At 22.4% G+C, this 115,343-nt stretch carries 100 protein-coding genes, 10 tRNA genes and 2 pseudogenes (2 of these 112 running past the window's edge); 48 read left to right on the top strand and 64 right to left on the bottom strand.

From position 1 onward, the window contains the following. The 5 genes from recC to AB4W62_RS01865 all read right to left on the bottom strand — a co-directional run. On the bottom strand, positions 1-602 hold the 5' end (the start) of the coding sequence (gene recC, locus AB4W62_RS01885) for an exodeoxyribonuclease V subunit gamma (RefSeq protein WP_367679801.1). It extends 2,623 nt beyond the left edge of the window; 602 of the gene's 3,225 nt are visible here — the first part of the coding sequence; the start codon lies at positions 600-602; the stop codon falls past the left edge of the window. 32 nt (positions 603-634) lie between these two features. Further along, positions 635-1,480 (bottom strand): small-conductance mechanosensitive channel MscS, encoded by an 846-nt coding sequence (gene mscS, locus AB4W62_RS01880; RefSeq protein ID WP_367679800.1) that lies wholly within the window; start codon positions 1,478-1,480, stop codon positions 635-637. Between the two features lie 233 nt (positions 1,481-1,713). After that, positions 1,714-2,793 (bottom strand): class II fructose-bisphosphate aldolase, encoded by a 1,080-nt coding sequence (gene fbaA, locus AB4W62_RS01875; protein WP_367679799.1) that lies wholly within the window; start codon positions 2,791-2,793, stop codon positions 1,714-1,716. Between the two features lie 56 nt (positions 2,794-2,849). Further along, positions 2,850-4,025 (bottom strand): phosphoglycerate kinase, encoded by a 1,176-nt coding sequence (locus AB4W62_RS01870; RefSeq protein WP_367679798.1) that lies wholly within the window; start codon positions 4,023-4,025, stop codon positions 2,850-2,852. Positions 4,026-4,228: 203 nt separating this feature from the next. Next, entirely contained in the window at positions 4,229-4,825 is a 597-nt protein-coding gene (locus tag AB4W62_RS01865) for a YhgN family NAAT transporter (protein ID WP_367679797.1), read from the bottom strand. A gap of 478 nt (positions 4,826-5,303) precedes the next feature. On the opposite strand from AB4W62_RS01865, the gene asd reads away from it, so the two are divergent. Then, the gene (gene asd, locus AB4W62_RS01860) at positions 5,304-6,413 is read left to right on the top strand and encodes an aspartate-semialdehyde dehydrogenase (RefSeq protein WP_367679796.1); all 1,110 of its coding nucleotides are present in this window, start codon (positions 5,304-5,306) and stop codon (positions 6,411-6,413) included. Positions 6,414-6,431: 18 nt separating this feature from the next. Here the strand turns inward: asd and tusA are convergent, their stop codons facing one another. From tusA to prfB, 10 genes are all read right to left on the bottom strand, one after another. Next, positions 6,432-6,659 (bottom strand): sulfurtransferase TusA, encoded by a 228-nt coding sequence (tusA, locus tag AB4W62_RS01855; protein ID WP_367679795.1) that lies wholly within the window; start codon positions 6,657-6,659, stop codon positions 6,432-6,434. A 219-nt stretch (positions 6,660-6,878) separates the two neighbouring features. Next, complete coding sequence (locus AB4W62_RS01850) at positions 6,879-7,778, bottom strand: hypothetical protein (RefSeq protein WP_367679794.1); 900 nt, start codon at positions 7,776-7,778, stop codon at positions 6,879-6,881. Between the two features lie 244 nt (positions 7,779-8,022). Next, entirely contained in the window at positions 8,023-10,557 is a 2,535-nt protein-coding gene (leuS, locus tag AB4W62_RS01845) for a leucine--tRNA ligase (RefSeq protein ID WP_367679793.1), read from the bottom strand. Positions 10,558-10,666: 109 nt separating this feature from the next. Then, positions 10,667-11,542: a CNNM family magnesium/cobalt transport protein CorC gene (gene corC, locus AB4W62_RS01840; protein ID WP_367679792.1), complete on the bottom strand. Its 876-nt coding sequence runs from the start codon at positions 11,540-11,542 to the stop codon at positions 10,667-10,669. Positions 11,543-11,590: 48 nt separating this feature from the next. Next, positions 11,591-11,977 (bottom strand): rRNA maturation RNase YbeY, encoded by a 387-nt coding sequence (gene ybeY / locus AB4W62_RS01835; protein ID WP_367679791.1) that lies wholly within the window; start codon positions 11,975-11,977, stop codon positions 11,591-11,593. A 162-nt stretch (positions 11,978-12,139) separates the two neighbouring features. Next, a complete protein-coding gene (gene miaB / locus AB4W62_RS01830) occupies positions 12,140-13,474 on the bottom strand; it encodes a tRNA (N6-isopentenyl adenosine(37)-C2)-methylthiotransferase MiaB (RefSeq protein WP_367679790.1) in 1,335 nt (444 codons plus the stop codon). A 138-nt stretch (positions 13,475-13,612) separates the two neighbouring features. Beyond that, complete coding sequence (thyA, locus tag AB4W62_RS01825) at positions 13,613-14,407, bottom strand: thymidylate synthase (protein WP_367679789.1); 795 nt, start codon at positions 14,405-14,407, stop codon at positions 13,613-13,615. 73 nt (positions 14,408-14,480) lie between these two features. Beyond that, positions 14,481-15,728, bottom strand: a complete 1,248-nt coding sequence (lysA, locus tag AB4W62_RS01820; RefSeq protein WP_367679788.1) for a diaminopimelate decarboxylase — start codon at positions 15,726-15,728, stop codon at positions 14,481-14,483. A 73-nt stretch (positions 15,729-15,801) separates the two neighbouring features. Further along, positions 15,802-17,322, bottom strand: coding sequence for a lysine--tRNA ligase (lysS, locus tag AB4W62_RS01815; RefSeq protein ID WP_367679787.1), 1,521 nt, complete (start codon positions 17,320-17,322; stop codon positions 15,802-15,804). A 10-nt stretch (positions 17,323-17,332) separates the two neighbouring features. Then, a protein-coding gene (gene prfB, locus AB4W62_RS01810) for a peptide chain release factor 2 (RefSeq protein ID WP_367679786.1) occupies positions 17,333-18,428 on the bottom strand; the annotation gives its coding sequence in 2 pieces (ribosomal slippage) (positions 17,333-18,352 and positions 18,354-18,428; 1,095 coding nt in all). A gap of 151 nt (positions 18,429-18,579) precedes the next feature. Between prfB and ygfZ the strand changes: the two genes are divergently transcribed. Continuing rightward, the gene (ygfZ, locus tag AB4W62_RS01805; protein WP_367679785.1) at positions 18,580-19,560 is read left to right on the top strand and encodes a tRNA-modifying protein YgfZ; all 981 of its coding nucleotides are present in this window, start codon (positions 18,580-18,582) and stop codon (positions 19,558-19,560) included. Positions 19,561-19,654: 94 nt separating this feature from the next. Then, on the top strand, positions 19,655-20,278 hold the full coding sequence (gene gmk, locus AB4W62_RS01800; protein ID WP_367679784.1) for a guanylate kinase: 624 nt from the start codon (positions 19,655-19,657) through the stop codon (positions 20,276-20,278). 5 nt (positions 20,279-20,283) lie between these two features. On the opposite strand, the gene typA is transcribed toward gmk, so the two are convergent. Further along, on the bottom strand, positions 20,284-22,098 hold the full coding sequence (typA, locus tag AB4W62_RS01795) for a translational GTPase TypA (protein ID WP_367679783.1): 1,815 nt from the start codon (positions 22,096-22,098) through the stop codon (positions 20,284-20,286). A gap of 414 nt (positions 22,099-22,512) precedes the next feature. On the opposite strand from typA, the gene yihA reads away from it, so the two are divergent. After that, positions 22,513-23,112: a ribosome biogenesis GTP-binding protein YihA/YsxC gene (gene yihA / locus AB4W62_RS01790; RefSeq protein WP_367679782.1), complete on the top strand. Its 600-nt coding sequence runs from the start codon at positions 22,513-22,515 to the stop codon at positions 23,110-23,112. Positions 23,113-23,149: 37 nt separating this feature from the next. On the opposite strand, the gene polA is transcribed toward yihA, so the two are convergent. Then, on the bottom strand, positions 23,150-25,834 hold the full coding sequence (gene polA / locus AB4W62_RS01785; protein WP_367679781.1) for a DNA polymerase I: 2,685 nt from the start codon (positions 25,832-25,834) through the stop codon (positions 23,150-23,152). A gap of 414 nt (positions 25,835-26,248) precedes the next feature. Between polA and mutS the strand changes: the two genes are divergently transcribed. The 10 genes from mutS (at position 26,249) to queD (ending at position 38,456) form a co-directional block, all read left to right on the top strand. Continuing rightward, positions 26,249-28,768 (top strand): DNA mismatch repair protein MutS, encoded by a 2,520-nt coding sequence (mutS, locus tag AB4W62_RS01780; protein WP_367680142.1) that lies wholly within the window; start codon positions 26,249-26,251, stop codon positions 28,766-28,768. A 121-nt stretch (positions 28,769-28,889) separates the two neighbouring features. Beyond that, the gene (locus tag AB4W62_RS01775; RefSeq protein ID WP_367679780.1) at positions 28,890-30,713 is read left to right on the top strand and encodes an assimilatory sulfite reductase (NADPH) flavoprotein subunit; all 1,824 of its coding nucleotides are present in this window, start codon (positions 28,890-28,892) and stop codon (positions 30,711-30,713) included. Continuing rightward, positions 30,713-32,425 carry an assimilatory sulfite reductase (NADPH) hemoprotein subunit gene (cysI, locus tag AB4W62_RS01770; protein WP_367679779.1) on the top strand — a complete coding sequence of 571 codons (1,713 nt, stop codon included), beginning with the start codon at positions 30,713-30,715 and terminating at the stop codon, positions 32,423-32,425. The genes AB4W62_RS01775 and cysI overlap by 1 nt, the downstream gene beginning before the upstream one ends. A gap of 17 nt (positions 32,426-32,442) precedes the next feature. Beyond that, complete coding sequence (locus tag AB4W62_RS01765) at positions 32,443-33,180, top strand: phosphoadenylyl-sulfate reductase (RefSeq protein ID WP_367679778.1); 738 nt, start codon at positions 32,443-32,445, stop codon at positions 33,178-33,180. Positions 33,181-33,280: 100 nt separating this feature from the next. After that, entirely contained in the window at positions 33,281-33,463 is a 183-nt protein-coding gene (locus AB4W62_RS01760) for an NAD(P)-dependent oxidoreductase (protein ID WP_367679777.1), read from the top strand. Positions 33,464-33,495: 32 nt separating this feature from the next. Then, complete coding sequence (gene cysG / locus AB4W62_RS01755) at positions 33,496-34,665, top strand: siroheme synthase CysG (RefSeq protein ID WP_367679776.1); 1,170 nt, start codon at positions 33,496-33,498, stop codon at positions 34,663-34,665. A gap of 38 nt (positions 34,666-34,703) precedes the next feature. Continuing rightward, positions 34,704-35,612, top strand: a complete 909-nt coding sequence (cysD, locus tag AB4W62_RS01750) for a sulfate adenylyltransferase subunit CysD (RefSeq protein WP_367679775.1) — start codon at positions 34,704-34,706, stop codon at positions 35,610-35,612. Positions 35,613-35,624: 12 nt separating this feature from the next. After that, complete coding sequence (gene cysN, locus AB4W62_RS01745; RefSeq protein WP_367679774.1) at positions 35,625-37,043, top strand: sulfate adenylyltransferase subunit CysN; 1,419 nt, start codon at positions 35,625-35,627, stop codon at positions 37,041-37,043. Positions 37,044-37,069: 26 nt separating this feature from the next. Then, positions 37,070-37,669: an adenylyl-sulfate kinase gene (gene cysC / locus AB4W62_RS01740; protein WP_367679773.1), complete on the top strand. Its 600-nt coding sequence runs from the start codon at positions 37,070-37,072 to the stop codon at positions 37,667-37,669. A 427-nt stretch (positions 37,670-38,096) separates the two neighbouring features. After that, positions 38,097-38,456, top strand: coding sequence for a 6-carboxytetrahydropterin synthase QueD (gene queD, locus AB4W62_RS01735; protein ID WP_367679772.1), 360 nt, complete (start codon positions 38,097-38,099; stop codon positions 38,454-38,456). A gap of 9 nt (positions 38,457-38,465) precedes the next feature. Here queD and queE read toward each other — a convergent pair whose 3' ends face one another. The 4 genes from queE to glnS all read right to left on the bottom strand — a co-directional run bounded on the left by queE (position 38,466) and on the right by glnS (position 44,015). After that, a complete protein-coding gene (queE, locus tag AB4W62_RS01730) occupies positions 38,466-39,134 on the bottom strand; it encodes a 7-carboxy-7-deazaguanine synthase QueE (protein WP_367679771.1) in 669 nt (222 codons plus the stop codon). Positions 39,135-39,270: 136 nt separating this feature from the next. Next, on the bottom strand, positions 39,271-40,539 hold the full coding sequence (gene eno / locus AB4W62_RS01725) for a phosphopyruvate hydratase (RefSeq protein ID WP_367679770.1): 1,269 nt from the start codon (positions 40,537-40,539) through the stop codon (positions 39,271-39,273). 39 nt (positions 40,540-40,578) lie between these two features. After that, entirely contained in the window at positions 40,579-42,207 is a 1,629-nt protein-coding gene (locus tag AB4W62_RS01720) for a CTP synthase (RefSeq protein ID WP_367679769.1), read from the bottom strand. A 146-nt stretch (positions 42,208-42,353) separates the two neighbouring features. Further along, positions 42,354-44,015 (bottom strand): glutamine--tRNA ligase, encoded by a 1,662-nt coding sequence (glnS, locus tag AB4W62_RS01715; RefSeq protein ID WP_367679768.1) that lies wholly within the window; start codon positions 44,013-44,015, stop codon positions 42,354-42,356. Positions 44,016-44,230: 215 nt separating this feature from the next. On the opposite strand from glnS, the gene AB4W62_RS01710 reads away from it, so the two are divergent. The 6 genes from AB4W62_RS01710 (at position 44,231) to AB4W62_RS01685 (ending at position 46,140) form a co-directional block, all read left to right on the top strand. After that, positions 44,231-44,308: transfer RNA gene (locus tag AB4W62_RS01710), tRNA-Met, on the top strand. 28 nt (positions 44,309-44,336) lie between these two features. Next, positions 44,337-44,418 (top strand) — tRNA-Leu (locus AB4W62_RS01705). Positions 44,419-44,451: 33 nt separating this feature from the next. Next, a tRNA-Gln gene (locus AB4W62_RS01700) sits at positions 44,452-44,523 on the top strand. Positions 44,524-44,570: 47 nt separating this feature from the next. Then, positions 44,571-44,642 (top strand) — tRNA-Gln (locus tag AB4W62_RS01695). A 59-nt stretch (positions 44,643-44,701) separates the two neighbouring features. Next, positions 44,702-45,370: a ribose-5-phosphate isomerase RpiA gene (rpiA, locus tag AB4W62_RS01690; protein ID WP_367679767.1), complete on the top strand. Its 669-nt coding sequence runs from the start codon at positions 44,702-44,704 to the stop codon at positions 45,368-45,370. A gap of 185 nt (positions 45,371-45,555) precedes the next feature. Beyond that, positions 45,556-46,140, top strand: coding sequence for a 5-formyltetrahydrofolate cyclo-ligase (locus AB4W62_RS01685; RefSeq protein WP_367679766.1), 585 nt, complete (start codon positions 45,556-45,558; stop codon positions 46,138-46,140). Here the strand turns inward: AB4W62_RS01685 and AB4W62_RS01680 are convergent. The 6 genes from AB4W62_RS01680 to alaS form a co-directional block, all read right to left on the bottom strand. Next, a complete protein-coding gene (locus AB4W62_RS01680) occupies positions 46,137-46,871 on the bottom strand; it encodes a 16S rRNA (uracil(1498)-N(3))-methyltransferase (protein ID WP_367680141.1) in 735 nt (244 codons plus the stop codon). The genes AB4W62_RS01685 and AB4W62_RS01680 overlap by 4 nt on opposite strands. 131 nt (positions 46,872-47,002) lie before the next feature. After that, positions 47,003-48,580 (bottom strand): glutamate--cysteine ligase, encoded by a 1,578-nt coding sequence (gshA, locus tag AB4W62_RS01675; RefSeq protein ID WP_367679765.1) that lies wholly within the window; start codon positions 48,578-48,580, stop codon positions 47,003-47,005. A gap of 79 nt (positions 48,581-48,659) precedes the next feature. After that, positions 48,660-48,733 (bottom strand) — tRNA-Arg (locus tag AB4W62_RS01670). A 17-nt stretch (positions 48,734-48,750) separates the two neighbouring features. After that, a tRNA-Ser gene (locus AB4W62_RS01665) sits at positions 48,751-48,840 on the bottom strand. Positions 48,841-49,021: 181 nt separating this feature from the next. Further along, the gene (gene csrA / locus AB4W62_RS01660; protein ID WP_367679764.1) at positions 49,022-49,207 is read right to left on the bottom strand and encodes a carbon storage regulator CsrA; all 186 of its coding nucleotides are present in this window, start codon (positions 49,205-49,207) and stop codon (positions 49,022-49,024) included. 210 nt (positions 49,208-49,417) lie between these two features. Then, on the bottom strand, positions 49,418-52,054 hold the full coding sequence (alaS, locus tag AB4W62_RS01655; RefSeq protein WP_367679763.1) for an alanine--tRNA ligase: 2,637 nt from the start codon (positions 52,052-52,054) through the stop codon (positions 49,418-49,420). 224 nt (positions 52,055-52,278) lie between these two features. Between alaS and rluD the strand changes: the two genes are divergently transcribed. Then, positions 52,279-53,244 carry a 23S rRNA pseudouridine(1911/1915/1917) synthase RluD gene (rluD, locus tag AB4W62_RS01650; RefSeq protein WP_367679762.1) on the top strand — a complete coding sequence of 322 codons (966 nt, stop codon included), beginning with the start codon at positions 52,279-52,281 and terminating at the stop codon, positions 53,242-53,244. A 30-nt stretch (positions 53,245-53,274) separates the two neighbouring features. Here the strand turns inward: rluD and aroQ are convergent, their stop codons facing one another. Continuing rightward, a complete protein-coding gene (gene aroQ / locus AB4W62_RS01645; RefSeq protein ID WP_367679761.1) occupies positions 53,275-53,736 on the bottom strand; it encodes a type II 3-dehydroquinate dehydratase in 462 nt (153 codons plus the stop codon). 216 nt (positions 53,737-53,952) lie between these two features. Between aroQ and tldD the strand changes: the two genes are divergently transcribed. Beyond that, positions 53,953-55,398 carry a metalloprotease TldD gene (gene tldD / locus AB4W62_RS01640; protein WP_367679760.1) on the top strand — a complete coding sequence of 482 codons (1,446 nt, stop codon included), beginning with the start codon at positions 53,953-53,955 and terminating at the stop codon, positions 55,396-55,398. Between the two features lie 94 nt (positions 55,399-55,492). On the opposite strand, the gene rplS is transcribed toward tldD, so the two are convergent. The 7 genes from rplS to AB4W62_RS01605 form a co-directional block, all read right to left on the bottom strand. Further along, complete coding sequence (rplS, locus tag AB4W62_RS01635; protein ID WP_367679759.1) at positions 55,493-55,840, bottom strand: 50S ribosomal protein L19; 348 nt, start codon at positions 55,838-55,840, stop codon at positions 55,493-55,495. A gap of 45 nt (positions 55,841-55,885) precedes the next feature. Then, on the bottom strand, positions 55,886-56,626 hold the full coding sequence (gene trmD / locus AB4W62_RS01630) for a tRNA (guanosine(37)-N1)-methyltransferase TrmD (RefSeq protein ID WP_367680140.1): 741 nt from the start codon (positions 56,624-56,626) through the stop codon (positions 55,886-55,888). A gap of 27 nt (positions 56,627-56,653) precedes the next feature. After that, positions 56,654-57,064, bottom strand: a complete 411-nt coding sequence (gene rimM / locus AB4W62_RS01625) for a ribosome maturation factor RimM (RefSeq protein ID WP_367679758.1) — start codon at positions 57,062-57,064, stop codon at positions 56,654-56,656. Continuing rightward, entirely contained in the window at positions 57,028-57,198 is a 171-nt protein-coding gene (locus tag AB4W62_RS01620; RefSeq protein ID WP_367679757.1) for a hypothetical protein, read from the bottom strand. Before AB4W62_RS01620 ends, rimM begins: the two co-directional genes overlap by 37 nt. 4 nt (positions 57,199-57,202) lie before the next feature. Next, complete coding sequence (gene rpsP / locus AB4W62_RS01615) at positions 57,203-57,445, bottom strand: 30S ribosomal protein S16 (RefSeq protein ID WP_367679756.1); 243 nt, start codon at positions 57,443-57,445, stop codon at positions 57,203-57,205. 103 nt (positions 57,446-57,548) lie between these two features. Beyond that, the gene (gene ffh / locus AB4W62_RS01610; RefSeq protein WP_367679755.1) at positions 57,549-58,898 is read right to left on the bottom strand and encodes a signal recognition particle protein; all 1,350 of its coding nucleotides are present in this window, start codon (positions 58,896-58,898) and stop codon (positions 57,549-57,551) included. Positions 58,899-59,018: 120 nt separating this feature from the next. Then, positions 59,019-60,146 (bottom strand): chorismate mutase, encoded by a 1,128-nt coding sequence (locus tag AB4W62_RS01605; RefSeq protein ID WP_367679754.1) that lies wholly within the window; start codon positions 60,144-60,146, stop codon positions 59,019-59,021. 328 nt (positions 60,147-60,474) lie between these two features. Between AB4W62_RS01605 and rplM the strand changes: the two genes are divergently transcribed. Continuing rightward, a complete protein-coding gene (gene rplM, locus AB4W62_RS01600) occupies positions 60,475-60,903 on the top strand; it encodes a 50S ribosomal protein L13 (protein WP_367679753.1) in 429 nt (142 codons plus the stop codon). 13 nt (positions 60,904-60,916) lie between these two features. Next, the gene (gene rpsI / locus AB4W62_RS01595; RefSeq protein WP_367679752.1) at positions 60,917-61,309 is read left to right on the top strand and encodes a 30S ribosomal protein S9; all 393 of its coding nucleotides are present in this window, start codon (positions 60,917-60,919) and stop codon (positions 61,307-61,309) included. A 97-nt stretch (positions 61,310-61,406) separates the two neighbouring features. Here the strand turns inward: rpsI and cgtA are convergent, their stop codons facing one another. The 4 genes from cgtA to AB4W62_RS01575 form a co-directional block, all read right to left on the bottom strand. Then, on the bottom strand, positions 61,407-62,414 hold the full coding sequence (gene cgtA, locus AB4W62_RS01590; RefSeq protein WP_367679751.1) for an Obg family GTPase CgtA: 1,008 nt from the start codon (positions 62,412-62,414) through the stop codon (positions 61,407-61,409). Between the two features lie 172 nt (positions 62,415-62,586). Next, the gene (rpmA, locus tag AB4W62_RS01585) at positions 62,587-62,841 is read right to left on the bottom strand and encodes a 50S ribosomal protein L27 (protein ID WP_367679750.1); all 255 of its coding nucleotides are present in this window, start codon (positions 62,839-62,841) and stop codon (positions 62,587-62,589) included. After that, a complete protein-coding gene (rplU, locus tag AB4W62_RS01580; protein WP_367679749.1) occupies positions 62,831-63,169 on the bottom strand; it encodes a 50S ribosomal protein L21 in 339 nt (112 codons plus the stop codon). The genes rpmA and rplU overlap by 11 nt, the downstream gene beginning before the upstream one ends. Positions 63,170-64,142: 973 nt before the next feature. Beyond that, entirely contained in the window at positions 64,143-64,394 is a 252-nt protein-coding gene (locus AB4W62_RS01575) for a BolA/IbaG family iron-sulfur metabolism protein (RefSeq protein ID WP_367679748.1), read from the bottom strand. 342 nt (positions 64,395-64,736) lie between these two features. Here AB4W62_RS01575 and greA point away from each other — a divergent pair, with 342 nt between their 5' ends. The 12 genes and pseudogenes from greA to AB4W62_RS01515 all read left to right on the top strand — a co-directional run bounded on the left by greA (position 64,737) and on the right by AB4W62_RS01515 (position 79,157). Beyond that, positions 64,737-65,216: a transcription elongation factor GreA gene (greA, locus tag AB4W62_RS01570; RefSeq protein ID WP_367679747.1), complete on the top strand. Its 480-nt coding sequence runs from the start codon at positions 64,737-64,739 to the stop codon at positions 65,214-65,216. A 118-nt stretch (positions 65,217-65,334) separates the two neighbouring features. Further along, a pseudogene (locus AB4W62_RS01565) lies at positions 65,335-65,951 on the top strand (RlmE family RNA methyltransferase). Positions 65,952-66,005: 54 nt separating this feature from the next. After that, positions 66,006-67,817 (top strand): ATP-dependent zinc metalloprotease FtsH, encoded by a 1,812-nt coding sequence (ftsH, locus tag AB4W62_RS01560; RefSeq protein WP_367679746.1) that lies wholly within the window; start codon positions 66,006-66,008, stop codon positions 67,815-67,817. Positions 67,818-68,109: 292 nt separating this feature from the next. Next, the gene (gene secG, locus AB4W62_RS01555; protein ID WP_367679745.1) at positions 68,110-68,346 is read left to right on the top strand and encodes a preprotein translocase subunit SecG; all 237 of its coding nucleotides are present in this window, start codon (positions 68,110-68,112) and stop codon (positions 68,344-68,346) included. A gap of 61 nt (positions 68,347-68,407) precedes the next feature. Then, positions 68,408-68,493: transfer RNA gene (locus AB4W62_RS01550), tRNA-Leu, on the top strand. A gap of 284 nt (positions 68,494-68,777) precedes the next feature. Continuing rightward, positions 68,778-70,265, top strand: coding sequence for a transcription termination factor NusA (gene nusA / locus AB4W62_RS01545; RefSeq protein WP_367679744.1), 1,488 nt, complete (start codon positions 68,778-68,780; stop codon positions 70,263-70,265). Positions 70,266-70,277: 12 nt separating this feature from the next. Next, entirely contained in the window at positions 70,278-72,833 is a 2,556-nt protein-coding gene (gene infB / locus AB4W62_RS01540) for a translation initiation factor IF-2 (protein ID WP_367679743.1), read from the top strand. A 54-nt stretch (positions 72,834-72,887) separates the two neighbouring features. Next, entirely contained in the window at positions 72,888-73,259 is a 372-nt protein-coding gene (gene rbfA / locus AB4W62_RS01535) for a 30S ribosome-binding factor RbfA (protein WP_367679742.1), read from the top strand. 20 nt (positions 73,260-73,279) lie between these two features. Next, positions 73,280-74,206 (top strand): tRNA pseudouridine(55) synthase TruB, encoded by a 927-nt coding sequence (truB, locus tag AB4W62_RS01530; RefSeq protein ID WP_367679741.1) that lies wholly within the window; start codon positions 73,280-73,282, stop codon positions 74,204-74,206. Between the two features lie 90 nt (positions 74,207-74,296). Further along, complete coding sequence (gene rpsO / locus AB4W62_RS01525) at positions 74,297-74,566, top strand: 30S ribosomal protein S15 (RefSeq protein WP_367679740.1); 270 nt, start codon at positions 74,297-74,299, stop codon at positions 74,564-74,566. A gap of 247 nt (positions 74,567-74,813) precedes the next feature. Further along, positions 74,814-76,934, top strand: coding sequence for a polyribonucleotide nucleotidyltransferase (gene pnp, locus AB4W62_RS01520; protein WP_367679739.1), 2,121 nt, complete (start codon positions 74,814-74,816; stop codon positions 76,932-76,934). A gap of 420 nt (positions 76,935-77,354) precedes the next feature. Then, positions 77,355-79,157 carry a DEAD/DEAH box helicase gene (locus AB4W62_RS01515; protein WP_367679738.1) on the top strand — a complete coding sequence of 601 codons (1,803 nt, stop codon included), beginning with the start codon at positions 77,355-77,357 and terminating at the stop codon, positions 79,155-79,157. 133 nt (positions 79,158-79,290) lie between these two features. On the opposite strand, the gene AB4W62_RS01510 is transcribed toward AB4W62_RS01515, so the two are convergent. Next, the gene (locus AB4W62_RS01510; protein ID WP_367679737.1) at positions 79,291-79,689 is read right to left on the bottom strand and encodes a Rid family detoxifying hydrolase; all 399 of its coding nucleotides are present in this window, start codon (positions 79,687-79,689) and stop codon (positions 79,291-79,293) included. A gap of 62 nt (positions 79,690-79,751) precedes the next feature. Next, positions 79,752-80,774 carry an ornithine carbamoyltransferase gene (gene argF / locus AB4W62_RS01505; protein ID WP_367679736.1) on the bottom strand — a complete coding sequence of 341 codons (1,023 nt, stop codon included), beginning with the start codon at positions 80,772-80,774 and terminating at the stop codon, positions 79,752-79,754. A gap of 255 nt (positions 80,775-81,029) precedes the next feature. Between argF and AB4W62_RS01500 the strand changes: the two genes are divergently transcribed. From AB4W62_RS01500 to asnS, 4 genes are all read left to right on the top strand, one after another. Beyond that, positions 81,030-82,532: a leucyl aminopeptidase gene (locus AB4W62_RS01500; RefSeq protein ID WP_367679735.1), complete on the top strand. Its 1,503-nt coding sequence runs from the start codon at positions 81,030-81,032 to the stop codon at positions 82,530-82,532. 101 nt (positions 82,533-82,633) lie between these two features. Continuing rightward, entirely contained in the window at positions 82,634-85,489 is a 2,856-nt protein-coding gene (locus AB4W62_RS01495; RefSeq protein WP_367679734.1) for a valine--tRNA ligase, read from the top strand. A 158-nt stretch (positions 85,490-85,647) separates the two neighbouring features. Further along, positions 85,648-86,589, top strand: coding sequence for a rhodanese-related sulfurtransferase (locus AB4W62_RS01490; protein ID WP_367679733.1), 942 nt, complete (start codon positions 85,648-85,650; stop codon positions 86,587-86,589). Between the two features lie 131 nt (positions 86,590-86,720). After that, a complete protein-coding gene (gene asnS, locus AB4W62_RS01485; RefSeq protein ID WP_367679732.1) occupies positions 86,721-88,118 on the top strand; it encodes an asparagine--tRNA ligase in 1,398 nt (465 codons plus the stop codon). 125 nt (positions 88,119-88,243) lie between these two features. Here asnS and AB4W62_RS01480 read toward each other — a convergent pair whose 3' ends face one another. The 11 genes and pseudogenes from AB4W62_RS01480 to AB4W62_RS01430 all read right to left on the bottom strand — a co-directional run bounded on the left by AB4W62_RS01480 (position 88,244) and on the right by AB4W62_RS01430 (position 96,180). Further along, on the bottom strand, positions 88,244-88,585 hold the full coding sequence (locus AB4W62_RS01480; RefSeq protein WP_367679731.1) for a histidine triad nucleotide-binding protein: 342 nt from the start codon (positions 88,583-88,585) through the stop codon (positions 88,244-88,246). 78 nt (positions 88,586-88,663) lie between these two features. Next, positions 88,664-90,097, bottom strand: a complete 1,434-nt coding sequence (ptsG, locus tag AB4W62_RS01475) for a PTS glucose transporter subunit IIBC (protein WP_367679730.1) — start codon at positions 90,095-90,097, stop codon at positions 88,664-88,666. A 151-nt stretch (positions 90,098-90,248) separates the two neighbouring features. Further along, a complete protein-coding gene (locus AB4W62_RS01470; RefSeq protein ID WP_367679729.1) occupies positions 90,249-91,034 on the bottom strand; it encodes a TatD family hydrolase in 786 nt (261 codons plus the stop codon). A gap of 12 nt (positions 91,035-91,046) precedes the next feature. Further along, positions 91,047-92,042, bottom strand: coding sequence for a DNA polymerase III subunit delta' C-terminal domain-containing protein (locus AB4W62_RS01465; RefSeq protein ID WP_367679728.1), 996 nt, complete (start codon positions 92,040-92,042; stop codon positions 91,047-91,049). Between the two features lies 1 nt (position 92,043). Next, positions 92,044-92,676: a dTMP kinase gene (gene tmk / locus AB4W62_RS01460; RefSeq protein ID WP_367679727.1), complete on the bottom strand. Its 633-nt coding sequence runs from the start codon at positions 92,674-92,676 to the stop codon at positions 92,044-92,046. Between the two features lie 72 nt (positions 92,677-92,748). Then, positions 92,749-93,000, bottom strand: coding sequence for an acyl carrier protein (gene acpP, locus AB4W62_RS01455; RefSeq protein ID WP_367679726.1), 252 nt, complete (start codon positions 92,998-93,000; stop codon positions 92,749-92,751). Positions 93,001-93,035: 35 nt separating this feature from the next. Beyond that, positions 93,036-93,761 (bottom strand): annotated as a pseudogene (gene fabG / locus AB4W62_RS01450) (3-oxoacyl-ACP reductase FabG). Beyond that, complete coding sequence (locus AB4W62_RS01445; protein WP_367680139.1) at positions 93,754-94,377, bottom strand: ACP S-malonyltransferase; 624 nt, start codon at positions 94,375-94,377, stop codon at positions 93,754-93,756. The pseudogene fabG and the gene AB4W62_RS01445 overlap by 8 nt, the downstream one beginning before the upstream one ends. A gap of 37 nt (positions 94,378-94,414) precedes the next feature. Further along, a complete protein-coding gene (locus AB4W62_RS01440; protein WP_367679725.1) occupies positions 94,415-94,684 on the bottom strand; it encodes a hypothetical protein in 270 nt (89 codons plus the stop codon). Positions 94,685-94,848: 164 nt separating this feature from the next. Then, entirely contained in the window at positions 94,849-95,028 is a 180-nt protein-coding gene (rpmF, locus tag AB4W62_RS01435; protein ID WP_367679724.1) for a 50S ribosomal protein L32, read from the bottom strand. Positions 95,029-95,229: 201 nt separating this feature from the next. Beyond that, entirely contained in the window at positions 95,230-96,180 is a 951-nt protein-coding gene (locus AB4W62_RS01430) for an RluA family pseudouridine synthase (RefSeq protein ID WP_367679723.1), read from the bottom strand. Positions 96,181-96,727: 547 nt separating this feature from the next. On the opposite strand from AB4W62_RS01430, the gene rne reads away from it, so the two are divergent. Further along, entirely contained in the window at positions 96,728-99,601 is a 2,874-nt protein-coding gene (gene rne, locus AB4W62_RS01425; RefSeq protein ID WP_367679722.1) for a ribonuclease E, read from the top strand. 109 nt (positions 99,602-99,710) lie between these two features. Here rne and AB4W62_RS01420 read toward each other — a convergent pair whose 3' ends face one another. The 4 genes from AB4W62_RS01420 to AB4W62_RS01405 form a co-directional block, all read right to left on the bottom strand. After that, positions 99,711-100,034, bottom strand: a complete 324-nt coding sequence (locus AB4W62_RS01420) for a flagellar basal body P-ring protein FlgI (protein WP_367680138.1) — start codon at positions 100,032-100,034, stop codon at positions 99,711-99,713. Between the two features lie 32 nt (positions 100,035-100,066). After that, positions 100,067-100,771, bottom strand: coding sequence for a flagellar basal body P-ring protein FlgI (locus AB4W62_RS01415; RefSeq protein WP_367679721.1), 705 nt, complete (start codon positions 100,769-100,771; stop codon positions 100,067-100,069). A gap of 82 nt (positions 100,772-100,853) precedes the next feature. Then, entirely contained in the window at positions 100,854-101,327 is a 474-nt protein-coding gene (locus AB4W62_RS01410; RefSeq protein WP_367680137.1) for a flagellar basal body L-ring protein FlgH, read from the bottom strand. A gap of 777 nt (positions 101,328-102,104) precedes the next feature. Next, positions 102,105-102,189: transfer RNA gene (locus AB4W62_RS01405), tRNA-Ser, on the bottom strand. Between the two features lie 143 nt (positions 102,190-102,332). Here AB4W62_RS01405 and AB4W62_RS01400 point away from each other — a divergent pair. Together AB4W62_RS01400 and AB4W62_RS01395 are read left to right on the top strand one after the other, a co-directional pair. Then, positions 102,333-102,403: transfer RNA gene (locus AB4W62_RS01400), tRNA-Cys, on the top strand. Positions 102,404-102,416: 13 nt separating this feature from the next. Next, positions 102,417-102,501: transfer RNA gene (locus AB4W62_RS01395), tRNA-Leu, on the top strand. An 18-nt stretch (positions 102,502-102,519) separates the two neighbouring features. On the opposite strand, the gene rsmC is transcribed toward AB4W62_RS01395, so the two are convergent. Next, positions 102,520-103,536 (bottom strand): 16S rRNA (guanine(1207)-N(2))-methyltransferase RsmC, encoded by a 1,017-nt coding sequence (rsmC, locus tag AB4W62_RS01390; RefSeq protein WP_367679720.1) that lies wholly within the window; start codon positions 103,534-103,536, stop codon positions 102,520-102,522. 175 nt (positions 103,537-103,711) lie between these two features. Here rsmC and AB4W62_RS01385 point away from each other — a divergent pair, with 175 nt between their 5' ends. From AB4W62_RS01385 to minE, 4 genes are read left to right on the top strand one after another with little or no spacing between them, the layout of a single operon-like run. Further along, the gene (locus AB4W62_RS01385; protein WP_367679719.1) at positions 103,712-104,152 is read left to right on the top strand and encodes a hypothetical protein; all 441 of its coding nucleotides are present in this window, start codon (positions 103,712-103,714) and stop codon (positions 104,150-104,152) included. Continuing rightward, a complete protein-coding gene (gene minC, locus AB4W62_RS01380) occupies positions 104,062-104,409 on the top strand; it encodes a septum site-determining protein MinC (protein WP_367680136.1) in 348 nt (115 codons plus the stop codon). The genes AB4W62_RS01385 and minC overlap by 91 nt, the downstream gene beginning before the upstream one ends. A gap of 27 nt (positions 104,410-104,436) precedes the next feature. Continuing rightward, on the top strand, positions 104,437-105,249 hold the full coding sequence (gene minD / locus AB4W62_RS01375; protein ID WP_367679718.1) for a septum site-determining protein MinD: 813 nt from the start codon (positions 104,437-104,439) through the stop codon (positions 105,247-105,249). A gap of 3 nt (positions 105,250-105,252) precedes the next feature. Continuing rightward, positions 105,253-105,531 (top strand): cell division topological specificity factor MinE, encoded by a 279-nt coding sequence (gene minE, locus AB4W62_RS01370; RefSeq protein ID WP_367679717.1) that lies wholly within the window; start codon positions 105,253-105,255, stop codon positions 105,529-105,531. On the opposite strand, the gene tsaB is transcribed toward minE, so the two are convergent. The 4 genes from tsaB to zwf form a co-directional block, all read right to left on the bottom strand. After that, positions 105,517-106,185 carry a tRNA (adenosine(37)-N6)-threonylcarbamoyltransferase complex dimerization subunit type 1 TsaB gene (gene tsaB / locus AB4W62_RS01365; protein WP_367679716.1) on the bottom strand — a complete coding sequence of 223 codons (669 nt, stop codon included), beginning with the start codon at positions 106,183-106,185 and terminating at the stop codon, positions 105,517-105,519. The two genes, minE and tsaB, sit on opposite strands and share 15 nt — an antisense overlap. 108 nt (positions 106,186-106,293) lie before the next feature. Further along, a complete protein-coding gene (locus AB4W62_RS01360) occupies positions 106,294-107,874 on the bottom strand; it encodes a TerC family protein (RefSeq protein WP_367679715.1) in 1,581 nt (526 codons plus the stop codon). A gap of 252 nt (positions 107,875-108,126) precedes the next feature. Next, the gene (htpX, locus tag AB4W62_RS01355; RefSeq protein WP_367679714.1) at positions 108,127-108,999 is read right to left on the bottom strand and encodes a protease HtpX; all 873 of its coding nucleotides are present in this window, start codon (positions 108,997-108,999) and stop codon (positions 108,127-108,129) included. 188 nt (positions 109,000-109,187) lie between these two features. After that, positions 109,188-110,657: a glucose-6-phosphate dehydrogenase gene (gene zwf, locus AB4W62_RS01350; protein ID WP_367679713.1), complete on the bottom strand. Its 1,470-nt coding sequence runs from the start codon at positions 110,655-110,657 to the stop codon at positions 109,188-109,190. A 339-nt stretch (positions 110,658-110,996) separates the two neighbouring features. Here zwf and pyk point away from each other — a divergent pair, with 339 nt between their 5' ends. Beyond that, positions 110,997-112,439 (top strand): pyruvate kinase, encoded by a 1,443-nt coding sequence (gene pyk / locus AB4W62_RS01345; RefSeq protein WP_367679712.1) that lies wholly within the window; start codon positions 110,997-110,999, stop codon positions 112,437-112,439. 276 nt (positions 112,440-112,715) lie between these two features. On the opposite strand, the gene aspS is transcribed toward pyk, so the two are convergent. The 3 genes from aspS to trxB form a co-directional block, all read right to left on the bottom strand. After that, positions 112,716-114,470 (bottom strand): aspartate--tRNA ligase, encoded by a 1,755-nt coding sequence (gene aspS, locus AB4W62_RS01340; protein ID WP_367679711.1) that lies wholly within the window; start codon positions 114,468-114,470, stop codon positions 112,716-112,718. Positions 114,471-114,982: 512 nt separating this feature from the next. Then, on the bottom strand, positions 114,983-115,201 hold the full coding sequence (gene infA, locus AB4W62_RS01335) for a translation initiation factor IF-1 (RefSeq protein ID WP_367679710.1): 219 nt from the start codon (positions 115,199-115,201) through the stop codon (positions 114,983-114,985). 75 nt (positions 115,202-115,276) lie between these two features. Next, on the bottom strand, positions 115,277-115,343 hold the 3' end of the coding sequence (gene trxB / locus AB4W62_RS01330; protein ID WP_367679709.1) for a thioredoxin-disulfide reductase. It continues 893 nt past the right edge of the window; 67 of the gene's 960 nt are visible here — the last part of the coding sequence; its start codon lies beyond the right edge, outside the window; its stop codon occupies positions 115,277-115,279.

Here is a 115,343-nt window from a genome sequence, read left to right as displayed (position 1 = left end):
ATAAAAATTCTTTTAGTAAAAAATATATAATTAGAATCATTAACTTTTATTTTTTTTAAAAAAAAATTAAGTAAGTTAGAAAAATGCCAATTTTTTTCTTTTTTAAGTAAGATTCTCCATAATTTTTTTTGCCATTCTTCAGAATAATCGTTTTTAAAAAAATTTTTATCTTTTTCCCAGGAATTAATCATCTTTCTTCGGTGTAAGATATATTTTATAAATAAATTAGCCATAACAGTACAGAAATAAATTTTTTTTGTTTCGGTATCAGAAATTTTTATATCAGGAGAAATATTTTTTTTTGATATAATATTCATTATTTTCCAAGTTAAGTAATCTTGTTCAAATTCATATTTATTAAATTTAAAATTTAAATTTTTTTGAAATATTTTCCATATAAAATTATATATAGTTTCAAATTTAATATTTGCACTAATTTTTTCTTTTTCAGCAATAAAAATATTTATCCATTGTTCCATATTTTTATTTTCTATTAAAAAATATTCTGTTTCGAATGGATTTTCTAGAGGAATTTCCTTAATTAATTTTAAACATTTTACAATAATTGAATTTAGATTATTAGATGCATATAAATAAATCATATCAACCTTTTTTTTTAAATATTTTTTTTAGTTTATTTTTTTTTACAGATATGTATATCTATTTTGGGGTAAGGAATATTAATTTTATTAGCATCTAAAGCTTTTTTAAATTTAGCCATTAAATCCCAATAAACTAAGTTTAAATCGTCAATTTTACTCCAGCATCTAACAATAAAATTTAGGGAAGAAGGAGCTAATTCACTTAGGCCAACAATTATTCCCCTTTCCTGTAAGACTCTTTTTTCATTTTTTGCGACCTCTCTTAATATTTCTATAACTTTATCAATATCAGAATCATAAGCAACACTAATAATAAATTCATTTCTTCTAGCAGGTTCTCTAGAATAATTAATGATATTACCAGCGATAATTTTTCCATTCGGTACTACTACTATTTTTCCATCTAATGTTCTTAGCGTGGTATAAAATATATGAACATTTAATACGGTTCCTGCTACATTTCCTAAGTCTACATATTCATTAGTTCTAAGAGGCCTTAAAGTTACTAATAAAACGCCTGCAGCAAAATTTGATAGTGATCCTTGTAAAGCCAATCCTATAGCCATTCCAGCAGCGCCTAGTATGGCAATAACTGATGTTGTTTGAACCCCTATACATCCTAAAGAAGCTATTATTGTAAAAGTGATAATAACATATCTTACTAAAGTGGATAAAAATCCAGCAATAGTAGCATCTATATGCCTATTGATTAAAATTTTATTTACTCCGTTAGAAATAATTCTACCTACGAATAAACCGATTATTAAAACCGTAATAGATGACATAAGATTGATTATATAATCGAATAGAAGTTCTTGATTTCGTATTATCCAATTTCCTGCATGATTAATATCGTTTACTACATTTAATTCTTCCATTTTTATTTCCATATATAGAGGTTTGAATAAGTTAAATATTTTTGCTGTTTATAATAGTTTTAATAATATTCAATTATAATTTATAAATAATTTATAAATAATTTATAAATAATTTATGAATAAATTTGTAAGCAATCCGATATGTTAATTACGAAGAATAAATATAAATTTATTCTTCGTATATTTTAAATATTTACTTTTAATAAAAAAATAAATAAAATTTTTTAAAAAAATTAAAATACATTATCAGCGTTCAACTTTTTAAAAATTTTTTTTAAGTATTTACTCATTGAACGTTTTCCAAAATTAATCCATATGCGAGGATCATAATATTTTTTATTAGGAATATTCTCCCCTCTTGGATTACCTAGTTGGGATTGCAAATATTCTTTATTTCTTCTATAAAAATTTAAAATTCCATTCCAATTTGCCCATTGGATATCTGTATCGATATTAATTTTTATAACACCGTATTTAATAGCTTTTTTTATTTCTTTTTCAGAAGATCCCGAACCTCCATGAAATACAAAATTTAATGGATTATCAGATAAGTTATATTTATTTTTTACTATTTCTTGAGATTTTTTAAGAATTTTAGGTTTTAAAGAAACATTTCCTGGTTTATATACTCCATGCACATTTCCAAAAGATGCTGCGATTGTAAAATTTGAACTAATAGTATGTAATTTTTTATAAGCATATAAAACATCTATTGGCTGTGTATAAAGTAATTTTTTATTTATAGAAGAGTTATCAATACCATCTTCTTCCCCTCCTGTACAACCTAGCTCTATTTCTAGTAGCATATTTAAATCATGCATACATTTTAAATATTTAGAACAGATTTTTATATTTTCTTTAATATTTTCCTTTGATAAATCGATCATATGAGATGTAAATAAAGGACGGTTATTCTTTTTAAAAAATTTTTTTCCTTCATTTATTAATCCATCAATCCAGGGTAACCATGATTTATGACAGTGATCAGTATGTAAAATAATAGGAATGTTATAATAAGGAGCTATTAGATGGAGATGTTTAGCTGCAGAAATAGAGCCTAATATAGCTTTTTCTTCATTTTTAATTTTTTTTGATTTAATATCCGAAATAAATTCAGATCCTCCATGTGAAATTTGTATAATGACAGGAGCATTCATTTTTTCTGCAGTGTTTAAAACAGTATTAATGGAATCTATTCCTATACAATTAATTGCTGGAATTGCAAAATTATTTTTTTTAGCAAAAAGAAATAAATCTTTTGCTTCTTTTCCAGACAAAATTCCAACTTTTTTAAAATTTAATATTTTTTTCATTTAAAATTCTCTATTTATTAAAAAATAAAACTTAATTTACTTTTATTAAATAAATTTTATTTTTTATTTGTTTTAAAAAATGTTTGTTCTAACATTTTAATAGTTGGAAGTTTATTACCTTCTATAAATGATAAAAATGATCCACCTCCGGTTGATATATAAGAAATTTTTTCTTTTATTTTAAACATATCAATAACTGCTAAAGTATCTCCTCCTCCAGCAAGAGAAAAAGCATTACTTTTTGCAATTTCAAGAGCTATTAATTTAGTCCCTTTTTGAAAATTTTTAAATTCATATACTCCGACAGGACCATTCCAAATAATAGTTTTTGCTGATTGAATTATTTTTAATGCTTTTAATAATGTTTTATCTCCAAGATCCATAATTTCTTCATTTTCTTGAATATCAGAAGTTTTTTTTACGATAGCAGTAGCATGTTTAGAAAATTCCTTTCCAATTCTTGAGTCTTCTGGAATAAGAATGTTGTATTTTTTTTTGAGTTCTTTAGCTTGTATTAAATAATCAGGTTCAAAAAGAGATTTTCCAACTTTTTTATCAATTGCTACAAATGTATTAGCAATGCCTCCTCCTACAATTATAGTGTTCGATATTTTTCCTAAAGATTTTAAAATTTTAAATTTAGTGGATACTTTAGAGCCACCTATGATAGAAACTACCGGCTTAATAGGATTTTTTAATGCTTTTTCAAGAGATGTGAGTTCAGATAAAAATAAAGGTCCTGCACAAGCTATCTTAGAAAAATATCCTACTCCACAAGTTGATGCTTCAGATCTATGAGCTGTTCCAAATGCATCCATAACAAATATATCACATAAGGAAGCATATTTTTTTGCCAAAGAGGAACTATTTCTTTTTTCACCTATATTGAATCTAGTATTTTCTAATACTACAATTTCACCTTTTTTAATTTTTCCAAATGAAAGTGTTTTACTAAATACAATATTTATTTTTTTAAAATATTTTTTTAAATATTGAAATATTGGAAATAAAGATAATTTTTTATTATAAATTCCTTCTTCAGGTCTCCCTAAGTGAGAAAGAATAATTATTCTTGCTTTTTTTTTAATAGCTAATTTTATTGTTGGAATAGCAGCAATAATACGAGCATATGAAGCAATTTCACCATATTCATTAATAGGAACATTTAAGTCTAATCTAATTAATACCTTTTTATCATATAAATCTAGTTCATTCATTTTAATAATACGCATATAAAAATTTCCTAAAAAGCAATAAAAATAATTTTAAAAAAAGCAAGTTATTAGTTAAATAGATTTTTTAAAAAAAATTAGTTTTTTTTAAAAGAAAATTTTTTTTAAAAAATAAGCAGATTTTTTTATAGTTAAAAAATGTTTTTTATTAAATTGTTTTAAAAATATATTTTTTTATAATAATTTTTATTTGAAAAATATTTTTATATTTTAAACCAAATACTTATTCCATCAAGAAACATTTGAGCAGATAACATAATTAAAATTAAACCCATTAATCGTTCTAAAGCATTTACTCCCTTTGATCCTAATACGCGTAAAAAAAATCCTGACAGCAATAAAATTATCAAAGTAAAACACCAGGAAAAAAATAGAGATGTCATTAATAAAATAATTTTTTCAGGATATTGATGTGACATTAACATAAGAGTAGCTAACAAAGAAGGACCTGCAACTAAAGGTATAGCTAAAGGAACTATAAATGGTTCTTCTTTATTGGTTACTTTTGAATTTCTAGTATCGTTTTTTTCCGGAAAAATCATTTTTATAGCTATTAAAAATAAAATAATTCCTCCTGATATTGACACAACTTCTGTTCTTAAGTTAAGAAAAGTAAGTATTTTTTCCCCTAAAAATAAGAATAACAACATAACTAATAAAGCGATTATCATTTCTCGTAACAAAATAATTCTGCGTCTATTAGGAGGTAAGTCTTTCATTACTGACATAAAAATAGGAAGATTACCTAAAGGGTCCATAATTAAAATTAATAATATTATTGTTGAAAAAATTTCTTTCATGTTCATTTTCCTGTTTTTTTATTTAGGTTATTTTTAAATAGCATTTCATTTATTGAAATTTTTTTAAAATTTTAATAAGATGTAATCTGTTATTAATAACAAAATATAGTTATTAACTATTTTAATAATAAATATTGTTTTTAATAATTTTTATTATTATCATTTATACATGATACTATATTAGTGTTAACTATTTATTAATTGATATTAATAAATTAATAAAAATTAAGATATAAACTATTTAAAAAAAAAATTAATTTTTTATTAATTTTTGAAAAATTAGAAAATTAATAATACTTAATTTTTTTTTTGATTAAAAATAGTTAATAGAATTAAATTCTTAAACATTTTTATATTTTAATAAAATATAAAAAAATTTTGATTTCTTTTATTGGGGGAGTTCAGAAAAATTTTATTTTTTAAACAAAATAAAAATATTTTATATTTTTTAGAAAATAAAATTATTGAAAATAAAATTATGAAAAAATATGTTGGATTTGTTGGTTGGAGAGGAACAGTAGGAACGGTTTTAATACAAAGAATGTTAAAAGAAAAAGATTTTAAAAATATTAATCCTATTTTTTTTTCTACTTCTCAAATTGGAAAAAAAAATTTGTTTATTCAAGATATATATCCTTATTATATTAAAGATGCTTATAATATTTTAGATTTAAAAAAAATGGATATTATTATTACTTGTCAAGGAACAGAATACACTGAAAAAGTTTATTTTGAATTAAGAAGTCAAAATTGGAAAGGATATTGGATTGATGCTGCTTCTAGTCTTAGAATGAATAAAGATAGTATTTTAGTACTGGATCCAGTAAATAATGTACTTATAGAAGAATCTATAAAAAAAGGAGTTAAAACATTTGTAGGTTCTAACTGTACAGTTAGCTTAATGCTATTAGCATTGGGTGGATTATTTTCTAAAAATTTAATTGAATGGATAACCGTTCATACTTATCAAGCCGCTTCAGGTAGTGGTGCAAAAAGCATGTTGGAATTATTACAGCAAACTGGAATAGTTTTTAATAATATCTCTAGTTTAATTGTTAATTCACATGTTTTAGAAATAGAAAAAAAAGTAAATTCAACCATACAGTCTGCTAATTTTCCTATCGAAAATTTTAAAGCACCATTAGCATATAGTCTAATTCCCTGGATAGATAAAAAAATGAAAAATGGACAAAGTAAAGAGGAATGGAAAGTTCAATCGGAAACTAATAAAATTTTATCTAGAACTGATAACCCTATAAGATTAGATGCAACTTGTGTTCGTATAAGTTCCTTGCGTTGTCATAGTCAATCTTTTACCATTAAATTAAAAAAAGATATTTCAATTTCTGAAATAGAAGATATTCTATCATCTCATAATCCTTGGGTTAAAGTTATACCAAATACTATAAAAGATACTTTAAGATATTTAAATCCTATTGCTGTTACAGGTACATTAAATATTCCAATAGGAAGATTACGAAAGTTAACAATTGGTTCAAAATATTTGTCTGCTTTTACAGTAGGAGATCAACTTTTATGGGGAGCAGCAGAACCAATAAGAAGAATGTTACATTTTTTAATTAAATAATTTCTTATATTAAATTTTTTATTTTTTTAAAAGATGATAGTCAACAGAATTTTTTACTTCTATTTTTATTAATTTATACTGCATAAATCGACAAAATTTTGGAATATCTCTTTTTGAAGAAAAATCATTAGAAATTACTAATAAATATTCTCCTAAATTCATATTTCTAGCTTTTTTTCTTAATAACATAATAGTTTCTGGACAACGTAAATTTCTTAAATCTAATTTTTTTTTAATTATTTTCATAAAATTCCTTAGTTTAATCTAATAAAAAAATAATTTTTATAAAATTTAAAAAATTTAAAAAAATACATGTTTATATATAAACTATTATTTCTTTAATTACTTTATAAAAAATTAATTTAATGGAAACATACTTTTTTAAAAAAGTATGTTTTTATTAATAAAAAATAATTACTCTTTTTTTAAAATACAGAATTTAAATTTTTTTTACAAAGCAGTAAACTACGATAAAAAAATAGACAAGTATTGTAATTTACTCCATATAAAAAATTTTTTATGATTATTTTTAATATCTATTTCTATTTCTGTAAGTAACTTTATTGAAAAATATAATTTTTTAATATCATTTTTTTTTAAATAATTAGAAAAATATATTAAGCGATGGCTATTTATATTTTCTTTTTTTAAAAAAGATGTGATTTTTTTATCTTGGAAATAAAATTTCACTAAAATTAATAAATCTTTTTGAAAAGATCTAATTAGTAAAATAGGACTATATTCTTCAGATAATAATTTATTTATTATTTGTATAGATTTTTTTTTATTTCCATTGAGAATAGCATTATTTAATTCTATAGGGTTAATTTTTTTTTGATTAATTAGTAAACTATTGATTTTGTCAAATGAATCTTTTTTATTTTTTAAATTAAAAAATTTTGAATTATCTATTTTCTTTTTTAATAAACATAAATTATTTTCATAATTTTTTTTTATATTTTTAGAAAAATTTATGTTATTAATTCGTAACTTTTCTTTTATCCATAACTTTTTATCAGATTTATTCAAAAAATAACAAAATATTAAAATTCCTGTTATTTTTTTTTTATTACTTGGAATTCGATTATTTCTACTAATAGAAAAATTTTTAGATTGAATAATAATAATATTTTTTTTAGTTAATAAAGTAAATATTTTTTTTAAATTTTTATCTAATGTAAATATTTTTTTTTCATCTTTAATAATTAATATTATTATGGTTTTAATATTAAAAATATTTTCATTTTTTAATAAAAGAAATACTTCATCCCAGTTAAATTTTGATGAAATAAAAAATATTTTTTTTTCAAGAAAATTCTTTTCTTTAGATATTTTAAATATTTTTTCTTTAGCTTCATCCAACAAACTGAATTCATTACCAATTAAAAAATAATAATAAAAAAAATTTTTTTTACTAATAAAATTAATTTTGTTTAAGTAAATTTTTTTTATAGAAAACATAATAGTTAATATATTGATAAGTTATTTTTTGTTTATACTAATGAATAGTATTATTTATTTTTTATAAAATAATTGATTGTTTTATTATAAATAATCAATTAATTAGTTGTTCGTATTTTATTTAAAATTTTTAATTGAAAATATATTTCTATATAATAAAATTAATGATTTTATTAGGAATAAAAAATATTTTTTTTATTTTTTTTTCATTTAAAAAATTATTAATTATATTTTCATTTAAGATTTTATAAACAATATTTTTTTTAGTTTCATTTCTTTTAAATTCTACAATTTTTCTTTTCTTTCCATTTATTTGAACGACAATTAAACAATTCGGATTTTCTAAAAAATTTTTATTTAATTTAGGCCAGTGCATGAAATCTATGTCTTTTTTAGACATTATTTTTTTAAGTATAATAAAACTAAAATGAGGAATAAAAGGATATAGCATTTGTATACTATAAATTAAGGAATTTCTCACTAACATTTTATCTTGTAAATCATTGATAGGCACTTTAATCAATTTGTTTATAAACTTAATAATTTCCGAAATAGCTTTGTTGAAAGTTTGTCGTTTATCTATATTTTCAGTAACAATTTTAATTGTTTGATTTAAAGATATATACAGTAATTTTTGATTTAAATTTAATTCTTTTACTTTTATTGTTTTTAGTGAACTTTTATTTTTGATATGTTCTGAGCAAAAATTCCATAATTTATGAATAAATCTATTCATTCCTTTTATAGAAGACTGATTCCATTCGATTGAAATTTCTGGTGGAGCTGAAAACATGATAAATAACCTTAAAGTGTCCACTCCATACTTTTTAATTATTAATTTCGGATCTACTCCATTATTTTTAGATTTGGACATTTTTATCATTCCAGCATGAAACACTTTTTTTCTATTTTTAGTGTATGCATTAATAATTTTTCCGTTTTTATCTTTTAAAATATCAAGTTTTTCAGGAGACATCCAAATCTTTTCTTTTTTTTCATTAAAATAATAAAAAGCATCAGATAAAACCATTCCTTGACATAACAAACGTTTAACTGGTTCATCATAAGGAATTAATCCAAAGTCTCTTAATAATTTATGGTAAAATCTAAAATATAATAGGTGCATAGTAGCATGTTCAATTCCTCCGATATATTGATCTACTGGTAACCAATACTTTGCTGCATTGAAGTTAATCATTCCTTCTTCAAATTTAGGGGACGTATATCTTGCATAATACCAAGAAGATTCTATAAATGTATCAAAAGTATCTTTTTCACAAATATTTTTTTTGTTATTAATTATTATATATCTTTTTGATAATTCATTTTTTTTCGGTAAGAGTAAAGGAAGTAGTTTTTTAGGTATTGGTACATTTTTTCCATTTTTTTCTATAGCAATAGGTATAGGAGCTCCCCAATATCGTTGTCGTGAAATTCCCCAATCTTTTAATTTATAAAGTATTATTTTTTTATTTATTTTTTTTTTCTTTAATATTTTTTTAATAAGGTTTAATCCTTGTTGGATATTTAATCCAGTAAATTTCTCTGAATTAAATAAATATCCTTTTTTTAATATCGATACTTTATTGGTTTTTGGTTGTATTCCATTTGGTTTTAGTAATATGAATTTAATTTTAATTTTATTGAATTTAGCAAATGTCCAATCTTTTTTATTATGAGCTGGTGTTCCAATAGAAAAAAATTTTTTATTTTTTTTATAGTTACTTACCCATATAGGTAATTCTTTTTTATTAATCGGATGTAAAGCAATTAAGTTTGTTTTTTTACCTTTTACAAAAGAGAAATTTTCTATATTATTAAATTCTTTAGTTTTATTAATAAAATTTTTTATTGATTTATCTTTTTTAGATAAAAATTTAACAAAATCATGATCTGTAGGAATAATAACAAAAGTTGCTCCCATAATATATTCTAATTTTTTAATATATGCTATAAAGGTGGTATTTAAATTTTTAATTTTTAATTTAATTCCTATATGGGAAGTTTTACCAATCCAATTTTTTTGCATATTTTTTACTTTTTCTGGCCAAAATTTTAAATTTTTTATGCCATTAAGTAATTCTTCAGCATATTGAGTAATTTTAATAAACCATTGAGGAATGTTTTTTTTAGTTACTTTTGTTTGGCATCTCCAACATAATCCATCTATTACTTGTTCATTTGCGAGTACTGTTTTATCAGTAGGACACCAATTAACATCTTTAGTTTTTTTATAAGCTAATTTTTTTTTATATAGTTCTGTAAAAAACCATTGTTCCCATTTATAATAACTAGGTTTACAAGTAGTTAATTCTCTTTCCCAGTCATAACTAAAACCCATCTCTTTTAATTGTTGTTTCATAGACTCTATATTTTTATAAGTCCAATCCATAGGATGAGTATTATTTTTTATAGCGGCTATTTCTGCTGGAAGTCCAAAAGCATCCCAACCTATGGGTTGTAATACATTTTTACCTAACATTCTTTGATATCTTGATATTACATCACCAATAGTATAGTTTCTAATATGTCCCATATGTAAATTTCCAGAGGGGTATGGTAACATTACTAAACAATAATATTTTATTTTTTTAGAGTTTTCACAAACTTTAAACGTTTTATTTTTTTTCCAATATTTTTGTACATAGTTTTCTATTTCTTTAGCTTGGTATGTTTTTTTCATTTAATTTAATATCTTTTTTTTAAGTTTTTAATGAATATATTATTGGAATTTTTTTTAAAATTTAGATAAATATTTATTTATGAATATTTTCTGATGTAAGTATAAAATTTTATTTTTTTATAGAAGATAAAAGTAAATTTTTAGGAATTTCTACATGCATTGTTAATATTTTTCTATTATCTATTGTGGATATTTTAAACTGATAATTATTAATACAAACTTTTTTGTTGATTTTTGGTAAATATCCGATTTTTTTCATAACTAAACCTCCAATAGTGTCTACTTCTTTATCAAAAAAATTTGTATTAAATTTTTCATTAAATTCTTTAATTTGAGTTAAAGCTTTAATTGAAAATGTATATTGATTTATTTGCCTAATATTAATATTTTTAATATTATCAAATTCATCTTTAATTTCTCCAACAATTAATTCTAATATGTCTTCGATAGTAATTAAACCGGATACAATGCCAAATTCATCTATAACTATAGCCATATGATTTCTTTTTAATTGAAATTCTTTTAGCATTTTATCAAGATGTTTACTTTCTGGCACAACAATAGCTGGTCTAAGAAAATTTTTTATAAAAAATAAATTTTTTTCTTTATATATAAAAGATAATAAATCTTTAGCAATTAAAAAACCTTCAACATAATTTTTATCTTTACTCATAATAGGGAATCTAGAATGAGCTGATTTAATTATAATATCTAGACATTTGTTTAATTTATAATTTAAGTTTAAAGTAACCATTTGAGTTCTTGGAATCATAATTTCTTTAACAGTTTTTTTTGCTATAAGCATTACACCTTCTAACATATTTTTGGTATCTTGATCAATCAATTCTTTTTCTTTGGATTCCTGTATTAATTTTAATAATTCTTCTCTATTTTTAGGTTCATCATTGAATAATTGGTGTAATAAAATCGAAAAAAAACCTTTTTTATTGTCTTTGTTAATATTTTTTAATAAAGAATCTTTCATAAAATTTTATTATATCTCTTACTTTTATATATAAAAAAAATTTTTGATTTAAATCATATTACTTATATATGGATTTTTAAAACCTAACTTTTTAAGTATTGTACATTCTAATAATTCCATTTTTTTTGTTTCTTTTTTTTTAATATGATTATATCCTAATAAATGCAATACTCCGTGTATAAATATGTGAGCCCAATGTCCTTTTATATTTTTTTTTTGTTTTTTGGCCTCTTTTTTTATGATTTTACTACAAATTACTAAGTCTCCTAAAAGGATATTATTTGAGTTTAAATATAGATTATAAGGAAATGAAAGAATATTTGTTGGTTTTTTTTGGTTTCTATAAAAAAAATTTAGTTTTTTTATTTCTTGAGAATCAACAATTCTTATTGTTATAAAATTTTTTTTTTTATGTGAGGTACTTTTTTTACCCAATTAATAAATTCTATTTTTTTGGGACTGTATTCATATTTTTTAGTAGTATTTTCTAAATTAATTATTATCATTTTATAATAAAAAGAATTTTTCCATATTAGAATTATTTTTAAAATTTTTTTTGATTTTTTTTATTTTTATGTTTTCAAAATATTGATTATGTTAATTAACATAATCTACAAATATACCTCTAACTGAGTGAATAAATGTATGAGTAATTTTTACTTTTACAAATTTTCCAATCATTGTAGATATTCCTTGAAAATAAGCAATTCTATTGTTTTCTGTTTTTCCATATAATTCAGTAATATTTTTTTTAGAAACACCTTCAACTAAGACCAATTGGATGCTATTCATCATTTTTTTTGTCCAATTAAATGCTTGTTTTCTTATTTTTTTTTGTAATAGATATAATCTATTTTTTTTCTCTTGTAGGCTTACATTTTTATCCGACATTATTGAAGCTGGTGTTCCAGGTCTAGGAGAATAAATAAAACTAAAACTCATATCGAAATTAATTTCTTCAATTAATTCCATTGTTTTATGAAAATCTAATTCAGTTTCTCCTGGAAATCCGACTATGAAATCAGAACTAATTTGCATGTTAGGTCTAATTAAAAGCAATTTATTAATTATTTGTTTATAGTCTAAAACCGAGTGCCCTCTTTTCATTAAATTTAAAATTCGATTTGAACCACTTTGAATCGGTAAATGAAGAAAATTAACTAATTTAGGGACTTTTTTATAAACATTAATAATTTCATCTGTAAATTCTACAGGATGACTAGTTGTAAATCTAATTCTTTTAATTTCATCAATTTCAGATATCAGTTCAATTAATTCAGAAAAAGAACAAATTCCACCATAAGCCGTTTTTCCTCTATAAGCATTTACATTTTGTCCTAATAAGTGAATTTCTTTAATTCCTTTATTTGCTAAAGAAATAATTTCAAATAAGATATCATCGCATTTTCTACTAACTTCTATACCCCGAGTATAAGGAACAATACAAAAAGAACAAAATTTATTACATCCTTCTATTATTGAAATATACGAAGATATTTTTGAATGCCTAGGTTTTAATAAAGCGTCAAATTTTTCTTTTGTAGGAAAGGAAATATCAATAAGGAATTTTTTTTCTTTTTTTACTTTTTCTATCATATTAGGTAATCTATGTATCGTTTGGGTACCAAAAATAATATCAATATAATTGGCTCTTTTATAAATTTCCTCTCCCTCTTGTGTTGCTACGCATCCTCCTACAGCAATAATTATTTTTGAATTTTTTTCTTTTAGTTTTTTCCATCTACCTAGTTGATGAAATAATTTTTCTTTTGCTTTTTCTCTAATTGAACATGTATTAAGAATTAATATATTTGCGTCTTCTGGTTTATTTACTAAAAAATACTTTTTTTGATTTAATAAAAGATTTGAGATGATTGATGAATCATATTCATTCATCTGACAACCCCAAGTTTTAATATATATTTTTTTCATTTTTAATTACATATTTTAAACAAAATTTTTTTGAAAAATATTGATTATACAGACTATGTTATTTTTTATTATATCTCAATTATTTAATTTTAATTAGATATTTTTTATATTTAAAACAAGTAAATTCAATTACAATAATTAAATAGCTACTATTGCTTTAATTGAAGGATAAGGTTTGTAATTAATAATTTTAAAACTTTGAAAATTATAATCAAAGATAGATTGCGGTTTATTTTTTATGACTAGTTTAGGCAGCTTTCTAGGTTTTCTAAGAATTTGCTGTTTAGCTAGTGAAATATGATTTTTATACAAATGAACGTCTCCTCCTGTCCAAAGTAATTCTCCTGGAAATAAATCACATTGTTGAGAGATCATATGTAATAATATAGCATAACTAGCTATATTAAAAGGCAATCCTATAAAAACATCACAAGAACGTTGATAAATTTGACAACTTAAAGTTTTTCCTAAAACATAAAATTGAAATAACACATGACAAGGCGGTAATGCCATTTTGCTAATATCTCCAACGTTCCATGCAGAAACAATAATTCTTCTAGAGTTAGGATTATTTCTAATTTCATTTATTACGTTTTTAATTTGATCTATTTTTTTTCCAGTATTATTCTCCCAAGATCTCCATTGTTTTCCATAAATAGGCCCTAAATTTCCTTCTTTATTAGCCCATTTATTCCAAATTGATACTTTATGTTTATTTAAATATTGGATATTTGTTTTTCCTTTAAGAAACCATAATAATTCATAAATTATTGATCTTATATGACAACATTTTGTTGTTATTAATGGAAAACCATTTTTTAAATTAATTCTCATATTGTATCCGAATAGAGAAAGAGTCCCTGTTCCTGTACGATCTTTTTTATCTTTTCCAAAGTTTAAAATTTTTTTTATTAATTTTAAGTAAATTTTCATTTTTTTTGTATAATAGTTATTATTTTTTTTAAAAAATTTTTTTAAGAATTTTAAATTTTATTAAATATTTTTTTTAAATTTCTAATTTAATTAAATCTTCTATAGTTTGTCTTCTTCTAATTAAATGAAAACTATTTTTTTTGAATAAAACTTCAGGAATTAATGGACGACTATTATAGTTTGAGGACATAGAGGCGCCATATGCTCCTGTATTATGAAAAATTAAATAGTCTCCTGGTACTACTTTAGGCAATAATCTTGTTTTAATATTTCCGTTTTTACATTGTGTAAATACATCTCCTGATTCACATAAAGGGCCAGCAACTATTGTTTTAATTTTTTTTTCATAATTAATAATATGTTTATTTCCGCTAATTACTGATATTTCATGATAACTACCATACATAACAGGGCGCATTAAGTCATTAAATCCTGCATCTACTAATACAAAGTTATTGGTTCCCATTTTTTTAACCGATCTAACTTGAGTAATAAGAATGCCTGATTCTCCAACTAAAAATCGTCCTGGTTCAATTTCTAAATGAATATCTTTTCCTAAATATCGGGATATTTTATTTCTTGCATTGTTCCATAAAGAAAAATAATGTTCAATATCTATTGATTTTTCATTAGTTTGATAAGGGATGGATAATCCCCCTCCTGCTGAAATACTACTTATTTTTTGATTTAAATCAATAGCATATTTTACCATAGCATCGCATACTTTTTTTAAATGGAAATAATCTACTCCTGATCCAATATGCATATGTAGTCCAACTAATTTTAAATTATATTTTTTTATTATTTTAATTGCTAATTTTGGATCCCAAATTCCATGTTTACTATTTTCTCCACCAGTATTTGTTTTTTTACTATGTCCATGTCCAAATTTAGGGTTTATTCTTAACCAAATATGATGTTTAGGAGATATTTTCCCAAGTTGGGATAACATATCGATTGATCCCACATTAACTGGAATATTAAATTTAACTACGGTTGATAAAGTATCAATATTAAAAATATCAGCTGTGTAAATAATTTCATTATTCTTAGGATCGAATCCGGAGAATAAAGCTCTTTTTATTTCTCCGTCTGAAACTGCATCGACTTTTACTTTTTTTTCTTTCATGAATCGAAGAATATGAATATTAGAACAAGCTTTTTGAGCAAAACGAATAGTATCAAATTCTTTTAATTTTTTTATTTTAGATTCAATAATATCAGAGTTATACATCCATAAAGGAGTATTATATAATTTTATAATTTTTAGTATTTTTTCTTTATGAATATTTATAAAGAAAATTTTTTTTGACGAAAACATGATTTTCCTTGGTTATTTTATATACAAGATAAAATTTAATTTTAATTAATTAAAATATAAATTTTTATAAAAATTATTTATTTTTTTCTTTTAATATAGGGAAAAGAATTACATCTCGAATATTATTCTGATTAGTTAAAATCATTATTAAACGATCTATTCCAACTCCCAATCCTGCCGTTGGAGGTAGTCCATATTCTAAAGCATTAATATAATCTTTATCATAAAAAAACATATCTAATTTATTTAGATTTTTTTTCTTTATTTGTTCTTTAAATCTATTTTTTTGATCTTCCGAATCATTTAATTCAGAAAAACCATTTGCTATTTCGTAACCTGCAATAAAAAATTCAAATCTTTCAGCAATATTTTTGTTAAAATCTGATTTTCTAGCTAATAATGAAACTTCAATAGGGTATTCCGTAATAAAAGTAGGTTGAATAATTTTTTTTTCTACGGTTTTTTCAAAGATTTCAATAATAAATTTTCCAATTTTCCAATTTTTATCTATTTCTATATTTAATTTTTTTGAAATTTTTTTTATCCTTGATAAGGATTCTAAATCTGTATCTTTAATTTGAGGGTTATGTTCTAAAATTGCTTTTTTTATGCTAATTTTTTTGAATGGTAAATTAAAATTTATTTTATTTTCAGCATAATTAATAGTTTCTTTTTTAAAAGTTTTGCGAATTATTTTTTTTATTATTTTTTCAAGAATGACCATCATGTCTTCATATGTATCATATGTGGAATATAATTCCATCATAGTAAATTCAGGGCTATGTCTTGTAGATATTCCTTCATTTCTAAAATTTTTATTTATTTCAAAAATTCTATTAAATCCTCCTACAATTAATTTTTTTAAATAGAGTTCAGGAGCAATTCTAAGGTACAGATTCATATTTAAAGTATTATGATGTGTTATAAATGGACGAGCATCAGCTCCTCCAGGAAGATTTTGTAATATAGGAGTTTCCACTTCTAAAAAATTGTTTTTTTCCATAAAATGACGAATATTAATCATAATTTTTGAACGAATTTGAAAAATAGTATAAATTTCTTTATTACTAATTAAATCTAAATATCGTTTTCTATAACGTAGTTGTTGATCTGTCAATCCATGATATTTATTTGGAAGTGGACGTAAAGATTTATTTAACAGTTTAAGATTTTCACAATAAATAGATAATTCTTTTGTTTTTGTTTTAAACAGTTTTCCTTTAATTCCTATTATATCTCCTAAATCTAAATCTTTAAATTTTTTAATATATTTGTTTAATAAAATTTTTTCTTTCGTTAGATATATTTGTATTTCATTATTTCCTTCTTGAATTATTATAAATGTTGATTTTCCCATAAATCTTTGTTTAATAATTCTTCCTGCAACTTTAACAATAATATTTTTGTTTTTTAGTTTTAAACTTTCTACATTTTTATAGGCAAAGATAATATCTTTAATTAAAATATTTGGCTTAAATTTATTAGGAAAATTAAATCCTTTAGAACGAAGCAAATTTAATTTTTTTATTCTAATTTTTTTTTGATCATTTTCTTCTGTAGTTAAAAATGTATTTTTATCTTTCTGATAATTCATATTTTGTCCTTTATATTCCAAGTTTTAAACTTTTTTCTATAAATTGATCTAGTTCTCCATTTAATACATTCTGTACATTTCTTGTTTCTATTTTTGTTCTTAAATCTTTAATTCTAGAATTATCTAATATATAAGAACGGATTTGATTTCCCCATGCAATATCTGATTTATTTTTTTCAATATCTTTTTTATTTTTATTTTTTTTTCTTAGTTCTAATTGATACAGTTTACATTTAATTTGTTTAATAGCACTTTCTTTATTTTTATGTTGTGATCGGTCATTTTGACATTGAGTTACTATACCTGTAGGCAAATGAGTAATTCGTACAGCAGATTCAGTTCTATTAACGTGTTGTCCTCCTGCGCCTGAAGCTCTATAAACATCTATTCTTAAATCAGAGTTTTTTATTTCAATATTTATTGAATCATTAATTTCAGGATAAATAAATACTGATGCAAAAGAAGTATGCCTTTTACCTCCAGAATTAAAAGGACTTTTTCTTACCAATCGATGAATACCTGTTTCTGTTCTTAACCAACCAAAAGCATAAGGTCCTATAATATGAGCGGTAACTGATTTTATTCCTGAAGCTTCATTATTAGATTCATGAATAATTTTAACTTTAAATTTTTTTTGATCTAACCATTTTAAATACATTCTAAGCATTATTTTAGCCCAGTCTTGTGCATCTATTCCTCCAGATCCAGCTTGTATGTCAAGATAACAGTTATAACTATCTTCTATATTAGAAAAACAAGAATAAAATTCCATTTTTTTTATCATATTTTTTAATTTATTTAATAGAAAGAGTAAATCATTAAAATTCTTTTTTTTTTCTTTTAAATATAGTTTAAATTTTTCTTTAATGATTTTTATTAAAAAAATAATTTTTTCTATTTTGAATAGATTTTTTTTTAAAGTAATTTTTTTTTTATTAAGTTTATGAATTATTTTTGGATAATTCCATATTTTAGGATCATTCAATTGTAAATTTATCTTTTTTATTGTTCTTTTTTTTTCTTTATAATCAAAGAAACCTCCGTATGTCATCTATTTTTTTTTCATAGTTTTTGATTTTATTTTTAATAATATTTATTTCAAACATAATAGTTTTCTCTTAAAATATTTAACATTTATATTTTTTTGTAAATTTATATATATCATAATTTTTTATGTTTTTTATATAAAAATATTATATAATTATTAATTGGTATTTAAAAATTTTTTTAAATAAAAAAAAATAGGTTCTGTTTTAAATGAGATTTAACATATTAATTAATAATAAAATTAACTTTCTTTATTATCAAAAAGTAATGCCAATTTTAATGATTTTAAAAAACTATACTATGGTTGTAGTTGAAGGGGAAAATAGTAAAGAATATTTACAAAGTAAATTGACCATAGATATGAATCAATTTAAAAATGATAAATATCATATGGCTGCTCATTGTTCTATTAATGGGAAAGTATTAGGGGTATTAACTTTATTTAAATATAAAAAAGGATATGCTTACTTAATAAGGAAAAGTACGGTTGATTTACAAGTGCAAGAGTTAAAAAAGTATTCTATTTTTTCGAAATTATCTATTTTTATAGAAAAAAAAGTAAAAATCATAGGATTATCAGGGATAAGAGGAAAAGTTTTTTTGCAAAAGTTTTTTTTAAATATTCCTAATAAAAAAAAAACAATAGTTATAGAAAAAAATATTATTTTACTTTTAGTAGATAATCTTAAAAAGAGGTATTTTTTGATTTTTCCTGAAAAAAAAATATTTTTTTTATATAAAATATTATTTGCAAATTCAAATATTAAAAATTATAAATACTGGAATTTTTTAGATATAGAATCAGGATTTCCTATTATAGAAAAAAATATTCAAGAAAAGTTTCTTCCTCAAGAATTAGGATTACAGAAAATTAATGGAATTAATTTTCATAAAGGTTGTTATCAAGGACAAGAAGTTATTTCTCGAGCTTATTTTAAAAAAATAAAAAATAATTTTTTATGTTGGATGATTTTATATACTGATAATATTTTACAAAAAAATCTAAAAATAGAAGCGAAAATTAAAGAAAAATGGGTAATTGTTGGAAAAATTATTTATACAATATCAAATATTAACAATATTTTTTGGGTTCAAGCTATTTTAAATAAAAAAATAAATTTAAACTGTAAATTTAGAATTTTTTCAAAGAAAAATGAAAAACTTGTTTTAAAAAAAATTTTTTATATTTAGTATCAAAGCAAAAAAATATGTATAATTTATAGGTTTTCTGGCATAATAAATCTTATTTAGTTTAGTATAGTATACGAAAGTATGATTAAATCTAATGTATAAAGGCACTTTATTTATTATTTCAGCACCGAGTGGAACTGGAAAATCTACTTTAATACAACAAATGTTTAAAAAGAATATTTTAGATAATATAACTATTTCTATTTCTTATACTACTCGATTAATGCGAAGAGGAGAAAAAAATGGAAAAGATTACTATTTTGTATCTAAAAAAAAATTTAAAAATATGATAAAAAAAGGATTTTTTTTAGAATATGCAAAAATATTTAATGATTATTACGGTACTTCTAAAATAATGATAGAAAAATTTTTATTATTAGGAATTGATATTTTTTTAATTATTAATTGGGAAGGAGCGCAAAATATTCGAAATAAAATTGAAAATTCGAAAAGTATTTTTTTGCTTCCTCCTTCAAAACAAGAATTATATAGGAGATTACGAAATAGAGGTCAAGATAGTGATCTTGTTATTCATAAAAGAATGAAAACAGCGGTTTCAGAAATTAGTCATTATCATGAATATGACTATGTAATTGTGAATAGTAAATTAAAATTGGCCGTTCTTGATTTGACTAACATTATATTTGCAAATAGACTACGATTATCATATCAAAAGAAAAAAAATTTTTCTTTGATCCAAAATTTACTAAAATGTTAAAAAATTTATTTATGTTTCCTATTAGCGCTTTTTCTAGAACTTTCTGTTAAATATTTTTTTCTAATTCTAATAGATTTTGGCGTTACTTCTACTAATTCATCATCGTTTATAAATCCTAGGGCGTATTCTAAACTTATATTCAAAGGCGGAATTAATGTAATAGCTTCATCAGTTCCAGATGCTCGCATATTAGTTAACTTTTTCCCAGTTAAACAATTAACTGTTAGGTCATTATTTCTATTATGAATACCAATAATTTGTCCTTCATAAACTTTCTCTCCATGAGAGATAAACAAATTTCCTCTATCTTGTAAATTAAAAAGAGAAAATCCAACTGCGGTTCCGGTTTTATTTGCAATCATAACTCCGTTTCTTCTTTGTCCAATATTATTAGCAATAATAGTATCATAATGGCTAAAAGAAGAATAAAATAATCCTGTTCCAGAAGTAATATTCATAAAATGAGAGCGAAAACCAATTAATGCTCTACTTGGAATAATGTACTCTAAGCGAACTTTTTCATTTTTTTCAGAAATCATATTTTTAAGTTCCCCTTTTCTTTCTCCAATTATAGACATTACAGATCCTTGATATTTTTGATTAATTTCTATAATTGTTTTTTCTAAAGGTTCACATAATTTTTCTTTGATTTTTTTTAAAATAACTTTAGGCCTAGATACTTCTAATTCAAATCCTTCTCTCCTCATATTTTCTATTAATATAGATAAATGTAATTCCCCCCTTCCTGAAACACAGAATATATTAGCGTCTAAAGTTTCTTCTATACGTAAAGCAACGTTATTAATAGCTTCTTTTTTTAGTCTTTTAAAAATTTGAGGAGCGGTAATATATTTTCCTTCTATACCGGAGAATGTGGAAGTATTAACACAAAACATCATTTTTACGGTAGGATCCTCTATCTGTATTCGAGGCAATGCTTTAATGTGATCAGGGTCGCAAATAGTATCTGAAATACTAATATCATTTAATCCTGTTAAAGCTACAATATCTCCAGAACAAGCCAGACTAGTTTCTTTTTTTGTTAAACCAACATAGCTAAGTATTTTATTAACTTTCCCAGTTTTTACTTTTTCTTTTTTTACAATTGAAACAGTTTGATTTGGTTTTATAGTGCCTTTAATAATTCTACCTATTCCTATAATTCCTAAATAATTATTATATTCTAATTGTGAAATTTGCATTTGTAAAAAATTATCTGAAAAGTATTGAGGAGCTGGAACATGTTTAATAATAGTTTCATAAAGAGGAGTCATATCACTTTTTATTTTTTCATGATTAAATCCAGATGTACCGAGCAAGGCCGAAGTATAAATAATTGGAAAATCTAATTGTTCATCAGTAGCATTAAGTTCTACAAATAAATCAAAAATTTGATCAACTACCCAATCTGGACGAGCATTTTTTCTATCAATTTTATTTATGACCACTATAGGTTTTATTCCATTCTCAAATGCTTTTTGAGTTACAAATCTAGTTTGTGGCATAGGCCCGTCTAAAGCGTCGACTACGAGCAATACGGAATCTACCATTGATATAACTCTTTCAACTTCTCCTCCAAAATCAGCATGTCCAGGAGTGTCTATAATATTTATTTTATATCCCTTCCAATTAATAGATATATTTTTTGCCAGTATAGTGATACCTCTTTCTTTTTCTAAATCATTTGAATCTAAAATTCTATCTTTAGTTTCTTCATGGTTTTTAAATGTTCCAGATTGCTGCAATAATTTATCTATTAAAGTGGTTTTTCCATGATCAACATGAGCAATAATAGCTATATTTCTTATTTTTTCTTGCATTATTTTTCCCTTAGGATATTAAAACTATAACTATTAAAGTTTTATCTTTTAAAAAATATTTTATTTCTTTTAATTCCTTTTTTAAGTTATAAAAAAACAAAGTTCAAATAAATTAATAGTTTTAAAATTTTATTTTTTAAATATTAAAAAATATAAAATTTGATTAAGTTATGTATTTTGATGTAAAAATAAATTAATTATAAATGCTATTTTTTCAATAAAATCAGTCATAATATGTTTATATCTATAATTTTTTTAATATTTTAAAAGAATATTTTTATAAGTGTTTTTTATACTGTATTAATTATATAATTTTTAGAATACTAATTCAATTAGTAATCTATTTTTTTGTAAATATAAAATATTTTTTTAAATTTAATTTAAAAATTAAAATTTTTTAAAAAGGAGACTATTATGGAAATTAAGTACGATTCTACTTTTTTTTTAAAAAGTATATCAAGTATTTTAGATTTAGATTTTTTTAATGGAATAGAAATTGCTTTTTGTGGAACATCTAATTCTGGAAAATCTACAACTATTAATTGTTTAGTCAATAATAAAAAAATATCTCGAACAAGTAAGTTTCCTGGCAGAACACAATTAATAAATATTTTTGAAGTATCTAAAAATTTTCGTTTAGTAGATCTTCCAGGGTATGGTTTTTCTAAACTATCAAAATTAAAGAAAAAAAAAATAGAATCTTTAATATATAATTATGTGGATAACAGAAAATGTTTAATAGGTTTAGTAGTTTTAATGGATATTAGAAATCCATTAAAACCTCTTGATCAAAGAATTATTTTTTTTTCGGTAAAACGAAATATCAAAGTAATTGTTTTATTAAATAAATCGGATAAAGTATCAGTAAATTTTCAAAAAAAGCAGTTATTAATTGTAAAAAAGCATATTTATGCTATTTCAAAATTTATAAAAGTATATATTTTTTCTTCTTTAAAAAAAATAGGAATTATTAATTTAAAAAATGAATTGCTTACATGGAATAACATTCGATAATTTTTTAATAAAAATTAAAATTAGTTAATGTTTTTATCTAATTTATTTCGCCCCAATTTTTTCCTAACTTAGTGGATACTTTTAATGGAACCTTTAAGGAAATAATATTTTCCATAATATATATTAGTTCAGGAAGTATTGTGGACTGTTCTTTTTCTTTAATTTCAAAGATTAATTCATCGTGTATTTGCATCAGTATTTTGCTAAAAAAATTTTTTTTAGTTAAAAAATTATTTACTTCAATCATTGATTTTTTAATAATATCAGCAGCAGTACCTTGCATAGGTGCATTAATGCAAGAACGTTCAGCAGATTGTCTAAGATATATATTTTTTGATTTAATGTTTGATAAATATAATTTTCTTCCTAAAATAGTCGAAACAAAACCTTTTTTAAGAGCAAATTTTTGAATTTTTTTCGTATAGTTACAAACTTCATTGTATTTTTTAAAAAAAATATCAATATATTTTTGAGCATCTTCTACATTAACATTAATTTTTTTAGATAAACCAAAAGCAGTCATTCCGTAAATTAAACTAAAGTTAATGACCTTTGCTTTTTGTCTTTGTTCATTGGTAATATTTAAAATAGAAGTATTAAAAATTTCTGATGCCGTTAAAAGATGAATATCTTTATTTTTTTTAAAAGCATTAATTAAATAAGGATCATTTGATAAATGAGCTAGAATTCTTAATTCTATTTGGGAATAATCTATAGCAGCAATTATTGTATTTTTAGGAGCAATAAAAGATTTCCTAATTCTCTTTCCTTCTTTCGTGCGAATTGGAATATTTTGTAAGTTAGGATTTGAAGAAGATAATCTTCCTGTTACAGTTAAAGTTTGATGATAAGAAGTATGAATTCTATTATTTACTGGATTAATCATATTTGGTAAAGTATCCAAGTAATTAGATTGTAACTTTCTTAATTTTCGGTAATTCAAAATAATTTTTGCCAAAGGATTTGTTAAAGAAAGTTCTTTTAATACATATTTAGAAGTAGAAAAATTTCCATTTTTATTTTTTTTAATTTTTTTAAATTCAATATCTTTGAATAAAATTGGTTGTAATTGTTTATTCGATAGTAAGTTAAAAGACGTATTAGCTAATTCATAGGCTATTTTTTTAAGGTTATTTAATTTCAAAATGTTTTTCTTAGATTGTTTTTCTAAGATGAATTTATCAATTAAAACGCCATTTTTTTCTATTTTTTCTATTACTTTAATTAAAGGAAAATCAATATTATTTAATATAAAAATATTTTCTTTATTTTTTTTTAAACGAAACCATAAATTTTCATGCAATAAAAATATAGTTTCTGCTTGGATTAATACATCATTTTCATTTAATATATGATTTTTTTTATTTTTAATATTAGTAAATTTTTTTTTGTTGTTTATCCATTTTTCTTTTAATTCTTCTAGACTATATTTTTCTCCAAACTGACTATCTAATAAATATGATTCAATAAAAATATCATATTGGTTTCCAGATAAAACAATGTTATTTTTTTCTAGAATTTGGCTATCTTCTTTTAAATTTTTACTAATTTTTTTATTTTTTTTATTTTCAAAAATAGCTTTAAAATTATTAATAGACGTTTTATTATTAAAAGGAAAATAAATTGTATTTTTTGAGGATAATGAAAAAGCTACTCCTTTTAACTCCTTTATTTTTTTTGAAGACGTATCTAAATGTAAAAAAAAAGAAAACATAGAAGATTCTTTTATTTTTTTTAGAAAAAAATTTATATTCTTTTCTAAATTTTCAGAAAAAATAGTAAAATTATTCATTTTTTTTTTTGGTATTTTTTTTTTATAAAAGAAATCAAAATCTTTAATTTTTTCACTCCATGTATTTATGTTATAATATTTAAAAAAAATACATAAATTTAAAATTTTAGGGTTTGAAAACTCTAATTTTTCGTCTATATTTAGTTTAATATCTAATTTTAAGGTAATTAATTGCTTAAATAAAAATATTGATTTTTTGTGTTCAATTAAAAGAGAGACAATTTTTTTTGAATTCCGTATAATTAAAGAGCTTATATTTTTTATATTCTTATAGATGGATTCAATTGATCCATAATTTTTTATAAGTATTAAAGCTGTTTTGTTACCTATTCCGGGAACTCCTGGAATAGAATCAGATTTATCCCCTATTAAACTTAAAAAATCAACAATTTGTTTCGAAGAAAAACCATATTTTTTTTTTATTTCATAAGGACCAATAACTTTTCCATTTACATTATGGATGATATTAATATTATTTTCTACTAATTGAATCATATCTTTGTCATAGCTTTTAATTAGTACTTTATTTCCATTTTTAGATTCTTTTGAAGCAATTGTTCCTATAATATCATCTGCTTCTATTGTAGGTATACACAAGGTAGGTATACCTAGCATTTTAATAGCTGATTTTAACGGAATAATTTGTACTTTTAAATTATCAGGCATAGATATTCTTTTGACTTTATATTCTTTAAATATAGAATGTCTAAAATTTTTTTGAAATGAATCAAATACAACTATCATTTTTTTTGGTGTATATTTTTTTAATAAATTTAGCAACATATTAATCATTCCATATATTGCATTAGAAGGTTCATTAAAATTATTTTTTAGCTTGGGAAGGGCATAATAAAATCGATAAAGATACAAATTTCCATCGATTAATATAATAGGATTCGATTTATTTGAAGTTTTATTTTTTATGTTCATGAAAATTAAAATTTTAAAATTTTTAAAATTAATTAAGTTTAACATATTAATTTAAATAATAATTATGGATTAATCGTTTATTATATTTAATAAGTGTATTAATAAATTAATTTTGTTAATTTTTTTCAAATTTTAAATATTTTTAAGACTTTAATTTTTGTTAATACATAAAGTTTTCTTATTTTTTATGTTTTTTTTAAATTTTTTTTTAATTTTATATAATTTTTAGTTTATTAAACTTAAATATTTAATTTAATTAACAATTAATAACTTTAAAAACATGAAAAATTTTTTTTATTAATTTATAATTTGATTTTAAGTTATTTATGCTAAATTTTTTTAATAAAATTTGAAAAATATTTTCTTATAGAGATAAAAAGTGAATAATAAAAATAAAAAAAAAAATTGAAAGATATTTCAAATAAATATGAAAATAATTTAAATTTACATACTCCGATAATTAGACAATATTTATCAATAAAAAAAAAATATCCTGATTTTGTTCTTTTTTTTAGAATGGGAGATTTTTATGAATTATTTTATAAAGATGCTATCACAGTCTCCGATATACTAAAAATAGTGTTAACAAATAGAGGATATTCAGCAGGAAAAAAAGTACCTATGGCAGGTATACCTGTGCATACTGCAGAGAGATACTGGAAAAAATTATTAAATTTAGGAAAATCTATTGCTGTATGTGAACAAGTAAAAAATAAATTATCTTGTAAAAATAAATTAATTAATCGAGAAGTTATACAAGTAATTACCCCTGGGACAGTTGTTGAAGATTTTTTTTTAAATAATGATGTAGATAATATTCTAGCAGCAGTTTATAAAAATGAAAATAAATTCGGATATTCTTATGTAGATATTTCTTCAGGAGATTTTTATGTATCAGAACATGAAAATTTAGAATCATTTTTATCTGAATTATACAGAACTAATCCAGTAGAATTATTGTGTAGTGATAATTTTAAAGATATTAATACGATTAAAACTAATAATACTTTAATTGAATATCGTTCTATAGCAGAATTTGAGTTGGAGAGTGCTTATCGCCAACTTATCTTACACTTTAATACTCAAAATTTAGAAGGGTTTGGTTTAAAAAAAGATCATTTAGGATTAGGATCGGCTGGTTGTTTATTACAATATATCAAATCTGTACAAAAAATTCTTTTAAGAAATATTTTATCAATTAAAATAAATGTTCCTAAAAAATATATTTTATTAGATAAAGTATCTAGAATTCATTTAGAATTAACAAAAAATGTATTAGGAGGTTATAAAAATACTTTGTCTTATGTTTTGAATAGATGCACAACTTCTATGGGTGTAAGAATGTTAAAACGTTGGATACATGCACCTATTAGAGATATTAAAATTATTAAAAATAGGCAAAATAGCATAAAAGAATTACAAGAAAAATATATAGAGTTGAAATTTATTTTTAGAAAGATTAGTGATTTAGAAAGAATTTGTTCTCGAGTGGTTACGTTGAAAGCAAATCCAATAGATATAATTAAAATTAAATTAACTTTACTAGAATTTATTAAAATTAAAAAAGTATTAGTAAAAATTAAGGGAGAAAATATAAAAAGAATTGTTAAAAGGTTAGGTAATAACAAGGAAATTATTTCTTTATTAAATTCCTCTATTAATCCAGATTCTCCGATGTCTATAAAAAATGGAAATGTAATAGCAAAAGGATATAATAGAAAATTAGATCATCTAAGGAACATTTCAAAAAATTCATTATCTGTTATTCAAAAATTTGAAACTCTTGAAAAAAAAATATTAAAAATAGATTCTTTAAAAGTAGGTTTTAATAGAATTATTGGTTATTATATTCAAATAAACAAAAAGTATAAAAAATTAATACCTGAAAAATATATAAAAATACAAACATTAAAATTATATAATAGATATACAACATTAGAACTAAAAAAATTTGAAAAAGAAATTATATCATCAAAGTTTAAAAGTTTAGAGTTAGAAAATTATTTATATTATAAATTATTAGAAAAATTAAATTTTTATATACCTTTCTTAAAAATTAGTGCAAAAGCAATTGCTGAACTTGATGTTTTATCGAATTTAGCAGAAAGAGCTGTAAAATTAAAATATGTATGCCCTTATCTAACAAACAAAACAGAAATTCGCTTAAATGATAGTCGTCATCCAGTTATTGAATCAATATTAACTCATTCTTTTGTTCCTAATTCTGTTAATTTATCTAGAAAAAATAGAATGTTAATTATTACTGGTCCAAATATGGGTGGTAAAAGTACATATATGAGACAAATAGGATTAATTGTAATTATGGCATGGATAGGAAGTTTTGTTCCTGCAAAGACTGCTGTTATTGGAAATATAGATCAAATTTTTACAAGAATTGGTTCTTCTGATGATTTATCGGGAGGTAAGTCGTCTTTTATGGTGGAAATGATAGAAACTGCCAATATATTAAATAATGCTACTTCTAATAGTTTAGTTTTGATAGATGAAATAGGAAGAGGAACATCTATTAATGATGGATTAGCTTTAGCTTGGTCAGTTTCTTTATATTTAGTTAAATATATACAATCTATAACTTTGTTTTCTACACATTATTTTGAATTAACAAAATTAGAAAAAAAAAATAAAAATATAAAAAATGTTTATTTATCGACAGTTGAATATGATGGAAAAATTTCTTTTTTATATAAGCTAGAACAAGGATTTATAAATAAAAGTTATGGAATATTGGTTGCTGTTCTTTCTGGATTCCCAATAAAAGTTATTGATTTAGCTAATGCAAAATTAAAAGAAATAAAAATTAAAAAAAAAATAACATTTAGATTATTTTTAAAAAAATATTTCAATATTAGTTCTTTATCTTTTATATTTAAAAAAATAAAAGGAATAAAAAAAATTTTTTTTAAAAATTTTTAATTTATTTTTTTTAATATAATTATCGATAATATCTTAATATTAAATTAAAATATTTATTTTCAATTTTTTTAAGAATTTTTCTATTAATAAATCAAAAAATAATATTTGGATATTTTAATATATGGAAACTCAAGATAGTTTAAATCTTTTTCATCCGTTAGATGAATCAGAAAGAAAAATTTTAGATACTTTAACTAAAAATTTATCTGAAGAAAAAAAAATGTGGCTTTCTGGTTATTTTTGGGGAAAATCAAAATTTTCTAAAAACAAAAGTTCGTATCTAAACTTAGATTTAAATAATACTGAAAGAGAAAAAGCATATCGGATTACTATTTTATGTGCTTCTCAAACAGGTAATGCTAGAATTGCTTCTAAAGTTGTTAAAGAAGTTTTTGATTCTTATCAATTACCTTCAATATTAATTAATGTCTGTGATTACAAGATAAAAAATATAAGTAAAGAAAAAATACTGATATTAATTATTTCCACCCATGGTGAGGGAGAACCTCCAGAAGAGGCGATATTCTTACATAAATTTTTATTTTCAAAAAAATCTATTCAGATGAAATCCGTAAATTATTCGGTTTTCGGATTAGGGGATAGTTCTTACGATCATTTTTGTAAAGCTGGAAAAGATTTTGATAATCGAATTTTAAAATTAGGAGGAAAAAAGTTATTAGATCGAGTTGATGCAGATATTGAGTACAAGCAATTAATAAAAGAATGGAGTGAAAAACTATCAGTTATTATTAAGAAAAATTTTTTTTCACAGTTTAAAAATAATAAAGAAAAACAAAATTATCAAAAATATAATAATAAAAAAAACATAAAAATTTTTAATAAAGAAAATCCATTTTTAGCAACTATTTTATCAAATAAAAGAATTACAGGAAGAAATTCCAATAAGATAGTTAATCATATTGAAATAGATTTACAAGATTCAAAAATAACTTATAAACCTGGAGATGTCTTAGGAATTTGGTATAAAAATGATGCTGAATCAATTAAAAATTTATTGAAAAAATTAAAGATACATTCGATCGAAAAAGTTTTATTTAAAAGTAAAAAAGAAACTATTTTTAATTTGCTTCGTAAAAAATTTGAAATTACTGTTAATACAAAAAAAATTGTAGAATCATATAATTATTTTGCAAAATCGAATTTATTACAGAATATTATTTCAGATAGTTTAAAAATAAGAAAATATGTTCAAAATATTTCTTTGTTAGAAATGATTTATCAAAATCCTACTAAAATAACAGCTGATCAATTAATTTCTTTTTTAAGGCCATTAACACCCAGATTATATTCTATATCTTCTTCTCAAAAGGAAACAGATGATGAAGTTCACATTACGGTTGGATTGTTAAAATATCAAATTGAGAATCGAATATATACAGGAGGAGCATCTAATTATTTAATTAACGAATTAAAAGAAGAACAAAAAGTTTCAATTTTTATTCAAGAAAATAAAAATTTTCGTTTACCTAATAATAAAGATTCTTCTATTATTATGATATCAGCAGGGACTGGAATTGCTCCGTTTAGAGCATTTATGCAAGAAAGAGAAAATACTAAATCTAAAGGAAAAAATTGGTTATTTTTTGGAAATCAATATTTTACAGAAGATTTTTTATATCAAACAGAATGGCAGCAATATTTTAAAAATAAATTATTAACTAAAGTTAGTTTAGCTTGGTCTAGAGATCAAAAAGAAAAAATATATGTACAGCATAAAATACTTGAAAATGGTTTATTAATTTGGAAATGGATTGAATCAGGGGCATATATATATGTTTGTGGAGATGCTCTTAATATGGCTAAGGAAGTCGAGGAAGCATTGTTATTAGTTTTTGAAAAATATGGAAATATGAATAAAAAATCATCAGAAAAATTTTTATTTAATTTACGAAAAAAAAGTCGATATCAACGAGATGTATACTAATGAAGAATACAAAAGATAAAGTTAATTTAGTAAAAGATTCATTTAGTGAAGCAGAAATAATAAAATATAATAGTAATTATTTACGTGGAACTATTAAAAAAGATCTTGAAAACACTTTGACAAATGGTTTTACCGGAGATAATTATTCATTAATTCGATTTCATGGAATGTATCAGCAAGATGATAGGGATTTGCGAAAAGAAAGAATAGAGCAAAAATTAGAACCTCGACATGCTATGATGTTACGTTGCAGGATACCTGGAGGAATAGTTAAACCAAATCAATGGTTAGAAATAGATCGATTTTCTAATAAAAATACTTTATATAAAACTATAAGGCTAACAAATCGTCAAACATTTCAATTTCATGGAATTTTTAAAAAAAATTTAAAAAAAGTGCATCAAATGTTAGAAAAAATAGGATTAGATTCATTTGCAACCGCCAATGATGTTAATAGAAACGTTATATGTTCTTCTGATCTAATGGCTTCTAAATTACATAAATCTACTTATGAATGGGCAAGAAAAATTTCTGAATATTTTTTACCTAAAACAAATGCTTATGCTGAAATTTGGTTAGATAAAAAAAAGATAGTATTAAATGAAAAAGAACCTATTTTAGGAAAAACTTACCTTCCTAGAAAATTTAAGATAGCTATTGCCATTCCACCAAATAATGATGTTGATGTACATGCTAATGATATAGCACTTATAGCTATTTCAAAAGAAGAAAAATTAATTGGTTTTAACGTACTTGTTGGAGGTGGATTATCTATCGAGCATAATAATACTCTTACTTGGCCATCTTTAGCTACAGAATTCGGATTTATTGATTTACCTAATATATTAAAAGTTCTTGAAGCTATAGTCACAGTTCAACGAGATTGGGGTAATCGATATGATCGAAAAAATGCTAAAACTCGTTATACATTAAAAAAATTTGGAAAGACTAAATTTATAAATGAAGTAGAGTTAAGATCTGAAACTAAATTTCAAACCATTTATCCTTATGTATTTAATAATAGAGGCGATAAATTTGGATGGAGTAAAGGAATTAATGGAAAATGGAGTTTTACTTTATACATTGAAAATGGACGTTTAATTGAAGACTATAGAAAGATTAAATCTGGTTTGTATAAAATTGCTCTTATACATGATGGAGATTTTCGAATTACTGCTAATCAAAATATAATTATATATAATATATCGATAGATAAAAAAGAAGATATAGAAAAAATTATTTCCAGACATATGGTGATAGATAATGTTACGGAGTTACAAAAAACTTCAATGGCTTGTGTTTCTTTCCCTACTTGTCCTTTAGCTATGGCAGAAGCAGAACGTATTTTAACACCTTTTGTTAAAGAAATAGATAAAATTATGGAAAAATATAATTTGATGGACGAAAGCATTATTTTAAGAATTACAGGATGTCCAAACGGTTGTGCTAGATCTTTATTATCAGAAATAGGTTTAATAGGAAAATCATTAAATAAATATAATTTATACATGGGAGGTAATAAAACAGGTACTAGAATTCCTAGGTTATATGGAGAAAATTATAGTCTTTCTAAAATAATAGAAATTATTAGACCAATGATTAAAAGATGGTCTTTAGAAAAATTTTCTAAAGAATGTTTTGGGGATTTTATAGTTCGTGTTAAAATAATTGAGTCCGTTTCAAATTTCCCAAATAATTTTTGGAAAAAATAAAAGGAAAATTTCTAATTATGTCAATTATAGATTTTTCAGAAATTCAATATTGGAAATTAGATCAAAGATCTGAATTTTTGGAAAAGAATAATTTGTTTATTAATAAGCTATCTACCGAAAAAAGAATTACATGGGCATTGAATAATTTGTCTCATGAATTTGTAGTTTCATCCAGTTTTGGTCTACAATCAGTAGTTTTACTACATCTTATTATTAAACAGAAGTCAGATATTCCTATTATTGTAATAGATACAGGATATCTTTTTATTGAAACTTATAATTTTATCGATTTATTAACAAAAAAATTTAATTTAAATATAAAAGTATATAGTTCTAAAGTTTCTGCAGCTTGGCAAGAAGCCCGTTATGGAAAACTATGGGAGAAAGGAATAAAAGGAATTGAAAAATACAATTATATTAATAAAATAAAACCTATGAAATATGCTTTAAAAGATCTTTCAGCAAGAACATGGATAGCAGGGTTGCGAAGAGATCAAGCAAATAGTAGAATTAATTTAAATTATTTAGAAATAAAGAAAAAATTTTTTAAATTTTTTCCAATTTTAGATTGGTCTGATAAAAAAGTTTTTAATTATATTAAAAATAATAACTTACCGCTTCATCCTTTATTAAAGAAAGGATACATCTCTGTTGGAGATACACATACAACAAGTAAATATGTTAAAGGAATGTCAAAAGAAAAAACTAGGTTTTTTGGTTTAAAAAGAGAATGCGGTTTGCATTATATAAAATAATTTAATTATTTTGAAAATTTATTTTTTTTAAAATATAAAACATTTAGTTTTATTAATTAATAAAAAATGAAATATTTACTTGTATTTTTTTGAGGAACATGTGAACTACTTCCCTTGTTTTATTAATTTAAAAAATAAAAAAGTATTATTCATAGGAGCAGGGAAAATTGCTGTTAGAAAAATTTTTTTTTTACTTAATATGACTTCGAATATAATGGTTGTATCTAGAAATATTTCTTCTGATTTAATCGAAGTATATAAAAAAAAAAAATTAATTGGATAGATACGGAATTTTTTTTAAATCAGCTAAATAAAGTGTTTTTAATTATTGTTGCAACAAATGACAGTATATTAAATTCTTTAATTTATCAAGAAGCAAAACGAAAAAGGATACTAATTAATGTTATCGATGATCGTTCAAAATGTTCTTTTATTTTTCCTTCTATAGTAGATCGATTTCCTATAACTGTAGCAGTTTCTTCTGGTGGAACCGCACCAGTTTTAACTAGAATGATTAAGGAACGAATAGAATCTATTCTTCCAATGAACTTGGGAAATTCTGCTTTGTTAGCAGAAAGGTGGAGAAGTCATGTTAAATTAAAATTTAAAAAAAATACTCATCGTCGTTACTTTTGGGAGAAAGTTTTTAATGGAATATTTGTTAGTCATGTTTTAAATGGAAATTTAAAAAAAGCTATTAAAACATTGAATACTGAAATAAAACAAAAAAAATCTTTCAAAGGGGAAATTTTTTTGGTAGGAGCAGGTCCAGGAGATAGCGGTTTATTAACTTTAAGAGGTTTGCAAGTTATACAACAAGCTGATGTAATTTTATATGATAGTTTAGTTAGTTCGGATATTTTATCATTAGTTCGTAAAGATGCTAAGAAAATTTATGTAGGGAAAAAAGCTAATAAATTATGTGTTAGTCAAAAAAATATTAATTCAATGTTAATTAATATGGCTCGAAACGGAAACAAAGTTGTTCGGTTAAAAGGAGGGGATTCTTTTATTTTTGGTAGGGGTGGGGAAGAATTAGAAATAGCTAAAAAATTTGGAATCAATTTTCAAGTTGTACCTGGTATTACAGCAGCAACTGGTGTTTCTGCATATGCAGGAATTCCATTAACACATCGAAATTATTCAAGTGGAATAATATTTATTACTGGATCTAACAAAGAAAAAGAAAAAAATAGTCAAGATTGGTCTTTTATATCAAAATGTAAAAATTATACTTTAGTTATTTATATGGCTAGATTACAGTCTACTTATATTTTTGATAAATTAAAATTTAATAACTATCCTTTAGATATGCCTATGGCTTTAATTGAAAAAGGAACTACATCAGAACAGAATACTATTATTGATACTTTTAAAAATCTTAAAAAGTTATCGTGTTTAATGAAACGACCAACATTATTAATTCTTGGAAAAGTAGTTTCTTTATCAAAAGAATTGTCTTGGTTTAAAAAAAATAGTAATTAAATTGATAGATTTTAAACTTATTTAATTTTGGGGAAAAAATGAAAAAAAATCTATTTTCTTATTTATCTCAATTAGAAGCTGAAAGCATCTTTATTATTCGAGAAGCATTTTCGGAGTTTGAAAATCCTGTAATGTTGTATTCGATAGGTAAAGACTCTTCTGTTATGTTACATTTAGCAAAAAAAGCTTTTTATCCAGGAAAAATTCCTTTTCCATTATTGCATGTAGATACTGGATGGAAATTTAAAGAAATGTATCAATTTAGAGATCAAGTCATCAAAGAAACAAATGTAGATTTGATTACTTATACTAATTTAGAAGGAGTTAAATTAAAAATTAATCCTTTTATTCATGGAAGTGATAAATTTACTAATATTATGAAAACAGAAGCATTAAAAAAAGCTATAAAGAAGTATAATATAGATGCTGCTTTTGGGGGTGCTAGAAGAGATGAAGAAAGATCCAGATCGAAAGAAAGAGTTTATTCCTTTAGAGATAAATTACATCAGTGGGATCCAAAAAAACAAAGACCTGAATTATGGAACATTTATAACGGACAAATCAACATATTAGAAAGTATGAGAATATTTCCTTTATCTAATTGGACAGAACTAGACGTTTGGGAATATATTTTCCTAGAAGATATAAAAGTTGTTCCATTATATTTTTCCCAAAAAAGACCTATTTTAAATAGAAATGGAAAGTTACTTATGGTTGAAGATGATCGAATAAAGATTCAATCTAATGAAAAAATAGAATTTAAAAATGTTAGATTTAGGACATTAGGATGTTGGCCTTTTACATCTGCTATTAAATCTAATGCAAAAAATGTTTTTGATATCATTAAAGAAATGATAGTAGTTAAAACTAGCGAAAGAACTGGAAGATTAATAGATCACGATCGTTCAAGTTCTATGGAATTAAAAAAACGACAAGGTTATTTTTAGTTAGGTAATAAAATGAAAAAAGAAATAAGTATTGACAGTCTTTCTACACAGCAGAAATGGTTTTTTAATAATAAGAATAAGGATGTTTTCCGATTTTTGACATGCGGTAGCGTAGATGATGGTAAAAGTACTTTAATTGGTCGATTATTATATGATACTAATCAGATTTATGATGATCAATTAGAACTTTTATTTAAAGATAGCAAAAAACATGGAACTCAAGGAAATAATTTGGATTTTGCATTATTAGTTGACGGATTACAATCTGAAAGAGAACAAGGAATTACGATTGATGTAGCTTATAGATATTTTTCTACAAAGAAAAGAAAATTTATTATGGCTGATACACCTGGGCATGAAGAATATACATGTAATATGGCAACAGGTGCTTCTAAATGCGATCTATCAATTATTCTTGTAGATGCTCAAATAGGTCTTTCAGAACAAACTTATAGACATGTTTTTATTAGTTTTATTTTTGGAATAAAATATTTAATTATTTCAATAAATAAAATGGATTTAGTAAATTATAAAAAAAATGTTTTTGATGAAATAAAAAAAGATTTTTTATTTTTTTTAGAAAAATTTTCGATAAAGTTAACTGTATTTTTTGTTCCAATATCAGCATTATTAGGAGTAAATATAGTTGACAACAAAGCTTTAATTAAATGGTACGAAGGACCTTCTTTATTAAATTTATTAGAAACAACAAAAATAATTAAGACAGATAATAAAGAAAAAAACTTAAGATTTCCTATTCAGTATGTGAATAGAGCTAACACAAATTTTAGAGGATATTCTGGTACAATAGTTTCAGGTTCAATGTCGGTAGGACAAAAAATAAAAGTTGTACCTTCTGAAATTTTTGCTACTATTAAAAAGATAATAACATATGATGAAAATTTGATTAAAGCAAGCGCCGGTCAATGTGTTACTATTTTGTTAGAAGAAAAAATTGATATTAGTAGAGGAGATTTATTAGTAGATTCAAGTTTAGCAACAAAGCCCAACCAAAATATTTTTGTTAAGATTATATCCATGTCCAAAGAACCAATTGTTCCTGGAAATATATATAATGTGAAGACTGCTACAAAAAAGACAAGAGCATTCATAAAAAATATTATTTATAAAATAGATATAAAATCATTAAAAAAAAATAAATCTGATAAATTAATGTTAAATGAAATAGGATTAATAGAAGTTATGTTAGATGAACCTATTTTTTTTGATAATTTTAAAAAAAATAAAGTTATGGGTAGTATGATTTTTATAGATTTATTTCATAATAATACTGTTGCAGGTGGAATGTTTAAAGAATTTCAAAAAGAAAAAAAATCTTTAAAAGATATTTCAAGTAATAGTTTTGAACTCGAATTTCGTTCATTAATATCTAAACATTTTCCACATTGGGGAATAAAAAATATTTCTTAGTTATTTTATAAAAATTATAAAAATATATGAATCAAAAAAATATTATTTTTCATAAACATATTATCAATAGAGAAAAAAGAGAATTTTCTAATAAACATAAGTCAATAGTTTTATGGTTTACAGGATTATCAGGATCTGGAAAATCTACAATTGCTGGAAATTTAGAAAATATTTTATACAAAAAAGGAGTTAGAACATATTTGTTAGATGGTGATAATATACGACTTGGTTTATGCAGCGATCTTTCTTTTACTTCTATAGATAGAACAGAAAATGTTCGTAGAGTTGCAGAAGTATCTAAATTAATGATTGATGCAGGAATAGTGGTGCTTTGTGCCCTTATTACTCCTTATAGAAAGGATCGAATTTTAATTCGAAATATTATTGGAAAAAAAAATTATGTAGAAGTTTTTGTTGATACTTCTTTAAAAATTTGTAAATCTAGAGATCCTAAAGGATTATATAAAAAAAATATTTTAAAAAAAATTGATAATTTTACAGGATTTGATTCAATATATGAATCTCCAACATGTCCAGATATCTATATTAATGGAGAAGATTCTTTAAAATTTATATTAAAAAAAATATTTAAAATTATTAAAAATAAAATTTTTTTAAAGAAATAAAAAAATAATTTTTTTAATATGTAGAATGTTTAATTTTTTAAAAAAATATTAATTAAACATTTCTTTTATATAAAAAATATATAGAATACAAAAATAATTAATTGAACGTTATTTTTAATACTTTTTTTAAAAAAAATTAATTTTTAGTTCAATTAAAAAAAATAAAAAAAATTATTAGTAAATAGAGTATTTATTTTTAAAAAAAATTTTAGAATTTAATTAAATTATTTTTTAATTCGTATATTTTTTAGATTTTATTTTTAATAAAAAATATTTTTTATATAAAAAATATTTATTTTAATTAATAAAATTTTAAAATATAAAAATTAAATTTTTTAAATAAAAAAAATTAATTTAATTAGAAATAATTTTAAATTTATTAAAATATACTTTTTTAAAATATAAATTTTTTAAGAGAAGAAAAATAATGAGTATTATTTTATTTAAAGACTATACGTTCGAAGCAGCCCATAAGTTGCCAAATGTTGCAAAAGAGCATAAATGCTATAAGTTGCACGGGCATTCTTTTTTAATTCGCATAAGTATAAAAGGTGAAATTAACAATGATACAGGTTTTATATTAGATTTTAAACAAATAGATGATGTATTTAAACCTATTCAAGTTAAACTAAATCATTCTTATCTTAATGTCATTAAAGGTTTAGAAAATCCTACAATAGAAATTTTATCAAGATGGATATGGAAAAAATTAAAACCTAAATTGAATGAGCTGTATTCTATTAAAATTAATGAAACATTTACATCTGGATGTATTTATAAAGAATAAAAAAAATGATTAAGAAATAACTAAGTATTTTTGTATTTGTATAGACAGTCTCCAATTATTTATTAAACATAATTTAATGCATAATTCAGTGGCTTTTTTATCTTGATCAATAGGTTGTAAAAAAATCAACTTAGATTTTATTTTTTTTTTCATACTTTTAAAAAGTATTTTTAATTTTAAAATATCAGTGTTATTTAGTACTGCGTATTTAATTTCATTAGCACGAATAATAGCACTTTTAACTATTTTTTTAGATATATTTATTTTAGGAGATACGGTTACCCAAGTTTTTTTAGAGCAATATATAGTATATGTTCCGCTGGTTTCAATTTGACATGAATAACCTTTTTTTTCTAGTTTCTTTGTAAGATATATAAGATTGAAAACACAAGGTTCTCCTCCAGTTATAACTATATGTTTTGATTTCCAATTATTTTTTTTAATAAAATATATTATTTCGAAAATATTCAGAAAAGCCCATTTTTTTGAAGATTTTTTTTTATTAATTATTTCTTTAGTATCAACTTGATTTTGATTTAATAATTTCCATGTATGTTTAGTATCACACCAACTACAATGAATGGGACAACCTTGTATTCGAATAAAAATAGAAGGTTGTCCTGTATAAAACCCTTCCCCTTGTATTGTTTCGTATATTTCATTAATAGGATATTTCATTTTTTTTAATTCTTTTATTTTTAAACTAATAAAAATTGATATTTTTTATAAGTTAATTGATGGATTTTTTTTAAAAACTGCTATTTATTATTGCTAAATAAACAGCAGTTTTTTTTAACTTAATATTCATAATTTTTTATAAAATATTATTTTTTATTTCTTCTTCAATTCTAATAAGACGATTATATTTACAAGTTCTTTCGGAACGACACATAGAACCTGTTTTAATTTGTCCCGATGATGTACCTACACATAAATCAGCAATTGTAGTATCTTCTGTTTCTCCTGAACGATGAGAAATAATTACTTTATAATTTGATTTTTTAGCTAATTGTATTGTTTTCAATGTTTCAGATAATGTTCCAATTTGATTTAGTTTAATCAAAATAGCGTTTGCAACTTTTTTTTCAATTCCTTTTTTTAGAATTTTTTTGTTAGTTACAAATAAATCATCTCCTACTAGTTGTATTTTTTGTCCTAGTTGTTCGGTTTGATATTTAAACCCTAACCAATCATTTTCATCTTGCCCATCTTCAATAGAGAGAATAGGATATATTTCGGTTAATTTTTTTAAATAATTTGTAAATTCATAAGAATTAAATTCTTTTTTTTCTTTCTTAAAACAATATTTTTGAGAGGTTTTATTATAAAATTCGGAAGCGGCACAATCAATTGCTATAGTTATATCCTTTCCAATTTTATATCCTGCTGCACTTACTGCATGTTGAATAATATTTAAGGCTTCTTCATTAGAATTTAAATTTGGAGCATATCCTCCTTCATCTCCTACAGAAGTATTAAGTGATTTTAATTTTAATATTCCTCCCAAATAATGAAAAATTTCAGCGCCTATTTGAATAGCATGTTTAATATTTTTAGCTTTTATTGGTTGTATCATAAATTCTTGTATATCAATATTATTATTAGCGTGCTTTCCTCCATTAATTATATTTATCATAGGAATAGGCATGGAAAATTGATTAGGAGTATTATTTAGTTCGGAAATATATTTGTATAAAGGAATTTTTTTTTGTAAAGCTACTGCTTTAGCCGTTGCTAAAGAAATAGCTAGAATTGTATTAGCGCCTAAATTAGATTTATTATCAGTACCATCTAATTTAATCATAAAATCATCAATCGCTTCCTGTTCTCTAGCATCTTTTTTATAAATTTTTTCAGAAATTATTGTATTTCCTATTAATACTGCCTTCTTTACACCTTTTCCTAAAAAATATTTTTTATCATTATCTCGTAATTCTACAGCTTCCTTTGAACCTGTTGATGCACCTGAAGGAACGGAAGCAATTCCAATTGATCCTCCTTCTAAATGTATTTCTGATTCGATAGTTGGAAATCCTCTAGAATCTAGTATTTCTCGGCAGATAGTTTTATTTATTTTATACATTTTGTTCCTTTTTTAAAAAAGTTAACATTTAAAAATTTTTTATGAAAAATTTTTTTTATATATTTTAGCAGCTTTTATAAAACCTTCAAATAAAGGGTGTCCTTTTCTTGGGCTAGAATTAAATTCAGGATGGAATTGACAACCTATAAACCATGGATGGTTAAATAATTCAATTATTTCAACTAAATTTTTATATTTTGATCTTCCAGAAACAATTAATCCTAGTTTTTCGGTTTTATTTAAAAGTGAATTATTTACTTCATATCTATGTCGATGTCTTTCTGATATTTTTTTACTTTTATACATTTTATAAGTTAAACTATTTTTTTTTATAATACATACATGAGCACCTAATCTCATAGTTCCACCTAAATTATTTTTTTTGTAATTCTTTTTTCTTTTTTTATCCCATTTTTTAATTAGAGCTATAATAGGATATTTACAATTAGGTTGAAACTCTGTTGAATTAGCAGATTTAATTCCTACTACATTTCTTGTATACTCAATAATAGCTAATTGCATTCCTAAACAAATGCCTAAATAAGGAATTTTATTTTCTCTTGCATAACGAATAGAAAGTATCATTCCTTCTATTCCTCGGTTTCCAAATCCACCTGGAATTAAAATTCCATCTAATTCTTTTAAAATTTTATTATATTTATAATGAATAATTTTTTTAGAATTAATTAATTTAATGATAATTTTAGTTTTATTTTTTAGACCTCCATGTTTAATAGCTTCTATAACAGATTTATAAGCATCTGGTAATTCAGTATATTTTCCAATAATTCCAATTTTGATAATTTCAGAGGATTGATTTTCTTCAGAAATAACTTTATCCCAAGAAGATAAATCAGCTATTGGTACTTTAAGGTTAAAATATTTACAAATATAATCGTCTAATCCTTGAAGTTGTAGTAATTTTGGTATTTTATAAATAGAATCTAAATCTATTAAAGAAATAACAGCTTTTTTTTTAACATTGCAAAATAAAGCTATTTTTTTTCTTTCATTTTCTGATATTTTTTTTTCTGAGCGACAGATTAATATATCTGGTTGAATGCCAATAGATAGTAATTCTTTAACAGAATGTTGAGTAGGTTTGGTTTTTATTTCTTTAGTTGTAGAGATGTAAGGAAGTAATGTCAAATGTATATATAAAACATTTTTTTTATTTACATCTATAGCTATTTGTCTAATCGCTTCTAAAAAAGGCAGTGATTCTATATCTCCTACAGTTCCTCCTATTTCTACAATAGTAATATCATTTTTTCGTGATAATTTGATAATTCTATTTTTTATAACATCTGTGATATGCGGAATAATTTGAATAGTTGCACCAAGATAATCGCCTCTCCTTTCTTTTTTTAATACTTCGGAATAAACACTACCTGTTGTAAAATTATTTAGACTAGTCATTTTGTTTTTTATAAAACGTTCATAATGACCTAAATCTAAATCTGTTTCAGCTCCATCATTTGTAACAAATACCTCTCCATGTTGAACAGGACTAATTGTTCCAGGATCAACATTAATATAAGGATCTAATTTAATAATAGTTGTTTTAAGTTTTCTTTCTTCTAAAATTGATCCAAGTGAACCTGCTGTAATTCCTTTTCCTAAAGAGGAAACAACTCCACCTGTTATAAATATATAATACTTATTCATTTTTTGCCAGGAGTATAAAATAAAGTATAAATGGAATAGTTTAGACAGGAACAATATGATATCGTAGAAAACAAATAATAGCAATTCTTTAACTATTTTGTTAAGAAATAGAAATTGATATTAAAAAATTTAATTTTTTTAAAAAACTATTTTTTCCACTTTTTTTTTAAAGAAACAATTCTATTAAAAATTAATTTTTTACTATTTATCTTATTTTCATTAAGAAAAAAATATCCTTCTCTTTCAAATTGATAAGTATTAAAATTTTTGTTTTTTAAAATATTTTTGTTAATAAATCCATTTTTAATAATTAATGATTTATTATTTATATAATTTAAAAAATCTTTTTTTAGTTCAGGAAATTTAACATTAAATATACGATCATATAAAAAAAATTTTGCTGGAAAAATATCTTCTTTAGAAATCCAATGAATAATTCCATTAAATTTTTCTACTTTTTCTTTATTTTGTAATTTATTTTTTTTGTAAATACAAATTACAGTATCAATTTTTTTATTTTTATCTTTTTTAATTTCTATTGCTTTGATAACAAAACTATATCTTAATTTTACTGTTTTCCCAAGGACCAATCGTTTGTATCCAGGAATAGAGTTTTCGGAAAAATCTGATTGGTCTATATATATTTCTTTACTTAAAGTAATTCTATTTATCCCCATTGAGCTTTCTTTAGGATGATAAGGAATAAAAATATTTTCTTTATAATCTTCTGACATATTAGATATGATTAATTTTAAAGGATTAATAATCGCCATTGTTCTAGGAGTATTTTTATTTAAATCATTTCTAATACAATTTTCTAATAAATCTAATTCTATATAATGTTCTTTTTTAGTAAAACCTATTCTTCTACAAAAATCTTGAATAGAATTTGGAGTAAAACCTCGTTTCTTTAATCCTGAAATAGTAGGCATTCTAGGATCATCCCAACCAGAAACAATTTTTTTTTGAACTAGTACCGATAATTTTCTTTTAGAAAGAATAGAATACTCTAAATTCAATCTTGAATATTCATATTGCATAGGTTTATTTATAGATTCTATATTTTCTAAAATCCAGTTATATAGTTTTCTATTTTCTTGAAATTCAAGAGTACATAAAGAATGAGTAACTCCTTCCAGAGCATCAGAAATACAATGTGAAAAATCATATAAAGGGTAAATACACCATTTTTTTTTCGTTTGGTGATGTTTAACAAACATTATTCGATATAAAACAGGATCTCTCATTATAATAAAAGGAGATTTCATATCAATTTTTGCTCTCAAACAAGCTGATCCTTCTGAAAAATGCCCGGATTTCATTTTTTCGAAAAGAATTAAATTTTCTTCAATAGTTTGATTTCGAAAAGGACTATTTTTTCCAGGTTGTTGTAATGTTCCTCTATATTTTTTTATGTCATCTTTACTTAATTGATCAACATAGGCTAAATTTTTTTTAATTAATATTAAAGCATATTGGTATATTTTTTCAAATTTTTGAGAAGTAAAATATATTTTTTTCCATTTAAAACCTAGCCATTTAATATTGGATTTGATAATATCAATATATTGAGAATTTTCTTTTTTAGGATTTGTATCATCAAATCGTAAATTACATATTCCATTATATTTTTTAGCAATTCCAAAGTTTAAGTGCATAGATTTAGCATGACCTATATGTAAAAATCCGTTAGGTTCAGGAGGAAATCTAGTTTGTATATTATTGCATTTTTTATTTTTTAAATCTTGTAACACAATTTTTTGAATGAAATTTAAACGAGGTTTTTTTTTAAGAGGATTTTTTTTCATTTTTATTTTTTATTTTTTAAATTACGATTAGCAGTATCTGAAATTTGTAATATTTTTTTATAGGTTTATTTTAATAAAATTTCATGATATATTATATCACATAATGTATATATTTTTATATATATGATAAAAATTATTAATTTCTTTAATCATTTTTAATGAAAAAATTTATAAACTTTTTTTGTTAAAAAAATTCTTATTTTATTTGTAGAATAGGCTATGTAGCTCAGATTGGTTAGAGCACAGCACTCATAACGCTGGGGTCATGGGTTCAAGTCCCATCGTAGCCACCATATTAATATTAAAATAATATAATTTTTTGCGGAAGTGGCGAAATAGGTAGACGCACCAGATTTAGGATCTGGCACTGAAAAGTTTGCGAGTTCAAGTCTCGCCTTCCGTATAAAGATAATAAGTATAAGAAAAAATTTAAAAATGGGGTATAGCCAAGTGGAAAGGCACCGGTTTTTGATACCGGCATTCCCTGGTTCGAATCCAGGTACCCCAGAAAAAACAATCTAATTTGAATTTTTGTTTCATTTCTTTAAAATCAAATGGGGTATAGCCAAGTGGAAAGGCACCGGTTTTTGATACCGGCATTCCCTGGTTCGAATCCAGGTACCCCAGAAAAAATAATAAAAGATAATTTTTTTAACTTTTTATTTTTAAATAAGGTTTTAAAAATAATGAAAATAGATGAATTAAAAAAAAAAGCTGCTTTAGAAGCGATAAAATATATTAAAGATAACTCTATTGTTGGAATAGGAACTGGTTCTACAGTTTCTTACTTTATAAAAGCTTTAAGTTTTATTAAAGAAAAAATATCAGGAGTAATTTCAAGTTCTAGTACATCATCAGAACAGATTAAAAAGTATGGATTAAAAATTTTGGATTTAAATAAAGTTTGTTCTCCTATTATATATGTAGATGGTGCTGATGAAATAAATAATAAAATGGAAATGATTAAAGGAGGAGGCGCAGCATTAACAAAAGAAAAAATAATAGCTGCTGCAGCAACTCAATTTATTTGCATAATAGATGAATCTAAACAAGTAAAAATATTGGGAAATTTTCCACTTCCAATTGAAATAATACCTATGTCTTACTCGTACATTAAAAATCAAATAATTAAGTTAGGAGGAGAGCCAAAATTAAGGAAAAATTTAATTACGGATAATGGAAATATTATTTTAGATGTTTATAAATTCAAAATTTTAGATCCTATTTTTATTGAAGAAAAAATTAATTCTTTTCCTGGAGTAGTAACGGTAGGATTATTTTCAAAAATAAAACCAGATATTGTAATTATCGGAACTCAATCAGGAGTTAAAACTTTATTTAATAAAATAAAATAAGCATTATTAAATTAATAATTTTTTATTTTTTTTAAGAATTTTTTTTAGGAAAAATTTTATAATGAGTAATATTTCATTTTTTCTAAAAGTATAGTTTTTATTAATTTCAATTTTTAAATTATATAAAGAAACATTAATATCTAAGATATTAAAATAATTAAATATTTAAAAAATAGAGTCTTTTTATGAATAATCAAATAATTCGAAAAAATATTAGAATTAAAAGAAAAGAACTATCTGAAAGTAAAAAAAATAATGCTGCTATAAAAGTAGCTAACTTAGCGTATAATTTAAAAAAAATAAAAGATGCTAAAAATATAGCTCTATTTTCTTCATTTGACGGAGAAATTAATACTTTTCCTTTAATTAATCTTTTATGGAAAAAAGATGCTCGAGTTTTTTTACCTAAAATAGATTCTTTTTCTAAAAAAACAGTATTTTTTTTAGAATATAAAAAAAATACTATTTTAAAATTAAATAAATTTAATATTTTAGAACCTATAAAGAAAAATAAAAAAAAATTTTTTATTCATGAGCTGGAAATCATTATAGTTCCATTAGTAGCTTTTAATTTTGAAGGGTATCGATTAGGAATGGGATGTGGTTTTTATGATTTTCTGTTAAGAGATTCGAAAAAAAAAATTATACCTATAGGTATAGCATATGATTTTCAGTTAGTAAAAGATATAAAAATTAACCCCTGGGATGTTCCCTTGCCTTATATTATTACACCTAAAAAAATTTGGTTTTGGAAAAAAAATTTTTTTTAGATAGTTAAATCTAATTCTCCATATTTATACAATAAGATAGATATCGCAGCTATAGAGCTAGTTTCAGCACGTAGTATTCTTTTTCCTAATGAAATATTTTTAAAATTATATTTTTTTTTAAAATTATTAATTTCCATAATAGAAAACCCTGATTCACCTCCGATTATCACATTTATTTTTTTTTGAATAGGCGTTAAAGAATTTATTGTTTTTTTTGTATAAGGATCAAAAATTATTTTTAATTCATTATTAGGTAATTTACTACACCATGAATACATATATTCAGGATAATTAATAATTGGAATTTTATTTCTTTCACATTGTTGGCAAGCAGATATTGCTATATTTTTCCATCGATTATATTGAGATAATAAAGAAGAACTATTTATTTCAGTAGAAAACTTATTTTTTTGCAATAATGGTGTAATTGAATGCACTCCCAATTCAGTAGATTTTTGAATAATAAAATTCATTTTTTTTTGATTTAGCATTATAGGGGCAAAATGTATTTTTAGAGAGGATTCTTTATTTTTTTTAAGTTTTTTTTCTATTAATATTTGAATTAAATTTTTCTTAATAAGAGTAATTTTTCCTAAAAAAACATGATTTGTATTATTAAATACTTCAATTTTTTCATTTATTTTAACTCTTAAAACATTTTTGAAATAATGCAGATTGTTATTGGTCAAATGTATATTTTGTTTTCTTTTTATTTCTTTTTCATAAAAAATTCTATATTTTTTTTTTTCATTTTTTTAAATTAAGATTTAGTTAATTTGATAGTTTTTTAAAATATAAATAAATAATGTTTTAGTAGTTTGTTTACTAAAATTTCCATATATATTTCAAATATTAAAATTAATTAATATTTTATGTTTGATTTTTTATTTAAATATTCTCTAAAGCTAATAGAATCACTATTTTCAATTTTTTCTTGCTTTTTTTTTGATTTTATTTTTTCTCTCAAAAAAAAATTTTTATCAAAAAATTTTAATTTTCTTCTTTTTAATCGAGCAGTATGTTTTTTAGCTAAAAAAACTCCGGTTTTTTTAAATCCTTTTTGAAGAATAAAATCTAAAATTTTAGAAGAATAAGTCAAATTTGGATTTTTTAAATGCTTTAGTAAAGTGTTACAACTTTTTTGATAGGGATTATTTAAAAAATTAGAATCAAAAATCTTTGCTATTTTTTTAAAATCTTTAAATAAAACAGAAGCTATTTTTTTAAAACAAACTTTTTTGTCTGAATTTAGTAATTTTATTTTTTGATTTGGTTTTCTTCCTTCTAAAGTAATTCTTTCCCAATTTTTATTTAATTCGATTAATTCTGAATTTGTTAAATTAGGGGATTTATTTAATAAACACCAACATAAAAATATATCTAAAAAAAATATTTGAGTTTTATTAATTCCAATAGAAGAAAATGGATTTATATCAATAGCTCGTATTTCGATATATTCAATTCCATTTTCTTTTAAAGACTTTATAAACGGTTTATTTTTTTTTATGCTACATTTTGGTCTTATATACGTATATAATTCATTTTCCATTTGTAAAATATTTGTATTAACTTGCTGTAATTCCCCTTTTTGATTAAACAAATTCATTTGTTCAAATTTTTTGAATGAAGTATTAATTCCATATTTTAAACTATTTAAATATTCATTTAAATTATTAAATGTTAAGTGAAGATTTTTAATTGAATTATTAGAATGACCTAATTTACTTAATCTTAATGATGTAGCCCATGGCAAATATTCTATATCTTTACTATTTTTAGTATTTAACAAAAAATTTATTTTTTCATTAGATAAAAAATTTTTATATATAGCTGGAGAAGCACCAAAAAAATAAGGAATTATCCATCCAAATTGGTAAAAATTTCTAATTATATGTAAATATTTGTTTGAAATTATTTTTTTTTCTTCTTTATTATTTTTTTTTCCTATCCATTTTTTCCAAAATAATTTTGGAATAGAAAAATTATAATGTATTCCCGAAACTAAGTTCATTCCTAATCCATATCGAGTTTGCAGACCTTTTCTATATAGGGTCTTTATCTTTCCAAGATTTGAATTTCCATATTGAGCTAATTGAATGTGGTCTTTTTTTTCTTTTAAACAAGGCATGCTCAATGGCCACATATATTCATCAGCTATATTTTGAGAAACATAACAATGTATATCTTCTAATACAGAAAATAATTGATTGATATCAGAGCACTTAGGTGTAATTAATTCTAATAAATTTTCAGAAAAATCAGTAGTAATTATAGGATGAGTTAAAGCACTTCCCATATTTTTTGGATGTACAGAATTAGAAAGATCTCCATTTTCTTTAATTCTAATAGTTTCTCTTTCAATTCCTCTGCAAATTTTTTTTAATAGGTCTTTATTTTCATTTAACCAATTTAATTTTTTAGAAATATTTGAAATGAACATTTATTCCTTTTATGAATTATTTTCTAAAATGAGAGGAAATATTTTTTATTAAATGATTTTTTTTAAAAAATTAATTTTTTGCATCCGGAAGGATTCGAACCTCCGACCGCTCGGTTCGTAGCCGAGTACTCTATCCAACTGAGCTACGGATGCATATATATAAGAAAATACGGAGAGAGAGGGATTCGAACCCTCGATGTAATATTAGTATACATACTCCCTTAGCAGGGGAGCGCCTTAAGCCTCTCGGCCATCTCTCCAAAAATATTAAAAAATTAATTTATAATTTTAAATTAAATATTTTTATTAATAACTTTCATCTTACTTTTTTTATATCATAAGTCAAACATTTTTTAATGGTGTAGAAGATTGTTTTTTTCTTTTAAAAATTTAATTAAATTGCGCCTAGTATAATTAATTTATAGCAAGGCGCAATCTTTATTAGTAAGAAGATGTTTGAGTTTTTTCTGATTGAATTCTTTGATAAATTTCTTCTCTGTGAACAGAAACTTTTTTCGGAGCATTGACACCAATTCTAACTTGATTTCCTTTAACTCCTAATACGGTAACAGTAACTTCATCTCCAATAATTAACGATTCCCCAACTCTACGAGTTAGAATTAACATTCTATGCTCCTAAAAAAATTAAAATGGTATGTCTATCTAACCTTATTTATTTATTTAAAATAAAATTGTTTATATTAAATTCATGCAATGATATATTTAAATTTTATTTTATTTTCTCTTTAAATAAGAAAAGATATTTCAGTTAATGTAATACTTAATTATATATTAATATATTGTTATATAAAAATTTATTATGTTTATTTATGCTTTTTAATTTTCTTTTTTTAAAATAGATAAAATTTGGTTTTTACTTTTTTTTATAAAATGACTATTATTTTTTGGTTTTTTTCCACCACCTTGGGCATTTTCTTTATTTCCACCTCCTTTTCCATTAATTTCTTTAATGATAATATTTATTATCTCTATAGCTGTAATTTTTTTAATTAATTTTTTAGCAACGCTAACTAAAACAGAAATTTTTTCGTTAGTTTCATTAACTAAAATTATTATAAATGAATTTAAATGATTTTTTAAATAGTTAATTAAACAACTTAAAAAATTAGATTTTTTTTCTTTTAAGTAATGGATTATTATGCTAATTTTTTTGATTAGAATTGCTTCTTTAAGCATTTTCTTAGTTATTTCTTTTATTTTATATTTTTCATATTTTTTATATATTGATCTTAAATATAAATTTTTATCCAATAAAAAATTAATTTTTTTGATAATTTTTTTTTCTTCTTCTTTTAAAAGAATTTTTACTTGATTAAAGATAGTTTCTTTTTTTTGAATCGATAAAAAAGCTTCTTTTTTTGTGAATGCTTCTATTCGAAATATATTAGCAGCTATACTATTATTAGAAATAATTTTAAATATTCCAATTTCTCTGGTTTTTTTTGCGTGTGTTCCAGCACATAATTCGTAAGAAAAGTTATCAATAGATAATAATCTTACTTTTTTAGCATAATTTTTATTTTCTAAAAAAATAGCGTTTCTTTTTTTTGCTTTTTCAAAAGAAGTTATTTCACAGTTAATATTTAAATTTTCCCAAATTTTGTAATTTACTATTTGTTCAATTTTTTTAATACTTTCTTCAGAAATAGATTTTGAATACAAAAAGTCAAAACGTAAGTATTTATCTGTTATTAATGATCCTTTTTGTAAAATGTCTTGATTTAAAACAATTTTTAATGCGGAATGTAATAAGTGAGTTGCCGAATGATTTATAGCTATTAACTTTCTTTTTTTTAAATTAATTTCAGCTGTAATAATAGTATTGATTTTTATTTTTCCTGAGATTAATTTTCCAAAATGAATAATTACTGATCCATTTTTTTTAGTATCTTGAACCAAAAAAGAAAAATCTTTATTATATATTTTTCCAGTATCTCCGATTTGTCCTCCAGATTCAGCATAAAAAGGAGTTTCTTTTAAAACTAAAACTATTTTTTCACTTGGAACATTAATTTCTTTGACGGGGTTTTCGTTTAAAAATATACTAATTATAGTAGATTGAATTTTTTCTTCTTTATAACCTAAAAATATGGTTGGTTTTATTTTAAAAGTTTGATAATTATTTTCAAAGAAAAATTTTTTAGATTTCTTTGATTTCTCCCTTTGTCTTTCCATTAACTGATTGAAATTTTGGTAATCTATTATTATTTTTTTTTCTTTACAAATTTCTTCAATTAAATCAATTGGAAAACCAAAAGTATCATGTAAACTAAAAACTATTTTTCCAGGAAGGATATTATTGTTTATTTTTTTGATATTATTATGTAATAAAATTATTCCTTTTTTTAATATTTTTAGAAATTGACTTTCTTCTAGTTTTAATATTCTTTTTATTTCTTCTTCTTTTTTTGTAATCCCATTAGAAAATTTTTTTATTAATTTAATTGTATATGGCACTATTTTATATAAAAATTTATCTTTTATTCCAATTTTTAAACCATGTCTTAAAGCCCGTCTAATTAATCTTCGAAGAATATAACCTCTTCCTTCATTAGCGGGTAAAACACCAGCAGAAATAATATATATGCATGTTCTTATATGATCAGCTATTATATATAAAGATTGATTTTCTAAATTTTTTATACAATAAGTATTGGCTATATAAAAAATTAATTTTTGAAATATATCAATTTTATAATTTGAGTTTTTTTTTTGTAAAATAGATGTAATTCTTTCTAATCCCATTCCGGTATCAACTGATTTGTAAGGTAAATCAGTTAAAGATCCATTTAAAAGAAGATTAAACTGAATAAAGACAATATTCCAAATTTCTACATATTTATTATTTTTAAAAAAATTTTCTTTATTTTGTTGTTGTTCATTTGGATTATTATTAAAAAAAATTTCAGTACAAGGTCCACAGGGTCCAGAGCTACCCATTTTCCAAAAATTTTCTGATAAAAATATTTTTTTTTCTTTTTTTATACAGATAATTTGATTATCGGATAAACCAATAATTTTTTTCCAAATATTATAAGTTTCTTTATCTGAACTATGTATAGTAACTAATAGCTTATTTTCCGGTAAATTAAACCATTTTGAAGAAGTCAAAAGTTCCCAAGCATATATAATTGCTTTTTCTTTAAAATAATCTCTAAAACTAAAATTTCCAAGCATTTCAAAAAAAGTGTTATGATATGAAGTATATCCAACATTATTAAGATCATTATGCTTCCCCCCTGTTCTTAAACAGTTTTGAGAAGTTGCTACTCTTTTAAAGTTAGGCGTTTTTTTTCCTAAAAAAATATCTTTAAATTGATTCATTCCAGCATTAGTAAATAATAAAGAAGAATCATTTTTTGGAATAATTGAACTTCCAGAAATAATTTTATGATCTTTTGTTTTAAAAAATTCTAAAAATATTTTTCGTACCTCGTTAATACTTTTTTTCATATTTTTCCTACTTTTTTTTTTGAATAGATTTAGTTTTTAATTTTCAAAAAATTTTCATTAAAAACTAATAAACTTTTCAAAATCTTTTTTATTTTTATTTATTGAATATTAAATTTATAAATGATGTACTTAACTTTAACTAATTTTATTTTATTTAAAAAAAATAATTTATAAATATGTTATATACTATTAACTATAGTAGTTAAATCTTTATAAATAAAATTATGAATAAGTTTCTAAAATTAGAAAAAAAAATTTCTTTTATGTGTTTTTTTAATATCAGATTAGATAAAGCTATAAAAAATTTTTGTAAATTGTATTCTCGAAATTATTTAAAAAAGTGCATTTTGTCTAATCAAGTTTTGGTTAATAACTTAATAATTAATTTTCCGGATAAAAAAATACATTTTGGAGATTTAATTACCATAAATTTTTTAGAATTTGAAAAAAATGAATTTAAAGACAAAAATATTTTTTTGGATATTATATATGAAGATGAATATTTTCTTATTTTAAATAAACAATCAAATATGGTAGTTCATCCTGGAGCAGGAAATAAAAATGGAACCATACTTAATGCTTTATTACATAAAAACCAAATTTTTGAAACTATTCCTCGTGCTGGAATAGTTCATCGATTAGATAAAGATACTACTGGTTTAATGGTAATAGCTAAAACTATAATGGTTTATTATAAATTAAAAAAATTACTTAAATTAAGAAATATTTATCGTGAATATGAAGCAATTGTTCAAGGAACTATGATTTCAGGAGGTACTGTCAAAGCTGCTATTTCAAGAAATATTTATAAAAGAACAAAAATGAGTATAAATAAAAACGGTAAACCAGCTACAACTTATTATAAAATAATTCAACGGTTTGCTAATTTTACTCATATTAAAGTCATTTTGAATTCTGGTAGAACTCATCAAATTAGAGTTCATATGTCGTATATTAAATATCCCTTAATCGGTGATCATATTTATGGAAAAAAAAATTTTTTTATAAAAGATTTAAATCCTATTTTATCAAAAATAATAAAGGAATTTCCAAGACAAGCATTACATGCTAGAAAGTTATCTTTTATACATCCTATTAAAAATATATTAATGAGTTGGTATGTGAAATCCCCTAAAGATATTAATAATTTAGTTCAGAATTTAAAACTTTTTAATAAAAAAAATATATAAATTTTAAATAATTTTAATATTTTTTAAAAATTAATTTTTATTAAGAGGATTTAATAATCGTTTTACTGCTGTTTCTAACGCCCAAAAATATCCATCTAATCCGAAACCAGTAATTACTCCCTGGGAAATATCTGATAACCATGAATTAGATCTAAAATTTTCCCTAGCATAAATATTTGAAATATGAATTTCTATAAATGGAATATTTACCGCTAAAAAAGCATCTCTAATAGCAATGCTTGTATGTGTAAACGCTGCTGGATTAATAATAATATAATCAATTTTTTTTTTTGATTCATGTATTTTTTCAATAATTTCATGTTCAGCATTAGATTGATAGTGATAAATATTTATTTTTAAAGATAAAGCTTTCTTATTTAATAGAATAATTAATTCTTTCAAAGTTGTTGTTCCATAAGTATTTTTTTCTCTAGTTCCTAATAAATTTAAATTAGGTCCATTTAGCATTAAAATATTAAGTTTTTTGTTCATTTTTTTCCGAAATTTTAAAATTTAAAAAATTAAATTTATTTAAATAAAATAATATATTAATCATATTGTATAAAATTTTTTTTAAAATAAATATACTTTATTTTTTTTTTTTTATATATATGTTTGTATAAAAAATATATACAAATATTATTTGTAAGCATTTTAAACATATAGAAAATAATTTTCTAGTTTAAATAATATAATAAGTGAGAAAATATGTTAAATATTGTTTCTGAAAATTTATTAATTAAAAATAATATTAATCATCAAGATTTGTTTAATGTATTGAGTAACATTTATACAAAAAAAATTAATTATGTTGATTTATATTTTCAATCTAAGTTAAAAGAAGCTTGGATATTAGAAGAGGGAATGATAAAAAATGGAATGTATTCATGTGATCAAGGTATTGGAATACGTACCATTAAGAAAAATAGTGTTTCTCTTTCTTATACTGATACTATTACTTTAAGTGGATTAAAAAAAAGTGCAGATATAGTTAAAAGTATTTTAAATAATTCAACTGATAAAAAAATAGGTAATTTTTTTTCAGAACAACCATTAAAGAGATACTCAAATCAAAATCCTATTAATAAAATGAATATTAATCAAAAAATTGAAATATTGAATTTTATTGATTGTACAGCTAGAAAAATTGATTCTAGAGTAATTAAAGTTAATGCTTCATTAACAGGAATGTACGAAGAAGTCTTAGTTACGTCTTCAGACGGAAATTTAGTTGCTGATATACGACCATTAGTACATCTTTCTATTAGTGTATTAGTTGAAGAAAAAGGGAAAATAGAAAAAGGATATAGTGGTGGAGGGTGTCGCGGAAATTATGATTTTTTTTTAGAAAAAGATTTGTCAGGAAATAATAGGATATTTAATTGGATAAATGAAGCTGTTCAATCAGCGTTAATTAATCTTTCAGCTCAATCAGCTCCTGCAGGGTTGTTAACAGTAGTTTTAGGTTCAGGTTGGCCAGGTGTTTTGCTACATGAAGCTGTTGGACACGGATTAGAAGGAGATTTTAATCGAAAAAAAACTTCTGTTTTTTCTAAAAAAATAAATTTAAAAGTAGCTTCAGAATTATGTACAGTTATAGATGACGCTACTTTACCTAATTTAAGGGGTTCTTTATCGATAGATGATGAGGGTGTTGCTGGGAAACGTAATATTTTAATAAAAAATGGAATATTAAAAAAATATATACAAGACAAATTTAATGCTCATTTAATGGGTACAAAGAGTACAGGGAACGGAAGAAGAGAATCTTATGCTCATTTACCAATGCCAAGAATGACAAATACTTATATGTTACCAGGAAATTCTACTCCTAAAGATATTCTAAGTACTGTTGATTACGGAATTTATGCAAAAAATTTTTCAGGAGGACAGGTGGATATTACTTCTGGAAAGTTTGTTTTTTCTATTTCAGAAGCTTATTTAATTAAGAAAGGAAAAATAAAAGAAGCTCTTAAAGGAGCTATGATAATTGGATCTGGTATTGAAGTAATGAAAAGTATTTCAATGGTAGGAAATGACTTACGTATGGATTCAGGCACAGGTACTTGTTCGAAAGACGGACAAAATATTCCGGTAGGTGTAGGCTTACCTACAATTAAAATAGATAAATTAACAGTTGGTGGTATAAACTAATTTTTTAGTAATTTTTTTTAAATCTGAAAGCATGTTATTTATACAACAAACATGCTTTCAATATTTTCACATATAACTTTTTTAATAAATAAAATTAACTTATTCTTTCTTTTATACGAGCAGATTTTCCTATTCTATTTCGTAAAAAATATAATTTAGATTTCTTTACAGAACCATTTCTTTGAATGCTAATTTTATTAATAATAGGTGAATGAGTTTGAAATACTCTTTCAATTCCTTCATTATTAGATATTTTACGAACTGTAAAACTAGAATTTAAACTTCTATTTCGAATAGCTATAACTATTCCTTCAAAAGATTGCAATCTTTTTTTAGATCCTTCTACAACCCAGACGTCTATTTTTAGAGTATCTCCAGTTCTAAAGTTAGGTATATTTTTTTTAAGTTGCGAACTTTCTATTTTTTGAATGATTTTATGCATTTTTTTTTAAAATTAATTTTATAATTGTAGTTTACAACAATTTTATTATTTTTGATTATTTTTTTTATGTTTATTTTTATATTCTATAAGAATATTTCTTTCTTTTTTTGTTAATTTTATTTTTTTTAATAAATCAGGTCTTTTTTTCCATGTTTTTTCAAGTGAATTTTTCAATTTCCATTGTTTTATTTTTAAATGATTTCCGGATAGTAAAATTTTAGGTACATTATGAATTAAAAATTTTTTTGGTCGAGTAAATTGGGAATGGTCTAATAAACCATTATTAAATGAATCTTCAAAAGCTGATTGAATTTTACCTATAGCACCAGGAATTAATCGAACTAAGCAATCTATTAGAACCATTGCAGGCAATTCTCCACCGCTAAGAATATAATCTCCTATCGACCATTCTTCATCTACGTAGTTTGTAATTATTCTCTCATCAATACCTTTATATCTTCCACATATTAAAATCAAATTTTCATTTAAAGATAAATTTAGAATGTTTTCTTGATTAATTTTTTTTCCTTGAGGAGATAGATAAATAACTTTAGTTTTTTTTTTAATAAATAACTTAGCGGCTTGAATAGCAAGATAAATAGGTTCTATTTTCATAATCATCCCGACTCCTCCGCCATACGGGTAATCATCTATAGATCTATTTTTTTTTGTGCTATAATCTCTTGGGTTCCAAAAATTTATTTTTAATATATTTTTTTTAATAGCTTGGCTGGTTATTCCAAAATTAATAATGGAAGCAAACATTTCTGGAAAAATGCTTATTATTCCGAACCAAACTTTTTTTTTAAAGTATCATTTTTTGACATAATTTTCCCAATCTATCAAAATATAATTTTTTTGAATATTAATTTCCTTAACTATTTCTTTTTCAATAAAAGGAATATAAAAAAAATTGCTAGAAATAGTCAAGACATTTTTAATGATTAAAATATCATAAAAACTATTATTATCTATCAGATCGACTATAACACCTATTTTTTTTCTTTTCATATTTAAAACTGATAAACCAATTATTTGATTCCAATAATATTCATTTTTTTTTAAAATAGGTAATTGATTTTTATTGATCCAAATATTTTCATTAGTAAATATTTTCAATTGTTCTCGATCTAAAAAATCTTTAATTTTTACTAAAAAATATTTTTTTGTTTTCTTCCAACAAGTTATTAAAATTTTTTCAAATTTTTTTTTTTGATAAACCAAGGAAGATAATTAAAAATATTTTCTTTTTTTTCAGTATAAGAAAAAATTTTAATAAATCCTTTTATTCCGTATGGTGATCCAATTTTTCCTATAATTATAAAAGATTCAATATTTTTTTTTTGATTAAATTTCATTTTTTTAAATTTTATTTTTTTTAATTATCTGTTTTACTTTTTCTGATAATTGTGCTCCTTTTTGTTGCCAATAAATGATTCTTTCTAAATTAACTCGAGTATGTTTTTCTTTTTTATTTTTAAAAGGAGTAAAAAATCCAATTTTTTCAATAAATTTTCCATTTCTTGATTTTCTACTATCAGTAACTATAATTTGATAAAATGGCTTTTTTTTAACTCCATTTCTAGTTAATCTAATTTTAACCATAATTTTTTTCCTATTTTTTTTTGAAAAAATAATTATATCATACCTTTTCAACAGAATAAATTATTCATTTTATAAAGTAAAAAAACATTAATTTCGAATATTTTTAATAAGTTAAATAACTTTTTATGTTTTTCCAAATATTACGAATTCCGTTTTTTTTAATTTTTTTAATCAATCTCTTCATTATTTCAAATTGTTTTAGTAGCTTATTAACATCCTGTACTGTTGTACCTGAACCGATAGAAATTCTTTTTTTTCTGGATCCTTTAATGATATTAGGTTTTAACTTTTCTTGTTTTGTCATAGAATTAATAATATATTTCATTTTAAATAACGTTTTTTTATTTATTTCTTGTATGTTTCCAACATTAGGTATATTTGTTTTATTTGGAAAATTTCTAATAAAAGATGTAACTCCCTTTATTTTTTGAATTTTATTAATTTGCTTGTAAAAATCATTTAAATTAAATTTGTTCTTCTTTGTTAAATCTTTGTTAAAAAATGTTGTGTTAGGATAGGAAATCTTTTTTTCAATATTTTTTATAAATGAAAGAATATTTTTCATACCTAAGATTCTTTCCGCTATTTCTTTAGGACAAAAAGGTTTTAAATCACTTAATTTTTCTCCAGTTCCTATAAACTTAATAGGTTTTTTAGTCGTATATCGAGCTGATAAAGCCACTCCTCCCCTAGAATCACCATCAATTTTAGTTATAATGATTCCTGATATAGATAATAATTCATTAAATGTTTTAGAAATGTTCATTCCATCTTGTCCTGTCATAGAATCTATTATTAATAATGTTTCAATAGGAGATATGGATTTTTTAATATTAATAATTTCTTTCATCATTTTTTGATCTATATGTAATCTTCCAGCAGTATCGATTAAAAGTATTTCATAAAAATTATTTTCGGCATATTGTTTTGCTGATTGAGCTATATTTATAGGTTTTTCTGTTAAAGAAGTGAAAAAAAAATCAATTTTTATTTTTTTTGATAAAATATTTAATTGTTCTATGGCTGCAGGGCGGTATATATCTAAAGAAGTTATAAGTATTTTCTTTTTATAATTTTCCTTAATAAATTTTGCTAATTTCCCTATAGTAGTGGTTTTTCCCGCTCCTTGTAATCCAACTAATAAAATTATTGCTGGAGGCTGAACTGAAAAATTTAATTTATTATTTTTTTCTCCCATAATTTTAATTAGTTCATTTTTAATTATTTTAATAAACTCTTGTCCAGGTGTTAAATTATTATTAATTTCTTTACCTATAGATTTTTTCGAAACTTCATTAATAAAAATTTTAATAATAGGTAAAGAAACATCTGCTTCCAATAAAGTTCTTCTAATTTCTCTTAATGAATCAGTAATGTTTTTTTCTGTTAATCTTCCTTGATTTTTAATTTTATTTAAAATAAAAGATAATTTTTTACTTAAATTTTCAAACATTTTTTATTTCTCTCCAAAATTTTTTATAATTAATATTATTTATTTAAACTTTATATTTTAAAAAATAATTAATATAAAAATGTTTTTTATAAATTTTTTTTTTAATAAATATATTTATATTTATTTATATAAACCAATAATTTTAAAATGATTCGAAAAAGTTTTAATTTTTTCTAAAAAGTCTTCTATTTTAAAAGATTTAAAATTATTTTTTATTTCTAATAATATTTTTTTTTCATTTTTTAAACTAGATATATTTAATAATTCAAATTTATTAATAGAAATATTGTATTTATTAAATAATAAAAATAAGGATATAAAGTTTTTTGATTCATTTTTAATAGTAAATGTCATCATTATTTTTTTAGAAAAATCATTTAAATCTAAAAATTTTTTTTTAGAAATAGCAATAAATTTAGTGAAATTATTAGTTTTATTAGAAATATTTTTTTGTATAATTTTTAAGTTATAGAGTTTAGCACCTATTGGGCTACCTATTGCAGCGATATTTACAGATTGTAAAAAAGCAATTTTTTTCATGGCAGCAGCGGTACTTTCTACATTTTTTATTTTCCAATTAGGAAATAGTTTGATAAACTTTTCACATTGTTGAAATGGTTGAGTATGACTATAAATTGTTTTAATTGTATTAAAATTAGCATTAGTTATTCCTAATAAACAATGTTTAATTGGAATCTTAAATTTTTCAATTATAAATACTCTATATTGGCTTAATAAATTATAAATTTCAAAAATAGATCCTGTGCAACTATTTTCTATAGGAAGTATTCCAATATTTGATGAATTGTTTTCTATATTTTTAAATACTTCTTCAAAAGAAGAACAATTTTTCTTAAATATTTTTTTATTCTTTTTTATTGCGTATTCACAGGATGCATAATAAGAGTATGATCCTTTAGGTCCTAAAAAAGATATTGAAACATTCTTTTTAGAAATATTTTTCTTCTTTTCTATAAATTTTTTTTGTATGGATATAGATTGATCAATTATAATATTAAAAATATCTAAAATATATTTTTTTTCGATTCCATATTTTTCTCCTATATTAACTAACGATTCAAACATTTTTTTTTCCCTATTTTCATCTCTTATTGAATGATTAATCATTAATTTTGTTTTTGCTATTTCTATAGTTAATAATTGTCGTTTTGATAAAAGAGATATTATTTTTTTATTTATTAAATTAATTTTTTCTCTTAATGTTAGTAATGGATTATTTGTATTCATATTTTATTACTCTTAGTATTTTAGTTTAAAATATAGAGTTTATTTTTAAGAAAATAAAAAATCTATATTTATATTTTTTATTTTTTTACAAAAACTTTTTAATTATATAATTATATTTAATTTTTTTAAAAATTTTATATATTTATATAGTTTTTTAATAACAAAAATTATCAAAAAATAAATAATTTTTTTTTATTCGGCATAATTTTAAAAGATACATATATATATAGAAATAGTTTATGATATATTTTTATGAACATTAATTATTATATAATGAAAAAAAATATTATTTACACTTTTATCAATCTTATTAATATTTAGGTATATTATGAAAACTTATTTGGTTAAAAAACAAAATTTTTTTCCTGATTGGTATGTTATCGATGCTTCAGGCAAAATTTTAGGACGTTTTGCTAGTCAAATTGCTAAATTACTTCGAGGAAAGCACAAAGAAATATATACTCCTCATCTAGATACTGGAGATTACGTTATTATATTAAATGCAAAAAAAATTATGGTTACGGGAAATAAATATAAAAATAAAATTTATTATCATCATACAGGTTATGTCGGGGGAATAAAGAAAAAAAGTTTTAAAGATTTAATTACTACTAATCCTTCTAAAATATTAAAAAATGCCATTAAAGGAATGTTACCAAAAGGAATTTTAGGACAATCAATGTTAAAAAAATTAAAAATTTATGATGAAAATCAACATAACCATATGGCTCAAAATCCAAAAAAAATAATAATTTAATTAAGGCAAGAAAATGAATGAAGAAAAAAATTATGGAACAGGTCGTAGAAAAAGTTCTTCGGCTAGAGTTTTTTTAAAAAAAGGCATTGGAAATATAACGGTTAATAACTTTTCATTAGAAAAATATTTCGGTAGAAAAACATCATGCATGGTTGTTTTACAACCTTTACAATTAATTAATATGTTAAAAAAATTTGATTTATATATTACAGTTAAAGGAGGAGGAATCTCTGGACAGGCAGGAGCTATTCGACAAGGTGTTACTAAAGCCTTAATATCTTATGATAATTCATTTAGAAAAGAATTAAGAAAAGCTGGTTTTGTAACTAGAGATTCTCGAAAAGTTGAACGAAAAAAAGTAGGGTTTCGAAAATCAAGAAAACGTCCTCAATTTTCTAAACGATAAATATAATTTTTTAATAATCTAATCACAATAGATTAGATTATTAAAATAACGTTTTTAATATTGTATTAAAAAATTTAAAATATTTATATAAATAAATTTATAATTTTTTTAAAAAATTAAATATATCCAGACAAAGGGAATTTATGTTTTTTTTGTTAAAACAGGAAATAAAATAAATTTTTTTTTCTTTTTTAAAATTTTCTTTAATTTTTATTTTTATATCTTTTAAATCTTTTTGATTTAACAAGTCTATCTTATTTAAGATTAACCATCTTGGTTTATTATATAGTTTTAAACTATATTTCTTTAATTCATTTATAATAATTTTAATATTATTTATAGGATTAGAATTATCTATAGGAACAAGATCAACAATATGCAGTAAGATTTTACATCTTTCTAAATGTTTTAAAAATTTAATCCCTAAACCAATTCCATTGGAAGCATTTTTAATTAAACCTGGAATATCTGCTATGGTGAATCTATTTTTATTTTCAATTATTACTTCACCTAAAATTGGTCGAATTGTTGTAAACGGGTATTCAGCTATTTTTGTATGAGCATTAGATACTTTACTAACGAATGTTGATTTTCCAGCATTGGGTAAACCCAATGTTCCTACGTCAGCTAATAACCTTAGTTCTAGCACTAATATTCTATTTTCTCCATCAGTTCCCATTGTTCTTTTACGAGGAGTTCTATTTGTAGATGATTTAAATCTAGAATTTCCAAGCCCACGCCATCCTCCTTTAGCAACCAGTACTTTTTGTTGATTATTTATTAAATCAATAATAATTTCTTGAGTTTTATAATTAATAATTCTTGTACCTATAGGAACTTTAATAAATATGTCGGAAGCATTTTTTCCAGAACAATTTTTTCCTTTTCCATTTTCTCCATTTTTTGCTATAAAATTTTTTTTAAATCTATATTCAACAAGAGTATTTAAATTTCTATCGGAAATAATCCAAATATTTCCTCCATTTCCTCCGTCTCCTCCATTTGGACCTCCTTTAGGGATGTATTTTTCTCTTCTAAAACTAATACATCCATTCCCTCCATTTCCTGCAATAACATTGATAACAGCTTCGTCAATAAATTTCATTTTTTTTATTGTATTTTTATGAAAATGTGAATGATATTCAAAAAAATTTTTTTTTTAAATAAATTAATTATTTGAATTTTTAAATTCAACTTAAAAAAAAAATAATTTTAAAATTATTTTTTTATTAAGTTGAATAAAAATATATTTATTTATAATAATAAGTTATTAATTATTAATTAGTGATGCTTACATACTTTCTTTTTTTTAAGCCTTTAATTTCAAATTTAACTTTACCACTTTTAGTTGCAAAAATAGTGTGATCTTTTCCACAAGAAGCATTTTTTCCGGGATGAAATTTAGTTCCTCTTTGACGTACTATAATACTACCTGCCGGTATAAATTGTCCTCCGAAACATTTTATACCTAATCTCTGGGAGTGAGAATCTCTCCCATTTCTAGTAGAACCACCTGCTTTTTTATGTGCCATTTTTGATATCTCTATTTAAATAATTAATATCTAAAATTTTTACATCAGTAAATAATTGCCGATGTCCTTGTTTTTTTTTGTAATGTTTTCTACGATTAAATTTAATAATATTAATTTTTTTGCATTTTCCATGACGTAATATATTAGCTTTAATCTCACTTCCTAAAATATTAGGAGATCCTATTTCTACATAAGATGAGTTAGAAATAAGTAAAATATTATTGAATATAATGTTTTCCCCAACAGAAAAATTTAATTTTTCTAAACGAACTATCTGTCCTATATTTACCTTGTATTGTTTTCCACCACTTTGAAAAACCGCATGCATATTTTACTCCATTTTTATCGAAAAATCTTTTAGACATATATTTATTTTTTTTAATATATGTAAAAAAAATCTAAAAAATATTTAATAATTAATTATATAATAATTAAAATAATTAAAATATTAAAACTTTATTTTGATTTAATAAATTTAATGGGTTAAATAATATTATTTTTATTTATTTAAAAGTAAAAAAAAGGAATTATTAAAGAAATTATTATAGTTAATAACTTATTATTGAATAATGATAACATTTATATATTTCAATATATTGTTATATAGTTAATATTATTAATATTATAACAATATAAATAATAAAAATTAATAATTAATACAAATATATGTAATAAATTTAATTTACTATTATTTATAGTTTTAACATTTATTTAGTAAAAAATATTTTTTTCTAATAAGTTATGCTTTTAATTTTTAGTTAAGAAATACTTAAATTTTTTTAAAATATTTTTAATATATTATTTAAAAATCTTAATATTTTAAAAAAAATTTAAATTTATATTTAGTGAAATTCTTTTTTTTTTTGAATAGTTTATTTAAACTCTAATTAAACTTAATATGTTAAATATTATCTTTAAATAAAAATAAAAAGTTATTAATTAGGAAAAAAAAATATTTTTTTCTTATTTTTTAAAAAACAAGTCGCTTTTATTTTTAATAATAGTTAATTCTTTTTAAAAATATTAATTAATATTCTGTTATTAAATTTTTATTTAAAATTTTTATATATATTTCTAAAAAGCATGAATTTTAAATGAAGATTAAAGATCTTTTTTTTTTATTTTACTAATATAAAAAATATTTTGTTTTAATATTTTTGAAATTTTTAAATGAATTTTTTTAGATTTAATTAAATACTAGTATTTAATCAATAGTTTATTTTATATTTTCTTTATTTTTATTTATTTTTTAATAAAAAAATATAAATTTTTTTGTTTTAAAAATATTTATTTTAAAAATATTAAATTTTATTTTTTTTCTCATATTCCTCCCATTCTTTAGGAGAGTAAGTCTCGATTGTGAGAGCGTGTATTTTGTTACTTAAAATTAATGTTTTTAAAGGAGAATATATTTTTTGTTGTCTTTCCCTTTCATTCTTATTAATAAATATTTTTCCAATTGCTATTATTATTAAGTGATAATCATCTCCCTTAATATAAACTTTTTTTAATGGTATTGCTTTCAGTAGCAAAGATTTTATTATTTTTTTCATATTAAAAATCAATATTTTAATTTAATAACTTAATTATACAACAAAAAAAAAATTTTTTTAAAAAAAATATTTCTTTATAAAAGAAATTAATAATTAATTTGATTTTTTTAATAAAAAACTAATACAAGTTAGATAAATAAATTTGTATAAAAAAACTTTTTTTTATTCAGTATAAAAATTATTTTTTTTTGAATAATTAGCACTTAAAAAATAATATTTTTTTAATTATTAAATTTTTTTTTAAAAAATATATTTTTAAATTTTAAAAAAATAATAATTATAACTATACTAAAAGTTATATAGGAGATATAGTCCTATCATAAATTACTGTGAGGTATTTATATGATAAATCATGTTCCAATGACCGTAAAAGGCGTTAAAAAACTTAAACGAGAGCTTGAAAAATTAAAAAAAATAAAACGTCCTCAAATTATTGCTTCCATTGCTAATGCCAGAGAACATGGTGATTTAAAAGAAAATGCTGAATATCATGCAGCTAGAGAGGAGCAAGGATTTTGTGAGGGAAGAATTCAAGATATTGAAACTAAATTGTCTATTGCTCAAATTATAGATGTGACAAAAATAAAAAATACAGGAAGAGTAATTTTTGGTTCAACTGTGACTTTAATAAATATTAAAAAATCTGAGACATTTACATATAGAATTGTTGGAGATGATGAAGCCGATTTTAAAAAAAATTTAATTTCGATTAATTCTCCAGTTGCAAGAAGTTTGATAGGAAAATACAATACCGATATTGTTGATGTTGCAACTCCTCTCGGTATTGTAAGTTATAAAATATTAAAAGTAGAATATATTTAATTTTTTTTAAAAAATATTTAATATTTACGTTGCAAGGTAATAAAAAGGGAATAAAAAAAAATAATTTTATTCCCTTTTAATTTTTTTAATTTTTTTTAAAATATGGTATTAATTAATTATGTTAAAAAAAAAATGTAAAAAAAAGAAATGGTTAAAAAAATATTTTCAAGACTTTTTTGTTAAGGAACGAAATAGATTAAATTATCGTTCTAGAGCATGGTTCAAATTAAAGGAAATTCAAGAAAAATTTAAAATTTTAAAAAAAGGAATGTCAATAGTTGATTTAGGATCTGCTCCTGGTAGTTGGTCTGAATATGCTATTAAAATAATTGGTAAAAAAGGTTGGATAGCTGCTTATGATATTCGACCTATGAAACCAATTCCAGGTGTTTTATTTTTTCAAGAAAATATTAATAAAAAAAAAATTTTAAGTTTTTTTTAGAAAATAATAAAAAAGTTAATTTAGTTATGTCAGATATGGCTCCAAATATATCTGGTTATTCCACTATCGATATAGTTAAAATGTTTCAATTATCTGAATTAGCTTTAGATTTAACTAAAGAAATTTTAGTAGAAAAGGGAGTTTTTTTAATCAAGTTATTTCAAGGAACTGGATTTTCTGAATATATTCAAAAATTACGTTTACTTTTTTTAAAAGTAAATATTTATAAACCAAATTCTTCTCGGTCTTCTTCTAGAGAAGTTTTCATTGTAGCAGTCGGACGAAAAATATAGTAGTCTATGCCTTTTGTTAACTTAGTTGTAATGTGAGGTAGTATCTTGAGTGATATGACTAAAAACTTGATTCTTTGGTTAGTAGTTGCAGTTATAATAATGTTTATTTTTCAAAATTTTACTACAAATAATTTAAATAATAGAAAAATTGAATATTCAACATTTTTATCTGAAGTTAATCGAGATCAAGTTAGAGAGGCACGTATTAATGGTAGAGAAATAAATGTTATTAGGAAAGATAATGATCGATACATCACTTACATTCCAATAAATGATCCAAGATTATTAGATACGCTTTTAGTAAAAAACGTTAGAGTAGTTGGAAATGGTCCTAATGAACCAGGAATAATTATGTCCGTTCTGATTTCTTGGTTTCCTACTTTTTTATTAATTGGAATTTGGATTTTTTTTATGAGACAAATGCAACTTGGAGGAGGCAAGGGAGCAATGTCTTTTGGAAAAAGTAAAGCTAGAATGCTTACCGAAAATCAAATAAAAACAACTTTTGCAGATGTTGCAGGATGCGATGAAGCAAAAGAAGAAGTTAGCGAGCTAGTTGAATATCTTAAAGAGCCAATTCGATTTCAAAAATTAGGAGGAAAAATTCCAAAAGGTATTTTAATGGTAGGTCCACCTGGAACTGGAAAAACATTATTAGCTAAAGCTATAGCTGGAGAAGCTAAAGTTCCATTTTTTACAATTTCAGGTTCTGATTTTGTAGAAATGTTTGTAGGAGTAGGGGCGTCTCGAGTTCGAGACATGTTTGAACATGCTAGAAAAGTAGCACCATGTATAATTTTTATAGATGAGATTGATGCGGTCGGACGTCAAAGAGGAGCTGGATTGGGAGGAGGTCATGATGAAAGAGAACAAACTTTAAATCAGATGTTAGTGGAAATGGATGGATTTGATGGAAATGAAGGAATTATATTAATAGCAGCAACTAATCGTCCTGATGTTTTAGATCCAGCATTATTGAGACCCGGTCGTTTTGATCGCCAGGTAATAGTGGCACTTCCCGATATAAAAGGAAGAGAGGCAATTTTAAATGTTCATATTAAAAAAGTACCGGTTAATGATGATGTCGATTCTAAAATTATAGCTCGAGGAACTCCAGGGTTTTCAGGAGCTGATTTAGCTAACTTAGTTAATGAAGCAGCATTGTTTGCAGCTAGATTTAATTTTAAAGTAGTTTCTATGAAACAATTTGAATTAGCTAAAGATAAAATGATTTTAGGATCAGAAAGAAAATCTATGGTAATGAGTAATTTACAAAAAGAAAGTACAGCTTTCCATGAAGCTGGACACGTGATTGTCGGTAGATTAGTTCCAGAACATGATCCAGCTCATAAAGTAACGATTATTCCTAGGGGAAGAGCATTGGGCGTTACATTTTTTTTGCCAGAAGAAGATTGTTTAAGTTTAAGCAGAAAAAAATTAGAAAGTCAGATTTCTACGTTATATGGAGGAAGATTAGCAGAAGAAATGATTTATGGAGAAGACTCAGTATCAACTGGTGCACAAAATGATATTAAAGTTGCCACAAATTTAGCAAGGAATATGGTAACTCAATGGGGTTTTTCAAAAAAATTAGGTCCGTTATTATATGCAGAAGAAGAGGAAGAGATCTTTTTAGGACGCACTGTTTCTAAATCTAAACATATTTCAGATGAAACAGCAAGAATTGTTGATGAAGAAGTAAAAGCTTTGATTGAAAAAAATTATAATAGAGCAAAAAAAATACTTTATGATAACTTGGATATTTTACATGCTATGAAAGATGCTCTAATTGAATATGAAACACTTAATTCAATACAAATAAATGATTTAATGAATAGAAAAAAACTAAAAAATATAGAAAAATAAAAGCAAATTTAATGTTAAAAATATTTAATTATTAAAAATAAAAAATTTTATTTGTTTATAATTTTAATGATTACTGTACTATATAAAGTATATTCTTGTTACCAGGATTTATTGTAATAATTCCTGGTAATAATAATGTTTATTAAAGCTAAATTTTTTTTTGAAATATTTAAATTATTCGATATATATTTTTTAGTTTTATAAATTTTAAATTTATAAAAATAAACATGTTTTAATTTTATTAAAAAATTTAAATTATTCAATTTTTTTTAAAAAAATAAGGAATATTTTGATGCTCACAGTTTGTTTAATTTCTTTTATTCTTTTATCTTTTGTTTTAATTTTTTTAATTCTAATTCAATCAGAAAATAATTCTGAAACAATTAGTTCAATAAATAATAATTATGAAAAAAAATTTTTATCTATAAATTTTGAAAATAATTTTCTTATTTCCATAACAAGTTTTATAGCTGTTTTATTTTTTTTATTTAGTTTAATATTATCAAATATTAGCAGTATTTATTTATAATGTAAAAATTAAATAATTTTATGAAAATGTAGATGATAGAAGATAGAAATAAAATTTTTGAGCCGAGGTGGTGAAATTGGTAGACACGCTATCTTGAGGGGGTAGTACTCTTAATTGGGTTTACGGGTTCAAGTCCCGTCCTCGGTATAAAAAAAATAGATTAATTTTTTTAAAATATTTAATTGTTTTTCCTAGATAATTTAATTAATTAAATTATGTAGGTAGTTTATTTTTTAAAATAATATTTTTTTATTTTTTATTTGAAAAATAAAAGCAATTAAGTTTTTAACTTTTGAATAAATTTAGGATTAATATCCTAGTTAAATATAATAATATATCGTACGTTATTAATAAAGCTTTTATTTTTAAAAAGATTTAAAAAATTAAATTTAATTATACATTTAAAAATGTATAAATTGAGGCTAAATAAAATGAACAAAGAAATTTTAGCTGTTGTGGAAGCTGTTTCTAATGAAAAAGCTTTACCAAGAGAAAAAATTTTTGAAGCGTTAGAAACCGCATTAGCTACAGCGACTAAGAAAAAACACGAACAAGAAATTGATGTTCGAGTACAAATTAATCGAAAGAATGGAGATTTCCATACATTTCGAAGATGGATGGTAGTACATAAAGTAACTTATCCAACAAAAGAAATAACACTAGATGCTGCAAAACTTGACAATATTAATATTAAAGTTAATGAATATGTAGAAGATCAAATTAATTCTGTAACTTTTGATAGAATTACAACACAAACTGCTAAACAGGTGATAGTACAGAAAGTAAGGGAAGCCGAACGATTTATGATTTTAAATCAATTTACTCAATATATAGGAGAAATTGTTATTGGAATAGTTAAAAAAAATAATAGGGATAATGTTGTTTTAGATTTAGGAAATAACGCTGAAGGAATTATTACTAAGGAGCATATGTTACCAAGAGAAAACTTTAGATTAGGTGATCGTATCAGAGGAGTATTGTATTTAGTGAATCCTGAACAAAAAGGAATTCAGTTATTTATTACTAGATCAAAACCTGAAATGTTAGTTGAATTATTTAAAATTGAAGTACCAGAAATCGGAGAAAAAATTATAGAAATAAAGGCCGCAGCTAGAGATCCTGGGTTACGTTCAAAAATAGCAGTTAAAACAAATGATAAAAGGATAGATCCTATTGGTGCTTGCGTAGGAATGAGAGGAGCAAGAGTGCAAGCTATTTCAAATGAACTATGTGGTGAAAAAATAGACATTATTTTATGGCATGAAAATCCAGCCCAATTTGTAATTAATGCTATGGCTCCATCTGAAGTATCATCAATTATAGTAAATAAAGAAAATCATACTATGGATATTGCCGTTGAATCAGAAAATTTAGCAAAAGCAATTGGTCGAAATGGGCAAAATATTAGATTAGCGTCACAATTAACAAGTTGGGAATTAAATGTGATGACAGTAGATGATTTAAATAAAAAATATGAAAAAGAAGAAAAAAATATTATTTCTTTATTTAAAAAAAATTTGTTAATTAATGATAAATTAGCTAATTTATTGATAAATAGAGGTTTTTCTTCAATAGAAGAAATAGCTTATATACCTTTTGAAGAACTACTAAAAATTTCAGGTTTAGATAATTTAACAGTTACTTCTATTCGAAAACAAGCAATAAAAATTTTAGAAAAAAAAGAATTAAATAAGAAGAAAAAATTGTCTTCTTATGTTGCAAAAGATCTTTTAAATTTAAAAGGAATGAATTTTAATTTAGCAGAAAAATTAGCTGAAAAAAAAATATATACTTTAGAAAATTTAGCAGATCAAAGTGTTAATGATTTAATAGATATTTCAGAATTAGATATTAATACAGCCGGAAAATTAATTATGGCTGCTCGAAATATTTGCTGGTTTAATACTAAAGTGGAATAGTAAGGACGAATAATGAACAATATAACTTTAAAAATGTTAGCAAATGAATTAAAAATATCCGTAATAAAAATATTGGAATATTTTTCCAATTTAGGAATTAAAAAGACGGAAGAGATGTTAATTACCAATAAAGAAAAAAAAAATTTATTAGATTTTTTAGATCAAAAAAAAAATTTTAAATTAGAAAAAATGGTCTTAAGAAGAAAAAAAAGAAGTACTATTAATATTTCGAATATTTATGGAAAAAAAAAATCTATTCCTATTGAAGTAAGAGAAACTAAAACTTATTTTAAACATTTAAATGAAAATGATAAGTTTAATACTAAAAAAGTCATTTCTTTAAAAAAAGATAATAATCTAAAAGAAAAAAATATTTTTAATAAAAAAAAAATAAATAAAAATTCTACTGATAATAATGAAAATAATTTAAAAAAACATAATAAACAATTTGTTCAAAAAAAAACTATACTCCAATTAAACAAAAAAAATAATTTAAATCCTTTAAAATCTAAAAACTTATTAAAAATAACAAAAAATATTAACAATCCTGTTGATCAAAATATTAATAAAAAAAGAAAGAAAGATACTATTTTTAAAAAATTTACAACATATGATAATAAAAGAAAAGAAAACGTTAGAATAAATGAAAAGAAAAATAAATTTATTAAAAATAATAAAAAAAGAAAAATTTTTTCGTCTCAATTAAATAAAGAAAATATTCAGTCAATTAAAAAAAATAATAGTGGTTATAAAGCTAATAATCAGAAAAAAAGTTTATTACAACAATTATTTAGAAAACCTATTGGAATAGTAAATAAAGATGTATTTATTAGTGAAAGTATTTCTGTTTCAGATTTAGCTAATAAAATGGCAGTAAAAAGTGAATTAGTAATAAAAAAATTAAATCAAATGGGAATAACAGTTACTAATAACAATATTTTAGATGCAGAAACTAGTCAATTAATAGCAGAAGAAATGGGACATAAAGTTTATGTTCAACAAGAAGATTTATTAGAAAAATTAATTCTTCAAGATAGTTATAATAGTCAAAAAAAATTAAAGGTCAGAGCACCAATTGTAACAGTTGTAGGACATGTAGATCACGGAAAAACTTCTTTATTAGATTATATAAAATCTACTCAAGTTGCATCAAAAGAAGCTGGAGGAATTACTCAACACATCGGAGCTTATCAGGTTCATACTAAAAAAGGAATTATTACTTTTATAGATACCCCTGGACATGCTGCTTTTACTTCTATGAGAATTCGTGGGGTTCAGATAACAGATATAGTAATTTTAGTAGTTGCTGCAGATGATGGAGTTAAACCACAAACTATAGAAGCTATTCATCATGCAAAAGCTGCTAATGTTCCCATTATTGTAGCTATTAGTAAAATTGATAAAACAACTGAAAATATTGAAAAAATTACTAAAGAACTAAATGAGTACAATGTGGTTCCTGAAACATGGGGTGGAGAAAATATATTTATAAAATTTTCTTCTAAATCAGGAGAAGGAATTTCAAATTTATTAGATTCAATTTTACTACAAGCAGAAATTTTAGAGTTAAAAGCTGCTACTAAAGGGTTAGCTAATGGAATAGTCATTGAATCAAGATTAGATAAAGGAACTGGCCCGGTAGCTAGTGTTTTAATAAAAGAAGGAACTTTAAACATAGGAGATGCCATTATTTGTGGTTTAGAATATGGAAGGGTTCGAGCAATAAAAAATGAAAAAGGTCAGAAAATTTTATTTGCTGGACCCTCTTTACCTGTAGAAGTTTTAGGACTATCAGGTATGCCAGTAGTAGGTGAAAAAATTTCAGTAGTTTTAGAAGAAAAAAAGGCAAAAGAACTTGCTTTACATAGAAAATTACAACATAGAAAATTGAAATTAACTAAAAAAAATAAATTTAAAATTGAAAAGATGTTTGAAGCTATTAAAAAAAATTCTAATTCTGAATTAAATATTATTTTAAAATCAGATGTACAAGGTTCATTAGAAGCAATTAAAAATGTATTACTTGAATTAAGTGAAAATAACGAAATTAAGTTAAAACTTATTAGTTCAGGTGTTGGTGGAATTACAGAAACTGATATTTCTTTAGCGACAGCATCTAATTCAATAGTATTAGGATTTAATGTTAAACCAGATATATCGGCAAAAAAAATGATTGAATCAGAAAATATATCTTTTCGATATTATTCAGTTATTTATAAATTAATTAATGATATCAAAGATATGATAAAAGGAAAATCATCTCCGGAATATAAAAATGAAGTTATTGGTTTAGCAGAGGTTAGGAATACGTTTAATTCTCCTAAATTTGGAACAATTGCAGGATGTATGGTTATAGATGGTATTATTAAAAAAAATAATTTTGTTCGAATCTTTCGAAATGAAAAAGTTATATATAATGGAGAACTAGATTCTTTAAAAAGATTTAAAAATAATGTTAATGAAGTTAGAAATGGTATGGAATGTGGTATTGGAATTAAAAATTATAATGATATTTGTATAGGAGATAAGATAGAGATATTTAAAAAAACCGAAGTTGATAATAATTAAAAATATTAATTTTAATATTCAGAAATAAAAAAAATAATTAAGAGAAAATTAATTATGTTTTATCAGTTTAACCGATTACATCGAATAGAAAAAGAGTTAATGAAAAAAATAACATTTATTTTACAATTTTATATAGACGATTGTAGAATTAATAAAATTTTTACTATATCTGAAGTCAAAGTGTCCAAAGATCTAAATATAGCAAAAGTATTTATAAGTTTTTTAGGAGAGAATTCTTCTAAGAAAATTAAAGAATATATTAAAATTTTGCAATCTACTTCTAAATATATTAGAAAATTATTATCTAAAAGTATTTTTTTAAGGAAAACACCATTAATCTTATTTTTTTATGACAACTCGTTACAAACAGGAATAAAAATGAACAAAATTATTAATAATCTTATTCAAGTAAAAAAGAAAAAATAAAAATATAAAAAAGGTAGGAAATGTCTTTTTTAAAATTAAAAAAAAATGGTATTTTATTATTAGATAAACCAAAAGGATTTTCTTCAAATTATGCCTTACAAAAGGTAAAAAAAATTTTTAAAGCTAAAAAAGCAGGGCATATAGGATCTCTAGATCCTTTGGCAACCGGGATGTTGCCAATTTGTTTTGGAGAAGCAACTAAGTTTTCAATGTATTTATTAAATTCTAATAAACATTATCGAGTCATTGCCAAGTTTGGAGAAAAAACTTCTACTTTAGATTCTACAGGAGAAATTATACAAATTCGTTCAGTAAACATTTCTTCTGATAATTTAAAAAAAGTATTAAAAGAATTTATTGGAGATATTTTTCAAATTCCACCAATGTACTCTGCAATAAAATATAAAGGATTAGCATTATATAAATATGCTCGAAAAGGAATTAAAATAGATAGAAAAAAGAGAAAAATTTCTATATATGAATTGAAATATATATTTCATAATACAAAAATATTACAATTAGAAGTTGTATGTTCTAAAGGAACATATATTAGAACATTAATTGATGATTTAGGAGAACGTTTAGGATGTGGAGCTCATATAACATATTTAAAAAGATTAAGAGTAGGTTCTTTTGTAAAATCACAATTAGTTAATTTTAATACTTTATATTTTTATAAGAAAAATAAAAATAAATTTGTTTCAAACTATCAATTAAATAAATTGTTAATTTCGATAGATAGTGCTCTTACTAATTTTCCAGTCATTAATATTTCTACAAGAAAATCATATTTATTAAAATTAGGACAAAAAATTTTTTCTTCTATTTATCATTCTGGAATAGTAAGAATTACAGAAGGAAAAAATAAAATTTTTATAGGCATTGGAAAAAATGATGATTTAGGCAATTTATTTCCTGTTCGTTTAATGTCAACCTGTAATTCTTAAAAAATTATAATTAATATAATAAAAAACATTTTATTTAAGTTATCTTTATTATAACTACTAAATTAATTAAATCAAAAAAGGATTCTTAATATGTCTCTAGATAAAGTTAATAAACAAAAAATAATTTTACAATATGGATCTAATAGTAAAAATTGCGGAAATACAGAAGTTCAAATAGCATTGTTAACTCATACAATTAATGATTTACAAAATCATTTTTCTTTACATATTAAAGATCATAGTAGTCGTAGAGGTCTTTTAAAAATGGTTTCTAAACGCAGAAAATTATTAGATTATTTAAAGTTTAAAAGTTCTTTAAAATATTCTAATTTAATTAAAAAGTTAAATTTACGTAGATAGTATTTTTTATATAAAAAACTCATTTTTTTAAAAAAAGATAAGCGGAAGGGCTTATAAAGGCCCTTTAAAAAAATATTTTAATAATTTTTTATTTTGAATAATTAAGCATTATATATTCAAGATAGTTTGTATTCGATAATATAATTGCTATAACGATAGCATTAATTAATATGATTATTTTTTAAATTTTTATAACTAATAAAGTTATTTATATACATAATTTGATTGTTTTCTTAAGGATATTATTTTGTTAAACCCTATCGTACGTAAATTTCAATATGGAAAGCATACTGTAACTCTAGAAACAGGAGTAATGGCACGTCAGGCTACAGCAGCTGTTATGGCTAGTATGGATGATACAGCTGTTTTTGTAACTGTAGTTGTCCAAAAAAAAGTTCAATCTGGACAAAAATTTTTTCCATTAACTGTTAACTATCAAGAGCGAACATATGCAGCAGGAAAAATTCCAGGAGGTTTTTTTCGTCGTGAAGGCAGATCGACTGAAAACGAAATATTGATAGCTAGATTAATAGATAGACCTATTAGACCGCTTTTTGTTACGGGTTTTTTACATGAAGTACAAGTAATAGCAACTGTTGTTTCAGTGAATCCAAAAATTAATCCTGATATTATTTCAATCATAGGAGCCTCAGCAGCTCTAAGCTTATCAGGAATTCCTTTTCAGGGACCTTTAAGTGCAGCTAGAATAGGGTATATTAATGGAAAATATATTTTAAATCCCACTATGGAAGAGATGAAATTTAGCACTTTAGATTTGGTTGTTTCAGGAACTAAAAATGCTGTGCTTATGGTAGAAGCTGAAGCTAAAGTTTTAAGTGAAGAAAAAGTTATAGATGCTATAACTTTTGGGCATCAAGAACAACAAGTTGTTATTGAAAATATATGTAGGTTACAAAACGATGTAAATAAATTACCCTTTGAATTTTATATTCCTCCTGTTAATAGAATTTTATCTTCTAAAATTTCAATTTTATCAGAATCTAAGATTTTTTCGGCTTATTGTATTAAAGATAAACAAAAAAGACATGAAGAGCTAAATTCCATTAAGATGGAAATTATAGAAGAATTAGCAAATGAATATTCAAATTTAGATGATTATGAAGTTGAAAATATTTTTCAATCTATTGAAAAAAAAATTGTTAGAAATAGAATTCTAAATGGAAAACTACGTATTGATGGAAGAGAAAAAGATATGATTCGAGCTTTAGATATACGTACAGGAATATTACCTAGAACTCATGGGTCCGCATTATTTACTCGTGGTGAAACCCAATCATTAGTCGCAACAACTTTAGGAACAGCAAGAGACGCTCAAAATTTAGATGAACTTTTAGGAGATAGAACAGAAAATTTTCTATTTCATTATAATTTTCCACCTTATTCAGTTGGTGAAGTAGGAATGGTTGGATCTCCAAAAAGAAGAGAAATCGGACATGGAAGATTAGCAAAACGAAGTTTATTAGCAGTTATGCCTAAGATAGAAGATTTTCCTTATACTATAAGAGTTGTTTCTGAAATTACCGAATCTAATGGATCTTCATCAATGGCTTCAGTATGCGCTGCTTCTTTAGCTTTAATGGATGCAGGAGTACCAATAAAATCTGCTGTTGCTGGAATATCAATGGGTTTAATTAAAGATGTAAAAAAATATGTTATATTATCAGATATATTGGGTGATGAAGATCATCTTGGGGACATGGATTTTAAGGTAGCAGGAACATCAGAAGGAATTACTGCTTTACAAATGGATATGAAAATTGAGGGAATAACTAAAGAAATTATTAAATTTTCTCTTTATCAAGCAAAAAGTGCTAGATTGCATATACTTAAAATTATGAATCGCGCCCTATCTTCTGCAAGAAATGAAATATCTGAACTTGCTCCAAGAATTCATACTATTAAAATTAATCCTGAAAAAATTAAAGATGTAATAGGAAAAGGAGGATCAGTTATAAGAATGCTTACTGAAGAAACAGGCACTACAATTGAAATTGAAGATAATGGAATAATTAAGATTTCAGCTAATCTTCAAGAAAAAGCTAAAAATGCAATTCGTCGTATAGAAGCAATTACAGCTGAAATTAAAGTAGGAAGAGTTTATATTGGAAAAGTAACAAGAATAGTTGATTTTGGGGCATTTGTTTCAATTGGAATCGGAAAGGAAGGATTAGTTCATATTTCGCAAATTTCTGAAAAACGTGTTGAAAAAGTTACAGATCACCTTCGAATTGATCAGACTATGCCAGTAAAAGTATTAGAAGTCGATCGACAAGGTCGAATTAGATTAAGTATTAAAGAAGTAAAAAAAATTTTATCAAAAAAAGAGATATTCAATTTAAATATTTAGTTAGAAAGTTAAATTCATTTTTTTTAATAAACATTTATTATATAATAAATGTTTATCAATTTAATTTATATTTTTGTTGTTTTCTTTATATTAAGGTACACTATTAATTATTTTATTTTAAAAAAAGGAAAAAATAAATTTTGATTTACCACATAAATATCAAAAAAATATTTTTTTAAAAAAATATTTTTTTATTTAAAGCAACTTAGTAAAAATTTTTAATTTAATTAAAATATATAAGTAAAAAAAATTTATATATAAATTAATTATTTTTAAAAAAAATAAACTTAATATTAATTATTTTTTTAATTAATCATATAATTTAAGCCGGTTCATACTTTTCAATGAGAATAAAATTAATTATTTTTTACGATGAGTTATGTAGACTGGCTGATGTAACTTAAGAGGCACATCCACTGCATGACTCATAAAGAAATAAATTTTTCCACTTTTGGTTTAAATCCTCAGATTATTCAATCATTGGATAAAATGGGATATATAAAACCCTCACCAATACAATTAACTTGTATACCTTTACTATTATCAGGTCGAGATGTTTTAGGTATGGCACAAACGGGGAGCGGTAAAACAGCAGCTTTTGCTTTACCATTATTACATAATATAAATAAAAGTTTAAAAGTTCCTCAAATTTTAGTTTTAGCTCCAACAAGAGAATTGGCAGTACAAGTCGCAGAAGCATTTTCTAATTTTTCAAAATTTATTAAAGAAATTCAAGTTTTACCTTTATATGGAGGGCAAAGATATGAATTACAATTAAGAGCGTTAAGACAAGGTCCTCAAATTGTAGTAGGTACACCTGGAAGACTTTTAGATCATTTAAAGAGAGGAACTTTAAATTTATCTCATTTACAAGGATTAGTATTAGATGAAGCTGATGAAATGTTAAGGATGGGTTTTATAGAAGATGTAGAAAATATTATGGCTGAAATTCCTAAAAATCATCAGACAGCTCTATTTTCTGCAACTATGCCGGAAATTATTCGAAGAATTTCTAAAAGATTTATGAATAATCCAAAAGAAATTAGAATAAAATCTAATATAACAACACGTCCAGATATTTCTCAAAGTCATTGGATTGTATACGGAAAAAAAACGGATGCATTGATTCGATTTTTAGAAGTAGAAGATTTTTCAGCAACTATTATTTTTGTACGTACAAAGAATGCAACATTGGAAGTCTCAGAGGCGTTAGAAAGAAATGGATATAATAGTGCTGCATTAAATGGAGATATGAATCAATCTGTTAGAGAACAAACTTTGGAAAGATTAAAAAATGGTCGTTTAGATATCTTAATTGCTACTGATGTCGCAGCAAGGGGATTAGATGTTGATCGAATCAGTTTAGTAATAAACTATGATATTCCTATGGATGCCGAGTCTTATGTTCATAGAATAGGAAGAACAGGGAGAGCGGGAAGAGCGGGAAAAGCTTTATTATTTGTCGAAAATAGAGAACGTAGGTTACTTAGAAATATAGAAAGAATAGTAAAATTAAATATTCCAGAAGTTAATTTACCTAATCGAGAATTATTAAGTAAACGTCGTATTGAAAAATTTTCTGAAAAAATTAAAAAGCAAATAAAAAGTAAAGATTTAAAAGAATATCGTTTATTATTACCAAAATTATTTTCTGAAGAAAATTTTGATCTTGAAACATTAGCAGCTGCACTATTAAAAATGGCTCAAGGAGAACGTCCCTTAATTGTTAAACCTGATATTTATAAGAAAAATATTCAAAACTCTGTATTTAGAAGAACTAGTAAATATGAAAATTTTAAAAATAAAAGATTTGTCCGAGATAGAAAAGAAATAAAAAATATGGATTTATATAAAATTGAAGTTGGAAGAGATGATGGAGTGGAAGCTAGACATATAGTAGGAGCAATTGCAAATGAAGGAGATATTAGCAGTAAAAAAATTGGTAATATTAAATTATTTTCTAAATATTCAGTTATTGAATTACCAAAAGAATTGTCTAAAGAAATCTTAATTAGATTTTCTCGTACTAGAATATTAAATAAATCAATAAATATTCGATTATTTAAGAAAAATAACTTTTATACAAAAAAAACAACATTTAAACCAGTTTCTGTTTACGAAAAAAACAAAAAATTAAATTTTACACAAGAACGAAAAAATAAATTTAAAAGTAATAAAAAGTTTATTTCTTCATCTTTTTTTTCTCGTGATAAAAATATTTAACTCGAAAAAATTAACTTTTATATAAAAAATTAATATTATTTAAGTAATCACTGATTCACACTTTAAAAAAAATATTTAATATAATTAAAATAATTTTTTTAAAAAAAAGAAAGAGGATCGTACTTTCCTCTTTCTATTCTTTTTTTGACTTTAAAGCAATAGCTTCTATTTCAATATCAACATTTTTAGGTAATTTTGAAACACCAATACACGTTCTTGCTGGTAGTATCATTTGGTAGGACTCAAAAAATTTTTTATATGAATTATTAATTAAATCTATCTTTTCTAATTTAGTTGTGTATATAACTATTTTAATAATTTCATTTATTTGAAAATTAGATTTTTCTAAGATAAACCCAATATTTTGTAAACAAATTTTTGTTTGTTCGAAAATATCAATAGGTATTATTTGTAGTTTTTTATTAATTGGAATTTGTCCAGAAGTAAATAAAATATTTTTAAATACTACTCCTTGAGAATAAGGACCAATTGCTTCAGGAGCTTTTTCAGAAACTATTTGTTTAAATTTCATATATTTTTTTCTTAATTAAAAATAATTAAATTGGATTTAAGATATAATTTTTTTTAAAAAAATTATTTTTTATATGTACTTTCTTTCAAAAGTGTTGCAATCATTAAAGCTTTAATAGTGTGAATTCTATTTTCTGCTTGTCTAAAAATAGTTTTTCTATAAGTTTGAAAAATTTCTTTGGTAATTTCTAAACCGTTTTTTAATCCTAATTTTTTTAGTAACATTTCTCCCATAACTGTTTCTTTATTATGCATAGCAGGTAAACAATGTAAAACTTCTATATTTTTATTATTACTTAATTCAATTAGTTTTTTATTAACTTGATAAGGTAATAAAATTTTAATTTTATTCTCCCATGTTTCTTTAGATTCTCCCATAGATATCCACACATCGGTATAGATAAAATCTGCGTTTTTAATTCCGTCGGAAATCGAATCAGTACATTCTATTTTAATTTTTTTCTCTTTAGCTATTGATTGACAGCAGTTAAATATTTTTTTTTCAGGCCAATATTCTTTTGGAGCAATTATACTAAGATTAAAATTAGTTAATACAGATGCTTCTAATATAGTATTTGCGATATTATTTTGAGCATCTCCGATATAAACAATTTTTTTTCTTTTGAGATTTTTTTCGGTTGAAAGTTCTTGCATTGTTAATAAGTCAGATAATAATTGAGTAGGATGAAAGCGATCGGTTAAACCATTCCATACTGGAACTTTTGAATATTTTGATAATATCATAATATTTTCATGTTTTCCACCGCGATATTGAATTCCATCATATAAAGAAGATAAAATTTCCGCTGTATCCTGTAATGATTCTTTATATCCTAAATGTGTTGAACCAGGTCCTAAATAAGTAACATTTGCATGTTGATCAAAAGCAGCTACTTCAAAAGCACATCTTGTTCTTGTTGATTCTTTTTCAAAAATTAAAGCGATTTTCTTATTTTTTAAATATCCAATTTCTCTTTTTTTTGATTTTATTTTTTTTAAATCAGCTGCTAAATTAATTATTTTTTTTATTTCAATATCAGAAAAATCAAATAATCTGGTGCAATGACGTTGATATAAATTAGACATTTTTTATTCCTATAATCATTTTAATTAAAAGTTTTTTTTAATTTTCTAATAAAGAAAAGTATATTTTTTATAAAAAAATATTTTTGAAAATAAATTTAATTTAAAAATAATTAAATTGATATTATAATGTTATTAGTTTATTTTAATTACGTCCACTGTTATTTTTTTATGCTTATGATTTTAATAATTATTATTTTAAAAAAGTATAAATAAATAACTTAATATTAATGTTTTTATTTAAAAGTTAAGATTTTTATGAAATTTAGAATAAAAAATACAAATTTAAAAAAAATTTCTTCACCATGTACTGTTTTAGGAATTTCCAAAATAAACAAATTTTCTGAAAAATTTAATATTTTTAATAAAAAAACATTAAATTATATTAATGATATTATTTTAAAAAGAAATATTATATGGGAGATAGGAAAAATAACATTATTGTACGATATACCCAATATTATTTCAAACTTAATTTTATTAGTTGGTTGCGGAAAAAATAAAGAGTTAAATAAAAAAGAATTTATTAGAATAATTTCTAAAGTTATAAATTTTTTATATAAAAATAGAATACAAAATTCTTGTTGGTTTTTAACAGAACTACCAGTGAAAAATTTAAATATATATTGGAAAATTAGAATAATATTAGAAATTATTGGAGATAGATTATATTTCTTTAATATGTTTAAAACAAATAAAACAAACATTTTTAAAATAAAAAAAATTAATTTTTATATTAATGAAAAACATAATTTAAAAGAAGCAGAAATTTCTTTAAAACATTCTTTATCAATTTTAAAGGGAAAAAATATTGCTAAGGACTTATCAAATACTCCATCCAATGTATGCACTCCCTTATATCTAGCAGAAAAATCTAAATTATTATCAGAAAAATATAAAAGTACTATTACTACAAAAATATTTAATGCTAATCAGATTAAAGAATTGGGAATGAATGCTTATTTTTCAGTAGGAAAAGGTTCTAATAACTCTTCTTACATGTCAATTATAAATTATCAAAAAAATCTTAAATCACATGAAAAATTAATAGTTTTAATCGGAAAAGGGGTAACTTTTGATTCTGGGGGAATTTCTATTAAACCTTCAAAAAATATGGATGAAATGAAATATGACATGTCAGGAGCAGCAGCGGTATATGGTGCTATTTTATTTGCAGCTGAATTAAACTTACCTTTAAATATCATGGGAATCATAGCGGCTTCTGAGAATATGCCGGATGGAAATTCTTTCCGTCCAGGAGATGTCTTAAAGACATTATCTGGAAAGACAGTTGAAATATTAGATACAGATGCAGAAGGAAGATTAATTCTATGTGACGTATTAACTTATGTGGAACAATTTAATCCTGATATTGTAATTGATATTGCAACTTTAACAGGAGCTTGTGTTGTTGCATTAGGAAATATAGCAAGTGGAGTAATGTCTAATAATAAAAATTTAGTTAATGATTTAATTCAATCAGGAAAATTAACTGGAGATAAAATATGGGAATTGCCATTATATTCAGAATATAAAAAATTATTAACTTCTGATATAGCAGATTTTTCTAATGTAGGAGGTAGACAAGCAAGCGCTATAAGTGCTGCTTTATTTTTGTCTTTTTTTACTGAAAAATATAAATGGGCGCATTTAGATATTGCAGGTACTGCTTGGACAAACAGTAAAAAGAAAGAATCAACTGGTCGCCCTGTTTCTTTGTTATGTCAATTTTTATTAAATAAATCTAACTTTACTATTTAAAAATCAAAATAAATTAATTACTTAAATTTAATATTATTATTTTTTTATAATTTTTTTTAGTTTTTATAAAAAAATTTTAATAAAAGTTAAAGGTTTTTAACATGAATAAACAATATGATCCTAAAAGTATTGAAAAAGAAATATACTGCTTTTGGGAGAAAAATAATTTTTTTAAACCAACTAATGATAAAAATAAAAAAAATTTTTGTATAATTATGCCTCCACCTAATATAACAGGAAGTTTACATTTAGGACATGCTTTTCAACAAACTATAATGGATATTTTAATTCGATATAATCGAATGAGAGGAAAGAATACATTATGGAAAATAGGAACTGATCATGCTGGTATCGCTACACAAACAATAGTAGAACGTGAATTATATTCTAAGGATTCAAAAATAACACGTCAGTATTTAGGAAGAAAGAGTTTTGTTAATGAGATTTGGAAATGGAAGAAGCAATCACATGATCAAATTTCTAGTCAAATACGTCGTTTAGGAAGCTCAGTAGATTGGTCGAGTGAAAGGTTTAGTTTAGATAAAGGCATGAAGATTGCTGTAAGAAAATCATTTATTTTTCTTTATGAAAGAAAATTAATTTATAAAAAAAAATGCTTATCTAATTGGGATTCAAAATTAAAAACAGTTATCTCTGATTTAGAAATTAATAATAAATCTATTAAAGGAAAAATGTGGTATTTAAAGTATTTTTTTGTTCCTGAAGAGAAGCAAATATTAAAAAAAAAATATTTAGTTGTTGCAACAACAAGGCCAGAGACATTGTTTGGAGATACAGCAATAGCTGTTAATCCAGATGATAAAAGATATAAAAAATACGTAGGAAAAAAAGTTTTTATTCCATTGACTAAAAGAGTAATTTCTATAATTTCAGATAAAAGAATTGATATTAAAAAGGGCACGGGATGTGTGAAAATTACTCCTGCTCATGACTTTATGGATTATGAAATAGCAGTTTCTCATAATTTACCATTAATCAATATTTTTACACTTGAAGGAAGAACATGTAATATAGCGAATGTATATGATGTAAAAGGGAAAAAAATAAAAGTAAGTAATTCGTATATACCTGAAAAATTTAGAAATTTAGATAAAAATTTAGCTCGAAAAAAAATAATTATAGAAATTCAAAAGAATAATTTATTAGAAGACATAAAATATTATGAATATACTGTTCCAGTAGGAGATAGAAGCAATGTTATAATAGAGCCTATTTTAACTAATCAGTGGTATTTAAAAACTGATAAATTATCAAAGATAGCGATAGATGCTGTTAAAAAAGAAAAAATTCAGTTTATACCTTCTCAATACAAAAAATTGTACTTTTCTTGGATGAATAATATTAAAGATTGGTGTATTTCTCGTCAGTTGTGGTGGGGACATAGAATACCAATTTGGTATGATAAAAAAAATAATATTTATACAGGATATAATGAAAAAGATGTAAGAGAAAAGTATAATCTTTCAAATAAATTATATTTATTTCAGGATAAAGATGTACTAGATACTTGGTTTTCCTCAGCTTTATGGAGTTTCGCTTCATTGGGATGGCCTAATTCATCCGCAGAATTAGATAATTTTCATCCGACAAATGTTTTAGTCAGTGGTTTTGATATTATTTTTTTTTGGATTGCTAGAATGATCATGTTAACAATGTATTTTATTAAAAATAAAGAAAATGTTCCCCAGGTTCCTTTTAAAAAAGTATATATAACAGGATTAATAAGAGATGAATCAGGAGAAAAAATGTCTAAATCTAAAGGAAATGTCATTGATCCAATAGATATGATAGATGGTATCTCCTTGAATGACTTAATTATTAAAAGAACAAAAAAATTACTTAAATCTAACTTATTAGAAAAAATAACAGAACTCACTAAAAAAGAATTTCCTTATGGAATAAAAGGTGTTGGAACTGATGCTTTACGATTTACCTGTACGGCACTAGCATCTATGAATAGAGAAATTAATTGGGATATGAATCGTCTTTACGGTTATAAAAATTTTTGTAATAAATTATGGAACGCAAGTAAATTTATTTTTTTTCATATTAAAAATTTAGAAAATAATTATGATAAAAAAAATTTTTTATCTGTTATAGATAAATGGATAATTTCAGAATTTTATACAACTGTTAAGTTATTTACCCAGGCATTAAAAACATATCGTTTTGATATTGCTGCAAATTTAATATATGATTTTATTTGGAATCAATTTTGTGATTGGTATCTAGAATTTTCTAAAATAACTATAAAATATGGTTCTAAAGAAGATAAAATAGGTAACTTTCAGACTTTAATTAAAGTTTTAGAATCTATTCTAAGACTTTCTCACCCAATTATTCCTTTTATTACTGAAAGCATTTGGATAAAAGTAAAAAAAATTCTCAAATTAAGTCCCCGTTCTATTATGATATCTAATTTCCCTAAATTTAATTCTATTAAAATAGATGAGAAATCCACTTTGTATGTTTCATATATAAAAAAAATTATATCTATCATTAGAAAAGTTCGTTTTTCTATGAAATTATCTAAAAATGTTTTAATTTCTGTAATGTTTTATAATCCTAATGATTGTATTAAATCAATTATTAAAGAACATAAAAATTATATATTTAATATGTTAGGAATAAAAAGCATAAAAATTTTATTTTCAAATAAAAATATTCCTATTTCTATTAAAAAAAATATTGATAATACAGAAATAATAATTCCAATTACAGGGTTAATTGATAAAAATTTAGAATTATCAGCAACTAAAATTAAATTAAAAAAAATAGAATTAAAAATTGAAAAAATAAAATCTCAGTTAAAAAATAAAAATTTTCTTTTATACGCTCCTTTAATAATTGTAAAAAAGAATAAAAAAATACTTTCTTTATTAAAAATAGAAAGAAATGATTTATTAAATTATAAAAAATTAGTTTTAAAAATTTAAAATATAGATTTAATTAATATTTTTCATAAATTTAATTATTTACAACTTATTATTAATTATTAATTATTTATTGTTTGAATAGGATATTTAAAATATAGTTTTTTCATAAAAAAATTATTAAAATTAAATTTAATTGATTATAAGGATAATTTTTTATTATGCCTAATTTATATAATGTTGAATCTAGAAAAACATTAAGAAAAAAAATGTTAGCTGACGATGTTAAACGAGTTACACTTTCCTTTTATAAATATTTTTTTATTAAAGATCTCATTAATTTTAGAAATTTAATTTATGTTAATTTTAATAAACTAAAAATTTTTGGAAGAATTTATATTTCTAATGAAGGAATTAATGCACAAATTAATGTCCCTATTTTTTATTTTCATACAATAAAAAGATTTTTAAAAAAAATAGATCAAAATTTTAGAAATATATACCTTAATAAGAGTATTTTTAATGAAAGAAAATCTTTCTGGGTTTTAACAGTTAAGATAAGAAAAAAAATTGTATCTGATGGTATTTCAAATAAAAATTTTTTTATAAATTCTTTTAAGAAATATTTAAATGCTACAGAAGTAAATGAAATGTTCAAAAAAAAAAATACTTTATTAGTAGATGTAAGAAACAATTATGAACATAAAATTGGTTATTTTGAAAATGCAATTAAATTACCTGGAAGTACTTTTAGAGAACAAATAAAATTAATAACAAATTATTTATGTTCTTTTAAGAAAAAAAATATAATTTTATATTGCACAGGCGGTATTCGTTGCGAAAAAGTAGCAGCTTGGTTAAGCTATAATGGTTTTAATAATGTGTATCAAATTAAAAATGGGATTATAGGATATGTTAAAGATGCTAAATTGAATAATTTACCTATACTTTTCAAAGGAAAAAATTTTGTTTTTGATTTAAGAATGGGGGAAAGAATCACAAAAGATGTTTTATCAAATTGTAAAAATTGTCATGCTTTATGTGATTCATATACAAATTGTCAAAATAATTCTTGTCATATGCTAATGCTTCAATGTTCAGATTGTTTGAAAAAATTTAATAATTGTTGTTCTTTAACATGTAAAAGAAAAATAGGAATTTAATATTATTGTTGAATTAAAAATTAATTTATTGATTTTTAATTTAAAAAAATAGTGTTAAAAAACTGTATGTTTTAGAGAAAAGATTTATTTAATAAATAAATTTAATTTATTTTAATAGGAAATAATTAAAAATGTTAGTTTCTGTATCGGATATCTATCAAAAAAAAATAAAACTTAATAGCAGTATTACTATTAAGGGTTGGGTTCGAAGCAAACGAAGTTCAAAAATAGGAATTTCTTTTATTCATTTATACGATGGTTCTCATTTATCTCCGATTCAAATAATTGCAGAAAAAAGATTATCTAATTATAAAAAAGAAATATTAAGTTTAACTACCGGATGTTCAATTATTGTAAAAGGAAAATTAGTTAGTTCTTATGGAAAAAAACAAGAAAATGAAATATATGCTGATGATATAAAAGTTATAGGATGGATTGAAAACCCTGAAACTTATCCTTTATCTTTAAAAAAACATACTAATGAATATCTTCGATCCATACCTCATTTAAGAACAAGAAGTAATTTTTTTACAGCCATAAATAAAATTAGAAATTGTTTATTTCACGCTTTACATACTTTTTTAAATAAAAAAAAATATTATTGGGTTCCTACTCCAATTATTACTGCTATAAATGCAGAAGGAGCAGGTTCTATGTTTAGAGTATCTACTTTTGATTTTCAAAAAATTCCTAAAAAAAAATTAGGGGAAGTTGATTTTTCTAAAGATTTTTTTGGAAAAGAAACTTTTCTAACCGTTTCAGGACAGTTAACAGCAGAAACTTATGCTTGTGCTATGTCAAAAGTATATACTTTTGGTCCTACTTTTCGTGCTGAAAATTCTAATACTAAACGTCATGTATCAGAATTTTGGATGTTAGAAGTTGAAACATCATTTTCTAATCTTTTTGATTTATCTAAATTAATAGAAGAAATTTTTAAATTTTCAATAAATCAAGTTTTAAAAAATTGCTTACCGGAAATTATTTTTTTTGAAAAAAAATATAAATTAAAAATAATTGAAAAATTAGAAAAAAATTTAAATGAAAAAATTATTGAAGTTGAATATTCGGAAATTATCGATATTCTTAAAAAAATTGAAAATAATTTTTCTCAGCCTATTTTTTTTGGATTAGATCTAAGTATAGAACATGAAAAATATATAGTAGATAAATATTTTAATTCTCCTGTCATGATAAAAAATTTTCCTAAAGAAATAAAAGCTTTTTATATGCGATTAAATAATGATAATAAAACTGTTGCTAGCATGGATATGTTAGTTCCAGGAATCGGGGAAATTATTGGTGGATCTCAAAGAGAAGAACGATTATTTATATTGGATAATCGATTAGCAGAATTAAAATTAAAAAAAGAAAATTACTGGTGGTATAGAGATTTACGACGGTATGGAACAGTTCCTCACTCTGGTTTTGGATTAGGATTTGAACGTTTATTACAATATATTACAGGAATAGATAACATCAGAGACGTTATCCCTTTTCCTAGAACTGTTCGAAACAGTGATTTTTAATTAAAAAAAAATCAAATTTTAAAATTTTATTAATTATAAAAAATATTTTTTATATTAATATTAAAAATTTATATATGGACAAGATCAAGAGTAGAAACAAAATAATTTTATTAAATTAATAATTTTTAGATAGATTTTAATCTTTTACCACCTAATACATGAATATGTAAATGATTTATTTCTTGACCTGCATGATTATTACAATTAATAATTAATCTGTAACCTGTATTATAAATTTTTTTTTTCTTTGCAATTAATATTGCTATATTTAACATATGAAAAACTAAATTTTTATCTTTTTTTTCTATTTTATTTAAAGAAGTAATAATTTTATTTGGAATAACAAGAAAATGTACTGGTGCTTTTGGATTGATATCCGAAAAAACAGTAACTTTTTCATCTTGATATAAAATATCCGCTGGTATTTTTTTATTTATAATTTTTTGAAAAATATTATTTTCTTTCATATATTTTTTCCCAAATTTTTAATTTTTGATTTTAAATTAAGAAGAGTTGAATTTCACTCTCCTTAATTTAGTAAAAAATTAATTTTTTTTAATATAATTTTCCATTTCAGTTTTTAAGTTGTCCGACTTCGTTCCAAAAACTGCTTGTACACCTAATCCTGAAACAAATACTCCAACAGCGCCAATCTTTTTTAATTGAGATACGTCTACATTTGACGTATTTAAAACAGAAATACGAAGACGAGTAATACAAGCATCTAAATTCGTTATATTTTTTTTCCCACCTAATGCTTTGACTAAGTACGGAGCCAGTTCAGAATTACTGAGATTATTTAATATATTTTCAGATTTTTCTCTTCCAGGTGTTTTTAAATTTAATTTTTTAATTAAAATGTAAAAAATACAATAATATAATAAACCATATAATAAACCTATTAATGGAAACATCCAAATATTATTTCCGTGTCCACTTAAGATAATAAAATCTATTAATCCATGAGAAAAACTGTTTCCTGCTCTCATATCTAGTAAAATACATATTGGAAATGATAATCCCGCTAATACGGAATGTATTATATATAATATAGGAGCTGTTAATAAAAATGAAAATTCTATAGGTTCAGTTATACCAGTTAAAAAAGCTGTTAACATACCAGATAGCATTATACTTCCTATTTTGATTTTATTTTCTGCTTTAGCAGTATTCCAAATAGCTAAAGCTGCTCCTGGTAAACCATACATTTTAAATAAGAATCCTCCCGAAAGTTTTCCAGCAGAGTTATCTCCTGCCATATATCTTGCAACATCTCCATGAAAAGTTTGTCCAATTGAATTGGTATATTCTCCTATTTGCATTTGGAATGGTACATTCCAGATATGGTGTAATCCAATTGGTACTAGAATTCTTTCAACAAATCCATACATTCCAAATGCAAATATAGGATTTTGATAAGCTGCCCATTCAGAAAAATTCTGTATAGTATTGCCAATAGGTGGCCAAATTAAAGATAGTAACAATCCAACAAAAATTGATATTAATCCAGAAATAATAGGAACAAATCTTTTTCCTGCAAAGAAACCTAAATATTCTGGAAGTTGAATTTGGTAAAATAAATTAAACATGGAAGCGGCAATTGAACCTGCGATAATACCTCCAAATATTCCTGTATCTATAAGATTTTCTTGGGAAATTTTAATTATTTTCATAACTGAAAAAATAGGTATTGCTACGGATAATGTTTTTATCATTATTCCATAGGCTATTACAGCTGCTAAAGCAGCTACTCCGTCATTTTTAGTAAATCCTAGTGCAACTCCAATTGCAAAAATTAAAGGCATATTAGAGAAAACAGATCCTCCTGCTTCTGCCATAATATTAGATATTGCGTTTGGAATAATACTAAAATGAGCCGATCCTATGCCTAACAATATACCTGCAATTGGAAGCACAGAAACAGGTAACATTAATGATTTTCCTATTTTTTGCATATTTGCAAATGCATTTTTTAACATATTCTAAAACTCCTAAATATTATCAGGATTTTTTAAGATAAGTTATTATTAATAATATTTTTAATAAAAAATATTTTTATAATTAATAAATAAAATTATTTATTTAAATATGAAATAACTTGGGTTAATTAAAACAAAATCTTTATATTTTTTATTTTTCATTTGGTAAATTAAACAATTTAAAAAAATTTTTTTTTATTTGTTTAGAAAATGTTTCTATATCAATATTTTTTAATTTAGCTAATAATTTTGCTATTTCATATAAATAAGCAGGTTGGTTTTCTTTACCTCGATAAGGTTCAGGAGATAAATAAGGAGAATCAGTTTCAATTAATATTTTTTCTATTGGAATAATTTTAGCAATTTCTCTTAATAAAAAAGAATTTTTAAATGTAATAATTCCAGAAAATGATATATAAAAACCTAAATCTATTAGTTTTTTAGCTGAATTATAATTTTCTGTAAAAGAATGTAGAACTCCTTTACAGGGTTGACTATTTTCTTCTTCTAATATTTCAAATATATCATGTATTGCTTTTCTGCAATGAATTATAAGTGGTTTTTTAAATTTTTTTGCTATTTTTATGTGTTGACGAAATAATAATTTTTGCTCAAAATGATTATTTTTATGATAGAAATAATCTAGACCAGTTTCTCCTATAGCGATTATTTTTTCATTAATAACAATATTTTCTAATTTTTTAATATTATTTTTACTATTTTTTATATTATTTGGATGAATTCCACAAGAATATAAAATATTAGGTTGTTCTCCTATATGTTTTTTAGAAAAAAAATAATCTTTAATTGAAGTTGATACTACTAAAATCATTTTAACATTATTTTTTTGTGCTTTTTCAATAGTATCTTTTATTCCATGTTTTATGTTTCTGAATTTTAGATTATGAAGATGACAATGAGAATCTATTAAAAACATATTCTTTTTCTCTTATTTAAATTTATTAGTATTTAAAAAAAATTGCCAATTTAATAATTTTTTAGAAATTAATAATTCTTGATTGATATTTAAAATATTAAGTAGGTAAAATCTAGATTTTATCCATAAACGAAGGCTTTTATCTAAAGTATAATAAGAATATTTAGAGGAAATTATTTTTATAATATTAATCATATCTAAATTCGATATACTTTCTGTAATATGAAATTTCCATTTCATGGCATCTAATAAAATTAAACAAATCCAATTTATTTTAAAGAAAATATTTTTTCCAACTAAGTAAGGAAGTAGCGAAATTATTTTTTTTTTTTCAATAAAATACATTAATTTTTCATAGAAATTTATTCTTTCTGTCCATAATTTGCTTGTAATTAATTTAATAGCCATTAAAGGAGCATTTTCTGATATTTTAAGAGAAGTTAAAAAATGTGTCTCATTAATAACAAAGTTTTTTTCTTTAAACCAAATTAAAGAATCTTTTTCTGAAGGAGCATATATATTTAATAAAAAACATCTACTTTTTAAAGTTAAAGGAATTTTAAAAAAATTAAAATTAATTAATAAAAAAAAAGTGTTCTTAGGAGGTTCTTCTAATATTTTTAATAAAACATTAATTCCGTATTCATTTAAAAATTCTGTGTTTGAAAAACAAATAATTTTAATTTTTCCTTGTTGAGCAGATTTAAAAAATTTTTCATTTAGTATTCTTAATGTTTCAACATCTATAGTTTTTTTATCTTTTTTTGGTTTTAAAAAATACCAATCAGGATGATTTAAAGATTTCATTAAATTGCATCCATAACATATTTCACAATTTTCTTCATTTTTTTTATTTAAACATAATAGCCATTTACTAAATTTCCATATTAAATTAAATATTCCTATTCCTTTAATGGTGTTCACTAAAATAGTATGATGCAATTTATTATTAGTATATTGAAAAACAAGCTTTTTATAAGCAGGTATTAACCAAGGATACAGGATCATATTAATTATTTTTCAACCAAATATAAAGTTTATTTTTTATAGAGTTTTTAACCAGATTTTTTTTTTGATTAGCATTTATTTTTATTATTTTTTTTTCTTTAGAAATGATACTTAAATAAGTATTACGAACTTTTTCAAAAAAATTTATTGATTTTTTTTCTATTCTATCTGGTTTATTTCTTTTAAATGCTCTTTTTAATCCAATTTCAGGAAGAACATCAAGATAAAAAGTAATATCGGGATTGATTTTTTTTAAAAACATATTTTTTAAGTTTTTTATCATATTTAATGAAAGATTGTAACCGCCTCCCTGATATGCAAAAGAAGATAATTGGTATCTATCGCTTACTATCCAAATCCCTTTTTCCAAAGATGGTTTTATAATACTTTCTACAAGTTGTATTCTCGCAGCATAAAATAGTAGCAGTTCAGCATTATTATGCAATTCCTGATTATCCTTATAATTTTTTATTATTTTTCTAATTTTTTCTCCTAAATACGTACTTCCAGGTTCTTTAACTAATTTAACGTTTTTAATATTATATTGATGTAATGTTTTTAATATTGTTTTACATGCTACGGTTTTTCCGGATCCTTCTATTCCTTCTAGAACAATAAATTTTCCTTTTATCATAATTTTCCTAATAATCAAAAATGGATTTGTTTGAAAAAAGTATAGAATTAAAATAATATTAATTTTTAAGATCTATGGATCAGATATTTTTTTTATTTTTTTATGTACATATATTATAGCAGATTGAATATCAATAATTTTTTCCATTTCTTCATCAGGAATACTTATATTAAATTCTTCCTCTAAAGACATAAAAAATTCAATTATATCCAAAGAATCAGCTTTAAGATCATCTATTAATTTAGTGGAATTATTTAATTTTTCTATTTTTTTATCAAACTGTCGAGATATAACTTTTTTAATTTTCTTTTCAATATTAATCATAAAATTACTTTTATTTTAAAATAAATTAAATCTGATTATATCATATACATTCCTCCATTTACATGGAGAGTTTGTCCAGTTATATACGATGCTTTTTCAGAAGCTAAAAATAGAACAGCATTAGAAACATCTGAAGGAGTTCCAAATTTTCGGGTAGGTATTTTAGATAAATATTTTTTTATTAGAGATTGATTCAGATTATCAGTCATCTTTGTTTTAATAAATCCAGGAAATACTAAATTTACAGTAATTCCAAATCTAGCAACTTCTAAGGCTAAAGATTTATTAAATCCAATTAATGCTGATTTAGAAGCAGCATAACTAGTTTGACCAATATTACCTATCTGCCCTATGATAGAGCCAATGGTAATAATTCTACCATTTTTTTTTTATCATGTTTCTTAATACTAATTTAGATAAAAGAAATACAGATGTTAAATTAGTTAACAAAGATTCATTCCATTCTGATAAAGTTGTATTAAATAATAGTTTGTTTTTAGCTATCCCTGCATTGTTTATCAATATGTCAATTGAACCAAAATTTATATTTATATAATTAATACACTCTCTTACTGAAAATGAATCTTGAATGTTACATACCATTCCTATTCCATTTTTTTTCAGATATTTTTCTATTATTATTTTGTTTTTATTAGAAGAACACATCCCTATTACTAATTTTTTTTTTTTATAAAACCTTCGGCAATTGATCTTCCTATTCCTTGAGTTGCTCCAGTAATTAAAACAATTTTTTTATTCATTTTTTTCTCCTATATTTAGTAAAAAATTTTTATTTTTATATAAAGAAATTGATAAAATATTTCCTATTTTTTTATTTAAATTACTTAGTACTTTACTAGGACCAACCTCTATTATTGAATGTATATTATAAGAAACAATTACATTAATAGTTTCATCCCATCTTACAGGGTTATACAATTGACGTATTAAAGCATCTTTAATTTTTTTTGAACAAAATTCACATTTTACGTCTACATTATTGATAATTGGAAAAATAGGAGGATGAAAAGTTATTTTTTCTAATGCTAAAAACATTTTTTTTGAAATTTCTTTCATAAAGATACAATGTACAGGAGTATTAATATTTAAATTAATTATTTTTTTAGCACCCAATTTTTTACATAAAAAAATCATTTTTTCTACTGTATTTTTATCTCCAGAAATTAGGATTTGATTTTTTGAATTGAATGCTGCTGGTGATACCACTCCTCTTTTAGAAAGTTTAAAACAAAGATTTTTTATAATTTCCTTTTCTAGTCCTATAATTACTTGAGTTGATCCTGGATATTTTTTAGTTATAGTATGCATAAGACCAGATCTTAACTTAATTAATTTAATAGCTTGAGTAAATTTTATTACTCTAGAACAAACTAATGCAGAATATTCTCCTAAACTATGCCCAGCAGCAATAATAGGAAAATTTTTTTTTTATCCATAGTTTAAATAAAGCAACTGAAATTGTTAATAATAAAGGTTGAAGATATTCTTTGTTTTTTTGATTTGATATTTCATTTTTTTTTAAACCATTCCATAAATTATATTCAATACAAGAAGAAGCTAAATCAAAAGTTTTTTTAATTATCGGTATATTTTTTTTAAAAATTTCTGGTATATAAGAAGAATAAAAACCTTGTCCAGAAAAAATCATAGCATATTCTTTCATTTTGAATCCTTTGAATTAATTAAAAATTTTTTCAAAAAAATATGATTTATATTGCATAAAGTATTTTTTATGCTTTTTAATATGAATTATTTGTAGAGATCAATATCTTAATTAAAAATAAATCTTTATAAAAAATTTAGTAATAAAATTTTTTGTATAAATAATTATTTATTTTTATTAATAAGTACTTTTTTACCTTTATAAAAACCTTTTTTTGTTATGTTATGTCGCAAATGATGCTCTCCTGAGATTTTATCTATAGAGATAGTATTTTCTCTTAATGAATCATGAGATCTTCTCATACCTCTTTTTGATCTGGAAGGTTTATTTTTTTGAACTGCCATATTTTTTTCCTTTTATATAATATATAAATATTTGATGTTTATCATAAAATATTTTTTTCTAAATAGCTATTTTTTTATTCTTATATGATAAAATACATTTTTATATTCACGCAAACATTTTTTATATATTTTTTTTTAATTAAGAATTAATTTAACGTATTATTTTTAATAAAAATATTTTTATATATTTTAGAAAAATATTTAATTTAATTTTGATAAACTTAATTGAAAATTTTTTTCGATCGGAGCTGTAATATAAATTTTTTTATTTATATTAGGATGAAAGAAGTTAATTGTCTTAGCATGAAGAAGTAAGTTTTTTTTTTTATTTAAGAATGTAAAATTTTTATCTAGTTCAGATTTTCCATAACATTTATCAAAGATAATGGGATGTCCAGCATACGCAGAATGAACTCTAATTTGGTGTGTCCTTCCTGTTTTTGGTGTTATTAACATCAATGAACAATTTTGATAATATTTTTTTACTTGAAATTTTGTTTCTGAAAGTTTCCCTTTTTCATTTGCAAAAACTGGATTTTTCACATTTTTATTTTTTTTCTTTATCAAAGGAACAGATATAATTAATTTAGATTTTGGCCAATGTCCGTGTACTAATGCTAAATATTGTTTCTTTATTTTTTTTTCTCTTATTTGTTTGTGTAGATCACGAAGGGTTGATTTTTTTTTAGCTAGCATTAAAATTCCAGAAGTATTTCTATCAATTCGATGAATGAGTTCTAGATAAGAATATAAGGGATACAAAGCACGAAGGTTTTCTATAATACCAAAACGCAATCCTGTTCCACCGTGTACAGCTATTCCAGATGGTTTGTTAATAATTAGTAAAAATTTATCTTCATATAAAATTTTTCCATCTAAAGTAAAATTTTTTTTTGCATCAAAATTTGATATAAAATTATTATTTTTTTTTTCAATTCTAATTGAAGGAATTTTTATTGAATCTCCAATTTTTAATTTATATTTAGGGGGAATTCTTTTTTTATTAATTTTTATTTTTCCTTTTCGTATCATTTTATAAATTACACTTTTGGGAAATTTTTTAATTTTTTTTATTAAGAAGTTATCAATTCTTTGATCAATCATATCTTTTGAAACATATATCATTTGTAAAGGTAGAATGTTTTTTTTCATTTATTATTTTCTCAAAATATTTCTATTTATATTAAAAAAAACTGAAATAGTTTATAAAATTTTTAATATAATATTTATTATTTAATAAAATATAAATATATTAATTTAAAAAAATTAAATTAATTTTTTGTATTTTTATAAAGAATAAGTGTAAAAAACATTCTAATATTTTTATAAAAAATATTTTTTCAAATATTTTTATTTTAAATAATAAATTAATTATATTTAATAATTGAATATTTCCGATATATTTTTTTTAGTCACTAATAATTTTTATTAATATATTCTAAGCTTTTCTTATGCATTAATTATTTATATATTTATAACATAAAAAATAATTTTGTTACATTTGATATTAATGGAAAAAAAATATTTTTTTATTTAATTTCTAAAAAAAATAGTTAAACCAAAAATTTTAAAAATTTTTATTTTTTAACTTTTTATAAAAAATGAAAAGTATTTTTTATGAATATTTTTTACACTTTTTATTTGATTTTAATATAATTTAAATAAATTTTAATTTTATATAAAAATAAGAGATTTTTTAATGAAAAGAATGTTAATTAACGCTACTCAACAAGAAGAATTAAGAGTTGCTCTTGTTGATGGACAACGATTATATGATTTAGATATAGAACATTTTGGATATGAACAAAAGAAATCTAGTATTTATAAAGGTAAAATCACTAGAATAGAACCTAGCTTAGAAGCTATTTTTATAGATTACGGTTCAGAAAAACATGGATTTTTGCCTTTTAAAGAGGTTTCTAAGGATTATTTTCTTTCTAATGTTTCTTTCTCTTCTAATACTCATATTAAAAATGTATTGAGAGAAGGACAGGAAATAATTGTTCAAGTATCTAAAGAAGAAAGAGGTAATAAAGGAGCTGCTTTAACCACTTTTATTAGCTTAGCAGGTAGTTATTTAGTATTAATGCCAAATAATCCAAAAATTACTGGAATTTCTAGAAGAATAGAAGGTTCAAATAGAGCAGAGATAAAAGAATTAATATCTTTACTAAATTTACCTAAAAATATGGGATTAATTATTAGAACTGCCGGGCTTGGAAAATCTTTAGAGTTATTGCAATGGGATCTTGACATTAGAATGAAACATTGGGATGCAATTATTAAATCTTCAAAAAATAAATCGGCTCCTTTTTTAATTCATCAAGAAAGTAACATTATTGTAAGAGCATTTAGGGATTATTTATGTCAAGATATAGGAGAAATTTTAATTGATAATCCTGATATAGTTAAAACAGCCAAACAGCATATTAGTTTTTTAGGAAGACCTGATTTTAGGAACAAAATTAAATTATATACAGGAGATATTCCTTTATTTAGTTATTACCAGATAGAATCACAAATTAGTTCTGCTTTTCAAAGAGAGGTAAGATTACCTTCAGGAGGATCAATAGTTATTGATACTACTGAAGCATTAACAGCAATTGATATTAATTCTTCTCGTTCTACAAAGGGAATAGATATTGAAGAAACAGCGTTTAATACTAATGTAGAAGCAGTAGATGAGATAGCTAGACAATTAAGATTAAGAGATTTGGGGGGGTTAATTGTTATTGATTTTATTGATATGTTGGTTTTAGAAAGTCAAAAAAAAATTGAAAATAAATTAAAAGAAGTAGTTTATCATGATAAAGCACGAGTTCAGATAGGATCTATATCTAAATTTGGACTATTAGAGATGTCTCGCCAGCGTATTAGTTCTTCACTTCGTGAATCTAGTTATCATATTTGTCCAAGGTGTACAGGAACAGGCACTATTAGAGATAATGAATCTTTATCATTATCTATTTTACGCATTATAGAGGAAGAATCATTAAAAGAAAATACATGTGAAATTCATGCTATTGTTCCAATAGAAATTGCTTGTTATTTATTGAATGAAAAAAGAGAAGCTGTTAATTCAATAGAAAAACGTCAATTTTCAGGAAAAATAATTATTATTCCTAATAATCAAATGAAAACTCCTAATTATTCGGTTTTAAGAATAAGAAAAGGGGAAAAAATACAGTCAATTAGTTATCATTTACCAAAATTTTATCGTAGTAATTTTTTAACTGATTTTAAAACAGGAAATATTGAAAAAAAACAAAATGAATATTCAAGTTTTAAAAAATCTTTATTATTAAAAAATAATACAGAAAATAATTATTTTAATTTTCTTAAAAAAGATAAAAAAAATATAAATTTAAAAAATAAAATAGAAAAAAATTTATTTTCTTATGTTAGTTTATCTATCATTAAGTCAAATGATATTATCAGTAAGGCATCTAAATGTATTTTAACAAGAAAAAAAATTAAAAAAGAAATTGCTCCGATTTGTAGTTATCAAAAGAAAAAAGATAGATTTTATCTAAAAAAAAATATTTTTTTTAATAAAGAAAATGTAATTAAAATCGATAAAAATTACAAAAAAAATAATTCCATTCCTTTTATAATACAAGAATTGATTAGTTTAAAGAATAAGATTTATAAAAAATATGAAAAAGAATTTTTTTCTAAAAAAATTACTATAAATTTTTTAAAAAAAGTAGAGAAAAAAATTTTGTTTAAAATAAATATAAAGAAAAGTTTTTTTTTCTATAAAAATTCTTTTTTTTTACAAAAATATTGTAACTTTATTTTCTTTAAAAAAGAAGACATGTATATGTTTAAGAAATATAAATTAAATAATTTTCAAGAATATAATAAGATTTCAAAAATATTCTTTTATTTGCAGTTATATAATACTTTTTATGATTCATATTTTTTTTACTATAATTTCCCTATTTGTTTTTTTTATAAATATTTTTTTTTGTTAAATAAAAATAATAAAAATAAAAATTTTATAAATTTTTTTACTCAATATATAAACATAACAAAAATATTTTTGAACGAAAATAATTTTTTTAAAATAATAAAAAGAAAAACTTTTATTTCTTTATTTTCAACAAATAATGTATTTCTTAAAATGTATAATATTTCGTTTAAACTTAAACATGAAAAAAAAATAAAAATAAACTTAAATTTCTTAAACATTAAAAGTTTTTATTTTTCAAAATTAATTATAAATAAACAAGTTAAATATATAAAAAAAATAATCAAACATTTATATAAAAAAAATATTTTTTATAAGAAAAATATTTTTTTTAATTTCAAATTAATTGAAAAACAAAAAAAAATTTGTTGTTTAAAAAATAATTTATGTTTTCCTGAAAAGAATAAAAATATTGTATTTCAAAAAAATTATGCAAATTCTCCAGTTACAAAAGCATCTTTATTATTTAAGGATACTGATTTTTTTTTAAAAAATAAAAATAAAAATATACTTAAAATATATAAAAAAAATAAAGCAGCTGGTGTTCATGCAGCAGTAAATATTTCTAGTTTTACTACTAGTAAGCCTATTAAAAATTAATATAAAGAAAAAATTAATATAAAACTATTTCATAAGTTTTATATTAATTTTTCCATAAAAAGTAGTTAATATTTTTTAAAATAAATTTTATTTTCCCTAAAAAAATTTTCTATTTTTCCTTTACCTTATTTGGGAAACAACCAGCATAATGCATAGTTTTCAATATTTTAAAAATATCAAAATATTGTATTTTATAATAATTTAAAATTTGAATAATATTAAATAAATTTAATTTTTTCTTTTTTATTTTTTGATTTTTTTTAATTTTTTTTAATAAAGTAAAGTTAATAGGATACTTTTTTTTATGATTAATAATTAATAAAAATTTTTTATTTATTATAATACATGAATGTAACTTAACTTTTGAATTTAAAATGATAGAATTAGTATGAAAATTAAAAATAATATTTGAATTTTTTTTAGGAGTTTTTATATCTATTTTTTGAATATTAGAAATAATTTCTATTAATTTTTTTTTTTAAAAAAATTTTTTATTTTAATAGTTTTTGAGTTTATCGGGACAGATATATTTGGATAATGTAAATTAATACAATCGCTAATTTTTTTAGATAATAAAAAATTTTCTTTTTTTAGTTGTAATTTAAAACTTTTTTTATCAAATAGATCGTTTTTTATTTCTTTTCTTATGATTGCTCCATTTTTAACAGAATAATAATTAATCGTATAAAAATTAGATTTTTTTGAAATATTTTGAAATTTTATTTTTTTTTTAAGGATTAGACCTTGAGCAAAAGCATAGATTTTATTATCTACATTTTTTAATGGAGTTAATAAAAGAGTTCCTCCTTCTAAATTTTTTGCATCTCCTATTGAAGCTACATTAACGTCGATAGTTCCCCCTAATGAACTAAAATATGGTAAGTTAGCTGTAACTATAACTGAAGCTACATTATTTAAAGAAGTATTTCTATTAACCGGTATTTTAATACCTAATTGAGATAACATATTATGAATAATATGATTACTAAATGCTATTGGGGAATAAGAATCTCCTGTACCCTTTAATCCTGCAACCAGTCCATATCCGATAAGTTGATTTTCTTGAATTCCCTTAATATCAGTTAAATTTTGAATTTTTTCTGCTTGACAAATTGATATTTTGCTTAAAGTTATAATAATACAAATATAAATTAATTTAATTAATATCATAAATATTTCCTTAGAAATTTTTTCTAAAAAAATTTTTTTAAAGTTTTAAATTTTCATTAAGTATGAAATATATTTTTATTTTTTAAAAAAAAGAAAAAAAATTTTTAAACCAATTAATTTTTTTTGAGTTATTTTTTTTGCTTTCAAAATATTTAATATTTAAATTAGCTACTTGAATAGAATTAATTAATTTTTTTTTACTTATATTTTTAGGATCTATTGTTCCTGAAACATACAAAACTTCTTTATGATCATTAATCATAATCTTTTTCTTTCCGATAAAATTTAAATTTCCATTAGATTTAATTTTATTTATAGTAACTGTTATCATACTTGTAAATGAACTATTTTTAAAAAAATTTTTTTTTGTTGAAATTTTATCTTTTTTATACCGATATAAATTAATTTTATTTTTTTGAAATATTTTTTTAAAAAAATAGTTTAAACCTGTAAATCCTAATTTAGTATTAATAGTTTTATTTTCTGAAAAATTTAAATTAGCATGCTTTCCAATTACAATATTTTCTTGCATGATCATAATCAATGTATCTCCAATCGAATAATTAGGTTGATATTTTTCAAAAATTAAATAATGTTTTTTTTTTAAAATATGAATATATTTTGCTAAATAAATTTTTTTTTTTTATTGATATCAACAATACAAATTAAATTATTAGTAGAAATACATTTCTTTTTTTTACTAAATTTTTTTAATAAAAAAAAATTGTTTATACAGAGTATAAAAAATATTATGGGAAAAACTTTAAATATTGTTTTTTTTTTCATTTTAAAAAAAATATAAGTAAATTTATATATAATGTTTAAAAAATATTTTTTTTATTAAAAAAAAATTTTTAATTAGTTTTTTTTTAAAACTAGTAGTATTTATTACTAATATAACTTTTATATAATCTAGTAATCGAAAATTAGAATAAATTTATTGCATATAGAAATATAGATTTTTTATAGTTATAGATATAGATATTTTATTTTTTATAATCTTAATATTATTTTTTTTTAGATACGATCTATCTATATTAAAGATAGATTGATCTATCTTTTATTTTTTAATAAGATTAAACATCATTTTTTTTATTATTTCTTTTAATAAAGAATAGATTTCTTGCATAGAAAAATTAGTTAATTTTTTTTATTTAGTTAATTTTTATCAAAAATAAAAATTTTTTATTTATTTTATAAATTCTAACTAGAAAAATATAAATATTTTTTTTGAAAATATTTATTAAATATATTTTATTTTTTAAATTTTTTTAAAAAAAGTACTATTACTTAATAAGTAAATTTAAAAATTATTTTTTAAACATATATTTTTCGGAGGGAGAGAGATTCGAACTCTCGGATAATTTCTCATCGGCGGTTTTCAAGACCGCTGCCTTCAACCACTCGGCCACCCCTCCTATCAAATTAAATTATAAACTGGAATGCTTAAACTGTAAAGTTTAGTCTTTAAATTATTTTAAAAAAAATTTCTTTTTTAAAAGAATTCAGTTGTTTGATTTTAAAATTATTGATATAATGAAGATTAAAATCAGTATCATTTGGCGCGTTGGCAGATTGGTGATGCGGCGGACTGCAAATCCGTATAACTCGGTTCAATTCCGGGATGCGCCTAAAAAAATATTTTGCCCGGATGGTGAAATTGGTAGACACAAGGGACTTAAAATCCCTCGGCTTTAATAGCTTTGCGGGTTCAAATCCCGCTCCGGGTATGTATCTTATACATATGTTTATTTAAAACCTTGAAAAACAATAAACTTTTTTGTTTTTTTTAAAATTCTATAATTTTTAAAATTTTTTTTAAAAATTTTTGAAATATTTATAAAAGAGTTTATGACAATTCTTAATTCTCCTTTATCTTTTAGATAATTAATAGATTTTTTAATAATAGAAATACCAGTTTTTAATTCAATATTTAAATCTTGATGAATAGGAATATTAGAAATAATTAGATTAAATTTTTTCTTAATATTCGAATATACATCGCTTGATAAAATATTTCCTTTTAATTTATTTTTTTTAAAAGTTAATTTACTTGATTCGATTGCTGCTAAATGAATATCAGAAAGCGTTATTTTTATTTTATTTATTTTTTTGCTTAATAAATAAGCAGATAAAATTCCATTTCCACAACCAATATCTAAAACTTCTCCTTCAATTTTTTTTGTAAAAGTAGATAGCAGTAATTTACTTCCTTCATCTATTTTATTATAGCTAAAAACTCCAGGAAAAAAATATATATTTAAGTTTTCCCAAAAGAATACTTTAATAAACTCTTCTTTTAAAAATATTATTTTTTTTTGAATTGTTCCATGGATTAGGGAACATTTTCTCAAAAAATCTATTTTTTCACAAATAATCCATTTTTTTAACTTACCTATACTACTTTTAATTCCACTTTTATTTTTTCCTATTATATAGATATTAGATCGGATAGGAAATAAAGAAATTAAATTGACTAATTGAAAAATATTTTCCAACACATTTTTTTTCCAGTAAAAAATCAATATTTCGCTATTTTCAATAGAACTTTTATTAGCTAGTAGCTTGTAAGTGACATAAATATTTTTTTTTTTTAGTTCTTTCCAAATATTGTATTTATATGTATGAACTCTAATAAATTTTAAATTTAATTTATTAAAAACTTCAATATTACTTAAACCTGAAAAAAATATTTTTTTATTAAAAAAAATATTTTTATTTTTAACTAACAAAGCGGTAGTATTAGATATTTTTATCTTATTCATATTTTCAGAAATTTCATAAATGTATTTTTCATAGTTTTCTATTTAAAATCTTTTTTAATTTTTTTATTGATTTAAAAAAAAATTAAATAAATAAAAAATCTATATTTTATATAAAAATTTATGTATAACTATACTAAATTATTTTAATTAAATATTATATAAAAAATTATAAGATATGAAAAAAAATTTTATTAAATTAACAAGTAATTCTTTTACTATATTAGTTCTTTTTTTACTCAGTCATAATATAGATAAAGTTCAAGAAGAATTAGAAAAAAAAATAAAAAAATTTTCTATTTTTTTTTATAAAACTCCTTTAATAATAAATTTATCTTTTTTAAAAAAAGAAATTAATTTAGAAAAATTAAAAAATAACTTATCTTCTTTAGGATTATTAATAATTGGAATAGTTAATTGTACTAAAGAATGGGTTGCATTAGAAACAGAAAAAAAAAATATTCCTATTTTTTTAGAAGAAAAAAAAATATTTAATTTATTTTTAAAAAAAATACATAAAAAAAAAATATTTTTGCAAAAAAAAATGTTAAAAATTCTAAGATTATTAATTTTCCAATTCGATCAGGTCAAAAAATTTATGTTCCTGATGGAGATTTAATAGTTATCAATAATGTTAATGCAGGAGGAGAAGTTATAGCAAGTGGAAATATTCATGTATATGGAAAAATAAACGGAAGAGCTTTAGCAGGTGCAAGAGGAGATCTTTCAAGTCATATTTTTTGTCTAAATTTGTCATCAGAATTAATTTCTATTGCTGGAGAATATTTTGTTAAGGATAAAATACCAAAAATATTTATAGGAAAAACTGTAGATATTTTTTTAAAAGATGGAATTTTAAAAATAAATAAAATATAATAAACTTATTTTTTAAAGGTATGAAATATGTCTCGTATTATTGTTGTTACATCCGGAAAAGGAGGTGTAGGAAAAACTACTTCAAGTGCTGCAATAGCTACAGGATTAGCAAATAGAGGAAAAAAAACCGTAGTTATTGATTTTGATATTGGCCTTAGAAATCTTGATTTAATTATGGGATGCGAAAGAAGAGTAGTTTATGATTTTATAAATGTCATAAATGATAATATAGGATTAAATCAAGCCTTAATAAGAGATAAGAATACTAAAAATTTATATATTCTACCAGCTTCTCAAACAAGAGATAAGAACTCTCTTACTTATGATGGGGTTTTTAAAGTTCTACAAAGTTTAATCCAAATGAATTTTGAATTTATAATATGTGATTCTCCAGCTGGAATAGAAACAGGAGCTTTACTCGCTATTTATTTTGCTGATGAAGCTATAGTTGTAACAAATCCAGAAGTTTCTTCAGTACGAGATTCAGATAGGATATTAGGAATAATTTCTTCTAAATCATATAGAGCTAAAATTAATCAAACACCAATAAAAGAATATTTGTTATTAACTCGATATAATATTTCTAGAGTAAATCAAGGAGAGATGCTAAGTATGGATGACGTTTTAGATATTCTTAAAATAAAATTAATAGGCGTAATTCCCGAAGATTTATCTGTTTTAAGAGCTTCTAATCAAGGAAGACCTATTATTCTTGATTTAAAATCAATAGCAGGAAAAGCTTATTTTGATACTGTAAATAGGTTATTAGGAAATAAAGTACCATTTCGATTTATTAAAGAAGAAAAAAAAAGCTTTTTTAGACGTTTATTTAGGAGATAAAATATGACAATATTAGATTTTTTTATATCTAAAAAAAAAAATACTGCCCATATTGCTAAAGAAAGATTAAAAAGTATGATATCTGAACAAAAAATAATTAATCATTTTCCTGATTATTTTCCAAAATTAAAAAAAGAAATAATAAAAGTTATTTTTAAATATGTTCAGATAAAACCTGAAATAGTACAAATAAAAATGAATTCTAAAGATAGAAATATTTCAGTATTAGAATTAAGAATATTTTTTTTAAATAAAAAATACATTGATTTAGTTAAGTCCTAATGTGTTTAAATAATTAGGAAAAACTTTTTTGATTTTATTTTTTGTATTTTTATTTAAGTATAATAAAGTAAATGGAATGATATCTTTAGCATGAGGAAAAAAAATTTCTTTATTTATTAAAATTTTAGGATTAATAGTAAGTTTCTTGTAAACATTTCCAATAACAGTCCAATTATCACTTAATAAATTAATTTTTTTGTTTAGTTCTAAAATTGTAATTAAACTATCTTTTTTTATTGTTTTCCAAACTCCATTATTGTTTCTAATATATTTTGCCCAATATGCTTGATGATGGTTTGCATTAAGTGTCACTACAATTTTTTTTATATTTTTTTTTCTCCATGCCCTTTCTGCAATAGTCAACAGTGTAGAAATTGGAAATAATTTAATTCTTGTTCCAAGAGCCAAACTTTGTGCTATATTTATCACAGTACGAATACCAGTAAACTTTCCAGGTCCTGTAGTAAACGAAATTGCATCTAATAATTTTAAAGATATTTTTCTATTTTTTAAAAGTTTATTAATCATTATTAAAATTTCTTTCGTTTGATTTATTTTATATTTTTCAGTAATAGAATCAATTTTTTTATTATAAAATAACGATGTTGAACAATTAGAACATGAAGCATCAATAGATAATATTATTTTATTCATTTTTTATTTTAAGATATTTTTATAGTTTATATATACAAAATATAGTAAATATACTAAATATAAATTTTTTAAACAATATAAAGAGTTAATTATTTTGATTTTACTTGCTTAATTATTTTTTTTAAAAGTTATATTTTTTTTAATTCGAACTAAATTAATTCGATATTCTGTTGCTTCAACAATATGAAAATAAAAAGGAGGTATATAAATAATTTCTCCAGGAAGAGGAAGTTGTCCTTTTTGAGATATTAGCAGTCCTGCTAATGAAGCATGATTTTCTTCTTTTTTTATTAAGGTTTTAGTATTTAGTAATTGTTGTAAAGAATGAAGATCAGTTCCTCCCTTAACAAGCCAGCTATCATTTTCAGAAATGATGTCCGGAGTTTCGTCTTCATCAGGAAATTCTCCTGCAATGGCTTCTAAAATATCTAAAGGAGTAATTAATCCTTGCACAACGCCAAATTCGTTTGTAATAACAGCTAATTTTCCTTTAGATTTTCTTAATATTTTTAATAAATTAATTGGATCAAGTGTATCAGGAATAATAATCGGTGGGTTTTTAGAAGAAAATTCAGTTAAATTCACGTTTTTTTCTATTTCAAATAATAATTCTTTTGCTCTTACTACTCCTACTATTTCATCTAACTCGCCTTTACATATAGGAAATAAACTATGAGGAGTAGCTAATAATTGAGATCTAATTACATCTATATTATTTTCTATATTTACCCATGAAATTTCTCCTCTAGGAGTCATCATACTTTTAATAGATCTCATGGCTAATGTTAAAACTCCATTCATCATATACCTTTCTTCTTCTTTAAATGTTTCAGATATATATGTATGTGAAAAATTTGGTTTAGAATTGTTTCTATCTATTTTTTTTTGTTGTTCATTCTTTTTTTCTGGATTTTTTTTAACCATTAGTCTAAGAATAGCTTCTGCAGTTCTTTGACGCATCGATCTTCTAGATTGATTTTTAATAAAATTATTATAAGAAATTTGATTAAATAATTCAATCATTATTGAAAATCCTATTGTAGTGTATAAGTATCCTTTAGGAATATGCACTTGAAAAGCTCCAGCTACTAAATTAAACCCTATCATCAATAAAAAACTAAGACAAAGAACTATTACTGTTTGATGATTATTAATATAATTAGTTAAAAATTTAGATGCAAATGACATAATAGTCATTGAAATAATTACTGCTGTCATCATAATAGGTAAATTATTAACTATACCAACAGCTGTAATAATTGCATCTAATGAAAAAACAGCATCTAATACTATAATTTGTATAACAACGGCCCATAGACTAGCATAATTTTTACTATTAGTATTATTTTCTGGATAATTTTCTAATCTTTCATGTAATTCAATTGTTGCTTTAAAAATTAGAAATAATCCTCCAGAAAGTAAAATTAAATCTCTTCCTGATAGAACGAAATATTTATTTTGTATAATAGGAGTAGTTAAAGTAACTATCCAAGATATTAGTAATAATAAGTTTAATCGCATTAATAACGCTAAGCTTAATCCTATTGTTCTTGCTTTATCACGATGTGATGGGGGTAATTTTTTAGTTAGAATAGCAATAAAAATTAAATTATCAATTCCAAGCACTACTTCTAATGTAATTAAAGTAAGTAGACCTATCCATGTAGATGGGTCTAAAAAAAACTCCATTATAAACTCCATAAGAAAGTTATGTATTAAAATATAAGTTTATCTTATTAATTAAGAATTAACTTAACAATTAGGTGCTAAATAAATATATATTTTTTATATGAATATTATATTATTTATTTAAATAATTTTTTTAAGGATGTTTTTAAAATATTAATAAAAATTATTATTTTTATTTTAAAATAACAATTTTTTTAAAAATAAAAGAGAATTTTTTTATGTAGAATTAATATTCTCTTTTATTTTTTTTAATTACATATATTTTTTATTATGTAATGCCATGATACGTTGATCTATAGGGGGGTGTGACATAAATAAATTAAGAATAGTCTTAGATTTTCCATTAATACAAAAAGCAATAATACTATTATCTTCTGTAGGTTCATAGCTTGTTTTTATTTTTTTTAAAGCAGAAATCATTTTTTTTCGACCTACTAATTTTGCAGATCCTGCGTCAGCATAAAATTCTCTATATCTTGAAAACCACATAGTAATTATAGTAGCTATACTACCAAATATTATTTCTAGAACTAAAGAAATAAAGACATAAATCATAGAATTATAATTAGTGTTATTTTCTTCTTTATTATTAAAAATATTAGTAATAATTCGTGCAATAATTCGAGAAATAAAAATTACAAAAGTATTTACTATTCCTTGTATTAATGTCATGGTGATCATATCTCCATTTTTGATATGCGTCATTTCATGAGCTATGACAGCTTCTATTTCTTGTTCATTCATATTTTTTAATAAGCCAGATGAAACAGCAATTAATGATGAATTTCTATTTGGTCCTGTAGCAAATGCGTTTATGTCTAAAGAAGGATATATCGCTATTTTTGGTGTTTTTAAATTTAAAAAAGAAGATTGTTTTTTGATAATTGTAACTAACCATTTTTCTTGATCATTTGTAGGAATTTTCACTAATCTTCCATTAACAGCATTTAAAGCAATCCATTTTGACATTAGTAGTGATAATATGGATCCACTAAAACCAAATATAGCGGACATAATCAATAATGAATATAAGCTATTTGTTTTGATTCCAAAAAATGTTAAAAAAATTCCGAATACTATCATTATAGCCAAATTAGTAAATAAAAAAAGAATAACTCTTATCATAATTTTTTATATATTTTTCCTTGTTTTAGAAAATAATTATATTATTTTTTAATATTTATACAGAATTAATATTCTTTTAATTTTTGTTAATTAATTGTATTTAGTTTAAAAAAATATTTAACTTCATAAATTTTAAATTTTTAAAATAAATTAATTCAATTATTTATTTAACGAATCAATTTAAAAGATTAGCTCCAATATCTTTTATCTTGATTAATTATTTGATCTGAAATTTCTTTTGGTCCCCATGTTCCTGATTTGTATAAAATAGGAATTAGATTTGTAGATTCCCAAGCGTTTGTTATTGAATCAATCCATTTCCAAGATGCTTCTACTTCATCATGTCGAACAAATAACGATTGATTTCCCAATATACTTTCTAATAATAATCTTTCATAAGCATCTGATAAAGAATTTTTTGGAAAAGTATTAATATAATCAAAATTTAGTTTAACTTTTTCCAATAAATATTCAGATTGTAAATCTGGAACTTTATTAACTATTTGTAAATCTATTCCTTCATGAGGTTCTAAACGGATAGTTAATTTATTTTGTGGAATATCTATAAAAGCATTATTAAATAGATTTATAGGAATTTTTTTAAAAAAAATTACTATTTTTGAACATTTTTTAGGTAATCTTTTACCAGTTCGTAAATAAAAAGGTACACCTTTCCATCTATTATTATCAATATTTACTCGAATTGAAACAAAAGTTTCTGTTTTACTATTTTCTTTAATTCCATCTTCATTTAAATAAGATACAACTTTCTTCCCGTCGATAATACCAGAAGAATATTGTCCTCGTACTGTATTAATATTAACATTATCATTATTTATTAAACGTAAAGAATTTAAAACTTTGACTTTTTCATCTCTTATACTATTTTCTGTTAAATCATTAGGTGGAGACATAGCAATTATTGTTAGTAATTGTAATAAATGATTTTGAACCATATCTTTCATTTGACCGGTTTTTTCAAAATACTTCCATCTTCCTTCAATTCCAACTTTTTCTGAAACAGTTATTTGGATATGATCAATGATTTTGTTATTCCAATTATTAAAAAATATATTATTAGCAAATCGTAAAGATAATAAATTTAATGTTGTCTCTTTTCCTAAATAATGATCGATTCTAAATATTTGTGATTCCTTAAAGTATTTACTAATTTTTTTATTAATAATCTGAGCACTTTTAAAACAGTTTCCTATAGGCTTTTCTATGACTATCCTAGTATTTTTATTATTTAAGTAAGATTTTCCTAATCCTTGACAAATTATTTCAAAAGTATTAGGCGGCATTGCAAAATAGTAAATAGTAATATTGTTATTAGTATTTAAAATTTTTTCTAATTTTTTAAAACAAGAAATATTATTTATATCTAAATTATAAAAAAATAATTTAGATTTAAATAATTTCCAAATTTTTTGTTCTAAAGGAATATTTAAAAAATTTATTAAATTTTTTTTAACAATTTTACAATATTCTGAATTATTCCAATTCGCTCTACCTATACCTATAATTCTAGTATTTTTAAAAATTTTTTTATTTTTTTCTAGTTTGTATAAAGCTGGTAATAATTTTCTTTTAGTTAGATCTCCTTTTGCTCCAAAAATTACTAAATCATATGATTGAGTTGTGTTATTTATGAACATGTTTTAACCTTATATTAAAAAAAAATTGATTTTTTTAATTTTAAAAATATTTAAAATATTATCTTGAATTTTTTAAATGAACAAATATTTTTTAATAAAATTAATTATTTTTAAAAAAATTTTAGTTTAGTTAAAAAAAACTGTAAAAAGCATGTATTCAAAATTTATTTTTAAAAAACATATGTAAATATAAAAGATATAGATATTAAGTTGTTTAATGTATACTATACACTGTAATTTATCTTTTAAAAATATATCTATTTTTTATAAGTTTTTATTTAACTATAAATAGTTATATATTAATTTAAAGTTAAAACAATAATAGAATTGGAAAAAATAATGTTAAAAAGAATGAGAAGAACGAAAATAGTAGTTACGTTAGGTCCTTCAACAGATAATGATAAAGTATTAGAAAAAGTAATATTAGCAGGAGCTAATGTATTAAGGTTAAATTTTTCTCATGGAAGCACTCAAGATCATTTGTTACGAGCTAAAAAAGCGAATCTGATAATTAAAAAACTTGGTTTATATATTCCTTTATTAGGAGATTTACAAGGACCTAAAATTAGGATTTCAAAATTTAAAAAAAATAAAGTATTTTTATCTATTAATAATTCTTTTATATTAGATGCTAACTTAGAAAAAAATCAGGGGGATGTTAAACAAGTAGGGATAGATTATTATGATTTACCTTTAGATTTATTTCCAGGAGATGTTTTATTGCTAGATGATGGTAAGATTCAATTAAAAGTTTTAAAAATAGTTCAGAGAAAAATTTTTACTAAAGTGAAAATAGGAGGATATCTTTCTAATAATAAGGGAATTAATAAATTAGGAGGTGGATTATCCGCAAAAGCACTAACAGAAAAAGACAAATACGATATTAAAATAGCCGCTAAAATAGGTGTAAACTATTTAGCAATTTCTTTTCCAAGATCTGCAAAAGATTTAATTTTAGCTAAAAAATTAGCTGTTCAAGCAGGAAGTAATGCTAAAATAATAGCAAAAATTGAAAGAGCAGAAGTAGTTTCTGATATAAAAATTATGGACGAAATAATAACATTTTCAGATGTCATTATGGTTGCACGAGGAGATTTAGGTGTAGAGATAGGAGATCCTGAATTAGTAGGAGTACAAAAAACATTAATTCGACGAGCTCGTCAATTAAATAAAATTGTTATTACAGCTACCCAGATGATGGAATCAATGATTGATAATCCTACGCCTACCCGTGCGGAAGTTATGGATGTCGCTAATGCAGTTCTAGATGGAAGTGATGCTGTAATGTTATCAGCAGAAACAGCTTCTGGTAAATATCCTGTAGAAACAGTTCTAAAAATGTCAAAAGTTTGTAAAGGAGCTGAAAAAATACCTAGTATTAATGTTTCTAGACATCGACTCAATATAAAATTTAATAATATAGAAGAAGCAGTAGCGATGTCAGCTATGTATACAGCAAATCACTTAATAGGAGTGTCCGCTATAGTTACGATAACAGAATCAGGAAGAACGGCTTTAATGACATCTAGAATTACTTCTGGATTACCTATATTTGCTCTTTCTAGAAATATAAAAACACTAAAAATAGTTTCTTTATATAGAGGAGTAATTCCAATCTATTTTAATAGTGTTGAAACAGGATTAGATGTATCTAATCAAGCTATTTCTTTATTACGTAAAAAAGGATTTTTAGGAAAAAATAACCTTGTTATAGTTACACAAGGAGATATACTTCATGAACCAGGTAAAACAAATATGAGTAGAATTCTTAAAGTAAAATAATTGAATTTATTAATAAATATGATTAATTTTTTTTTTTAATAAATTAAGATTTCACAATTTTTATTTTTTTAAGTTATTTTTATTAAATAAAATTTTTTTTTAAAAAAAATTAATAATAAAAATTATTAATTTATTTTTTTTAATATGAATAATTTTCTTTGAATTTTTTTTTTTTTTTTTAATAAATTAAATTTTTTAAATTTTTAACCTCAAATATTTTTTTTATATATATTTAAATCTAACTTTTAATTAAATTTATTTTCTTACAAAAAAATTTTAAATCTTTTTTATTCCTAGTTCTATTAATTCTATGTTTTTTATAGTATTTGGGGATTTAGTCATTAAACAAGTAGCACTTGTACTTTTTGGAAAGGCTATGACGTCTTTAATACTTTTACTATTTGTTAAAAGCATCGTTATTCTATCTAGCCCTATTGCTATTCCTCCATGTGGCGGAGTTCCATAATTTAATGCCTTTAGAAAAAATCCAAAACTTTTTTCTTGTAATTCTTTAGAAATTTTTAATATACTAAATATAGTTTTTTGCATTTCTTTAGTATTAATTCTCATAGATCCCCCGCCTACTTCGCATCCATTAATCACGAGATCATAAGAATTAGATAACGTTTTTTCAGGATCTTTTTTTAATTCCGTTATGTTATCCTTTTTAGGAGCAGTAAAAGGATGATGAACGGAGTTAAAATTTCCTGCTTCATCTTTTTTAAACATAGGAAAATCTATAATCCATACGGGTTTCCATTGATTTTTTTTGAAAATATCAAAATTTTTTCCTATTTTTTCTCTTAATTTTCCTAATGCATGATTAACAATATTTCTATTATCGGCTACAATTAATATTAAATCATTATTTTTAAGATTTATTTCATTTAATAATTTCTTAATTACATCTATTGATAATATAGAATTTATAGAACCTTTAAATCCATGAGTTTTGTTTAAAACATCAGTTACTTTAATTAAATAAAGCTTTTTAATATTATATTTTGCAATATATATTTTATATTCTTCTATTTTTTTTCTGCTTATTTTAAGGTTATAAGAAATATGTAAACCCGCGATACGATAGTTTTGATCATCATTTTTTTTTAAGTTAAAAAAAGAAAGATTTTTTTTAAATATATGAGAAAGTTCAATTATTTTAATAGGGTTTCTTAGGTCAGGTTTATCTGATCCGTAATCATTAATGGCTTGAAAATATGTGAGAACAGGAAACTTTCCAATGTCTAAATTAACAATATTTTTCCATACGTATCTAATCATTTTTTCTATAAATTGACGAATTTTTTTTTCTTTAATGAATGACATTTCAATGTCAATTTGAGTAAATTCAGGTTGTCTATCAGACCTTAAATCTTCATCTCTAAAGCATTTTACAATTTGATAATATTTATCAAAACCAGAAATCATTAATAACTGTTTAAATAATTGAGGAGATTGAGGTAAAGCATAAAATTTTCCTTTATGAATTCTACTTGGTATTAAATAATCTTTAGCTCCTTCTGGAGTTGATTTTGTTAATATAGGAGTTTCAATATCTAAAAAACCATTTTTATTCATAAAATTTCTGATTAATATTGAAATATTATTTCTGATTTTTAAATTATTAAATAATTTTAAATTTCTTAAGTCTAAATAACGGTATTTAAATCTTATTTCTTCGTTATTTTCATAATTAAAATCTAAAGGTAATGGTTTTGAATTATTAAAAATTTTTAATTTTTCAACTAATACTTCTATTTCTCCAGTAGGTAAAATTAAATTTTTATTTTTTTTTTCTCTTTCCTTAACAATTCCAAGAATTTGAATACAAGCTTCTTGTTTTAATAAACAAGATTCCTGAAATATTTTTTTATTTTTTGAATTAAAAACTACTTGAACAATCCCTTCTTTATCTCTCATATCTACAAAAATAATGTTTCCTAAATCTCTTATTTTATTTACCCATCCGCATAATTGAACATAATTATTAACATCAGATAATTTAACTTGTCCGCAATATTTTGTTCTCATAAGAATCCTAATTATTCTTTTATTAAATACATTAATATCTTTATTTTATTTTTTAAGGCTTAAAAAAATATTTTTAATGAAAAAAAATATATATATTACATAACAATATTATTTATTTTTAATGAAATTAAAATAAATAGTATAAGTAAGCTTTTTTTATAAAAAATAGTACTTTTTAATGTAAAAAAAAATCAAGAAAATCACATAAAATTTTTTTTATAAAAAAATATTTTTTAGTAAGAATGTGATAAAATTTTACTAAAAATTTTCTAACTTATTAAAAATAATTATTAATAAAAAATTATATTTTATATTTCTTATTTATGAATTGTTTAATATAGATAAAAGTTATCATTTTTTTAATTTTTTTAAAAATATTTAAGTTTAAAATAGATAATAAGAATAATTTACTAGTATTAAAATTATTTATATTTGGTAAAAACAAATTAAATAATAAAATTATTATTATTATTTCAATAATAATTTTTATATTAAAATAAATAAATTTTTTTTTACCTACTTCTAAAAATTATTCTACCTTTGGTAAGATCATAAGGTGTTAGTTCTACAGTTACTTTATCTCCTGTAAGAATACGAATATAATTTTTTCTCATTTTTCCTGATATATGAGCCGTAATAAGGTGATCATTTTCTAATTTTACTCGGAACATTGTATTTGGAAGGGTATCTATAACAGTTCCTTGCATTTCTACATTTTCTTCTTTTGGCATAATTTTTCTCAGTTAAAAAATATTTTTTTAAATAATTAATTATTCAAAATTAATGTTTTTTTATTTTAAATAAGGTTAAGAAGATATTTGAAGATATCTTTCAGCATCAATAGCTGCCATACAGCCACTAGCTGCAGAAGTG

Source organism: Buchnera aphidicola (Mindarus abietinus), assembly GCF_964059085.1.
GTDB lineage: Bacteria > Pseudomonadota > Gammaproteobacteria > Enterobacterales > Enterobacteriaceae > Buchnera_A > Buchnera_A aphidicola_C.
Note: the sequence above shows the minus strand (reverse complement) of the source record. Positions and strands in the feature narration are given on the sequence as shown.

Coding starts and splice junctions, on each gene's coding strand:
- aspS (WP_367679711.1), bottom strand. CDS start 114,470: ATGAGAACAAAATATTGCGGACAAGTTAAATTATCTGATGTTAATAAT.
- rpsI (WP_367679752.1), top strand. CDS start 60,917: ATGAATGAAGAAAAAAATTATGGAACAGGTCGTAGAAAAAGTTCTTCG.
- AB4W62_RS01605 (WP_367679754.1), bottom strand. CDS start 60,146: ATGAATACAAATAATCCATTACTAACATTAAGAGAAAAAATTAATTTA.
- AB4W62_RS01480 (WP_367679731.1), bottom strand. CDS start 88,585: ATGAAAGAAAATAATATTTTTCAAAAAATTATAAATAAAAAAATACCA.
- AB4W62_RS01440 (WP_367679725.1), bottom strand. CDS start 94,684: ATGAAAGAATATGCTATGATTTTTTCTGGACAAGGTTTTTATTCTTCT.
- ftsH (WP_367679746.1), top strand. CDS start 66,006: ATGACTAAAAACTTGATTCTTTGGTTAGTAGTTGCAGTTATAATAATG.
- ygfZ (WP_367679785.1), top strand. CDS start 18,580: ATGAGATTTAACATATTAATTAATAATAAAATTAACTTTCTTTATTAT.
- rpiA (WP_367679767.1), top strand. CDS start 44,702: ATGAAAATAGATGAATTAAAAAAAAAAGCTGCTTTAGAAGCGATAAAA.
- lysS (WP_367679787.1), bottom strand. CDS start 17,322: ATGAATTATCAGAAAGATAAAAATACATTTTTAACTACAGAAGAAAAT.
- mscS (WP_367679800.1), bottom strand. CDS start 1,480: ATGGAAGAATTAAATGTAGTAAACGATATTAATCATGCAGGAAATTGG.
- AB4W62_RS01685 (WP_367679766.1), top strand. CDS start 45,556: ATGAATAATCAAATAATTCGAAAAAATATTAGAATTAAAAGAAAAGAA.
- AB4W62_RS01495 (WP_367679734.1), top strand. CDS start 82,634: ATGAATAAACAATATGATCCTAAAAGTATTGAAAAAGAAATATACTGC.
- cgtA (WP_367679751.1), bottom strand. CDS start 62,414: ATGAAATTTATTGACGAAGCTGTTATCAATGTTATTGCAGGAAATGGA.
- rpmF (WP_367679724.1), bottom strand. CDS start 95,028: ATGGCAGTTCAAAAAAATAAACCTTCCAGATCAAAAAGAGGTATGAGA.
- pyk (WP_367679712.1), top strand. CDS start 110,997: ATGTTAAAAAGAATGAGAAGAACGAAAATAGTAGTTACGTTAGGTCCT.
- rbfA (WP_367679742.1), top strand. CDS start 72,888: ATGTTTTATCAGTTTAACCGATTACATCGAATAGAAAAAGAGTTAATG.
- queD (WP_367679772.1), top strand. CDS start 38,097: ATGAGTATTATTTTATTTAAAGACTATACGTTCGAAGCAGCCCATAAG.
- glnS (WP_367679768.1), bottom strand. CDS start 44,015: ATGAAAAAAAATCCTCTTAAAAAAAAACCTCGTTTAAATTTCATTCAA.
- zwf (WP_367679713.1), bottom strand. CDS start 110,657: ATGTTCATAAATAACACAACTCAATCATATGATTTAGTAATTTTTGGA.
- secG (WP_367679745.1), top strand. CDS start 68,110: ATGCTCACAGTTTGTTTAATTTCTTTTATTCTTTTATCTTTTGTTTTA.
- AB4W62_RS01515 (WP_367679738.1), top strand. CDS start 77,355: ATGACTCATAAAGAAATAAATTTTTCCACTTTTGGTTTAAATCCTCAG.
- csrA (WP_367679764.1), bottom strand. CDS start 49,207: ATGTTAATTCTAACTCGTAGAGTTGGGGAATCGTTAATTATTGGAGAT.
- tldD (WP_367679760.1), top strand. CDS start 53,953: ATGTTAAATATTGTTTCTGAAAATTTATTAATTAAAAATAATATTAAT.
- rluD (WP_367679762.1), top strand. CDS start 52,279: ATGAATAAGTTTCTAAAATTAGAAAAAAAAATTTCTTTTATGTGTTTT.
- rsmC (WP_367679720.1), bottom strand. CDS start 103,536: ATGAATAAGATAAAAATATCTAATACTACCGCTTTGTTAGTTAAAAAT.
- AB4W62_RS01490 (WP_367679733.1), top strand. CDS start 85,648: ATGCCTAATTTATATAATGTTGAATCTAGAAAAACATTAAGAAAAAAA.
- minE (WP_367679717.1), top strand. CDS start 105,253: ATGACAATATTAGATTTTTTTATATCTAAAAAAAAAAATACTGCCCAT.
- corC (WP_367679792.1), bottom strand. CDS start 11,542: ATGAAAGATTCTTTATTAAAAAATATTAACAAAGACAATAAAAAAGGT.
- infB (WP_367679743.1), top strand. CDS start 70,278: ATGAACAATATAACTTTAAAAATGTTAGCAAATGAATTAAAAATATCC.
- argF (WP_367679736.1), bottom strand. CDS start 80,774: ATGTCTAATTTATATCAACGTCATTGCACCAGATTATTTGATTTTTCT.
- AB4W62_RS01720 (WP_367679769.1), bottom strand. CDS start 42,207: ATGAATAAGTATTATATATTTATAACAGGTGGAGTTGTTTCCTCTTTA.
- rpsP (WP_367679756.1), bottom strand. CDS start 57,445: ATGGTTAAAATTAGATTAACTAGAAATGGAGTTAAAAAAAAGCCATTT.
- rplS (WP_367679759.1), bottom strand. CDS start 55,840: ATGCATAAAATCATTCAAAAAATAGAAAGTTCGCAACTTAAAAAAAAT.
- polA (WP_367679781.1), bottom strand. CDS start 25,834: ATGAACATAAAAAATAAAACTTCAAATAAATCGAATCCTATTATATTA.
- aroQ (WP_367679761.1), bottom strand. CDS start 53,736: ATGAACAAAAAACTTAATATTTTAATGCTAAATGGACCTAATTTAAAT.
- greA (WP_367679747.1), top strand. CDS start 64,737: ATGATAAATCATGTTCCAATGACCGTAAAAGGCGTTAAAAAACTTAAA.
- rne (WP_367679722.1), top strand. CDS start 96,728: ATGAAAAGAATGTTAATTAACGCTACTCAACAAGAAGAATTAAGAGTT.
- rpmA (WP_367679750.1), bottom strand. CDS start 62,841: ATGGCACATAAAAAAGCAGGTGGTTCTACTAGAAATGGGAGAGATTCT.
- AB4W62_RS01415 (WP_367679721.1), bottom strand. CDS start 100,771: ATGATATTAATTAAATTAATTTATATTTGTATTATTATAACTTTAAGC.
- acpP (WP_367679726.1), bottom strand. CDS start 93,000: ATGATTAATATTGAAAAGAAAATTAAAAAAGTTATATCTCGACAGTTT.
- AB4W62_RS01465 (WP_367679728.1), bottom strand. CDS start 92,042: ATGATCCTGTATCCTTGGTTAATACCTGCTTATAAAAAGCTTGTTTTT.
- ptsG (WP_367679730.1), bottom strand. CDS start 90,097: ATGTTAAAAAATGCATTTGCAAATATGCAAAAAATAGGAAAATCATTA.
- asnS (WP_367679732.1), top strand. CDS start 86,721: ATGTTAGTTTCTGTATCGGATATCTATCAAAAAAAAATAAAACTTAAT.
- alaS (WP_367679763.1), bottom strand. CDS start 52,054: ATGAAAAAAAGTATTAACGAGGTACGAAAAATATTTTTAGAATTTTTT.
- AB4W62_RS01385 (WP_367679719.1), top strand. CDS start 103,712: ATGAAAAAAAATTTTATTAAATTAACAAGTAATTCTTTTACTATATTA.
- truB (WP_367679741.1), top strand. CDS start 73,280: ATGTCTTTTTTAAAATTAAAAAAAAATGGTATTTTATTATTAGATAAA.
- miaB (WP_367679790.1), bottom strand. CDS start 13,474: ATGAAAAAAATATATATTAAAACTTGGGGTTGTCAGATGAATGAATAT.
- AB4W62_RS01865 (WP_367679797.1), bottom strand. CDS start 4,825: ATGAAAGAAATTTTTTCAACAATAATATTATTAATTTTAATTATGGAC.
- AB4W62_RS01470 (WP_367679729.1), bottom strand. CDS start 91,034: ATGTTTTTAATAGATTCTCATTGTCATCTTCATAATCTAAAATTCAGA.
- minD (WP_367679718.1), top strand. CDS start 104,437: ATGTCTCGTATTATTGTTGTTACATCCGGAAAAGGAGGTGTAGGAAAA.
- yihA (WP_367679782.1), top strand. CDS start 22,513: ATGGAAATTAAGTACGATTCTACTTTTTTTTTAAAAAGTATATCAAGT.
- AB4W62_RS01430 (WP_367679723.1), bottom strand. CDS start 96,180: ATGAAAAAAAACATTCTACCTTTACAAATGATATATGTTTCAAAAGAT.
- cysD (WP_367679775.1), top strand. CDS start 34,704: ATGAAAAAAAATCTATTTTCTTATTTATCTCAATTAGAAGCTGAAAGC.
- infA (WP_367679710.1), bottom strand. CDS start 115,201: ATGCCAAAAGAAGAAAATGTAGAAATGCAAGGAACTGTTATAGATACC.
- fbaA (WP_367679799.1), bottom strand. CDS start 2,793: ATGAAAAAAATATTAAATTTTAAAAAAGTTGGAATTTTGTCTGGAAAA.
- thyA (WP_367679789.1), bottom strand. CDS start 14,407: ATGAAAATTTACTTAAAATTAATAAAAAAAATTTTAAACTTTGGAAAA.
- cysI (WP_367679779.1), top strand. CDS start 30,713: ATGAAGAATACAAAAGATAAAGTTAATTTAGTAAAAGATTCATTTAGT.
- gmk (WP_367679784.1), top strand. CDS start 19,655: ATGTATAAAGGCACTTTATTTATTATTTCAGCACCGAGTGGAACTGGA.
- queE (WP_367679771.1), bottom strand. CDS start 39,134: ATGAAATATCCTATTAATGAAATATACGAAACAATACAAGGGGAAGGG.
- asd (WP_367679796.1), top strand. CDS start 5,304: ATGAAAAAATATGTTGGATTTGTTGGTTGGAGAGGAACAGTAGGAACG.
- rplU (WP_367679749.1), bottom strand. CDS start 63,169: ATGCATGCGGTTTTTCAAAGTGGTGGAAAACAATACAAGGTAAATATA.
- cysN (WP_367679774.1), top strand. CDS start 35,625: ATGAAAAAAGAAATAAGTATTGACAGTCTTTCTACACAGCAGAAATGG.
- tusA (WP_367679795.1), bottom strand. CDS start 6,659: ATGAAAATAATTAAAAAAAAATTAGATTTAAGAAATTTACGTTGTCCA.
- AB4W62_RS01360 (WP_367679715.1), bottom strand. CDS start 107,874: ATGGAGTTTTTTTTAGACCCATCTACATGGATAGGTCTACTTACTTTA.
- lysA (WP_367679788.1), bottom strand. CDS start 15,728: ATGTTTTCGTCAAAAAAAATTTTCTTTATAAATATTCATAAAGAAAAA.
- cysC (WP_367679773.1), top strand. CDS start 37,070: ATGAATCAAAAAAATATTATTTTTCATAAACATATTATCAATAGAGAA.
- typA (WP_367679783.1), bottom strand. CDS start 22,098: ATGCAAGAAAAAATAAGAAATATAGCTATTATTGCTCATGTTGATCAT.
- AB4W62_RS01870 (WP_367679798.1), bottom strand. CDS start 4,025: ATGCGTATTATTAAAATGAATGAACTAGATTTATATGATAAAAAGGTA.
- leuS (WP_367679793.1), bottom strand. CDS start 10,557: ATGAAAAAAACATACCAAGCTAAAGAAATAGAAAACTATGTACAAAAA.
- AB4W62_RS01575 (WP_367679748.1), bottom strand. CDS start 64,394: ATGAAAAAAATAATAAAATCTTTGCTACTGAAAGCAATACCATTAAAA.
- gshA (WP_367679765.1), bottom strand. CDS start 48,580: ATGTTCATTTCAAATATTTCTAAAAAATTAAATTGGTTAAATGAAAAT.
- tsaB (WP_367679716.1), bottom strand. CDS start 106,185: ATGAATAAAATAATATTATCTATTGATGCTTCATGTTCTAATTGTTCA.
- AB4W62_RS01500 (WP_367679735.1), top strand. CDS start 81,030: ATGAAATTTAGAATAAAAAATACAAATTTAAAAAAAATTTCTTCACCA.
- nusA (WP_367679744.1), top strand. CDS start 68,778: ATGAACAAAGAAATTTTAGCTGTTGTGGAAGCTGTTTCTAATGAAAAA.
- AB4W62_RS01510 (WP_367679737.1), bottom strand. CDS start 79,689: ATGAAATTTAAACAAATAGTTTCTGAAAAAGCTCCTGAAGCAATTGGT.
- tmk (WP_367679727.1), bottom strand. CDS start 92,676: ATGATAAAAGGAAAATTTATTGTTCTAGAAGGAATAGAAGGATCCGGA.
- AB4W62_RS01620 (WP_367679757.1), bottom strand. CDS start 57,198: ATGAAATTTAATCAAAAAAAAAATATTGAATCTTTTATAATTATAGGA.
- rplM (WP_367679753.1), top strand. CDS start 60,475: ATGAAAACTTATTTGGTTAAAAAACAAAATTTTTTTCCTGATTGGTAT.
- eno (WP_367679770.1), bottom strand. CDS start 40,539: ATGTATAAAATAAATAAAACTATCTGCCGAGAAATACTAGATTCTAGA.
- ffh (WP_367679755.1), bottom strand. CDS start 58,898: ATGTTTGAAAATTTAAGTAAAAAATTATCTTTTATTTTAAATAAAATT.
- AB4W62_RS01765 (WP_367679778.1), top strand. CDS start 32,443: ATGTCAATTATAGATTTTTCAGAAATTCAATATTGGAAATTAGATCAA.
- rpsO (WP_367679740.1), top strand. CDS start 74,297: ATGTCTCTAGATAAAGTTAATAAACAAAAAATAATTTTACAATATGGA.
- AB4W62_RS01775 (WP_367679780.1), top strand. CDS start 28,890: ATGGAAACTCAAGATAGTTTAAATCTTTTTCATCCGTTAGATGAATCA.
- htpX (WP_367679714.1), bottom strand. CDS start 108,999: ATGATAAGAGTTATTCTTTTTTTATTTACTAATTTGGCTATAATGATA.